We start from the raw sequence: 114,834 nt of genomic DNA, 5'->3' as shown, positions 1-114,834 counted from the left end.
GAGGCACACCTGGTCGGGCGCCAGATCGGGGATGGGTACGTAGATGACGTCCGGATGTGAGTAGAACACGGTCGTCGAACGGGCCAGGAACGAGATGCCCCGGCCGGCCGCGACATGCTCGAGCGTCTCGTCCACCCCGCGCACCACGTACCCGGCGTTGGGGTGCGGGTGCCTGGTGGGCTGCGTGCTCGGGTCGGCATGCCAGACCAGCGGTTCGCCGGCCAGGTCGGCCTCTGTGACCTCCTCCTTGCCGGCCAACCGGTGGCCTGCGGGCAGCACCGCAACCCGCGGCTCGGTGTACAGCGGGGTGACGCGCAGGCCGGCCTCGTCGATGGGCAGCCGCACATAACCGACGTCGATACGGCCGTCGAGCAGCATCGGGGCCTGGTCGTCCCCTTCGATCCGCTGCACGTCCACGACCACGTCCGGGTGCCGGGCCTCGAACGCCCGCGCCGCCGGGATGACCGGGATGCCGGCCCGGAAACCGACCATCAGCCGCCGGCTGCCGCGGGCGGCCACGGTCACCCGGCGGCGGGCCGCGTGCGCGGAAGCGAGCAGTGGACCGGCGTCGGCCAGCAGTTGTCGGCCCGCGTCGGTCAGCGCTACGCCGTGGCGATCCCTCGTGAACAGCGAGGCACCGAGATCCTGCTCCAGTGCGCGGATCTGCCGACTGAGCACCGGCTGCGCGATATGCAGCTCATCGGCGGCGCGGCCGAAGTGCAACCGGTCGGCCACGGCCACGAAGTAGCGCAGTTTGCGCAGGTCCAGATCCATGGCGCCTCCCGGTCCGGTGATGCCTTCACGGTATCACCGCGATCAAAAGAGGTCTTGGACACCCCGCTCAGGCCAATGGCAACCTGAATAGGTACCCAATGGGGCCGAATTGAATTAGGCATAAGAATTCGACATCCCGCTTCAGGAAGCAGGCTCACCAATGAGCAGAATCAGCATTATCGGCCTGGGGAACATGGCCGGCGCCATCGCCGAGCGGGCGCTCGCCGGCGGCAACGCCGTCGAGATCATCGGCCGCGACCGGGCGAAGGCCAAGGAAATGGCCGCCGCGCTCGACGGCGCCACTGTCGGGACGGCCGGCGCCGCCCCGACCGGGGACATTGTTGTCCTCGCGGTGCCTTATGCCAGCGCGGCGGCGCTGGTGAGCGAGTACGGGGACGCACTGCACGGCAAGGTCATCATCGACATCACCAACCCCGTCTCCCCGGATTTCCAGGGCTTTGTCACCCCCGACGGCAGTTCCGGCGCGCAGGAGATCGCCAAGGCCGCCCCCGTCGGCGCGCATGTCGTCAAGGCGTTCAACACCCTGTTCTCCCATGTTCTGGCGGCCGGCCCGACCGAGGGTCGCGCATTGGACGTGTTCATCGCGGGCGACGACGCGAAGGCAAAAGCACGCGTGTCAGCGTTCATCGAGAGCCTGGGACTGCGCCCGATGGACACCGGGCAACTGGCAATGGCGCGGACGCTGGAGAACGTCGCCCTGTTGCAGTTGGGCCTCGTCACCCACTCCCTCAAGCACACCAATTTCTTCCTCGGCGTGAGCATTCTCAGCTGAGCGCACACCGCACCACCACTTCTCGCGCCACATCATCATCATTCACAAGGAGCAGCAGCGTGCGCGTTTTCGTCACTGGCGGCACCGGCCATTCCGGTTCGTACATCATCCCGGAGCTCATCGCCGCCGGACATGAGGTCACCGGCCTGGCCCGGTCGGACACGGCCGCGGCGGCGGTGTCCGCGCTCGGCGCGAAGGTACGTCGCGGCGACCTCGAAGATCTCGACGGGCTCAAGGAGGCGGCTGCGGACTCCGACGGCGTCATCCACGTCGCGCACCGGCAGGATCTGCTTCCCTCCGGCGGGATCGACGCCGTGGCCGCCGCGGAGCTTCCGATCATGCTCACGTACGGCGAAGCACTGGCGGGAACCGGAAAGCCGTTGGTCGCGGCGGGGAGCATAGGCTCGCCCGGGAATCTGGGTCGGCCGGTCACCGAGGAGGACCCGGCCCTTCCCGGCGGCGACGAGTACAAGGGCACCCTGCGGGTTCGCAACGTCGTGGAAACCGCCGTAGTCGGCCTCGCCGAGCGGGGAGTTCGGTCTTCGGTCGTGCGGATCGCCAACATCGCGCACAGCACGACCGACCGTGCCGGCTTCCTCCCCACGCTGATCGCGCTCGCGAAGGAGAAGGGCTTCGTCGGCTACCCCGGAGACGGCACGAACCAGTGGAACGCCGTGCACGTCCGCGATGTCGCTTCCGTGTTCCGCTTGGCGCTGGAGAAGGGGCCGGCCGGCAGATACTGGCACGCGGTCGGAGACGGGGACGGGGCGATCCCGCTCCGCGAAATTGCCGAGGCCATCGGCAGCCGTCTGAGCCTGCCCGCCGTGAGCGTTCCCGCGGACGTACTGATGGTGCCGGGATACTTCGGATTCCTCGCGAACATAGTCACGCAGAACTACCCGGCGTCCAACCTCGTCACCCGCCGCACCCTCGGCTGGGAACCCACTCAACCCGGCCTGCTCACCGATTTGGACAACGGCCACTACTTCCCCGCCGGCTGACGGCAAGGCCTTCCCCAATTTGTCCGCCGCGCCACCAGCAGTCGACGGGGGCAGCAGGATGCTGAGACTCGGGGGTTCGGTGCCTCAGCACCTGCGTCGGCCTTGCGCCGCCTAGGGAGGTGGCGCGGGTCTAGGTCAAGAAGTCCAGCAAAGGCTCGTTGACTTCGTCCGCGTGGGTCCAGCACAGGCCGTGTCCGGCGCCCTCGATCGGGACGTAGCGGCTGTCCTTGATCAGCTCGTGGGCGCGGGGGCCGCATGCGGCGATCGGCAGGATCCGGTCGGCGGTTCCGTGGAGGATCAGGACCGGGATGTCGATCTTCGGCAGGTCGTCGCGGAAGTCGGTGTGCCATGTGGAGACGCATGCGATCGTGCCGACCGGGGAGGCCGAGACCGCGGTGTTCCAGGCGTCCTGCACCACCTCGGCGCTGATCCTGGTCCCGAGCGTCTCGTCGAGGTTGAAGAAGTCCTTGTTCCACTGGGTGAAGTAGGCGAACCGGTCGGCCGTCAGCGCGGCGGCGATCTCGTCGAAGGTCTCCTGCGGTACTCCGTCGGGCGTCTGCGGCGTCCGGAGCAGGTAAGGCGGGATTCCCGAGATGATCGCGGCCCTGCGGATGCGGGCCGAGCCGTAGGTGCCCAGGTAGCGGACGATCTCGCCGCTGCCCATCGAGTGGCCTGCCAGATCGACCTCGTCCAGCCCGAGGGCGGTCAGTAGCTGGTCGAGGTCGGCGGCGAAGGTGTCGTAGTCGTAGCCGGTGCTCGGCCTGCTGGATCGTCCGAAGCCGCGCCGGTCGTAGGTGATGACCCGGCGCCCGGCGGCGAGCAGGGCACGCTCCTGGCGTTCCCAGGCCCGGCCGCTGAGCGGGAAGCCGTGGATCAGGACGATCGGACGGCCCTGGCCGTGGTCCTCGTAATACAACTCGATGGGCGCCGTGTTCTCGCGTCCGACGGTGACATGGGGCATGTTCTGCTCCTCGGAGGCGTGCGTCGGGGCCGGCGGCCGCCGGCCCCGTTGGTGGGTGGCTCAGGCGGGTACGAGGTAGGGGAAGTCCGGCCGACGCAGTGACTGGCTGGTCGAGGGGCCGAGACCGCTGGGCACGGCCGAGTTGAGGACCAGGGAGAGCATCGTCTCGGGAGCGTTGTCGGCCAGGGTGCGGCCGTTGCGCACCGCGAGGCCGTAGCCGGCCGGGGTGCCCACGACATAGGGAAGGACATCGGGGAAGAGCTGCTGGGCCACCAGTTGACCGTGGCCCGCGGGGTCCGCCGAGGTGCCGGCGGCGCGCACCACCGCGGCGACCTGTTCGGCGATCTGCGGGCCGGCCGCATCGACGTCCGTGCTGGGATGGCGGGTGTTGGCCGGGTTGGTGAATTCCACGTCCGTGGGCCAGAAGATCGGCCACATCATCGGGTTCCCGGCGCGGTTCACCTGCCGCCACCCTCCGGCGTCGGTGGCCAGTTTGGTCGCGGCCCACACTCCGATACGGGCGCCCGGGTGCAACGCGGGGTGGGTGTGGGGGACTTCGAGGACGATCGTCTCGACGGTGCTCCCGGTGAAGCTGTTCGAGGCCGCCTTCGGATCCCAGTCGGCCAGTTGCGGGGCGGTGCCGTCGGCGACGGCCGAGTTGACCCGGGCCAGCAGCGACAGGTCGATGTAGAAGGAGTCCGAGACCCGCCCGGCGTACGTCCGTACTCCGCCGGCCTCGACGATGTTGTCGGTACGTCCTTCGGCGAGCACCGGGGCGTCGGCGAGGTCTCCCTGCGCGTCGGTGCCGGTGAGTTCGCGCAGTTGGTAGGTCTGCTCGCCGTTGGCGTCGGGCTCCGAGAAGGAGAACCGGTAGGTCAGCTCCTCGTGGTCCGCTCCGCCGAAGTGCACCTTGAATTCGTAGCGGGCCTCCGGATGGAAACCGGGCGTGGCGTACTTGCCGGTGATGTCGGAGTTGACGTCCACGACGAACACGGTGCTGTTCACGCCGGGAAACACGTACAGGTCGTCGATGAACAACTGACCGCTTTGTGCCGCGAGTGGGGTGTCGAGGTGGTGGGACATGGGATCAACCTCGGGAGTGAGTGACCGACCGGCCCACGGGTCGCCGGCGTCGTCGTTCCGATACAGGAAGGGCGAACGACATCGCCGGGCAGAGTGCCCGCCGCCGCTGGGGGAGGAGGGCTCCGATGTCCGATGAGGCCGCATCCGGGGACGGGTTGGCCGTGCGGCACTGCGGGTCCTGGGGGAGCCTCCTCTTGATGATGACTTAATCAGAATTGACTGAGATGGTCAACCGGGTGAGGGTGAGGGTGAGGGTGAGGGTGAGTGGGCGGGTGATACCTCCAGCACACGCATCGGCGAGAAGAACTGCCCGGTCGCGCCACAGCGCCCTGAGGATCGCCCATGTGCCGTGGTGCTCCCCGCGGATAGGGTGGACGGTGATCGACAGGGACGGGCTGGGTGAGGGCGGCGGACGGCGTGGGCGGTGCCGAGGAGAGCAGGAGCACGGGCACCGGGCGCCCGACGTCACGGGACGTCGCCCGGCTCGCCGGCGTGTCGCACACCGCGGTGTCCTTCGTGTTCAACGGCCGAGCCGAAGGCAACCTCTCGCCCGCCACCCAGGAACGCATCCGGCAGGCCGCGGCCCAACTGGACTACCGCCCCGACCCGGTGGCCCGCGGTCTGCGCCGTCGCCGTACGGCCGTGATCGGCCTGGTCACCGACGAGATCGCGTCCTCGCCGTTCGCCGGCCGACTGCTGCGCGGCGCCATGGAGACCGCCTGGGACAGCGACCATCTCGTCCTCACCGTCGACTCCGGCGGCGACCCGGCCAAGGAGGACGCGGCCGTCGCGGAACTGCTCGACCGGCGCGTGGACGGCATCATCTACGCGGCCATGTCACTGCGCCGGGTCCGCGTCCCCGAGGGCCTGCACCGCACCCACTCCGTGCTGGCCAACTGCCTCCCCGAGGACGACTCCCTGCCCGCCGTGGTCCCCGCCGAGCGCGCCGGTGGCCGTACCGCGGCCCGGCTGCTGCTCGCTGCGGGCCACCGCCGGCTCGCCGTGATCGGCGGTCTGGACGACATCGCCTCGGTGGAACGTACCCGCGGCTTCCGGGACGCGCTGCGCGCCGAGGGCGTCACCGTGCCCAAGGAGTGGATCGTGCGTGGCGGCGGGGAGATCTCCGCGGGCTACGCGGGGGCGCTGCGCCTGTTCGACGGGGTCGAGCCGGGCCGTCGCCCCACTGGCGTCCTGTGCTACAACGACCGGGTCGCGGCGGGCGTCCTGCACGCCGCGACCCGGCTCGGGATCGACGTGCCCACCGATCTGTCCGTGGTCGGCTACGACGACCAGGAGCACATGGCCGCGTTCCTCACCCCGCCGCTCACCTCGGTCGCGCTGCCGCACCGGGCGATGGGCGAGGCGGCGGCCCGGCTGCTCCTGGACGCCATCGAAGCCGGCCGTACGCCGCCGGCGACCGTCCGGCGGCTGGCGTGCCCTGTGATCAGTCGGGCTTCCGTGGGTCCGGTGCCCATCCGGTGACCTGGGCGCCTGGCCCGTACATGCCCTGCTCCGTGATCAGCCACGCCTCACTGGGTACGGCGCCCACCCGGGCACCTGGCCCGTGCATGGTCAGTCGTGCCCACGCGGGTGCGGCGCCCATCCGGTGCCCCGAGCGCCGGGTCCGCGTGTGGCCTGCACTCGGGTCAGCCGCGCCTCCGCGGGTCCGGCCGCCCGCCCGGAGACCTGGACGCCCGTCCCGCGCCTGTATGCCCCATGGTCAACAGTGCCTCCCTGATTCCGGCGCCCACCCCATGACCCGCGCCCCCGCCCCATCGACGACCAGCTCGGCGATGTCGTCGGGGCGCCGGTAGACGCGCTCGGTGACCATGGCCCGGTCCGCGACGAAGAGTTCGAGGAGCGAGCCGTCGACGAGCAGGCGCAGCGCGAGTTCCGGCCCCTTCGGCACGTGCACGGTGATCGGAGCGGAGCCTTCCCTGCCGGTGCGGGGCCAAGCGCTGCGGTCGAGGACGACTGTCCCGGCGGCGGGGTCCGCCCGGATCGTCAACTCCCGCCCCGCCGCGTCCCGGAGGAGGCTCACCGTGGTTGGTCCACACGCGGTGACCGTCAGGTCGTACGTGTAGGGAAGCGGGACCCGGCCCGGCGGCGCAGTGACGAACGGCTCGGCCGGACGCAGCAGTTCGAGTTCCGGGGCCGGACTCACCCGCAGTGAACCGTCGGTGTGGACGTCGACGACCCGTGGCGCGGTGAGTACGCCCGCCCATCCGGCCCGGCGCACCTCCTCTTCCGGCCGAGCCTCCCAGGACCAGCCCCACAGCAGTGCACGGTCCGGCTCCTGGAGCACGGCGGGAGCGTAGAAGTCCCGCCCTTGGTCGAGCCGGCCACCGGCGCGCGCTGCAAACCTCAACGCACCCTTGCCATCGGCCTCCAGACGGCCCGTCAGATATCCGGTGGAGCGGGGATCTCCGTCCCACAAGGACACCAGAAGTACGTACTCGCCGCCTGCTGTCCGGTACAGGTGCGGGCACTCCCAGCCCACCGACTTGTCGCCGAACACCCCCGCCGCCACCGGGTCGTTGCCGTCCAGGAGCACACCGGCGAACCGCCAGTCCGTCAGGTCGTCGCAGTCGTAGAGCAGGACCGACGGTGTGCCGTCGGCGTGTCCGGCCCCGACGAGGGCCCAGCGCCGGTCCGCGTGACGGAAGACGAACGGGTCGCGGAACATCACCACGTCCAGTCCCGGCGGCGGGCCTGCCACCACCGGCGTCGGCAGCGGCTTCCAGTCCGTCAACCGCTCATCGTCCGGGTCCGCGGCCCGCGCGAGGCAGATGGTGCCGAGTCCGGCGTGGGTGCGGTCAACTCCCGTGTATACGGCCGTCGGTGTGCCCGCGTCGTCAGTCACGCAGCCCGACCAGCAGCCGGCCTCGTCGGGGCCGCCGGGCGTCGGGGTGAGCGCGATCGGGTGGTGCTCCCAGTGTGCGAGGTCGGTGCTGGAGGCGTGACCCCAGTGGACGTTCGCGTGCACCGGTGCGTCGGGGTTGCGCTGGTAGAAGAGGTGGTAGCGGTCCCGCCAACGGAACGGCCCATTGGGGTCGTTGATCCAGCCGGCGGGCGGACGGACCCTGAAACGCGGGGCGTTGGGGTCATGGTTCAACGGTTGACTCCTGCCGAGGTGATGCCCTCACGCAGAGGGCGCTGGCCGACGACGAACACGGCGAGGGCGGGGAGCATGGAGAGGACGACACCGGCGAGGACGACGGAGATCGAACCGGTGCCGAGGTTGCCCTGGAGGGAGACCAGGCCCAGCGGAAGCGTGTAGTTCTGGCCGGAGGTCTCCAGGATCAGCGGGCGGAAGAACTCGTTCCAGTGGTAGTTGAAGGCCAGTACGCCGACGATCGCCAGGCCGGGCGCGGCCAGCGGCGCGTACACCGAGCGGAAGATCCGCCAGGGCCCCGCGCCGTCCAGCATGGCCGCCTCGCCGAGGTCCTTCGGCATACCGAGGAAGTACTGGCGCATCAGGAATGTGCCGAAGGCCGTCGGGAAGGCCGGGATGATCAGGCCGAGGAGTGTGTCGGTGAGGCCCATCGACTTCAGCACCAGGAACACCGGCACGATGGTGACCTGCAACGGCACCATCATGGTCGCCAGGACCAGGCCGAAGAGCGGCTTCTTGAAACGGAACTCCATGCGTGCGAAGGCGTATCCGGCCAGGCCCGCCGTGATCATCTGACCTACGGCGATCAGTGCCGTTACGAGAGTGGAGTTCAGGGCGAGCAGCCACACGTCGATCTGATCGAAGACCCCACGGTAGGCCGCGGTTGTCGGGTGCGTCGGGATGATCTGCGGGGGCAGGTCGAAGGACTGGGCCGGCGTGCGCAGTGAGGTGGAGACGGTCCAGATGACCGGGCCCAGCGTCAGCAGGGCACACACGGTCAGCGTGGCGATCCGGGCCCAGGGGGCGAGTGAGTGACGTGCGCGGCTCAGGGGCGGGGTTGCTTTGAGGGTCGGGGTTGTTTGGCTCACAGCGCTCATGCGGCTCACCGGCTCACTGGTAGTGGACGAAACGCCGGCTGAGCCGGAACTGGAGGGCGGTGACCGCCATGATCAGCACGAAGAGCAGTACGCCCACCGCGGATGCCTCGCCGAAGTCGAGCTGCTCGAAGGCCCGTTCGTAGATCACCATCACCACGGTGCGTGTGGCGTCGCCGGGGCCGCCGTCGGTGAGGACGTAGGGCTGTTCGAAGACCTGGAGGGCGTTGATGATGCCGACCACCGACGCGACGAGCAGCGTCGGCGACAGCAGTGGCAGCGTGATGCCGAGGTGCTTGCGCAGGCCGGTCGCGCCGTCGAGGGCGGCGGCCTCGTGGATCTCCTTGGGGATGTTGTTCAGACCGCCGACGAACAGCAGGAACGAGAAGCCGAACTGCTGCCAGACGTAGACCAGGATCACCGTGGCCATCGCCGCGTGCTCAGAGGTCAGCCAGGGCACGGGCGCGATACCGACCAGGCCGATCAGCCAGTTCACCACCCCGAAGTCCTGGTTGAACAGGTACTTCATCACCACCGAGATCGAAGCGGCGGACAGCACCAACGGGAAGAAGAACGCCGAGCGGAACAGCGACCGCAGCCACACCGGCATCCGCGCGTTCAGCGCGAGCGCCAGCGACAGCGCGATCAGCAGTTGCAGCGCGACCGCGAGGACCATGAAGACGAGCGTGTTGCGGAAGGAGACCAGGACGGTCGAATCCGTGAAGGTGGTGCGGTAGTTGGCGCCGCCGGCGAAACGGGGCGGGTCGATCACGTTCCAGTGGAACAGGCTCAGCACGACGGACCCGATGATCGGCACGACCGTGAAGACGACGATGCCGACGACCGTGGGCGCCAGGAACAGCGCGGCCAGCAGCCGGGTGCCGCGGTCGCGGACGGACGGCCGTACGGCGGTGACGGCGGGTGGTGGTGTGACGGGTCGCGAACGCACGCCCGGCACCTCGGAGTTGGGGACCTGAGTGTTCGTCATATCTCACGCTCCATGGCCTGCTCCAGGGCACCCTGCATCCGGCGCAGCGCGGGACCCACCGCACGCGGCGAGGCGAGCGCGGTGCCGGTGTACTTGAGCAGGACGTCGGTCACCTCGGCGACCTGCGGTGGCGCGGGGATCGGGCCCGTGTCGGGGAACCGGTCGAGGGTGTCGTAGAAGACCTGCCAGTGGGCCGGGCCGCTCTCGGCGTAGCGTGCGGCGTTCAGCATCGAACGGCGGGCCGGGGTGGTCTGGTTGCCCTGGAACAGCCGGGTCATGGTGTCCTTGCGGGCCGCGTACTTGATGAACTCCCAGGCGGCTTCCTGCTTCTTCGAGGTGCGCAGCAGCGCGTAGCCCGCCGCGCCGAACTGGTGGCGTTGGGTACGCCAGCGCGGGAAGTACTGCACGTCGTAGTCGGCGGCCGGCATGCCGGCCAGGTGCAGGCCGCCCGCCCAGAAGCCGCCCGCCGGTGTGACGCCGACGCGGCCGGTGGAGAACACGCCGACCAGATTGCTGCCGTTGCCGCCCTCGGGCCGGGTGCACAGGTCCTCCTGGACGAGGGAGGCGAGATAGTCGTACGCCTCCTCCGTCCGGTCGGCGGTGGCCTGCGGGGTCGTCCAGCGGAAGCCTCCGCCGCGACCCTGCCGGTCGGCCGCCGGGTAGAAGGCGTCCCACAGCCAGGAACCGCCGGGCGCCTTCGACTCCTTCAGCAGGTTCGTGCCGTTCGCGAAGAGCCAGGGGACCACGCCGCCCCACAGCCGGTTGGTCCAGAAGTACGGCGTGAAGTGGGCGTCGCCGGCGCGCTTCATCTCCCGCAGCAGCGCGGTGAAGTCGTCGCGGCTCCAGTCGGGCGCCGGGAAACCCGCGCCCGCCCGCTTCAGCACCTGCTTGTTGAGGTAGATGTCGGCGGCGTTGAACTCCAGCGGGAGCTGGTAGAGGTTCCCCTCGTACATCATCGACTCGACCAGCGAGGGGTGGACGTCGGCGAAGTACTCGCGCAGCTCCGCCGCGTCCCGCCGTACCCAGCGGTCCAGGGGCACGCCGAGCTTCTGGGCGAACAACTGCACGCCCTCGGTGGCCACATACACGAGGTCGGGGGCGGTGCCCGCGGCGATCTGGGTGAGGATCTTCGCGAAGAAGTCCGACCAGTCGACGGCCTGCACCGCGTTCACCCGCAGCGGGATGTCGGGGTGGAGGCGGTGGAAGCCCTTGGTGAGGGCGTCGACGGTAGCCGGGTCGAAGGCGGAGCCGAGGGTGGCGACGACGAGGGAACCGTCGTCACGGCCGGGGATGTCGGCTCCCGTGAGCCGGTCCCAGCTCGCGGCGGTCCCGGCCAGGGCGGCTGCTCCGGCCCCGTACGCGCCGTACCGCAGCAGTGTGCGGCGGGGGATGTGCGAGTCAGTCATCAACGGGCCTAACTCGTGTTAGTTCAGGGGTGATGCCCAGATGATGGGAACCGGGCGGCAGGCCTGTCAAGGGTCGGGAACGCCTGATCTTTAACGGGTTAGGCCTCTTGACCTTTAACGAGTTAGGTCTACAGTCCTCGTTCGCAGGAGCCGCACGAGAGGAACGATGCGTCATGCCCGGAACCTCGGGGATTTCATCAGGGATTTCCAGGAGATCACTGTTCGCGGGATCGGCGGCGGGGACGGCCGCCGCGCTGCTGCCCACCGCGGCGGCCGCAGCCGAGGGCAGTAGCAACTCCGCTGCGAGCGGGGCGAGTTACCGCGCCGCGTACCACTTCACGGTCCCCGACCAGTGGAAGAACGACCCGCAGCGGCCGGTCTGGATCGACGGCGAGTACCGCTACTACTACCTCTACAACGCCGACTACTTCACCGGTGTCGTCGGCACCGCGTGGCGCCTGGCCACCACCACGGACCTGGTCTCCTTCACCGACCGAGGGGTCGCGGTCCCCAAGGACACCACGCCCAACGGCGATCTCTGGTCGGGTTCGGCGGTGGTCGACACGGGCAACACGGCCGGGTTCGGCGCGGGCGCGGTGGTCGTCATCGTCACCATGTCCCCCGGCGGCGGCACCGACCAGCAGGAGCAGTTCCTGTACTACTCGACCGACGGCGGTCTCACCTTCACCAACTACGGGACCGATCCCGTCCTGCCCAACCCCGGTGTCGCCGACTTCCGCGACCCCAAGGTGATCCGCGACGAGGACCGGGGCCGCTGGGTGATGGCCCTCGCCGAGAACGACAAGGTCGGTTTCTACCACTCCGACGACCTCAAGTCCTGGTCGTACGTGGGTGGTTTCATCCACGACGGCATCGGCGTCCTGGAGTGCCCCGACCTGTTCCGCATCACCGCGAGCGACGGCACCGTGAAGTGGGTCCTCGGCGTGAGCGCGAATGGGAAGGGCTCGGGGCTGCCCAACACTTACGCCTACTGGACGGGTTCCTTCGACGGCAGCGCGTTCACCGCCGACGCGAGTGACCCGCAGTGGCTCGACCACGGCTGGGACTGGTACGGCGCCGTCACCTTCGAGAAGCGGGACGCGAGCGGCGCGGTGGATGCGGCCGCCCGGTACGCGATCGGGTGGGTGAACAACTGGGACTACGCCAACACGACCCCCACGATCGACTGCGACGGTTTCAACGGCACCGACTCCGTCGTCCGCGAGATCACCCTCAAGAAGGCGTCCGACAACACCTATTACCTCGCCTCCCGGCCCGTCGCCGGCCTCGACTCGTATGTCTCCCGCACCGTGAACCTGGGCGACGTGACCGTGAACGGCACGAAGGTGCTCGACTACACCGGTATCTCCTACGAGGTGACGACCGAGATCACCTGGTCCCAAATCACCGGCGCGGGACTCCAGTTGAGGCGCGCACCCGACGGTGGTCGGCACATCGACGCCGGGATCTACGGCGACTACGCCTTCCTCAACCGACGTAACACGGTGAATGCCGACACGTCCGGCAAGTGGCAGGAGAGCCACACCCCGTTCGACCCGTCCGCCCGCACGGTGAAGCTGCGCATCCTGGTGGACCGCACGTCGGTGGAGATGTTCGTCGACGACGGCCGCTATGTGCACACCAGCCAGGTGTTCCCGTACCTGCTGGACACCCGACTCGCGCTGTTCACGATCGGCGGCAGCGCGGTGTTCCGCAACACGGTGATACGCGAGTTCGCGGTGTGAGGCCGGCCGGGGGCGCGGGCACCCCGTACGCGCGCACCCGATCGGCGCGTGGGCCGCAGCTACCGGCTCACCCGGCTCGTCCCGAAGGTCGAGCCGGGCGTCTACTGAGCGGCGACACGAGCGTCCCTGGAGTCAAGGACAACGGAACCGTGACGCCCGGCCGAGGTCAGGACGTGTGGAGGCCCAGGTCCGCGGCGACCGAGTCGGCGCGTACGAAGACCGACACCGGGAACTGCTCGTCGCAGTACTTGTTGCCGGACGACACGATGCCGACCACCTTGCCACCGCTGACGAGCGGTCCGCCGGAGTCGCCCGGGCAGATGCTGTCGGTGGTTCCCGGCCTCGGCATGCCGCACAGCATGGCCGCGGGGTCCGTGTCGGGGTCCGTGTAGGGCTGGCAGTCGGCGACGGGGGAGAGGAGCAATGTGGCCTGCTTGAGCCGGGTCGCGGACTCGCCGGGGCCGGTACGTCCCCAGCCGAGCACGGTGGCCTTCCGGCCGTCGGCGACCAGCTTGGCGTCCTTGGGGCCCGCCACCGGGATCGTGCGGTAGGGCATCGGCCGGTCCAGGGTGAGGACGGCGGCGTCGTAGGCGTAACCCGGCATGGTGTAGCGCGAGTCCAGCTCGTAGGACGCCACCTTGCGCACGGTGCCGCCGCTGCTGTCCACCTTGGTGCGGCCACCGATGACCCGCAGTGCGGAGATGTCCCCGGCGTTCTCCACACAGTGGCCGGCGGTGAGCACCTTGGTGGGTGCGACGAGCGTGCCGCCGCAGAACGGGCCGCCGTCGAGTTGGATCATCATGGCGTACGGGCGGGCGTCGGTCGTGGCCGGACCGCCGCCCTTCACCGCGGAGGCGGGAGGGGCGGCGGCCCAGAGCGCGGCCGCGGTGAGTGCGGCTGTGACGACGGCCGCGGAACGCATTGCGGCGCGAGAGGTTCTGACGGCGGAACGGATCGGCATTACGGTTTCCCCCTGAAATGCGTGGTGCGCGGCCGGTCGGCCGTCGCATCCTGTGGTCGGCGGTGAAGACGCGACGGATGCCGCACACGCTGCCATTGATCCGCAAACGCGGAAACTCCCTTCAGCCACAGCTGAAAAGCCCGGTTCACACACGGGGGAGACATGCTGAGATTTCACTTCACCGGCTGGTGATCGTCCATCGCGTCACGCACGAGCCCGGACGGCAGCGGCCCGCCGAAGTCCACCACGACTTCCGGGCCCAGCCGTTGGGACTGCTCGGCGGAGAGACCCGGGCTCGAAAGCTCGATGCGACGATGGCACAGATCGTGAACCATCGAGGTGTGCCGACTCGTGCCTTCCGCACTCATCGTCAAGTCCGCCCGACGGCCTCTCACTTGCGTTGCCCGCGCCCCGAAGTCCGTCAGCGGGGCGGCGCCGTCGAGGCCCGAACCACGAGTTCGGTGGCGAGTTCGATGTGGTGGGACTCGACCTTTTCGCCGTTGACCAGTCGGAGCGCGGTGCGGAGGGCGGCACCGCCCATCTCCCGTAGCGGCTGGCGCACGGTGGTCAGCGGTGGCGAGGCCATCTGGGCGAGGCTTGTGTCGTCGAAGCCGACCACGCTCAGGTCGTCGGGGATGCGCAAGCCTCGGGCGCGAGCGGTCTCGACGACACCGAGGGCGATCTCGTCGTTGCCGGCGAAGATCGCAGTCGGTGGCTCTTCCAGGCCCAGCAGCGCCGTGGCGCCGAGCAGTCCCGTCTCGTACGTGAATTCTCCAGGCCGGACGTAGGTGTTGGGCACCTGTATTCCTTCCGCTTCCATGGCGGCGCGGTAGCCGTGCACCCGTGCCTGGTTGCACACGGCCATGGCCGGTCCGCCGAGATAGGCGATGCGGCGGTGGCCCAGTGAGAGCAGATGCCGGGTCGCGGCCAGGCCGCCGGCGAAGTTGGTCGCCCCGACGCTGTTGACCCGACTGTCCGGCAGGTGCAGGGGGTCCAGTACCACCAACGGCAGCCCGGCCCGGGCCAGTTCGTTCAGGTGCGTCGCGGTGTACACGCTGGTGACCGCGATGACGGCGCGCCGTCCGGCTGAGACCAGATTGCGGGCCCAGTGCGGGGCATGGGACGCCTTGCTGATCACCACCGAGGCCCCCAGTTCGGCGGCGGAGTCGACGATGCCTTCCAGGGTCTCGGCCACGTACGACTTGAGGCCGCCCTGGAACTGCACCTCGATGGTCGGGAGTTCGACGGCCTCGGTGTGACGGAACACCGGCGCGAGGTAGTCGTGCTGATGCAGCAGCTCCTGTACCCGCGTGCGGGTCTGCGGTGCCACGTCACCGCGGCCGTTGACCACTTTGGACACGGTCGCGACGGAAACCCCGGCCGCTTGGGCGATGTCCGCCAAGGTGGTGCGCCTGGCGTTCGGTCGCATCGGTTTCTCCCAGCTGTACGTCCACCAGTGTGGTGAGCCGCCGGTCGGACCGGCAACGCGGGTGGAACCGGTCAACCGTACGGTAGCCCGGCACCGAGATCGTCCGGGGAGGTGCTGACGGGCTCCAGCCCCGTCTGAGCCCAGCGGGCCGACGGCCGGCTCAGCGGCCGGCGTGCTGTGCGCCTTTGCCCACCACGACCTGCGCCGACAGTGAATCGGACACGGCCGTCGCCTTGCCTCCTGACGTCAACCGGTCGATTTCGAAATAGTTTCGGTCCCTGTCGCGGTCCGTTGAGCGTAGCTCCTGCTCGATGCTACGTGGCCGAATACGGGCCGACAACGGGCTCCTGCACATGTCTTGACAGGGCTTCAGGCCGAAACCTAGCTTGCACGGACAGAGCAACAAGAAGGTTTCTTTCGAAAACCTTTCACCATGACTCACGAGAAGCCTGTGGCTCTCGAGTGCGGAGAAAAGACATGGCGCTCTCCCGACGTACCCTCCTCGGCCTGGCCGTCGGCGTGCCCGCCTCCGCGGCGCTGGCGGCCTGCGGCTCGTCCGGTCCCGGCAAGAGCGGCGGGGCCACGTACTGGTACCTGAACGGTCAGCCGCAGGAAGGCGTCAGGGCCGGCGCGGTGGACGCGTTCAACAAGGCCCACCCCAAGGAGCAGATCAAGGACACCACCTTCCAGAACGACGCGTACAAGACGAAGATCAAGACCTCCATCGGTGCCGGAACGGCGCCCACCATCATCTGGGGCTGGGGCGGCGGGACGCTGCGCACCTACGCGGAGGCCGACCAGGTCGAGGACCTCACCTCGTGGTTCGAGGAGCACCCCGAGGTCAAGAAGGGGCTGTTCCCGTCCTCGTTCGGCGCGGCGACCGTGGACGGAAAGATCTACGCGATGCCGGTCGAGACCGTGCAGCCGATCATCCTCTACTACAACAAGAAGGTCTTCGACCAGGTCGGCGTGGACCCGCCCAAGTCCTGGGACGACATCATGGCGCTGGTGCCCAGGTTCAACGCGAAGGGCATAGCGCCGTTCTCTCTCGGGGGCCAGTCCCGGTGGACGAACATGATGTGGCTTGAGTTCCTGTTCGACCGCATCGGCGGTTCCGAGGTGTTCCAGGCCATCATCGAGGGCGAGAAGAACGCCTGGTCCAACCCGGACGCCATCACCGCGCTGACCAAGGTGCAGGAGCTCGTCAAGGCCCGCGGGTTCGTCAAGGGCTTCTCCTCGATCACCGCCGATTCCAACGCCGACCAGGCGCTGCTGTACACCGGCAGGGCCGCGATGATGCTGCACGGGGCCTGGTCGTACGGCATCCAGCAGGCGGACGGCGGGGACTTCGTCTCCAGCGGCTCGCTGGGCTACATGACCTTCCCGCCCGTGGAAGGCGGCAAGGGCGATCCGAGCGACACGGTCGGCAACCCGGCCCAGTACCTGTCGATCTCCTCGAAGGCCAGCGCCGAGCAGAAGAAGGTCGCCAAGGACTTCTTCGCCAAAGGCGTCCTCCAGGAAGAGGAGGTGAAGGCGTGGATCGACAACGGGTCGGTCCCGATCCGGATGGGCACGGAGAAGCTGCTGGCCGCCTCCAAGAGCGCCGACTTCCTGCAGTTCACCTACGACATCGCCAGCAAGGCCAAGGTGTTCGGGCAGTCCTGGGACCAGGCCCTCAGCCCGACGGCCGCCGAGACCCTGCTGGACAACATCGTCAAGTTGTTCCAACTGTCCATCTCGCCCAAGCAGTTCGCCGGCAACCTCAACGCGGTCATCGGCAAATGAGCTCACTCACCGGCCATCGGCCGCGTCGCGAACCGCGCAGCATCCTGCCCTGGCTGGCGGTGCCGGCACTGGTGGTCTTCGTCGGCTTCGCCGTGGTTCCGCTCGTCGGTGTCTTCGCGCTGAGCTTCACCACGTGGGACGGGATCGGCGCCATCCACCCCTCGGGACTGACCAGTTGGCGAACGGTGCTCACCGACCCCGGGCTGCCGCACGCCCTGTGGGTGACGTTTCTGGTCATGGCCGTGTCCTGGGCCGTTCAGACACCGCTGAGCATTCTGCTCGGCACGTTCATGGCAGGCCGCCAGCGCTACCGCGCGGTGCTGGGCGTCGTGTACTTCATCCCGCTCATGCTCAGCTCCGCGGCCATCGCGATCGCGTACAAGGCCCTGCTGGACCCCAACTTCGGGCTCGGCGCCGGACTGAAGATCCAGGCGCTGAGCAAGGACTGGCTCGGGCGGCCCGGGCTCGCGTTCGGAGTCGTCATCTTCGTCGTCTCCTGGCAGTTCGTCCCGTTCCACTCCCTGATCTACCAGGGTGGTGTCCAGCAGATCCCGAAGTCCCTCTACGAAGCGGCGCAGTTGGACGGTGCCGGACGGATCCGGCAGTTCTTCAGCATCACGCTGCCCCAGCTCAAATACACCATCATCACCTCGTCCACGCTGATGGTGGTCGGGTCGCTGACCTTCTTCGACCTCATCTTCATCCTCACCGAGGGCGGCCCGGCCGACGCCACCCGGGTCCTCGCGCTGGACATGTACAAGCGCGGGTTCCAGGCCAGCCTGATGGGACCGGCCAGCGCCATCGCGGTCATCCTGGTCCTGGTGGGTCTGGCCCTCGCTCTGCTGCTGCGCCGGCTCGGCGGCCGGGACGCCGGCGCGAGCCAACTCGAAGGGGCCTGACGTGACCACCACCCTGACCGAGTCGCGACAACCGCAGAAGACCACCCACCGCGAGCGGCAACGCCGCCCACGTCGGACGGCCGGCCGCCGCAACTGGGCCGGCGGGCTGGCCGGATGGCTCTGGCTCGTCATCGTCGCCATACCTCTGTACTGGACCCTCATCACCAGCTTCAAGGCCAAGAGCCGCTACTACGCGAGCAACCCGCTGGTGCCGTCGAGCGACCCGACGCTGGACAACTACCGGTTCGTCATGGAGAACGACTTCCTCCGCTACTTCCTGAACAGCGTCGTGGTCACCGCCGGCGCCGTGGTGCCGGCGGTCGTGATCTCCTTCATGGCCGCCTACGCGATCGTTCGCGGTTGGCGCATGCGGGTCCTTCGCCTGATGAACGGGCTGTTTCTGATGGGCCTGGCCATCCCGCTGCAGGCGACGGTGATCCCGGTCTACCTGATCATCATCAAAATGCACCTCTACGACAATCTGCTGGCACTGATCCTCCCGTCGATCGCCTTCGCGATCCCGCTGTCGGTGCTGGTGCTCACCAACTTCATCCGCGACGTGCCCAAAGAGCTGTTCGACTCGATGCGGGTCGACGGCGCCAGCGAATGGACGACCCTGTGGCGGCTGGCGGCACCGCTGACCCGGCCGGCCATCCTCACCGTGACCATCTTCAACTCGCTGACCATCTGGAACGGGTTCCTGCTGCCGCTGATCCTGACCCAGAGCCCGGACCGCCGGACACTGCCGCTGGCGCTGTGGACGTTCCAGGGACAGTACGGGGTCAATGTCCCCGCCGTTCTCGCCGCCGTCGTCCTCACCACCCTGCCCGTCCTGGTGCTGTACGCGTTCGGCCGCCGCCAGTTGCTGAGCGGACTGACCGCCGGATTCAGCCGTTGACCGACCGATGGCCGGGCGCCGCGGATCCGGGCCTCTCCCGGAGCCCGCACACGGTCTGACCCGCCTTGAGTCCTGCTCGTCCACCTGTTCGCCTGTCGCGTCCTGGCCAAGGGTCTGACGCACGTGGGAGGAAAGTGAACGCCAACGTGGCCGTAGAGAACATCCCCGGAATCGCCCTCTGGAACGACCCCACCGTGCCCGTCGCCACAAGGGTCGACGCCCTGATCGACGCGATGACCCTTGAGGAGAAGACCGCCCAGCTGTACGGAGTGTGGGTGGGCGCCTCCGACCAGGGCGGTGAAGTGGCGCCCCACCAGCACGACATGGAGGAGGCCGTCGATCTCGACGCACTCCTGCCCACCGGACTGGGCCAGCTGACCCGGCCCTTCGGCACGGTCCCGGTCGACCCCGCCCTGGGCGCGCTCTCCCTGGCCCGCACCCAGACCCGTATCGCCGCCACGAACCGGTTCGGGATCCCCGCTCTCGCGCACGACGAATGTCTGGCCGGCTTCGCGGCCTGGGGGGCGACGGCCTACCCCGTTCCGCTGTCCTGGGGGGCCACCTTCGATCCCGACACGGTGCGGCGCATGGCCGCCGCCATCGGCCGCGACATGCGTGCCGTCGGAGTCCACCAGGGACTCGCGCCCGTCCTCGACGTCGTACGCGACGCCCGCTGGGGCCGGGTCGAGGAGACCATCGGCGAGGACCCGTACCTCGTCGGCACCATCGCGACCGCCTACGTGCAGGGCCTCGAATCCGCCGGAATCGTCGCCACCCTCAAGCACTTCGTCGGATACTCGGCCTCCCGCGCCGGGCGCAACCTCGCCCCCTCCTCCATGGGGCCGCGCGAGCGCGCCGACGTTCTGCTGCCACCTTTCGAGATGGCGATCCGTGAAAGCGGCGCCCGGTCGGTGATGAACGCCTACACCGACACCGACGGCATGCCCTCCGCGGCCGACGAGGATCTGCTCACCGGGCTGCTGCGCGACACGTGGGGCTTCGACGGCACCGTCGTCGCCGACTACTTCGCCATCGCCTTCCTCAAGACCCTGCACGGCATCGCGGCCGACTGGTCCGGCGCCGCCGGCACGGCGCTGCGTGCGGGCGTCGACGTCGAACTGCCCAACGTGAAGACATACGGCGCGCCCCTGGCCGAGGCCGTCGCCGACGGCCGCGTCCAGGAGGCGCTGGTCGATCGTGCCCTGCGTCGGACCCTCACCCAGAAGGTGCTGCTCGGCCTGCTCGACCCGGACTGGAACCCCGTGCCGGCCGCCCTGGACGGGGCGGACCTGGCCGATCCGGCCGCTCTGCGCGGCCGCATCGACCTGGACGGCCCGGAGAACCGCGCCCTGGCCCGCACGGTCGCCGAGAAAGCGGTGGTGCTGCTCAGCAACGACGGCATCCTCCCGCTCGGGAGGCCGCGCCGCATCGCGCTGCTGGGCCCCAACGCCGACGAGCCCGTCGCCGTACTGGGCTGCTACTCCTTCCCCCAGCACATCGGCGTCCGCCACCCCGACACCCCCCTCGGCATCGAACTGCCCACACTGCGCGACACACTCGCCGCCGAGTTCCCCGACGCCGAGATCACGGTCGTCCACGGCACCGGAATCGACGACGGAGACCTCTCCGGCATCGACGAGGCCGCCCGGGCGGCTCGTGAGGCCGATGTCGCTCTGGTGGTACTCGGCGACCGCGCCGGGCTCTTCGGGCGGGGCACCAGTGGTGAGGGATGCGATGTCGAGGCCCTGGTGCTGCCCGGTGCGCAGCAGCAACTCCTCGACACCCTGCTCGACCTGGAGACACCCGTGGTCACCGTCCTGCTCGCGGGACGGCCGTACGCCCTGGGCCGCGCCGTGGAGGAGTCCGCTGCGATCGTGCAGTCCTTCTTCCCGGGCGAGGAGGGGACCCACGCGATCGCCGGGGTGCTCAGCGGCAGGACCAATCCCTCCGGACGCCTCCCGGTCAGCGTGCCGCGCGGGCCGGGCTCCCAGCCGGCCACGTACCTCGGGGCGCGGCTCGCTCAAGCCAACGAGGTCTCCAGCATCGACCCGACCCCCGCGTTCGCCTTCGGCCACGGCCTGTCCTATACACGGTTCGACTGGACGGACCTGACCGTGGACTCCCAAGAGGCCCCGACGGACGGCGAGTTCGCCCTCGCCCTCACCGTCCGCAACACAGGCGGGCGGTCCGGAACCGAGGTCGTCCAGCTCTATCTGCACGACCCGGTTGCCTCCGTCGTCCAGCCCGTGCAGCGTCTCGTCGGCTACACCCGGGTCGAACTGGAGCCGGGCGAGGCCCGCCGCATCCACGTCACGGTCCCGGCCGACCTCGCCTCCTTCACCGGACGCGACGGCCGGCGCGTCGTCGAACCGGGCGAGCTGGAACTGCGGCTGGCCGCCTCCAGCGCGGACCCGCGCCTGACGGCCACAGTCACGTTGACCGGAGCCGAGCGCCACGTGGATCACACACGGCGCCTGCACACCACGATCGGGCAGGAGCCGGTGGTCCGGGCATGAACGGGGGGGTGCGCAGCGCGCGTCGCAGGACCGGCGGCGCGCGCTGCGCACACGGCCCGCGAACGCGGGGAGGGCCGCATGAGCCCTCGTCCGCTCAGAGCACGCCGCGCCGGGCGAGGTTGCGCATCAGCGCCCGTACGCCGGACGTCCACGGAGCGGCCTCCTCGCTGGTGACGACGGTGTTGACCAGAGCGCCGAGCCGCGGGCCGGAGATCCGCACGACGTCGCCGTACTCGTGGGTGAAGCCCGCGCCAGGTGCCCCTCGGTCCTCGGTGGGAGCGAACAGCGTTCCGGTGAACAGCACGAAGCCGTCCGGGTACTGGTGATGCGGACCGCGTGTGGCAGCCACCAGGTCCAGTACGTCGCGGCTGATCTCCCGCATGGAACTGCTGCCGTGCAGTACGTAGCCGTCGGTGCCGTCGATCCGCAGGTCGATGTCGAGCTCTCGTACGGTGTCGAGGTCGAAGTCGTCGTCGAGCAGGCGCAGGAAGGGGCCGATCGCGCAGGAGGCGTTGTTGTCCTTCGCGCGCGACAGCAGCAGGGCGCTGCGCCCCTCGATGTCGCGGAGGTTGACGTCGTTGCCGAGCGTCGCGCCGCGTACCCGGCCGCGTGAGTCCACGACGAGGACGACCTCGGGCTCGGGGTTGTTCCACACCGAGGCGCCGAGCACTCCCACGTCGGAGCCGGTGCCGACCGCGGACAGTACGGGGGCCTTGGTGAACACCTCGGGGTCCGGCCCGATCCCGACCTCCAGGTACTGCGACCACAGCCCTTCGGCGACGAGCAGTTCCTTGGCCTTGTCCGCTTCGGGCGATCCGGGTCTGATGCCGTCGAGCGCACCGCCCACCACCTGTCCGACCCGGGCCCGCACCCGCGCGGCCTGCTCCGGATCGCCGCCCGTGCGCTCTTCGATGACGCGTTCCAGCAGACTCCGGGCGAAGGTGACGCCCGCGGCCTTGATCACCTGAAGGTCGATGGGGGCGAGCAGATGCGGAACGTCACGGCGGCCGGCCGGTGCCTCCAACAGCTTGGCCAGACGCCAGACTTGTCCGCCGACGGCCGCGCGGACGACCGCCGCCGCGTCGTCGCGATCCACGAGGTCGGAGACAGTGGGGACCACGGCCGTCAGGTCGACGACCTCCTCGCCGCGGACCGCGGCCACACACGGTCCGTCGCATTCCGGGTCGTGGACGCGCGCCACGAGGGCGGCCCGGTCGGCGTCCTCCGGCAGGACGGAGCCGGGTGTGAGGACAGGACGAGGGCGCGCTGCTGCCGATTCCACGATCGATGCTCTCCTGCGGATCAAAGGGACACGGTCGTCCGGGGCGGGCCGGCTTCCCGCCCCTCGGCACACTCGCTGCGGCGCGGCTCCGCCCGAAGACGCCTATTTGGTACGGGACTTGCGGTACTCCTCGACCACCAGATCGGTCAGCTCGGTCACCGACGTCTCCGACGTGCGCTTGTCGAAGGTGATCTCGCCGTGCTGAAGCAGGTTGACCCGGTCGCAGACCTCGAAGACCTGGGCGTAATTGTGGGCGATGATGATGACGGAGACCTCGCCGCGGGCCTTGAGGTCGTTGACCAGGTCGAGAATGAGTGCGCCCTCCTTGGCGCCCATCGCGGCCAGGGGCTCGTCGAGCAGGAGGACCCTGGCCTCGGAATAGACCGAGCGGGCCACGGCGATGGCCTGGCGCTGGCCGCCGGAGAGCTTGGCGACCTCGACATCGACCGACGGGATGTTCACCCCCATCTCGTCCAGGTGTTCCTGGGCGATCCTGCGCATCGCGCGGTTGTTCAGCAGCCGGGTGCGGCCGATCTTCTCCCGGTTCAGGAACATGTTGTGGTAGACCGTCAGCTCGTTCACCAGCGCCAGGTCCTGGTAGACCGCGTCGATGCCGAGCGAGCGGGCATGGTCGACCGACTTGAGCGTCACCTCCTCGCCGTTCAGGAGGATGCGGCCGGCGTCGGGCCGGTGGAAGCCGCAGAGGATCTTCAACAGGGTCGATTTTCCGGCGCCGTTGTCACCGACAAGGGCGAGTACCTCCCCCTTGTCCAGGCGCAGGTTCACATCCCGTAGCGCCGTGACCGCGCCGAAGCCCTTGACCACGTGCTCCACGGAGAGCGCCGGCGGTGTCGTCCCGGTCGTCCCGCTCATCGCCGGCCCGCCCTTCGCAGTCCGGCCAGGTACACGTTGAGCACCATGGAGAGGATGATCGCCGCACCGAGGATGATGTTGAACGGGTTGGCGTTGATGCCGATGAAGTTCAGTCCGTTGCGCAGCTCCGCGAGGACGAGCGCGCCGAGCAGCGCGCCGACGACCGTCCCCGAGCCGCCGGCCAGCGCCGTACCGCCGATGACCGCGGCGGAGACGGCGGTGAACATGGGGGAGGCGCCGTCCGCACCCGCAGAGGTCGGGTCGATCGAGTCGACGCGGAAGGCCTCCAGGATGCCGGCGAAGGCGCCGAGGGCGCTGGTGGCCATGAAGTTGCCGAATTTGATGCGGCCGGTTCTGATGCCGGCCTCGCTCGCGCCGAGCGGGTTGCCGCCGGTGGCGATCGTGTGCAGGCCCCAGCGTGACCGGGTGAGTACCACGTGGAAGAACGCGACGATGATCAGGCACCAGATCAGTTCCGACCAGTCCGACTGTCCGAACCAGCCGCGCACCCCGTGCGCCGCCTCGGGGATCTGTGCCGGGTAGGCGTGCGACGTGGTCAGCATGATGCCCAGGATGAGGAAGAGCATGCCCAGCGTGGCGACGAACGACGGCACCTTGAGCACGACCACCACGAAGCCGTTGGCGAGACCGATGACGGCGCCGGCCAGTACCGAGCCGATGATGGCGATGATCGGGTACGTGCCGTAGTAGTCGATCATGTAGTGCATCAGGAACGGTGACAGCGCGAAGACGGCGCCCACCGACAGATCGATCTCCCCGCTGACCAGGAGCATCACCATGCCCGCCGCGATGATCGCGTACGGCGCCGTCTGCTGGGAGAGGTTGACCAGGTTGCTGCGGGCCAGGAAGTCCGAGTTGTTGGACCAGAAGTACAGCAGCAGGGCCACCGCGATGATGAAGATGGTGGCCTCGCGGCGGATGACGAACGTCTCGAAGGCGAGGCGCAGCGGGCCGTGCCGTCTCACCGGCGGGGTGCCGGCGGCGGTCTTCCCGCCGGTCGCGTCCTGCACGACCGGCTCGCTCATGCGTGGCCAATGGCGCCGGAGCGCTTGATCAGCTGCTGCTTCGTGCTGGAGCCCTCGTACCGGGTCCTGGTCTGCAGATACGGGTCGACGTTGTCCTTGGTCACGAAGAGCAGCCCGGTGTCGGTGACGCTCGGGATCACCAGGCCGCCGGACAGCTTGTACATCCACAGGTACAGCACGCTCAGGAAGCCCTGCAGATAGGGCTGTTGGTCGATGGTGAAGTCGAGGTCACCCGCTTTGATCGCGGTGAGGGTGTTCGGGTTCAGATCGAAGCCGCCCGCGACCACGCCCTTCTTCTTGAGGCCGTACTTCTTCACTACCTTCCCGACGCTCTCCGTCGAGCCCGCGTCGACCGCGAACAGGCCCTTGAGGCCCTTGTGCCCGCTGGCATACGCGTCGATGGTCGACAGCTCCTGAGGAAGCTCCGCGCCGCTGGCGACCGACTTGAAGTTGATGGACTTTCCGGATGCCTTGATCGCGTCGGTGGCCCCGTCGATGCGCGGCTGGATGTTGAGCGCGCCCGGGGTGGCGATGAACCCGACCGCGTCCCCGCCGGAAGGCATCACCGAGGCGATGCGGCGGCCCAGTTCGACCCCGGACTGGTAGAGGTCCTGGCCGATGTAACAGAGCCGGCTCGTCCCCGGATCCCCTTTCGCGCCGTCCGCGTTGTACGAGACGGTGGGGATGCCGGCGTCCAGGGCTTTGTCGACGGGCGATTTGAAGGCGTTCTTGTCGACGACCGCCACCGCGATGCCGTCGGCCTTCGCGGAGACGGCCGAGGACATGGTGCTGACCATTTCCGGGACGCTGGAGTCCTTCGAGCCGGTCCACTGGAACGAGGCGCCCAGGAGCGCGCAGGCGTCGGCCGCGCCGTATTGCGTCGGGGTGAAGAACGGGTTCGTCGTGACGTGGTTGACGAACACGAACCTCCACTTCGGTGTCTCGGGGAAGTCGCCGACACCGTCGCCGGATTTGTTGTCGTCGCTCTTGTTGCCGGCTGAGCAGGCGGACAGCAAGGCAGCCGCGGCGGCCGAGGCGCTCACCATTCCGGCGCCGCTCAGTAGCCGCCGTCTCGCCAGCCCGTTCAGGCTGAGCGTGTCGACGGCCTCTTCCACCTGCGGATCGATCCTCTTCATGATCACCCCGGCGTGCTCGGCCGCGCTGTCCGATATCTCGAACGGCGTTCGGATCGGTTGGTGCGGCTGAACGTAGGGCCGGTCTGACAGGTCGTCAAGGTCCTGAGCGGGCTACGGTTTCGTCAACATTCGTACCTGCCCCTTCTCGTTCACCGGTCGCAGAAAGCGGCGTGGGCTGCCTCTCGTACGGCGGCGATGGTGGACTCGTGGCGTCTCTCGGCGAGCCAGGCCATGGCCGCACTGCACGGCGTGAGGTCGGTGACGTCTACGTAGCGGATGCCGGGGCGGGGGAACAAGTCGCGTGCGGCTGCCGGGAGGAAGCACATCGCCTCGCCGCTGGCCACGGTGTGCAGCAGGGACTCGATGTCGCTGGCGACCGGCCCGTACCGCACGGGACTGCCGTCTGGGCGGGGATCCACCGCCCAGAATTCCCACCAGATCTGCGGCACCTTCTCGGGCATGGCCACCACAGGACGATCGGCGAGCTGAGCCAGGGAGACGCTGGGCAGGTCGGCAAGTGGATCGCCGGCGTGAAGGCACGCCACGCGGGGCTCGGTGGCGAGGTGGTGCAGTTCAATGCCGGCCGGCACGGGTGGTCGTAGGAACATGACGTCGACCTCTTGCCGAACGAGAGCGGTGAGGTGGTCGACGAAATTGAGGCTGACGACCTGCAGCGTCATCCGAGGGTGTTGGTCCTGCAATGTGCGCAAGACGGTGCGGGTATGCGGCATGGCGGCCTCCGCTCCCACGGTCCCCACGACCAAGTGGCCGGACAGCTGGCGCGCTTGGGCTTCGGCCAACCTCCGCAGTCGGGCCACAGCGTCGGCGGCTGCTCGCGCCTCGGGGAGCAGGGCGCGCCCGGCGGCGGTGAGGGTGACCGTTCGGCTGGTGCGGTCGAACAGCCGCACCCCCAGGCGTTGTTCGGTGTCCCGAATCTGCTGACTCAGGGCGGATTGCGTGATGAACAGACGTGCGGCGGCGCGACCGAAATGAAGTTCTTCGCTGAGAACCACGAACAGGCGCAGCTGGTGGATGCTCGGCTCTGTCGCCCTATCAGATCCCTTGTCGGCTATGGCAGTTGCTCTCTTCGGTCATCCATGAGGAATACCTTATCGACCGGATGGGATTCCGCATGGCTGATCCCATGACAACGATGCCGCTGCCATGTAACTGTTCTGGAGGCCGCCCTGGTCGCCGGACTGACCATCCTGGCTTGGGACCGGGAGCTGCCGTACTTGTTCGGTGCGGGGAATCAGACGGGGGACCCGGCTTGACCGTGAACAGCATGCCGCCACCGGAGCGCTGCCGATGCGCAGGCCCGATGTTCACCGGAGGAGGACGCGGCGCGGGGCGCGGGCTGCCACGAGCCGAGAACCGCTCCGTCGAGCCTCGCGCACGCAGGGGCGACGGCCGGTAGGCGCCGGGGTATCGGGCGGACCCGACTGTCTTCCGTCCGGTCACCTCCGGACACCTCGCATGGCTCCAGGCCCGATGCTGCCGCGCGCGGTCCCGCGGGCCAGAGCAGGCGCTGCCGCCATTGCCTCCAGGAGCGGAGCGCCTTCGGCCGTCGCGGAGCTGATCAGACGGCCACGGAGTCCGCACCTGGGTCGCGCGTGCACCGGGCCGAATCACACAGCCCTGGAGCGCTCCGTCCGGTCGAGGGCGACGGGCGCCAGGATTTCGAACTGTAGAAGGAGACCATGAGCGGCGTACTGGTTCACCTGCCGTCGGACGGGGGAACGAAGATCACACCCGAGTCGGAGCCGTCGAGTCTTCGACTCGGTCCCGGGGACGTAGCCCGTTTCGGGCGTGGATCCGTCTCCGTTCCCGTCGATCTGCGGCTGGCGGATCCGGCCGTGTCCCGGCTCGCGGGAGAGATCCGGGTGACCGAGGACCACTGGCAGTTGAGCAACCTCAGCGCGTCCCAGACCTACGTGGTGGAGAACCCGGAGGGTGCGGGGGAGTACTTCAGGGTCCCGCCACGTCGGGCGGGAGCGCCCGTGCCGTTCGAGTTCGCGCGCGTCATCCTGCCGGCAGGGGGTCGCACCGTAAGTTTCCAGGTGTTCGCTCCCGACCACGTATACGTCGGCACGAGCCACGTGGGGGACATGGCCGGCACGGGGACGCTGGCTGGATTTTCCTTGGACGAGACCTCCACGTACTTCCTCGTCCTGGTCGCGTTGTGCGAACCGCGACTGCGTGACGAGTCCACGGTGACGGTGGCGACCACCCCACAGATCGTCGAGCGGTTGCGGAACCAGCCGGGCTGCGAGCGGCTGACCGCGCGGGCGGTCAGTTCGCACATCGACTATCTGGCGGAGCAGAAGCTCCGGATCTCCGCCCCCGGGACCGGATCGGGTCAGAGCGTCCGACGCAACGGGAAGCGGGAATCCGTGGCGGGACTCGCCCTGCGCTTCGGACTCGTGCGAGAAGAGCACCTGGAACTCCTGCCGTCCAGGAGAGCTCCCCTCCAGCGGACGGGGGTGGCGTGAGCGTGAGCAGCGAATCCGCGGAACTGGTCCCGCGCGGCTACCGGGTGGGGGAGTGGGAGGTCACCGACCTGATCGGAGCCGGCGGATGGGGGACGGTGTACGCGGCCCGACGCGCCGACGTCCCGGCCGGCGACGCGAAGGTGAACGACGGCAGCCCCGCCGTCCCGAGGGAGACGCCTCCGAAGGAGGTTGCCCTCAAGTTCCTGCACACGGCCGGGCTCGCGCCGCGTCAGGCGCGCGGACTCGTGGAAACCGCCCGGCGCGAGGCCGAACTCAGCCGGCGTACCCGGCATCCGCGGCTGATCAGGCTGTACGACTCGGTCACGCTCGGCGAGGGTGAAGGCGCGGCTTTTGACGGAGCCGTGGTCCTCGTGATGGAGCGCGCCGAGTTGAGCCTGCGGGAATTGCTGGAGGCCCTGTCCCCGTCGGGCCGTGCCGTCCCCTCTCCGTCCTCCACCCCGTTGGGCGACGAGCCCCTCTCGGCGAGTGAAGGGGCGCGGCTGCTGACCGAGATCTGCGAAGGGCTGGCGCACCTGCACGGGACGGGTTGGGTGCACGGGGACCTCAAGCCCGACAACGTCCTGATCATGGCGGACGGATCGGCACGGCTGGCGGACTTCGGCCTCGCGGCGGAACTGACCGGCACCCACGCCTACATCCCGCCCCTGGGCACTCCTGACTACTTACCGCCGGAACGCTGGCAGGCGTCCCTGGGCGAACAGGGTGTACAGATACGGCAGAGCACCGACATCTGGGCTTTGGGCGTGATGATCCACCAGGTCTTCACCGCAGGCTCTTCCCCCTTCCCGGGTGCCACGCCTGCCGCCCGCGCAGCCGCCGCCCAGCAGTACGCCGACGGACGCGCACCGCTGCGCATGGACCCGCGTGTGCCGCCCTTCTGGCGCGACCTGGCGGCCGACTGTCTCAGCCCGACCCACGCGGTCCGTGCCGCACACACCCTCGAGAGCCTGATGGCCCGCATCCGGGCCGAAGAGGAACGGTCCGTGGTGCCTCCCCGTCCTCGACGTAGGCGCACGATCCTGGCAGCCGCCGCCCTGGCAGTGGCAGCGGGTGGGGTGGGCGCCGCCGGGTGGCTCCCGCTCGACGGTGACGACCGGGGGCAGAGCGGTGGTGCCGCGTCGGGCCGTGCCAAGTCGACATCCAGCATCGTGCCGACCCACCGCCTCAAGGTGTACAACGCCGAACGGTCGTGCCACCGACTCGGCGAGCGGCACAACCTGTGCAGCCTCGGACTCGCGATCGACCCCTCACTGCCGTACGACGTCGACAACGTCGTGCAGACCAGAGTGTGGGACGGCGACATCCTGACCGCCGACTGCCAGTTCCTCCAGGGCATGCCGGTCGCCGACGAGGCGGGCACGCGCTCGGTGCGGTGGTACAGGGTGCGTCTGACGGCGGAGAAGGGCCGGACCACGGCTTGGCTGCCGGCCGTACGGACGAAGGATCGTCCCGCACTCGCGGAGTGCCCGGCCCGGCCCTCTCCGAGCTGACATCGGTCAGCACAGCTTGATGTCGCGCCCGTCGTTGTCCTTCGCCTCGTTGTTCCCCCAGCGCTGGAGGTAGTACGCGGAGACATACGCACGGCCCGAACCGCCCGGCGACACCTCGTCGAGGTCGGTCAGCAGCCACCAGTGGTTGAACGAGTTCCCCACGCGCACCTCGTCGCCCAGCTTCTTGCACAGGACGTAGCTGGTGCCCTTGAGCAGTTTGCCCTGGACAGCGCAGCGGGGAGTGGTGTCACCGACGCAGTCGGTCGCCGCGTAGCCGGGGGCGTCGGCGAAGGTGTCCACCCAGAAGCGCTCCGGAGCGGGGCCGCCGCCACAGGCGTTGGTGCTGGTGACGCGCGGGAACGGCGAGGAGGGGGACAAGTGGTACTCGGTACCCTGGATCACCGGGTGCACCATCTCGTCCGTCTCGCCGTCGTTGTCGCCGTTGGTGTCGTACAACTGCTCGTAGTGCAGGTGGGCCGAAGTGGTCCCGACCAGTCCGAGCCGGCCGAGCGGTGCGCCGGAGGACACCTGCTGGCCCAGACGGACGTCGATGCGGTCCATGTGCAGGTACACGGAGAACCACCCGCCCCCGTGGTTGATCTCCAGACCGCCGGGTTCGAACAACTCAGTCACGGTGCCGGCGGCCGAGGCAACCACCGAAGCACCCAGGGTCTGCCCACCGACTCGGTACATGTCGAGCTTCTTGTCGTCGGGTGAGTGTCCCTCGTACGTCTGCAACTGCCAGGTCTCACCGCAGGCGAAGGGCAGCCGGAAGTCGGGACGGGCACCCGCGGTCGTGTGCGCCGGCGCGGCGGACGCCGGGGCCGCGCCCCACAAGCCACACATCGCGAAGACGGCCACGACGGCGAGGACGAACGGCTTGAGCTGGGGCGACACCAAAGCGCGTCTGCTGCGGCATGTACGCATGAAATCCTTCCTTGCCCGCCTGACGTGATGTCCGGCGGTCGTGAGTTCGGTACGGATGCAACCGGGTCTTGGTGAGACCTGAGTTCGCTGTGTCAGCAGTGCCGCAGGTCGTACCTGCTGGGATCGGCGTCGAACCAACTCGGAGTGAACACCCAGTCGGCCGGCACATAGCCCTCCTGACCGTCACTGCTCCAGTCGGGCACCGTGCGGTACCAGGTTGTGTTGCCACCGCCGTGGAGCCCGCCCGTCGTCCAGCAAGTGAAGAAGCTGAACGTCGACTGCAGCAGGCCCGTGATGGGACTTTCGTGGAACGGGCCCTGCCGGGTCGGCGCCTGTCCTTGGTTCCCGCACCACAGTCGCCCGTCGTGAGCACGCACGCCGCATTCGGCCGCCGCTTTCGCCGGGGCCGATGTCGCAGCCTGCGCGGAGGGAGCAGCCAGGATTCAGGCCAGCGCGGTGGCCATCGTGACGGATGCCACGGCTGTTTTGACGTGCTTCCCGATCATGATTTTCCCCTTCGTCGGACTGGTGCCCGGAACGTATCCGTGGACGTGCGGGGGGAGACATCCGGAAGGTTCCGGAGTGACACACACGGTCCTGCCTCGCCGACGACCCCGGGCTGCGCATGGTGGTACCGCACCTCTGACACGGATCGGAGCCCGGTCTCGGAGTTGTAGTTATCGTCACAAACCATGCAATGAGAGCTTTTTCGTGACACCGGTCACGTCATGGAACCGCTGCCTCGTCTACGTTCGCAGGCCTGTGCCACGCCCCCGAACTGCCGAGGCTTCCATGTCGAACCGCCCGATTCCCCGACCGACCCCGCGGAGCGCAAGCGCACGGGGCCGACACGGCAGGCGTGCCGGCCTCCGTGCGGTGCTGCTCACCGGCTCCGTGGCCACCCTCCTCGCGACAGGCACCGTGGGTCCGGGCGTGGCAGCCGCCAGCGAGACGGCGGAGGACTCCGCGGCCGGCACCACACAGGCGATCGCGGCGAGCCAGGCGCACCTGACGACCGCCGTGCTGGACCTGGAGCACCCCGCCCGGAATCCGCAGGTGCACGGGAAAGACATCCCTTACGACACGGCGAGCATCGTCAAGGTCGACATCCTCGCTGGACTGCTCCTCCAGGCCCAGGACGCCGGGCGTGGCCTCACCCAGCAGGAGCGCACCCAGGCCGAGGCGATGATCGAGCACAGCGACAACGACGCGGCGAATGTGCTGTGGCGGCGGATCGGTCTGGCGCCCGGCCTGGAAGCGGTGAACAAGCGCCTCGGCCTGTCCTCGACCGTAGGCGGAGCCGGTGGCAGGTGGGGACTGACGCGTACCACCGTGAGCGACCAGATCCGCTTGCTGCGCGCGGTGTTCGCCGATGGCGGGACCGCGTCCAAGAGTCAGTCCGCACTGACCCAGACGTCACGGGATTACATCCGTACGCTGATGACCCGCATCGCCGCCGGACAGTCCTGGGGCGTCTCGGCGGCCGCCGACTCCGGATGGGCGCTCAAGAACGGCTGGCTGCAACGCAGCACCACCGGACTGTGGGACATCAACAGCGTCGGAGAGGTCACCTCGGGCACACACCACTACCTTGTCGCCGTCCTCTCCGACGGCAACGTCTCGATGACGGGTGGCATCGCAGCGGTCGAACGCGCGGCCCGTGTGGCCGTCTCCTCGGCGTGGGCAGCCGGCTGATGGCGGAACGCGATCGCATCTCCGGCTGACGGGGCCGGCTCCGCCGGGCCATGTCGCCTTCGGTACGAACCGTACTTCCGGCGCTTCAGCCGCTCTCCGTCAGCGGGCGATCGAGAGCGCGAAGGGCGCGAATCCGCTGGACCGGATCACGTGCGGGACGAACAGGATCGCGGCCTCCGTGGCGCGGGCGGTCCGGATCCCGCCCAGATCGGTGATCCACTCATTGCGCCAGCCCAGGTCGATGAGCAGTTCGCGGACGGTCTGCTTGGCCTGCGGATCCTCGCCGGAGAGGAAGGCGCTGGGTGCCTGGGTAAGCGTGGCGGGTGCGGTCATCACCGTGAAGAGCATGGTGTTGAGGGTCTTGACGACACGCGTTTCGGGAAGCGACTCCTGGAGTTGCTCGGCGAGGCTTGAGCCGGGATAGAGCAGGTCGGCGGGGAGTCCGTCCGGTCCGTCGACGGTGGCGTTGGAGACGTCTACGAGGATCTTGTCGCGCAGTTCCTCGCGCAGCGCGCCGAGCCGCTCGAGGGAGCTCTCGCCCGGCGTGGCGTTGATGACGATCCGCGCGGTCCGGGCGGCGTCGGCGGCGGAGCCGGGCGAGCGGTCCGCCACGGTCACTTCGTGCCCGGCCCGGGTGAGGGCTGTGGCCAGGCTGCCGCCGACGCGGCCGTTTCCGAGAACTGCGATCTTGCTCATGATGATCCGGTCCTTCGCGTGTTTACGGGTCGTGGTGTGGGGTCAGCGCGAGAGTGTGGCGACTGCCTCGGTGTGTACGCCGGGCGCGGCGGCCAGGAAGCTCTCGCTCTCCGGGGTCCACGGGCGACCCTCGGCGTCGGAGATCCGTCCGCCGGCCTCGGTGACGAGCAGCGCTCCCGGGAGCAGGTCCGCGCGGGCTCCGGCGAACTGCCAGAAGGCGTCGATCCGGCCGGCGGCCACGTTCAGCAGGTGCAGAGTGGCGGGCACCGAGGTGCGTACCACCAGTGCGTCCAGGAGCATCCCGGTGATCGAGGAGCCGACGCGCCGCACGACCTGCTCGTCCTCGTCGGGCCTGGCCTGGCTGGTGGCCACGATGCTCAGGCCGAGGTCGGCGGTGTCGGAGACGTGCAGGGGCCGGTCGTCGAGGTGTGCGCCGGCGCCGGCGAGTGCGGTGTAGGTCTCGCCGGTCAGGGGCAGGTGGACCGCGGTGAGCACGGGCTGGTTGTCGCGCACGAGGGTGGCGGTGACGGCCCACTCGGGCAGCGCGTGCAGGTGGTTGACGTTGCCTTCGGCCGGGTCCACGACCCACCATTCGCCGGCCGGCAGGGCCCCGCCCGCGAGTTCGTCCTCCACCCAGCGGGCCTGCGGGCGCAGTTGGGAGAGGCGGGGACGCAGGACGTCGAGGGCCGCGTCGTCGTTGGCGGCGAGCGCGCGCATCAGCTCTTCACGGGTCCGGTAGCGGACCACGTCGCCGAAACGCTTCCGCAGCACCGAACCCGCCGTGCGTACGGCGATCGCGGTCTGTGCGAGCAGGTCGGCGTCGGAGGTGGCGACGGCAGTGGTCTGAAGCGTTTCGGACATGGTGAAACTCCCGTATGAGCAGGGGTGATGAGGCCGGTCGGGCCGAGCCGCGCATTCCGTCTTGCGCTCTCGTCTCGAAGGTATGCACCCCCGTCATTAACTTCAACTGCATGTCAGGCACGCCTAGGATTACTCTCATGCAATTGGACTTGAACCTCCTCGCCGCGCTCGACGCGCTGCTGGAAGAGGGCAGCGTGGCCGGGGCGGCAGCGCGCCTGCACGTCACGGCCCCCGCGATGAGCCGGAGCCTGGGCCGCATCCGGCGCACGACGGGGGACCAGATCTTGGTACGCACAGGACGCACGATGACTCCGACGCCGTACGCGATCGCCGTCCGGGAGCAGGTGCACGATCTGCTCCAGCAGGTCCAGGGCGTGCTGGCACCGAGCCGCGAACTCGACCTCACGACGCTGGAGCGCACCTTCACACTCCGCTGGCACGATTCCCTCGTCGCCCTGAGCGGCCCCGCACTGCTCGCGGCCGTGCGCGACCAGGCGCCCGGCGTACGACTGCGCTTCATCGCGGAATCGAGCACCGACACACCTGAACTGCGGCGCGGTGAGGTCGACTTGGAAGCGAACGCCAACCGCCCGACCGCACCGGACATCCGCGCCGAGAACGTGGGCGAGACCCACCTCGTCATCGCCGTGAGGCAGGGGCACCCCCTTACCCGCGTCAAGGCCGTCACCGCCGAGCGCTATGCCGCGGCCGAGCACATCACCATTTCGCGACGTGGAAACCTGAGCAACGCCCTCGACGACGCCCTCGCGCGACTTGACCTCACCCGTCGCGTGGTGGCGACCGCTCCGACGGAGGCGGCCGCGCTGGAATTCGCGCGCCGCTCCGATCTCCTGATCACCGCCCCCGAAGCCACGACACGCTCCGCGGTGGCGGACCGCGGCCTGGTTCTGCTCCCCCTGCCGCTCGAACTTCCGTCGGCCCCGATGTATCTGTCGTGGCATCAGCGCTACGACACCGACCACGCGCACACCTGGCTGCGCGGACTGGCACGAACAGCGCTGACCATGAGCGGAGTGTCGTAGCCGACGAATGTGACGGGCCCAGCCCGGCCGGGCACAGCACGACGAGCCCTCGCAGCCGGCCCGACTGCTTGCGGTGTAAGGCCGGCATCCGTGGTGTTCAGCTGACCGGCTTGTCGAGGATTCCCTTGGAGTGGCTGAACGTGTCGATGGAGTACTCGCCGTGGTAGCGGCCCATGCCGCTCGCGCCGACTCCGCCGAAGGGGAGTTCGGGCAGGGCGAGGTGGGCAACCGGGAGTCCGAAGGCGAGGCCCCCGGACGACGTCTCCTGGATCAGCCGCTGCTTGGTCGTCTCGGACTGGGTGAAGGCGTACAGCGCGAGCGGCTTGTCCCGGTCGTTGATGAAGGCGATCGCGGCGTCCAGGTCGGGCACGTTGATGATCGGCAGCACCGGGCCGAAGATCTCGGCCTGCATCACGGGGGCGTCGGGGTCGACGTCGGCCAGCACGGTCGGTTCCAGGTAGCGGTTCGACCGGTCGTGGCCGCCGCCGGTGACGAGCCGGCCGTCGGTCACCAGAGCGGTCAGGCGGTCGAAATGCCGGTCGTTGATGATCCGGCCGTATTCCGGGCTTGTGGCCGGGTCGTCTCCGTACAGGTCCGTGATGGCGCTGGTCAGTTCGGCTTCCAGCGTCGCGGCGGTGTCGCCGATGGCCAGTACGTAGTCCGGTGCGACGCAGGTCTGGCCGGCGTTGAGGAACTTGCCGACGGCGATCCGCCGGGCGGTGATCTTCAGGTCGACACCGGGCTCGACCACGGCCGGGCTCTTGCCGCCGAGCTCGAGCGTGACCGGGGTGAGGTGCTGCACCGCGGCGGCCATCACGATCCGGCCGACCACGCCGTTGCCGGTGTAGAAGATGTGGTCGAAGTGCTGTTCCAGCAGGGCGGTTGTCTCGGGGACGCCTCCTTCGACGACGGCGACAGCCTGGGTGTCCAGGTAGCGGGGCAGCAGGTGTGCGATCACCGTTGAGGTGGCGGGGGCCATCTCGCTGGGCTTGACGAGGACCGCGTTCCCGGCCGCCAGCGCGCCCACCATGGGGGCGAGGGCCAGTTGCAGCGGGTAGTTCCATGGGGCGATCACCAGTACGACGCCCAGTGGCTCCCGGACGACCTGCGCCGACGCGGGAAGGAACCGTTCCAGGACCTCGGCGGGCCTGGGGGCCAGCCACTGCTCCAGGTGCTGCGTGGTGTGATCGATGTCGCCGATGAGGTAGCCGATCTCGTAGCGGTCCGCCTCGGTGGAGCTTTTGCCCAGGTCGGTGTGCAGGGCCTCGCGCAGGGCGTCTCCGTTCTCGGTCAGCAGGGCGCGCAAGGCGGCCAACTGGCCCAGTCGCCACTCAAGAGGCTTGGTCCGGCCTGACGCGAAGGTGCGGCGCAGCCGGGCGACGGCCGAGTCGGCGCTCTCAGGACGTGGACGTATGGCAGTTGCCGGTGCCGTCGATGAGGTCATGGGCTTCTCCTTCAGGGGAGGGGAGGGGAGGGAGTTGGGTCGGCGGGGCATGACGGAAAGGTCCATCGACCACCGCTGCTGACATGGAAGCCAAAAGGTGGCCAACCTCGATGGTTGAGAACCTCAAGCGTTAATTGACGGTAATCCTCGATGGTTGAGGTCGTCAAGCAATCCGTTTAGACTGGTTTCCATGACGGATCTCTCGCCGCAGTTCCGATCGGCGCACTCGACGGGCAAGGTGCCGCCGACGTCCGCGGCCGCCCCCGTGCCGACGCCGGCCGAGCTGATGGACCAGTTCGCTCAGGCCGCCTCCGACTACTACCGGACCTTCGGCGTCGTGGCTGCGGAACAGGGCCTGACCTTCATGCAGGGCAAGATGCTGAGCCTGTTGCGGCGGCCGATGTCGATGCGCGGGCTGGCCGAGCTGATGGGCTGCGACGCCTCCAACGTGACCGGGATCGTCGACCGGCTGGAGGCCCGCCAGCTCGTACGCCGCGAGACCGACAAGAGCGACCGGCGGATCAAGAACGTCGCGGTGACCGACCAGGGAACCGAAGTGATCCGCCTGATCCGGGCCGACATGATGTCCGACATGACTGCACTGGAACAGTTGGACCCCGCTCAGCGACAGGCATTCCACGACCTGCTGGCCCAGGTCTTCCCTGGAGTCGGCGGCTGATGCCGGTGGCGCAGGTGCTGCCGCCCCAGCCTGCGCCGCCCGGGGTCAGGTGCGGAGCGCGAGGTGCCGGTCGAGCTGACTGCGTAGACGCGCGGAAGCCCCTCGAAGTGCCCCGAGTTGCCGCACTTCTGCTGCAGCGAGTTCCGTCCGTCGCGCCAGTGCGAGCACCGCGGCATAGGGCCGTTCGCCCTCGGTGAGCTTCGCCGCCACGGCGTCACGGACGGCTCGCAGTACTGTGTGGTCCGCGCTCGGATGGTCCGCCAGCAGGCGCAGGAGCCTGTTGTCGTTCCAGACGCTGTCTCGGGCCGTGCTCAGTTCCAGCAGGGTGTCGGGCGCCGTGCAGGGATTGGCGGCAAGCGCCTGCCAGACGAAGGGGTACGGACAACGCGCGAGTCGATGCAGGACAGCGTGTCCGGCCCAGGCGCCATGGTGGCTTGACCGTGATGTGAGACTTGCCGCATGGACATGGGGCGTGAGTCGCGGTGGGAAAAGGACGCAATGACGGTGGAGATCGTCTTCGCCCTGGTGACTGCCGCCGTGCTGGCTGCGGCAGTCTTCGCCGTCGCTCTGACTCTCGCACTGGCCTTTGACATCTCCGGTTCAGAGAAGAAGGGCGTACTGGTGGGGGGTGCACTGCTCGGAGCGACGGCCGGAATGTGGCGTCTGGTACGGGTGTTGTGCCGGTTCGACGAACAGCGCCGAATGGGTCGCTGACTGCGGTCCTTCCCCTTGATGCCGGCAGCGGCCCGGGCGTATCGGTCGCGTCGGGCAACTCGGTGCCCACACCGTAGGGGTCCAGGACTTCGTCGGCGAACTCGTCGACCATGACCAGTCAGCCGCGACGGGTGGTGCGGTGCGCGTCGACGGCGAGTACGTCGACTCGAGTCCGCCCTGACCCGGCGGCTTCGGCCGTTCTCCGCTGTCCGCCGTTAGCCGCCCGGTGCCCCCATGCGGAGGCCGTCCATGACCAGGTCGAGGAGGCGGGTGGCTCGGGGGCGCCAGTCCTCGGCGGGGGTCATCTGCCACAGGCCGGCGATGGCGAGCATGAAGTCGTCGGGGGTGACACCGGGGCGGATGGTGCCCGCTTCCTCGTTCGTGCGCAGCAAGAGGTCGGCCGCGTCGGCGACGGGGGTGGGGGAGGGCTTGGCGAGGCCGCCCGGAGCGCTGGTGGCCAGGCGGATCGCGTCCGCCAGGCCCGCCTTGGTCATGGCGAACTCGGCCAGCCGGTCCATCCACGTGCGCAGGGCCTCCTGCGGCGGCAGCTGCTCCAGGAGCTGGGTCGCGCTCTCGGCCACCTGCCGCATCTCGTGGCGGTAGATCTCCAGGACGAGCGCCTCACGGTTGGGGAAGTTCCGGTAGAACGTGCCCTGGCCGACGCACGCCTTCTTGGCGATGGTGCTGAGGGGCACGTCCGGGCAGTGCGTCAGTTCCGCGACGGCCACATCGAGAATGCGCTCGCGGTTGCGCTGCGCGTCCGAGCGCAGGGGCGCGTTGTCGTTCTGCTGCACGCGGGACTCCTCACGGGCCCTGGACCGAAACCCGACCTTGCTAAGCGGACAGCTGTCCGTTACGTTTGCCGAAGAGCGGACAGCTGTCCGTTTCTACCATCTTAGCCCTGTCCGCACGCGTACGGCAGGCCGCGCGCGCCGTCGCCGGACGCCCACTGCGCAACGGCTTCCGGTCGTTGCCGCGGTTCCTCCGGAACGACCCCTTCGATGTCCGTCGAGTTCCTGAAAGAAGTGGCTCATGGCTTTACCGACGACCAGCGTCATCACCTTGCACATCAACGGCGAGAAGTTCACGCTGCCCGTCGACCACCGCACCACGCTCCTCGACGCGCTGCGCGAGCGCCTCGACCTGACCGGCACCAAGAAGGGCTGCGACCAGGGACAGTGCGGTGCCTGCACGGTACTGGTCGACGGCCGCCGCACCGTGGCGTGCCTGCAGTTCGCGGTGGCGGCCGAGGGGCGTGAGGTCACCACCATCGAGGGCGTGGCGGACGGCGAGCGGCTCCACCCGGTTCAGCAGGCCTTCCTCGAGCTCGACGGCTACCAGTGCGGCTACTGCACGCCGGGACAGATCTGTTCGGCGATCGGTGCGCTCCAGGAGCACGCCGCGGGGTGGCCGAGCGCCGCGACGGAGGACGTGCGGCCCGAGTCGGGACCGGTGCCACTGACCGCCGAGGAGATCCGTGAACGTATGAGCGGCAACCTGTGCCGGTGCGCCGCCTACGCCTCGATCGTCGACGCCGTCGCACAGGCTGCCGGACCGACGGCCGCACAGTCGGCCGGCACCGAAGCGGACCCGGAGGAGCAGGCGGCATGAAGGAGTTCACGTATCAGAAGGCCGCCGACGTGTCGGGCGCGGTCGCACTGCTCGGCGCCGACCCGGAAGCGCGCTTCCTCGCGGGCGGCACCAACCTGGTCGACCTGATGAAGAGCGGCGTCGAACGGCCCGCCCGGCTGGTGGACGTGCGCGAACTGCCACTGGACCGCATCGAGACCACCGCCGACGGCGGACTGCGTATCGGTGCCACCGTCACCAACAGCGACCTCGCCGCGCACCCCGAAGTGCGGCGCCGCTACCCGGTGTTGACGCAGGCCGTCCTCGCCGGCGCCTCGGGTCAGCTGCGCAACATGGCCACCGTCGGCGGCAACCTCCTGCAACGCACGCGGTGCGGCTACTTCACCGACCTCACCAAGCCGTGCAACAAGCGTGAGCCCGGCAGCGGTTGCCCCGCCATCCGCGGTGAGCACCACAACCACGCCGTCCTCGGCGCCTCTTCGCACTGCGTGGCCGTGCACCCCTCGGACATGGCGGTCGCCCTGGCGGCCCTCGACGGCGTGGTGCACTACGAGAGCGCCGACGGTCCGGGCGAAGTGCCCATCGGGTGGCTGTACTTGCCCGTGGCCGAGACCCCGCACCGCGAAACGGCTCTGCCGCCCGGCGCGTTGATCACCCACGTCACCCTGCCGCCGTCACCCGTGGCCGCCAACTCCCGCTACCGCAAGGTGCGCGAACGTGCGTCGTACGCCTTCGCCATCGGCTCGATCGCGGCAGCGCTCGACGTCCGTGACGGCATCGTGCACGACGCCCGCGTGGCCTTCGGAGCGGTCGCCAGCCGCCCCTGGAGGGCCCGCGCGGCCGAACGCGTCCTCATCGGGGCGCCGGCTGTCACCGACACCTTCGCCGCCGCCGCGGACGCCGAGCTGGCCGCAGCCAATCCGCTCGAGCACAACGAGTACAAGGTGACCTTGATGCGCAACCTGACCGTGGCCGTGCTCGGTCAACTCGCCGAGGAGGCCGGCCGATGACCTCGACCACCGTGAAGGGCGCGCCGGTACGCGCCATCGGCACCAAGCACGTCCGCGTCGAAGGCCGTGACAAGGTCACCGGCAAGGCGCGCTACGCGGGAGAGGTCCCCTTCGCCCACCTCGCGCACGGCTGGCTGGTGCTCTCCTGCGCCGCCCGCGGCCGTATCGAGGCCGTTGACACCGAGCCCGTCCTCGCGATGCCCGGCGTCCTCGCCGTCCTCCACCACGGCAACGCCCTGCGCCTGCACACCGACTTCGTCGGCATGCTGGGGACAAAGCCCGACCCCACCTGCGCCGTGTTCCAGAACGACCAGGTGCCGCACGTGGGCTGGCCGGTGGCGCTGGTCGTCGCCGAGACTCCCGAACAGGCCCGCGAGGCCGCGGAAGCACTCGTCGTCCACTACGAACACCAGCCCCATGACGTCGAGTTCACCGCCGGGGACCCGAACGCGTACCCCGTGGACGGACACATGCCCGCCGTCACGGACAAGGGCGACCTGGAGAGCGAACTCGCCGCGTCCGCGGTCGTGATCGACGCCGAGTACACCACGCCCGAGGAACACCACCACCCGATGGAGCCCCACGCGGCCACCGCCCGCTGGGACGACGGCCGCCTGGAGTTGACCGACTCCAACCAGGGCGCCACCTGGGTCGTCGGGGAGCTCGCCAACCTCTTCTCCCTCGACCCGGAGTCCGTGCACGTGACCTCGGAGCACGTGGGCGGAGGCTTCGGCAGCAAGGGCGTACGCGCCCACCAGGTCGCGGCCGTCATGGCCGCCACCGTCCTGCAGCGGCCCGTACGCGTCGTGCTGACCCGGCGTCAGATGTTCACGCTGGCCGGACACCGCAGCCCAACCATCCAGCGCGTCCGGCTCGGCGCGGACCCCGACGGACGCCTGCGCGCCCTGGACCACCGCGCCCTCAGCCGCACCTCCACCGTCTACGAGTTCGTCGAACCGAGCGCCGGCGTGGCCCGGGTGATGTACGACGCGGACGCGCACCACACCGAGAACCAGGTCGTCCGGCTCGACGTCCCCAGCCCCACGTGGATGCGCGCGCCGGGCGAGGCGCCGGGCTCCTTCGCCCTGGAGGCCGCCCTCGACGAACTCGCCGAGAAGTGCGGCGTCGACCCCATCACGCTGCGCCTGCGCAACGAACCGGACAAGGGCCCCGTCTCCGGCCTGCCCTTCGCCGGCCGCAACCTGCGTGCCTGCTTCGAAGAAGGGGCCCGCCGCTTCGGCTGGGCCGAGCGCGACCCGCGGCCCGGGGTGCGCCGCGACGGGCGCTGGCTCCTTGGCACCGGCACCGCCGGCGCCTCCTTCGGCGCAGGTGCCGCGCCGTCGACCGCGACCATCACGGCGGAGGCCGACGGCGGCTTCACCGTCAGCATCGCGGCCGCGGACATCGGCACCGGCGCCCGCACCGCACTCACGCTCGTCGCCGCCGACGCTCTCGACGTGCCGACCGCGCGCATCCGGGTGCGGCTGGGGGACAGCGCGTACGGACCCGCGATGATCGCCGGCGGATCCATGGGCACCCGCTCCTGGTCCTGGGCCGTCATGGCGGCGGCCGCCGAATTGCGCGAATGGCTGGTGCCGGGCATCGAGATCCCGCCGCAGGGCATCACCGTGCGCTCCGACACGACCGAGGCCGTCGCCGCGCTCGCCCGCAAGGAACGCCACTCCTTCGGCGCCCAGTTCGCCGAGGTCGCCGTCGACACGGCCACGGGCGAGGTACGGGTACGCCGCATGCTCGGCATCTTCGCCGCGGGCCGCATCGTCAACCCCCTCACCGCCAAAGGACAGTTCACCGGCGGCATGATCTGGGGCATCTCGATGGCGCTGCACGAGGAGGCCAGGCGCGACACCGTCTACGGCGGCCCGGTCGGCGCCGACCTCGCGGGCTACCACATCGCCACACACGCCGACGTACCGCACATCGACGCGGACTGGGTGGACGATCCCGACCCCGAGGACCCCGTCGGCATCAAGGGCATCGGCGAGATCGGCATCGTCGGCGCGGCGGCAGCCGTGGCCAACGCCGTCTGGCACGCGACGGGAGTCCGCCACCGCAGCCTGCCCATCCGCCCCGACCGCGTCCTGACGGCAGGTCGCCTTGCTTGATCTCGCAGCCGACCTGCGACGCTGGCTCGCCGAGGATCGCGATGTCGCCGTCGCCACCGTGGTGTCCGTCGGCGGCAGCGCACCGCGCGGTCCCGGCGCAGCGCTGGCCGTCGACGCCGAGGGCACGGTCATGGGCTCGGTGTCCGGAGGCTGCGTCGAGGGCGCGGTGTACGACCTGTGCCAACAGGCGATGCACAGCGGCCTCAGCGTGCTGGAACGCTTCGGCTACAGCGACGAGGACGCCTTCGCCGTAGGGCTGACCTGCGGCGGCGTCCTCGACGTCCTGGTCACCCCGCTGCCCGTCGACGCACCGCTGCGTACCCTGGTGCGCACCGCGCTCGACCTCGCCGCCGCGGGGGAGGCGGTCGCCCTCGTCCGCGTCGTCCGCGGCCCGGCCACGTACCTCGACGCGGGACTGCTCGTGCGCCCGGACGGCTCGTACGAGGGCACCCTCGGCGGCTACGCCGACCTGGACCGCACCGCCACGGCCGAGGCACGAGCCGCGCTCGACGCCGGCCGCACCGGCACGGTCGAGGTGTCCGAGGACGGCTCGCACTGCCCCGGCGGACTGACCCTGCTGGTCGAATCGAGCGTGCCGGCCCCCCGGATGATCGTCTTCGGCGCGATCGACTTCGCCGCCGCACTGGTGCGCGCGGGCAAGTTCCTCGGCTACCACGTCACCGTGTGCGACGCCCGTCCGGTCTTCACCACCCGGGCGCGCTTCCCCGAGGCCGACGACATCGTCGTGGACTGGCCGCACCGCTACCTGCTCCGCACGACGACCGACGCCCGCACCGTCCTGTGCGTGCTCACCCACGACGTCAAGTTCGACATCCCCCTGCTCGAGGTCGCCCTACGGTTGCCCGTCGCCTTCGTGGGCGCCATGGGGTCCATGCGCACCCACCTCGACCGCGACCGGCGGCTGCGCGAAGCAGGCCTGACGGAACAGGAGTTGAAGCGCCTGCGCTCGCCCATCGGCCTCGACCTCGGAGGCCGCACCCCCGAGGAGACGGCCCTGTCGATCGCCGCCGAGATCGTCGCGACCCGCCGCGGCGGGACCGGCCGGCCCCTGACCGAAGCGGGTACGCCCATCCACCACAGCGGCGTCCACTGAGACACACGGCCCGCGCGGCCGTCATGACGTGACCTAGACTCGCGGCCCGGACGCGGGAGGAGTGGGCAGTGAGCGCAACACCCATACGGTTCGGCATCGTGGGAAGCGGCTGGCGGGCCGAGTTCTTCGTACGGCTGGCGCGGGCGCTGCCCGAACGACTCGCGGTCGCCGGCGTGGTGACCCGCTCCGCCGACCGCGCTGCCCGAGTGGCCGCGGAATGGGGTGTGCCGGCCTTCCGTACGGTCGACGAACTGTGCGCCACCGCACCGGAGTTCGTGATCCCGTCGGTGCCGTGGGAGGTCACGCCGCAGGTCGTGGAGGAACTCGTCGAGCGCGGGACACCGGTGCTCGCCGAGACCCCGCCCGCACCCGACGTACAGGGACTCGGCCGGCTGTGGGACGCGGTGGGCGCCGCGCAGCGCCCAGGGGGCGGCGCCCTCGTCCAGGTCGCGGAGCAGTATCCGCTCATGCCGGGCCACGCCGCCCGGCTCGCCCTCGTACGGCGAGGAGTGATCGGCGAGGTCACCTCCGTACAGGTGTCGTCGACGCACATGTACCACGCCATGTCGCTGGTCCGGCACACGCTGGGCGTCGGTTTCGCCCCCGCTACCGTCACCGCGCGGGCCTTCACCGCCCCGCTGGCCGATCCGCTGACGCCGGCCGGATGGACCGGCGACCTGACTCCGAAGGACGCCGTCACCACCCTCGCCCTGCTGGACTTCGGCGCGGCCCGTACGGCGCTCTACGACTTCACCGACAACCAGTGGTGGAACCCGCTGCGGGGGCGCCGGATCGTGGTGCGGGGGTCGCTCGGCGAGATCGCCGACGACACGGTGGTGCGGATGGCCGACCCGCGCACTCCGGTGGAATCCGCGCTGACCCGCCGCCGTACCGGCACCGACCTCAACCTGGAGGGGGCCGAGGTCCACCACATCTCCTTCGACGGCGAAGTGCTGTGGCGCAACGAGTACGTGGGCGCGAGCCTGTCCGAGGACGACCTCGCCGTCGTGGACCTGCTGTGCCGGACGGGCGCCTGGGTACGGGACGCCGGCCCGGAACCGTACCCGCTGGCCGACGGCTGCCAGGATCACCTGCTGGCGCTGGCCTGCGAGGAGTCGGCCCGCACCGGGACGCCCGTGACGACCACGGTGCAGCCGTGGGCGGCCAGTTGACCCCGGAGGGCAGGCCGCCGAGGAGCCAACTCGCAAGCCACCGCTTCTCGCCCTCCGCGAGACGCCTCGACCAGGCCGCGCGTCCGTAGACGTAGGGCGGCACGGGATCGCCTCGAAGGCGTGCGGAACTCTGGCCGCCGAACGCCGAGAACGCGCCCGCATCCGCAGCGAGAGGGCATCCGCCGGGGCGGACGCCCTCTCGCCACCGCAGCCTGAACGCCCCGGCGGGCCTATGCGGTCAGAGTCCTAGACCGCGGTGCGTCCGGCGTCGGCCGCGAGGGTGGCGCCGGTCAGGTAACTCGCCCGATCCGAGGCCAGGAAGAGGATCACCTCGGCGATCTCCCGCGGGGTCGCGAGCCGGCCGAGCACTGTGGTCTTCGCGACCTGCGCGGCACCCTCCTCACCCATGGCGGCCAGGACCATGTCGGTCCGCGTAGGACCGGGCGCGACGGTGTTCACGCGCACGCCGGCCGGACTGAACTCGGCCGCCCAGGTGCGCGTCAGCGACTCCAGCGCGGCCTTGGTGGCGCTGTAGACGGACAGCCCGGGCATGCCGATCCGGGCGGCCATGGTGCTGACGTTGACGATGCTGCCGGAGCCCTTGGCGATCATGGCGGGGACCAGGGCCGCGGTGAGGAGGTACGGGGCGCGGACGTTGGCCGCCAGGGCCAGGTCGAGCGTGTCGGGGTCCTGGTCCACGGTCGGCGCCCCGGGGAAGATCGCGGCGTTGTTGACCAGGATGTCGACGGGACCGGCCTCTTCGGCGAGGCGGCGCAGCGCGGCCGGTTCGGTGAGGTCGGCGGCGACGAAGCGCGCCCTGCCACCGGCGTCCGTGATCGACCGTACGGTCTCGGCTCCGCGTTCGGCGTTGCGGCCGGAGACGACCACCTCGGCACCGGCGGCGGCCATCAGCCGGGCCGTCTCGGCGCCGATGCCACCGGTCGAGCCGGTGACGAGGGCGACCTTGTCGGAGAGTTCCATGACGGGTCCTTCCAGGAATCCTGCCGCGTATGACGGCTGGAATGGGTTAGGCAACCCACAATGGTTCGCGAAAAATGGGTTGTCCAATCCAGAATCTGCTAGCGTTGTGTGCATGAGTACCGAGGCGCGGCGGCCCGCCGAGAAGAAGTTGACCCGCAAGGGGCAGGAGACGCGGCGCCGGATCGTGGCCGCCGCCGCACAGCTCATGTACGAGCAGGGTGTGACCGAGGCGACGCTGGAGGATGTGCGGGCGGCCGCCGGCGTGAGCGGCTCGCAGATCTACCACTACTTCGCCGACAAGCAGGAGCTCCTGCTGGCCGTGATCGAGTTCCAGACCGAGGCGGTGCTGGACATGCAGAAGCCGCTGTTCGCCGGGCTCGACACCATGGCGGGCCTACGGCAATGGCGGGATGCGCTGGTGGAATACCAGCTCCGCCTTCAGTGCCGAGGCGGTTGCCCGATCGGCTCCCTCGGCAGCGAGGTGGCCGAGACCAACCCCGAGGCGCGGCTCGCCGCGGCCAGCGGCTTCCTGCGCTGGGAGTCGGCGATCCGTAGCGGTCTTCAGAGGATGTACGACCGCGGTGAACTCGACGCCGACCCCGACGACCTCGCCCTCGCAACGCTCGCCGCGCTCCAGGGCGGCCTGCTGCTCACCCAACTGCAGCGCCAGGTCAGGCCGTTGGAGGTGGCGCTGGACGCGATGCTCGACCACATCGAAGATCGTACGAGGACCGCGGAAGAACGGCGTACACGTACGCCCGGCCCGTCCAGCGTCGTCACCTAGGGACGGGTGCCGCCGGCGTACCGGCCTCATCGCCACGCTCGCCGCGATCGACGGTCAGCGGCAGGTCTCGATGGAAGACGGCCATGGGCCGACCGGGGCCGTTGTACTCGTCGACGATCTTCGTGTCGAAGCCGAGGCTGCGATGGAACGCGATCGAGCCGGTGTTCCCGACCGACGTGATCGCCTTCAACCGCCGCGCACCTTGACGTTCCGCCGCTTCGGCGAACGCCGTGTAGAGGTCACGCCCGAGACCGGTGCCGCGGGTGTCGTCGCGTGTGGCGATCAGATGCACGTAGCCGGTGCCGTCCGGGGTGACGAACCCGAAGACGTACCCACGGATTCCGTCCTCGGCTCTGGCGACCAGACAGGTGGAACCGAACTCCTGGACCAGTGCCAGCAGGTGCAGCGACCGAAGGTCGCGTTCGCCCCAGTAACGGGGGTGGTCTGTCAGGACCTGGTGGAAGTCGCCCACTTGGGCAGGTGCGATGTGTGTCCCCATGGCGAGGATCATGGCAGGCGCCGTCGCGCTCGACGGGGCTCATCGACCCGCAGGAGCAGGCCCATGCCGCTCAGCCCTGCGTGGCCGGGCTGAGCGGCAAGGGCCACAACATCATCCTTCGGGCGTTCTCAGCGCAGGATGAGGTTGATCAGTCGGGCGCTCCGTTCGTCCTTCGCGTCGGTCGTCAGCGCGATGTAGCGCGCGGTCAGGTCCGTGCTGAGACGTCGGTCGCGGCCGTGGCCGGTGAGGTGTCCGGCCGTCCGGTAGGTGAGGCCGTCGGTGCTGTACTCCGCCCGGAGGCCCGGCACTTGGCCTCCGGTCCATTCGGTGCGGATGTCACGGACGCGGTGCTGATCGCCGAGGTCCACGACGATTCGGCCGTGCGGACCGGGCGTCCACGCGGTTGCCGCACTGCCGTCGACGGCGGCCTCGGGATCCGCCATGCCGGGCGGTAGGGGGTTGGTCGGGAACACGACGCGGCCGAGCGCGAGATTGTCCAAGGGGTAGGCGGTTGCCCTCGGCAGGGAGACGGTCGTGGTGCGGTGCGAGCGGATCACCACCGTCTTCTTCTGCCCCTGTCCGGCGACCTGGACCCGGCAGGACGGACCGGTGAAGCGCACGGTCGCGCCGTCGACGACCTCCACCCGCAGGCCCGTCGGAAGCCGGCTTCCGGTGAGCGCCCGCAGCGTCATGCGAGGCGGGAGCAGGCGTGCCTCCGCCGCGTCGAGACGTGCCTCGTAGGAACTGCCCTCTTTGGTGAATACCTGCCGGCCTTCGAACACGACCGCTGTGGAGCCGGGTTGGGGGATGTCGACGGTCGTGGAGACCGGTGATCCGGACAGGTTGAACAGGCTGAGGTGGCTGTCGGTGAGAGCGGCACGGACCGCGTCGGCCGTGGCGCGGGGGACGGCGCCGTCCGCCAGGGCGCGCAGTTCGCTGACGGACGTGTCTGCGAAGCCTTCCACAAGGAGCGGCGCGGCCGGGCCGTCGGCCAGCACGACGGCGTCGCCTGACACGGTGATCGGATGCTCGGAGCCGGTGACCCGCAGGCCGGCCCGGCCGTCGATCTCCAGCCAGTTCCCCCGACTGGAGATGTCGGGCACCGGCCAGGAGGCGAGGTTGTTCCAGGTCGCTCCGTCGGCCGACCCCTGCACGATGTAGGCGCGGCCCGCGGCCGCTTCCCAGCGCAGGGTGACGCGGTCGACGGGCTGAGGGGCGCCGAGATCGACGGCGAGCCAGCTGTCCGCGCGGGGCCGGTCGGCCCGCGACACCGCCCATCGGGTCGTGTCGTTGCCGTCCACCGCCAACGCGGGCTCCCGGCCCGTGTCGTTGGAGGACGCCGTTGCCGTACGGCCCTGGGCGAGGTCGGCTCCGCCCGCCCCGGAACGGACCTGGAGGGTGAAGAGGGAGTACCCGTACGTCGGGTCCGGACTGACCCCGAGCATGCGCACGTGGCGGACCTCGGCGGGCGTGAACGTCACCTCGTCGACGCGAGGAGTCGGAGTCGCCGGGCGGGAGTCCTGGGCGGTGACGGTGGTGCTGCCCTCGGCGTACCGGTAGGTCCGAGACCCCGTCAGGCCAGGCACGCCCGGCATCGTCAAGTTGTGGACCTCCAGCCGCCCTTCACCCGCGGCGATGCCTGTCGTCGCGTAGACGACCGCTCCCGTCGGCAGAGTCGTCAGGCCCGCGTAGCCCGACGCCAGGCGCAGCAGCGTGGCACTGCCGTCGAATCCGTCGCGGCGGCCGTCGTACACATGGACCTGCCGTCCTGTCACCGCGGTCGACGTGCCGGGGAGGAACATCGGGGTCGCTCCACTGACACGGAACAGCCAGTCGTCGTGGGCGGGTTGCCAGGCGAACTTCACGAACCCCGGTTTGGTGACGGCTCCCGCCCAGGCGGCCGCGGACTGGTGGGACAGCAGCCCGGGTCCGGCGCCGAAGTCGGTCACCCCCGCCGAGCGGGCGAACAACTCGGCCTGGGAAAGGGGGTGGACGACCCGCCCGTGGGCTCGCGCCCAGCGGTGCAGGAGGTAGCTGATGGCCAGTTCGGCGCGCGCCTCGGGTTCGTACTTCGGCTCACCGGAGAACTTCGCGAGCCGGTACTGCGGCGGGTACTGCTGATACGCCTCCAGCCGCTCCGCGAGGGCTGTCTCGGCCCGGGCCGCCGCGCGGTCCCCGCCGACCTGGGCGAGGAACGCGAGGGGTATGACATCGCGTCCGTACAGATGCTCCCGGTCGTTGACCATGGGCATCAGCGGCTCACCCGCGTCGCTCATGACGCTCAGGAGAGTGCGCCACAGCGCGTCGGCGTTGGGCTGGTTGGTGAGGACCTCGGGCAGTGGCCGGCCCGCGGTGATGAAGTGGGCGGCATTGCGGCCCGACGTGCGCCACAGCTCTTCCTGGTAGTGCGGTCCGAACGAGCCGTGGTTCTCGACGATGAAGGTGTCGTAGGTGTTGTGCGCGGTGTTCTCGGAGACCCGGACGCCGTCCACGAGGGCCGGGTTCGCGGCATCGGCCTGCGGCAGGCCCGCTTCGTTGCGTGACCAACGACCGTACGCCTTCGCCCAGTCCGCGTGCCGCGGGTCGTCGGCGGCCCAGGCGAGACCCGGGGCGAGGGACTGGGCGTAGACACCCATCTCCTCCAGCTTGGTGTCCGCTTCGTAGCCGCCGAGCAGTCCGTTCGGGGTCCACCCGCCTGAACCGGGGTCGTTGGCGGTGCCCAACCCGGAGGTGTAGGCGGCCTGTTCGCGAGTGATGGTCTCGATGTCGGCGCGCGTCGCGCTGTCGAGGTCCTCCCACAGCAGACGGGCGGCCAGCAGGAAGTACAGCTGGAAGGTGGTGTCGAAGAACAGCGTCCGGCCCCACTCGGTGCCGCCGGTGAGCCGATTGCTCGCGGCGAAGTGCTTGATCGTGGCGAGAGTCCTCGACTTGAGGGTCGCTTCGTCCACGCCGGCCCGGTCGCCGTCGTAGGTGCCGTGCGTGAGCAGTACGGCGTTGCCGAGGACCACGGCGAAGCCGAAGTCCTTGGCGGTGTAGTAGCCACGGGCCGCGTCCCACTGGGTCTCCGACCAGTGGGTGTGGTTCAGCAGGACGCGGTAGTAGGTCTCCGCCACCGGGTCCGGGGTCGGGGTCGAGGCCGGGGTCGAAGGCGCGTTTTCCTGGGCTTGGGCGGTACTGCCTCCTGTGGTGATCGGGAGGGTCGCCAGGCCGACGGAGGCGCTGAGGAGCTGGACGAATCGGCGGCGGTCGAGCTGTGATCTCGGGACCATTCGTGGTGCCTTTCGGGCTTAGACAACGTTGTCAGCCGGAGTGGCGGCAATTCTTCAGTCCCGTTTCTCGGGGAGTCAAGAGGCCTGGCGCACACGGCGGTTGATTCACAGGAACCCCGTCCGAGGACCGCTCGAGGTGATCCGCCGTCGGCGGGGCTGTGACCTGGTGCTCGGCCGGGTGACACGGCCCCTGGCGACCTCTGTGAAGAAATCCAGCCACGCGAAGGTCTTGACTCGAATGGTGCGCATGTCGGAGGCTGCATGACACACAGCGCAAACCGGTTTGCAACAAGGAGTACAGCGTGCCAACGCCAGAAGAGTCAGCAAGTGACCCTGATACGCAAACCGGGTTGCGTCCTGGAGCGGCTCGCTCGCCGGCGACGATCTCGGACGTGGCTCGGGTGGCGGGGGTGAGCAAGACGACCGTCTCGCACGTCATCTCGGGCCGCCGGCCGGTCTCCGACGCCACGCGGGTCAAGGTCAACCGGGTCATAGAAGAGCTCGGCTTCCAGCAGAACTTCTTCGCCACCGGCCTGACCGGTCAGCGGACGAAGACGATCGCCCTGGTCGTCCAGGACCTGACCAACCCGTTCTATCCCGCCCTCGCCCGCGGCCTTCAACAGGCCGTCGCCGAGCAGGGGTACGTCGTCCTGATGGCCGACGTCGGCACCGGAGTTCCACCGGTCGAGGCATTCCTCAACGAAGCGGTGCAGCGCAGGGTCGACGGCGTCGTCGTGGCCGCGGTCGACGTCTCGGAGAAGCAGCTCGAACCCCTTCGGACGGCCGGCATCGGTGTCGTCACGGTGGGCGACCCTCACCATCGGACCTCCACCGACGTGATCTCCTCCGACGACGAGCAGATCGCCGAGGACGCCGTGCAGTACCTGTACAACCAGGGCCACCGCCGGTTCGGCATCGTGTCCGGGCCGACGCACACCGCGCCCGGAGCACCCCGCCTCAACGGCTACCGCCATGCCCTGCGGACCCGGAGCCTGCGCCCCCTGAAAGCCGCGGAGCAGATGGGGGACTGGACCCGCGAGTCGGGGACCAAGGCGATGGCCGCCCTGATGGACCAGCCCAACCGTCCGACGGCGGTGTTCTGCGCGAACGACCTCATGGCGATCGGCGCCCTCGACGCCGCCCGTGCCCTGGGCCTCGCCGTGCCCGGTGACGTCGCCGTGGTCGGCGTGGACGACATCGACGCGGCGAGTCTGGTCAGCCCCGCTCTCACCACCGTCCGTGTGCCGGCCCAGGACATCGGGCTGGTCGCCGGTGAACAACTGCTGGCCAGGATCGGCAATCCCGCCAGCCCGGCCCGCCGGGTGCTGGTCCAGCACAGCCTCGTGGTCCGCGAATCGGCCTGACGGCCCCATCCCATCGCGAACGTTCCAAGGAGCACCACCGTGCACGACGTACTCGATCCCCGAGACCTCGTCCCCGACGAGGCGGAACAGCTGGTCCACTCCGGCTTCCCCGCTCGGGAACTGCTGGCCGAAGCCCGCACAGCGGCGCGGCGGTCCGACATGGACGCCCTCGCCGCCATCCGCGGCAGACTCGCGGCCCTCCAGCGCGCGGGGGAGTGGCCCTACCAGGAGCCCTCCGCCGTCCACGACGTGTGGAACGCGATCCCGGCCGGTACGGATCTCGCCACCGACGTGCCGGAGACCGTCTCCGCCCGCATAGCGGGGGCCTGGCTGGGGCGTTGCGTCGGGAACACCATGGGCAAGCCCGTCGAGGGACTGACCCCCGCAGAGGTCCAGAAGTACCTCGAAGCGGTCGGTCAGCTGCCCCAGACCGGCTACCTGCCCCTGTTGGATCCGCTGCCCGCGGGCGTCAGCCACCTGCACGAGTCGGCGCCCTTCGCCTCCGCCGGTCTCTTCGACGCCGTCCCCCGCGACGACGACATCGACTGGACGATCCTCGGTCTGCACATGCTGGAGACCTACGGCGAGGACCTGTCCACCGCCGACATCGCCCGCGAGTGGCTGGACCGGATCCCCTTCACCCAGACCTTCACCGCCGAACGTGCCGCCTACCGCAATCTCGTCAGCGGCCTGAAACCGCCGGCCACGGCCACCGCGGACAACCCCTACCGCGAGTGGATCGGCGCACTGATCCGCACCGACATCTACGGCTACGTCCATCCCGGCCGCCCCCGCGCGGCAGCGCGCATGGCCCTGACCGACGCCGTGCTCTCCCACACCGCCAACGGCATCTACGGCGCGATGTGGGCAGCGGCCCTGGTCTCCGAGGCGTTGGTCGCGAACAGCGCCGTCCAGGCGGTGGAGGCAGCGCTGAGGGTTCTGCCGCAGACCTCCCGGCTCCACGAATCGCAGTACCGGCTGCTCGACCTCGCCCACAGCGGTGCCGGTGTCGACGACGCCCTGCAGTGGATCGACACGCATCTGGGTCACTACAACTGGGTCCACACGATCAACAACGCGGCGATCATCACCACGGCCCTGCTGTGGGGCGGTGGTGACTTCGTCCGCAGCATCGGCCTGGCCGTCCGCGCAGGCAACGACACCGACTCCACCGCCGCGACCGTCGGCAGCGTCGTCGGCGCACTGGGCGGTCCCTCGGCCGTGCCCGAACACCTCGTCGCGCCCACCCACGGAGTCGTCCGCAGCGCGGTGCGCGGTTTCGACCGGATCACCGTCACCGAGCTGGCCCAGCGGACGGACGCGGTGCGCCGACACCTGCGATCAAGTCTTCCCTCAGCCCGTTCCACACCCGAACCGGAGGTGGCCTCGTGACTGCCGCCCGTCGCATCGTCATCGACACCGACCCCGGGCTCGGCGAGCCGGGATCCGACATCGACGACGGACTCGCCATCGCCCTCGCCCTGCGCTCGCCCGAACTGCAGGTCGAGGCTCTCACCGTCGTCAACGGCAACGTCGACGTCGACGCGGGCGTGGATGTCGCACGCCGCCTCACGGAGCGGATGGGGTTCCCCGAACTGCCCGTACTGCGTGGTGCCGACCGCCCTCTGCTGCGGGACATGGCGCCCGTGCGCGCGCTCTTCGACGACGTCATCCCCGACCGCCCCACGGCCCAGGGGAATCAGTCGGAGCGCCGCGGACCGACCGAGAGCCGGCACGCTGCACAGTTCCTCGTCGACATCGCGGCTGCCCACCCCGGCGAGATCTGCGTGGTCGCCATCGGGCCGATGACCAACCTCGCCCTCGCCCTGCGCCTGGACCCCGCCTTCGCCCAGAACGTCGCCGAGATCATCATGATGGCGGGCTCGGCGACCGGCTACGCCCAGAACATCACCGTGGTCGGTGACTTCAACGCCTACGTCGATCCCGAGGCCCTCGCCATGGTCCTCGACAGCGGCGCACGCCTGCGGATGGTCGGCATCGACCAGACCTCGCAGGTACGGCTCACCCGTGCCGACGCCGCCGTACTCCAGAGCGGGGACGCGTTCGGGAAGTGGGCCGGCGAGTGCGCCTTCGCCTGGATCGACTTCCTCGGCAAGGCGTTCCCCCAGCGTGCGGAACACCGTGACGCGTGTTTCCTCCACGACCCCCTCGTCGTGGCCGCCGTCATCGACCCGTCGCTGCTGACCTGGGCCGACGCGCATGTCGCGACCGATCCGGGCAGTGAGCTCGCCCGTGGCCTCGTCGTCGCGGACCGGGGTCTGGCACTGGCCCCCTCGCCCCCGCCGAACGCCACCGTGGCCATCGCCACCGACACCGACGGTTTCGGCCGTCTCTTCCTGGACCGTGTGACCGGAGCCCCGGCCGCCGAATGACGCGTACCACCCATGACCGTCAGAGAGGACCGTCATGAAGAACATCAGAACCACCAGAAGGCACCGCCTTCGGCCCCTCGCCGCCGCAGCCGCGGCCACCGCGGTCATCCTGCTCGCCGCGGGCTGCGGATCCGGCTCCGACTCCGGTTCCGCCACGCCCTCCGGACTCGTCCCCGAGGGACAGCTCAAGGACCCCACCTCACCGGTGACCATCACCTACGCCGGTGCCGCGTACTCCGCCGACGACATGAAGCCGGTCCTGGACGCCTTCCACAAGGCGCACCCCACCATCACGGTGAAGTACCAGTCGGTCCCCTTCGACCAGTTCAACAGCGTGCTCAGCACGCGGCTGAGCCGCAAGGACTCCACTCTCGACCTGTTCGACGTCGACATGCCACGCACCGACGCCTACCAGGCCCGCGGCTGGCTCACGGACCTGAGCTCCGCCTTCCCCGACATGTCCGGGAAGGTCGACAAGGCTTCGCTGGAGGCATCCACCAGTGGCGGCAAGCTCGTCGCCATGCCCTACCAGACGTCCAGCCAACTCCTCTACTACAACAAGAAGTTGCTGAAGAAGGCCGGCATCCCGGACCCGTCCTCCGCGCCCGACGCCCGTATGACCTGGGAACAGGTCACCGCCGACGGACAGAAGGCCCAGAAGGCCGGCGCGAAGTGGGGGCTGCTGTTCGACCAGGTCAACCGCTACTACCAACTGCAGCCCCTGGCGGAGAGCCTGGGCGGTGGATCCGGCGCGACCGGCAAGGGCAACCTGACGCCCGACCTGGAGAACGCGGGCTGGACCAAGGCCATGGACTGGTACGGCTCCCTGTACAAGGACAAGATCTCGCCGCGCGGAGTTCCGGTCGCCGAGACCCCCAACACCTTTGCCTCCGGACAGGTCGCGTTCTTCGCGGGCGGCCCGTGGTGGGCTCCCCAGTTCACCGGTGAGAAGAACCTCGACTTCGGCGTCGCCGCCTACCCGTACTTCGAGGGCGGCAAGCCCGTGACACCGACGGGCGGCTGGTCCCTCGGTCTCAACCCCGCCGGCAAGCACGCGCAGGCCGCGGAGATCTTCATGAAGTTCATGGCGCTCGACAAGGGCGGCTACGCCCAGTACATGTCCAGCCTGGCGGTGCCCCCCTCCAACACCCAGGGCGCCGAGAACTTCTACAACCAGCCCGTCTTCAAGGACCCGCGGATGGCCGGAGCCGTCGAGCTCACCAAGTACGAACTCGCCAACACCGCCGTCCTGCGCGCCCGGACCGTCGGATACGTCGAGTTCGAGGACGCGCTCGGCCGCGCCTTCGAGGACATCGCCAACGGCACGCCCGCGTCCAAAGCACTGTCCTCGGCCACGAGCGACATCAAGCAGGCGTGGGCCAAGTACCAGTAGCCGGCCGACAGTCCGGCGTGGACCTCTCCTCGCCCGTCGACCCGTAACGCCGACCGGTCCGGGAGGACGCCCCGGACCGGTGGAGGGACACCAACGCCATGAGCACCACCCCAGCCAGGCCGGCCACGGCGGCCGAGTCAGCCCGGCACGACGCGGACGACACTCCGGGCCGGGCCGCGACGCCGCGCCGACCGAGCCTCAGCACATCCCGCCCGGCCAGGAAGCATCGTCAAGGGCCGCGGAATCTCACGGCAGCCGCGCTGTTCCTGCTGCCCGCGCTCGCTCTCATCGTCGTCCTGCGCCTGGTCCCGGTCATCCAGGCGGTCACCGACGCCACCCACTCCAGCCTGCCGGGAAGCACGCTGGCACCGAAATGGGTGGGCTTCGACAACTTCACCGCTCTGTGGCACTCCGACACGTTCTGGACCTCGGTCCAGCAGACGCTTTTGTTCAACCTGATCGTCAACCCGCTCCAGATCGCGATCGCCCTGGCCCTGGCCGTCCTGCTGACACAGAACCTTCCGGCCTCCGGCCTGTGGCGCACGCTGATCTTCCTGCCTGCGGCCGTGCCCATGACCGGCTCCGCGGTCGTCTGGGGGATCGCGCTGAGGCCGGACGGGCCTGCCAACGCCCTGCTCGGCAGTGTCGGCATCGACGCACAACCCTTCCTGACCAGTCCGCACCAGGTCGTCGCCAGCCTGGTCCTGATCGCCAGCTGGATCGGCGTCGGCTACTGGATGATCTTTCTGATCGCGGGGCTCAACGACATCCCCGAGGTCTACTACGAGGCCGCGAAAGTGGACGGCGCAGGCGCTCTGCGGCGCTTCTGGTCCATCACGCTGCCCCAGCTCAGGCGGCCGCTGCTGTTCGTGCTCGTCGCGGACACGGTCTCCAACTTCGTGCTCTTCGCGCCCATGCAGATCCTGACCAACGGAGGGCCCGAGCAGAAGTCCAACTTCCTGATGTACGACATCTTCCACAACAGCTTCGAACTGGCCGACCCGCACACCGCCGCGGCCGAACTCCTCGTACTCCTGGGCCTCATGATCGTCATCGTCGCGGTCCAGTTCCGGCTGCTGGGCGAGGCGGAGGACTGATCACCATGAGCCGCACCACCACATCCCCCTCGCCCGTCCGCCGCGTCCTCCTGACGGCCCTCGCCGTCGTCATCGCGCTCGCCTTCCTGCTGCCCGTGCTGTGGCTGCTCGCCAGCACCTTCCGCACGTCCGCGCAGACCTTCGGCGACAGCAGCTCACTGAACTGGCACACGCTGTGGCCGCGTGACTTCACCACCCGCAACCTTCAGGCAGCATGGGACAACGGGTTCGCCCGCAACCTCGCCAACTCCGTGATCGTCGCCGCCGTGACGGTCGTCGTCGGCATCGTCATCTCCGCGATGGCCGCGTTCGCACTCGCCGTCATCGACTTCCCCGGCCGCAAGCTCGTCTTCGGCCTCGTCGTGCTCAGTTTCCTCGTCCCCTTCGAGGCCATCGCCATCCCGCTCGCCCGCACCTTCAGCGACTGGAACCTCACCAACAGCATCACCGCCCTGGTCCTGCCGGGCCTGGGCAACGGACTCGCGGTGTTCATCCTCCGGCAGTTCTTCCTCGGCATCCCCGGCGAACTCGTCGAAGCCGCCCGGGTGGACGGCGCCGGATGGCCGCGCATCTTCGCGCGCATCTACCTCCCACTGGCGCGGCCGGCCCTGATCGGCACCGGCCTCATCCTCTTCCTCTTCCAGTGGCAGGCCTACCTCTGGCCGATCCTCGTGACCACCGACGACCAGGACGACGTGGCACCGGTCGCCATCGCCAAGACCTTCAACGCGTTCAGCAGCGACTACGGCCGGGTCTTCGCCGAGACCGCGGTCCTCGCCGTCATCCCGGCCGTGATCCTGCTCGCCCTCCAGCGCTACTTCGTCGCCTCGGTGGCCTCCACCGGAAGCAAGAACTGACGCAAACCCGACAGGACAGGAGCCCCGCCTTGCACCGTCATGCCCACGCTCCCAGACACGCCGGACTCAGCCGCACCACCAGACAACTCTCCGCAGCCGTCGCCCTGTTGCTGGCCGCGACGGCCGTGAACCTGGTCGCAGGCACCGAGCCCGCAGCGGCCAAGCCCCTGGCCGGACGCACCTTCTACGTCGACGCCCAGAACGGCAACGACCAGTCCGCCGGCACCAGCACCACGACCGCGTGGAAGAGCCTGAGCAAGCTCAGCTCCGTGACCTTCCAGGCGAGCGACACCATCTCGCTGCGCCGCGGCCAGACCTTCACCGGCCAGGCCGTCATCAACGGCACGGCCACCACGTCCGCACCCATCACCGTCACCGCCTACGGCACGGGCAGCGCTCCCACGCTGTCCAACCCCACCGGCTGGAACATGCTCCAGGTCCAAGCCCCGCACGTGACCGTGGAAAACCTCCGGTTCGCCGACGGCGTGGTGTTCGACAACGCCGACGGTACGGGCATCACCGGCCCCAAGTACCGGCTCAGCGGCGCCGTCGCGGTGACCGACACCGGAACCGGCGCCATCGTCCGCAACAACGAGTTCACCCAGGTCGGCGTGGGCGTGAAGACCTACGCCACGGACTCCCTCATCCAGAACAACAACTTCCACGACCTCAAGATCGCCTTCCGGGGCATGGACTCCGGCAGCGAGACCTCCTACGGAGCCATCGGCGTCTCCGTCAACAACAGCGACGTACGGGTGAGCGGCAACAAGTTCACCAACTGCCGCTCCACCGACAGCCCTTACGGAGCGGACGGCGGCGCCGTCGAGATCGAGGGCTTCGACCACGACAAGAACGACATCACCATCGACCACAACGTCTCGACCGGCTCCCAGGGCTTCCTGGAGGTCACCGAGACCAACACGGCCGACGTCGACCTGCTCTACAACGTCAGCGACGACTACCAGCAGTTCCTCGCGTTCGACACCACCACGCACCCCGACAACTACCTCGTCGCCCACAACACCATCCTGCGGGACCGCGGCGACGACCAGAAGCTCTTCGCCATCTACTACTACCGGGAGGACGGGCCCGCACCCCAGGACTCCTGGCTCACGATCAGCAGCAACATCATCGAGATGAGCACCGGGATCGTCCTGTTCGACTACCTGTGGCCCCACGACCACAACCTGATCAACGCCTCGCTGGGCGACGCCCCGGGCGCCGGCGACATCCTGGCCGCCCCGAAACTGACCGACGTGGCCGGCGGCGACTACACACCTCAGGCGACAAGTCCCGCGGTCGACAACGGCGGTCCGGCCGCCGGCACCACGGACCTGCTGGGCAACCCGTCCAACCGGGCCCTGGGACCGGACATCGGAGCCATCGAACGCCAGAACCAGCCGACCGCCGGCACCAGCGTCGTCCAGAACGGCGGATTCGAGACGGCCACCTCCATCACCGGTACCTCCACGCCCTGGTACTCCGAGGGATCACTGGCCTACGGCGTCGACAACGGCACCGGCACCGCCCGCACGGGATCCCGGAACGCCTGGATCGCCTCGTCCGCATCGGGCACCTGGGGCGCGGTGAAGCAGACGGTGACGGTCACCCCCAACAAGAACTACCGCCTCACCTTCTGGGTACGGAACTCCGGCAATATCGACCAGGGCTGGCTCGGAGTGAAGACCACCGGAGGAACGGTCATCAGCGAGGTCGAGCACGGAACGGCTCCTGCCTACAGCCGCGTCGTCCTCACCCTGAACAGCGGCAGCAACAGCACACTCGTCCTGCACAGCGGCTACTACTCACCAACCGGCTCCGCCTGGCAGCGCATTGACGACGTCGCGCTGCAGCCGCTGTCCTGACGCCGAGTGGACCGATCGCTGTAGAAATCCCAAGGGAACATCGGCATCCACGGCAGGTCCTCGACGAAGATCATCTCCAGGTCGTCGAGGATCTGCTGCCGTTGTGCGTCGGTGGTCGCCCCCATCGGAGTCGGCGTTTCTCATCAATGTCCGCCGAGAGCGATGAGTCTCGTGCGGATCCATGGTCAATAGACCTGGATGCACCGACAGCGGTGGGCCCGTGCTGGGGATGTTCCCGCGCGGGAGGAAGCAGATGGAGGCTGTGATGAGCGTCGACGACTCCGACCAGGGGCACGCGATCCGGACGGGCGGGCAGGGTACGCGGGTGAGCGGTCCCAGGGTGTTGGTCGCGGGGGCAAGCGTCGCGGGGCCCGCGCTGGCCCACTGGCTGCGCCGGCGGGGCGCTGAGGTGACCGTGGTGGAGCGGGCTCCCGAGCTGCGTCCCGGCGGGCAGGCGGTGGACGCGCGCGGGATCGCCAAGGAGGTCATCGGGCGCATGGGGCTGGACGCGGCGGTGCGCGCGGCATGCACCGACACCGCCGGCGCGTACACCGTGGACGCGGACGGGAAGGTGCTGGAGACCTTCCGTGCCGACGACGACGGTGGTGACGGGTTCATCGCGGACATCGAGATCCTGCGTGGGGACCTGTCCCAGGTGCTCTACGACGACACCCGCGACGGCGTCGAGTACGTCTTCGGCGACCGGATCGCCGAGCTCGCCCAGGACGCGGACGGCGTCGACGTGGTCTTCGCGGGCGGCGACCGGCGGCGCTTCGACCTGGTGGTCGGGGCGGACGGGCTGCACTCGGAGCTGCGAGCGATGGTCTTCGGACCGCACGAGCGGTACCTCCGCCACCTCGGGCAGGTGCTGGCCTTCTTCAGTGTGCCCAACGAGTTCGGGCTGGACCGCTGGCTGCTGGAGTACCAGGATCAGGCCTCCGGGCGCTCCGCCCTCCTGCGGCCCATCCAGGACGCCACCCGGGCGATGGCCATGTTCTACTTCGCCTCGGCCGGCTTCGACGTCGACCACCGCGATGTCGTAGCGCAGAAGGCCCTGCTGCGGGAGCGGATGGCGGACCTGGGCTGGTTGACCCCGGACATCCTCGCGCACCTGGACGACACTCCGGACTTCTACCTCGACCAGGTCGCCCAGGTGGTGATGGACCGCTGGTCGAGTGGACGGGTGGGGCTGCTCGGGGACGCGGCGTTCAGCTCGTCGCCGATGTCCGGGCAGGGCACCGGGCTGGCACTGGTCGGCGCCTACCTGCTGGCCGGAGAGCTGGCCGCGGCCGGATGGGACCCGGAGGTCGGGTTTGCCCGCTACGAGTCGCGGATGCGCTCGTTCGTCGAGGCCAACCAGGAGATCGGCCGATTGAACGCCCGCAGCCGCGACGTCCCCGGGCCGGACGCCGAGCCGCTCCCCGACTTCGCCGGCGAATGGTTCACCGAGCTGGTCGGACGCGCGATCAACGGCGCCGAACTGCCCGACTACGCGGGGGTGCCGGACTCCGCAGCCCCGACCGGATCGCAGACCACCTCGTCGGCCAAGCCGTAGGTCCGGCGAGGTCGGGTCACTCGCCGCCCGCGGTGTCCAGGACGATGCGGAAGCGGGGTGCGCCGGAACGCAGCCGGGTCACTGCTTCGCCGGCCTGTCGTAGTGCCATGCGTTCGATCCGCGGGCGGACGTTGTTGGTGACGGCGAACTGCATCGCCTCCTCCGTTTCGTGCGCGCTGCCGGTCAGGTGCCCGGTGACGGTCTGACCGTTCATCACGAGCCTGGCTGCCGGAACGGTCACGGATCCCGCGTCGACGCCGACGAGAGTCAGCTGCCCGTGCACGTTCAGGCCGCCGTCGGTGAGCAACTCGTCCGCGGCAGCGGTGGAGGAGGCGGTGTAGACGATGAGATCGGCGCCGCCGAGTTCTTTCAGCGCGGCCCCGGGCGCCCGGGCCGTGCTGTCGATGTAGTGGTGGGCGCCGAGGCCGCGGGCGAGTGGTTCCCGGTCGCCACCTCGGGCGATGGCGATCGTCTCGTAGCCGAGCCTGACCGCGAACTGGATCGCGAGGTGCCCCAGGCCACCGACTCCGAACACGGCGACCCGCCCGCCCGCGCGGATGCCGGCCTTGCGCACGGTGTTGAAGGTCGTCACCCCGGCGCAGCCGAACGGGGCGGCGTCGAAGAGATCGAACGCGTCGGGAATCCGCGCGAGGGCGTCGGCGGGCACGGTGATGCTCTGGGCCCAGCCGCCCGGGTAGGAGAGGCCGGGTACCTTGCGTTCGCGGCAGTGGACGACGTCGCCGGCCCGGCAGAAGACGCAGTGGCCGCAGCTGCCCCCGAACCATCCGACGGCCACGCGGTCCCCGACCGACCAGCCCTCGACCCGGTCGCCCAGCTCGGCGATGACACCCGCGACCTCGTGCCCGGGGGTGACCGGGAAGGACGTACCCGCGCCGGTGGCCGCGGCGGTTCCGATGTCGGCGTTGCACACGCCACTCGCGGTGACGGACACACGGACCCACCGGCCTGTTGGCGATGTCGTCTCGACCTCGGAGGGGTGCAGAGGGCCCCCGGGCTCGGTTACGACCATGGTCACGGCGGTCTCTGACATGACGCCTTCCCTCTGTGAACGCGGGGTGCAAATGGCTGAGCAAAACTCCGCATAATTGGTGGTTATGCTTAAGCAGTAGGAGTCCGACCGTAGGCAGAGGAAAGTCGGACCGGTAGGCGACACCAGTGAATGCAGGGATAGGCCTTGGCTATGACCGACCGCCTGAATCTCGAAGGGCTCCGCTATGCGCAGGCCGTCTCGGAGACCAAGTCGTTCAGCGCCGCCGCCCGCGCGTACGGCGTCACACAGCCGGCCCTGTCCAACGGCATCGCCAAACTGGAGGAGCGCCTCGGCGACAAGCTGTTCGAGCGGTCGCCACGCGGGGTGACCCAGACCGCCTTCGGCGCCCGGATACTGCCGTTGATCGAGCGCTCCCTGATCGCTCTCGACGCCGTCTCGGCGGAGGCCAGGCGTCTGACCGAGCCCGGCGAGCAGAAGATCCGCATGGGCGTCTCGCCCCTGATCGGCGCGCATCTGGTGGCCCGGGCGTTCGGCAAGGTCCGAGACCTTCCCACGCCCCGCGACCTTGTGCTGCGCGAGGCGAACATGCAGGACCTGCGGGAAAGCCTGCGGGCCGGCCGACTAGACATCATCCTGATCCCGGCCGTGGCCGCGATGCCACGCTACGAGCACCGGGTCATCGACGTCGAGCCGCTCGTCGTCGTCAGCCCCGACACCTCGCAGGCGACTCCGCTCGAACTTGAGGAAGCTAGCAAGGAGTGCTTCATTCTCGTACCGGACACCTGCGGCCTGACCACGTTCACCACACAGCTCTTCCAGGCCCACGAGATGCCGTTGCGGACCTATCCCGGCGAGGCCGCCGGCTACCAAGTCCTGGAGGACTGGACGAAGTTGGGCCTGGGCTCGGCCATGGTCCCCCGGTCCAAGCTCACTTCGCCCGATGTGCCCCACCGCCCGCTGATGGACCAAGGGCGCGAGGTGCAGATCTCCTTCGAAGCGGTGTGGAGCGCCGACTCCCCGCTCGGGGTCGACCTGCTCCGCCTGGCCGACAGCCTCGCAGCCGCCCGCAGCCTGCCATAGCTGCTGCTTATAGCTCAATTCAGCGGAATCCTCTACCGGCCATCCCGTGGAATGCCTAAATTGGCGGGCGTTGCGGTAATCACCACTCCGCTCATTCCCTTTCCCGACACCCACGGTGGAGTCATGCACCAACTCCAAGCGCTGCTACGCGAGTACGACCATGCCCGCGCCTACACCGACGAGTTGTGGAAGGACCTCACTCCGGACGAAGTGACCTGGCGCCCGCACGAGGACTCCAGTGCCATCGGCTGGCATCTCGGCCACCAGGCCCATGTCGCCCACTTCATGATCCGCAACCTGACCGCGGCGGAGCCCAGCCCCGACCCGGAACTGGATGCCCTCATGGACTCCGCGAACCCGGAGAAGTTCCGCGGCGCGCTGCCGACCGTCGAGAGGCTCACCGTGTTCCGCGACACGGTCGCCGAGCGCGTCCACGCTCGCATCGGTGACATTGCCGCCGGCCGCGTCGGCGCCCCCACTCAACTGACCGTGGTGGGAACCCATCTGCTGACCACGCTCATCAACCACGAGTATCAGCACGACCAGTGGATCAGCGAGGTCCGAGCCGAGAACCTCGGCCACGCGCTCCCGCCCGACCCGGCCTCGGACCGGCTCAGCCGCATCGACGGATACCTCGTCCTGCACTGCGACGCCTGACCACGGCGTGCAACTTCCGTCCTCCGCCTCCCTTTCACGTCCGGAAAACCGAATCCACCTGATCAGGAGCACCACATGTCCAGCACCGCCACCCTCGACTTCACCGGCCGGAAGGTGGTCGTCATCGGCGGCACCAGCGGCATGGGCCACGCCATCGCCCGTCACATCCTCGACGCCGGCGGCACCGCCGTCGTCACCGGCCGCACCCGGTCCAGCGCCGAGAAGGCCGAGGCCGTCCTGTCCACCCACGGAAAGGCCGTCGGGCTGGCAGCCGACCTGGCCGACCCGGCAGCCGTCGAGCGTCTGCGCGTCACCCTCACCGAGGAGCACGCCGACGCCACCCTCCTCGTCAACGCCGCCGGGGTCTTCGCCCCGAAGGCCTTCCTGGAGCACACGTCCGAGGACTACGACCGCTACCAGGCCATCAACCGCGCGTTCTTCTTCCTCACCCAGACCGTCGTCGCCAACATGATCGCCCGCGGCGCGCAGGGATCGATCGTCAACATCGGTTCCATGTGGGCCCACCAGGCAGTCGCCGCGACCCCGTCGTCGGCGTACTCGATGGCCAAGGCCGGCCTGCACGCGCTAACCCAGCACCTGGCGATGGAACTCGCCTCCCACGGCATCCGCGTCAACGCCGTCGCCCCCGCCGTCGTACGCACCCCGATCTACGAAGAGTTCATCCCCAAGTCCGACCTGGACTCCGCGCTCGACGGCTTCAACACCTTCCACCCGCTCGGCCGCACCGGCACACCCGACGACGTGGCCACCACCGTCGCCTTCCTGCTGTCGAACCGGACCGACTGGGTCACCGGAGCCGTCTGGGACGTCGACGGCGGCGTCATGGCAGGCCGCAACTGACCTGCCCTCACGCCGCCGAGGCAGCGGAAGTCGGCAGGTGGGAGGCGATGCGTTTGATGGGCAGGTCAGCGAGTGTGCCGGCGATATTTAGGCCACTGCGGCAAGGTCGTGCTCGTCACCGACAGCTCGACATCCGAGGTGGTGCGGCGGGAGATCCCGCCGCACCTGTGCGCGGAACGCCACTTGGTCGGACGTGTCTCAGCTGTGCGTCACGTCCACGCCGTACAGGGCGACTTCGCCGTAGTTGGAGGCGTCGCACGGTGAGGAGTTGTTGCAGTTCGCCTGGGTGTAGTCGCCGGACTTGAAGTAGCCGCTGCTGAACTCGGCGGCGACCGTGGCCTGCTTGCTGCCGTTGTAGTAGACGTCCACCACCCCGTCGTGGACCACGAACTTGCCCTGGAAGCGCGTCCCCAGCTCGTACGTCGAAGTCACCAGCTTGTAGTGCGTGTTGTTGTACGAGGTGATGTACAGGCTGGTGCCCTCCAGACGGAACGACGTGACATCGCTGGTCGAGTCATGGATCTGACTGGCCATCACATGTGGTTTCACCGCGGGGAGATGCGTGATGGCCTCGTCGAACACCATGGTGTGGGTACCCGACGTGGACGGCCAACTGGCGTTCGCCGACCCGTCGGCGGTCATCTCGCGCAGTTCGGAGCGCGGGTAGCCGGTGTTCGTCGTGGTGGCACCGTTGACGGCGGCCCGCATCAGGATCGCGCCGCAGTCGTCGTCGGTGGTGAACCAGGGGGCGTTGCTGTAGCTCCCCAGTGCGGGCTGCTTCACCTCCTGCGGCGAACCGGTGCTGTTGGGCAGCGGCAGTTGGAGCTTCCAGGCCGTGCTCAGTCCGATGGCGGCGGCCGGCGCGGGGCAGTAGGCGGCCTTCCCGGCGGCCGGCGCGGTCTCCTCGGGCGCGGCCGACGCGCTGTGCACCGACGCCAGCAGTCCCGCGGCGAGCGCGGGCACGGCGACGAGGGCGAGGGCGCGTCGGGAGGACCGGCGCGGTCGGGCGTGCTGATTCATGTGCGGCTCCTTCTCTTACGTGTACGGCTCAGCGGACGAGCTCCCGTACCCTCCCTTCGTCGATGCCGATACCGAGGCCGGGGCCGGACGGCACCTCGGCCACCCCGTCACGCACCCGGATCACGGGGCCGGTGGTGTAGGGGCTGCTCAGGAACTGCCGGCCGTTGAGGTCGGCGGGGGCGACGAGGTCGTAGGCCGCGAACAGGTGGAGCGAGGCGGCGAGACCGATGTCCGACTCGGTCAGTCCCGACCCCATCAGAGCGACTCCGCAGTCCTCGGCCAGCTGGCACTGGCGCAGGGACAGGGTGAGTCCGCCGCAGCGCTGCACCTTGGCCACGGCGATCCCGACGGCACCCCTGCGGACGAAGGAAGCGAGGTCCGTCGGGTGACGCAGGCTCTCGTCCACGGCGATCGGCACCGGACTGAGATCGCGCAGGCGGCGCAGCCCCTCGATGTCGTTGGCGGGCAGCGGCTGTTCGAGCGCGACGACGTCGTACGGCTCCAGGAGCCGGGCCAGGCGCAGTGCGGAGTCCTGGGTGCCGGCCTGGTTGGCGTCGACGATCAGCCGCCCGTCGGGGGCCGCCTCCCGTACGGCCCTCACCCGTGCGGCCTCCAGGGCCTCGTCCTGTCCGGGCACGAGACCCGTCTTGATCTTGAAGTGGCGGTACCCGAGCTCCCGGCCCTCCGCGACGGACTCGGCGAGCGCACCGGGGGTGGCGCCGCCGGCGATCCAGCAGAGGTCGACGGTGTCGTGGCGGCGCCTGCCCCACAGCTCGCCCAGGCTCACACCGCGGGAGCGGGCGAGGGCGTCGTGCCAGGCGACGTCCAGGGCGGCGCGGGCCAGCGGCATTCCGGTGGACCAGCCCCGGCGCAGGGTGCCGTCGAGGACTCGTACCAGCCCGTCGAGGTCCCACAGGGGGAGTCCCGTCGCGGCGGGCGCGAGATAGTGCGTGAGCGTCGACTCGATGGACTCGGTGGTCTCGTACGTCCAGGAGGGGATCGGGGTTGCCTCGCCCCATCCGATGCTTCCGTCCGACGCCGTGACCTTGACCAGCACCCGGACGGCCGGGAGCCCCCGGGCGGTGACCGAGCCGCCCGCGACGGCGAAGTCCCGCAGGGTGGGCAGGGCGACGGTGAAGGTCTCGATGCGTTCGACGGTGGCGCCGGTCGGCGGGGCGTCGGTGGGCGTGTCTGTCAGAACCATTGCGTCTTGTCCACGACGTTGATGAGCGGCTGTCCGGCGACGAACCGCCGTGCGTTCTCCACGAGCACCTCGAACCGGCGCTCGGCGGCATGCGGGCCGGCCCCGCCCACGTGGGGGGTGATCAGGGCCCTGGGGTGGCGCCACAACGGGTGGTCCGAGGGCAGCGGTTCGCGTTCCATGACGTCCAGCGCGACTCCCCGCAGCCGGCCGGTCTCCAGTGCCGCGACCAGGTCGTCGAGGCGGACGGTGGGGCCTCGGCCCACGTTGACGAGACAGGCCCCGTCCTTCATCAGGGCCAGCCTGCGCGCGTCCATGAGCCCCTCGGTGTACGGGGTGTGGGGCACGGTGAGGACCACGATGTCCGCCCGGGGGAGCGCCCGGTCGAGGTGCTCGGCCGGCAGCACCCGCTCGAAACCGGGCGGGGCGGCGGTCACGCGCGGGTCGACGCCCTCCACCCGCGTGCCGAACGCGGCGAGGAGCCGCCCGGTCTCGGCGCCCACGGCACCCGTGCCGACGACCAGCGCCCGGGCCTCGCCGAGCGGTACCACCGCCCCGTCGGACCAGTCGGGCTCCCACTGGGCGTGCGCCTGATCCCGTACGTAGCGCGGGAGTTGGCGGGCGAGCGCCAGCACCAGGGCCATGGTGTGCGCGGCGACGTGGTCGGTGTAGGTGTCCCGCATGTTGGTGACCTGGACCGGATGCCGGACGAGGTCCGGGTGGTAGAAGCCGGGCGGCGGGCCTGCCTGGGGCGCCTGAAGCCACCGCAACTGCCCCGCGGACGCGAGGAGTTCGGGGGTGAGCGTGCCGTAGGCGGCCTCGGCCTCGGTGAGGGCCGCCGCGATGTCGGTGGGGCCTTCGGGGCACAGCACCTCGATGCCGGGAACGGCGTCGGTCAGCCGGCCGGGCCAGGTGCGGGTCTCCTCCGGCAGCGGCGGGACCATCACGAGGGTGAGCGGCGCGGGGGTCATGCGGCGTGCTCCAGAGCCGTGGCGCGGACCTCGTGGTGCAGGGGCACTCCGGCGACGTACCGGGCGAGGTCCTCGGCCATGGCCCGGCCGAGCAGCCGCCGTTCGGGGCCGAGACTCCCGGCGAGGTGCGGGGTGACCACCACGTTGTCCAGCGTGAACAGGGGGGAGCCGGGCACGGCTGGTTCGGGGTCGGTGACGTCGAGCACCGCGAACAGGTCGGAGCGCTCCTCGAGTACGGTCACCAGCGCGGTCTCGTCGACGAGGCCGCCGCGCGCGGTGTTGACGAGCGTGGCGTCGGGACGCATGGAGCGCAGCAGCCGCTCGTCGACCATGCCGCGGGTGGAGTCGAACAGCGGGGCGTGCAGGCTGACGACGTCGCTCTCGGCGAAGACCCGCTCCAGCGTTGCGGGTTCGATGCCCCAGGAGCGGGTGTCGGCGTCGGAGACGTACGGGTCGTGGCCGAGGACGCGTACCCCGTGCCGGAGCAGGTGGCGGGCGGTGGCCCGTCCGGTGGCGCCGAGGGAGACCAGGCCGACGGTGCCGGCACTGCCGGCTTCGGCCCGGCGGACGGCGGCGGCGCCGGTGCGGCGGGCGGTGAGGACGTAGCGCCAGCCGTGCTTGAGGGCGAACAGGATCTGGGCGAGGGCGAAGTCGGCGACCTTGTCGGCGATGACCGGGCCGGCGGCGGCGACGCGCACCCCACGCTGCCAGGACGCCTCGGTGACGAGCGGGCGGACCGATCCTGCGGCGTACAGGGCGAGACGGAGCCGGGGTGCGCGGTCCAGGAGGTCGGCGGTGAGTCTGGGGGCGCCCCAGCTGGTGAGGAGGACATCGACGTCCTCAAGTGCGTCGGCGGGCAGGTCGGCGGCGGAACAGGGCGGACGCCCGACGGTCACGTACCGTTCGATCTCCGTGCGTTCGGCAGGGCCGTAGACGTCGTCGAAGCGCTCCGGGTCCATGACGTACAGGCCGTTGAGCTGCTGGCGGGTCACGCTGCTCCCTCTGTTGTGCGGGTGTTTTCCGCGCCGCGCAGGGCGCGCAGGCGGGCCGGTGAGGCGAGGCCCGCGTGGTAGTAGCGCACGGACCGTGCTCCGGCGTCCTTGAGTCGCGCCACGCGTGCGGCGAGGCGGGCGGGTTGTTCGTCCAGGACCGACACGTTGGCGATGACCGGGCGCGGGCTGTCGCGGACGGCTTCCTTGACGCGGGCGACGGAACGGTCCACGTCGTCCCAGCACTTGACGACGACGGCGGTGGCCCGGCCGTCGAACCGGGTCAGGTCGATCCCGGTGTCGGGGCCGGTGGCCTGCGGGTCGCCGTCGGCCATGAGGAGGAGTTCCCGGTCGGGCGCCGCCTCGGCGATCCGCCGGGTCAGTTCCTCGACCACGGACCGGCGGTGCCGCAGCAGCGCCTTGGCGGCCCCGTCGCCGAGCGCCTCGGCGAGGGTGTCCGGGGCGCGGACGCCGTTCCTCAGCTCCGCGTCGACCGTCCGCCGCACAGCGCTCGCGAGCGCGCCCGGATCGGCGCCGGCGGCCTCGATGCCCTTGCCGCAGGCGGGGCACAGGCACACCGACAGCAGGTCGCGGCAGCCGCGGCCGAGGTCGGCGCCGTCGGTCTTCTCGTGGTGGCTGCCGTGCTCGAAACCCAGCCAGCCGCAGGCTTCCAGCATCAGTGCCGGGGCCGTCGCCGCGTCGTGCCGTTCGGCGAAGGCGCGGACCAGGTCGACGGCGTAGTCGGCGACCTCCGGCTGCGCGGGGCACAGGGCGTATCCGTAGCGTTCGCCGTAGGCGTTGCGCACCGTCAGTTCGGGGGCGCGGGTCCCGGCCGCCGAGCTGTGGGTGAGGACGAGCCAGGCCTCGACGCGCAGCCCCTGGGCGCGCAGGGCGTCGGCGGCCGTGCCGAACCGGTCCGGGGCGTCCACGGCCCAGCCGGGCGCGACGGGCCGCAGCCGGCTGCCGCTCCACCGGCTCTCGTCGAGGGCGAAGTACGCCGCGGCGTGAGTGGCGTGCACGGTGCGGTGCACCGGGTGGAACGGGGTCATGGCGCGGACGGAGTGGTAAGCCGCCTGGAGGACCACCGCGCCCACTCCGAGCGCCGCGATGCGCTCGGCGGCCGCGGGGTCGCCCACCAGGTCCCAGGTGTAGGCGAAGGCGCCGTTGAGATCGGGGCAGCCGGGTGGCTCGGACGTCACGGGATCACTCCTTGGTGGCGCCGGCCAGGCCGCGCACGAAGTAGCTCTGGAAGAAGACGAAGACGAGCAGCATGGGAATGACGGACAACGTCATCCCGGCGGCGAATCCGGTCCAGTCCACGGAGTGCTCGCCCTTGAAGGACAGCATTCCGACCGCGAGGTTCTGGAGGTCCGGCTGGCCGAGGGTGAACACCAGCGGGATGTTGAACTCGTTCCAGTTGCTGATGAACTGGAAGATGACGACGACCGCGATGACGGGTTTGGCCAGTGGCAGGATCAGCATGAAGGTCCGCAGGAATCCGGCCCCGTCGAGTTTCGCCGCGTCGAAGAGGTCCTTCGGGACTCCGGAGAAGAACCCGATGAAGAGCAGTACGTACAGGGCGCCCGCCGCGCCGGACATGGCCAGGATGACCCCGGCCCGGGTGTTGAGCAGGCCGAGGCTGTCCACGAGGACGAACTGCGGAATGATGATGGAGGCCACCGGCACGAACAGGGTGGCCACGATCAGCCGGTGCAGTGCCTTGCGCCCGGGGAATTCGTAGCGGGCCAGGATGTAGCCGCACAGGGCCGACTTGAAGAGTTCGACGAGGGTCGACACGACGGCGTAGAGCACCGTGTTGAAGAAGTACTTGGAGAATCCCGCGTCCACCCACGCCCGGCGGAAGTTGTCGAAGTTCCACTGGTCCGGCATGAGACTCGCGCCGCCGGTGAACAGGCCGGTCTGGGTCTTGAACGCTCCGGTGACGACCCACAGGAACGGATAGATCCACAGCAGGCCGATCACGATCAGCAGCGGCAGGGCGACGAGGTTTCCCCGTGCGGGCCGCGACAGCCGTCGGGAGTGTTGTGCCCGGGGCGCTTTCGCCGGGGACTTGTCGGTACGGGAGAGTTCTGTCCGCGACATCAGACTCCGTACTCCTTCCGCAGTTTCTGCGCCCGGCGCACGAACAGCCCCTGGCCGGTGACGAGGAGGAACGCCAGGACGGAGAAGAGCAGCGCGGCGGCCGACGCGTATCCGTAGGCGAAGGGCATCGACCCGAAGGCCTGCCGGTAGATGAAGTACGAGACCACGTACGTGTCGGTGCCGGGGCCGCCGCCGGTGAGGGTGACGACGAGGCCGAACACGTGCATGGCGTTGACCAGAGCCAGCATCACGATGACGACGGCCACCGGGCGGATCAGCGGCAGGGTGATGCGGGTGAGCTTCTGCCACTCGGAGGCGCCGTCCAGGTCCGCGGCCTCGTAGAGCTCGTCCGGGACGTTCTGCAACGCCGCCATCCAATAGATCATGTACTGCCCGAACACTTGCCAGACGGAGATCAGGATCAGCACGAGCATCGAGGACCACCGGCTGGCGAAGACGTCGGTGGTGCCGTCGGTCAGGCCCAGTCCGTGCAGCGCGGAGTTGAGCGCGCCGTTGGACGGGTTGAGCAGATAGGTGAAGATCAGGCCGGCCATCGCGACGGGGATGATCAGCGGGGCGAAGAAGACGGTCCGCAGCGCCTTCTTCGCCCGTAGCCACTTCCGGGTCATCACCAGCGCCGCGAGGAGCGAGAGCGGCAGCTTGATCAGGGTCGTACCGACCGCGAACAGCAGGGTGTTGACGACGGCCTTCCAGAAGAGCGGGTCACCGAGGAGCCGTGTGTAGTTGTCGCCTCCGACGAAGGTGTTCAGCGGTCCGTTGCCGGACCAGTCGAAGAAGGAGTAGTAGACGGTCGCGAGCAGCGGCCAGAGGGTGAAGCCCAGGTAGAGGACGAGGAAGGGCACGAGGAAGAGCGCCACCCACCACCGGTCGCGCCCTTTGGCGCGTTCCCGGTTGTCCTCGGGCGGACTCGCGGACCGGGCGCGGCGCGCCGCCTCGACGGGGCGGGCGGTGGAGACGGGGGCCGGCGCGTCGGGAGGGCGCGGGCCGGGGGGCGCTAGAGCCATGGAACGTCCTTTGTGTGCTTGCCTGTTCCGGTTCCTGGGCGGGTGGGCTACGCGGCCGGCTTGTAGTCGGCGGTGTACGACCAGTCCGGGAAGGTGAAGCAGTCGAGAGAGACCTTCAGACCCTGGTCCGCTTCCTTCTTCAGCTCGTCCTTGAGCGTCCGCTGGCGCTCGGCGACGATCCGATCGGCCTCGGGCTTGAGCGAGTGGCCCGAGTTCAGGGCGCCGGACATCGCCTCGTACTCCCAGGTGGGCCGTTCACCGATGGCCTTGACGTAGGCCTTCGACTTCACGAGGTCCGGGCACTTGGCGACCGGAAGCGGCAGCTTGACGCGGTAGGCGGGGTCGTCGGCGATCTTCATGATCTGCTTGATGGCCGGGTCCTCGATGTAGCGGGCGTTGTCCGCGAAGGCCAGCGTGCCGAACCCGCCCTTGAGGTATTCCTTGGTGAAGTAGCCGCCGGGCTTGGTCATCCAGTCGAGGAAGGTCCACGCGGCCTTGGACTGCTTGGACTTCGCGCTCACCCAGTACTTGTTGCCGTCGGGCTGGCTCCACAGGGCGCCCTTGGAACCGGTGTCGGGCACGGGGTGGGGAGCCACGGTGTACCCCGACGCGTCCAGGTCCAGGGTCTTGAGCACCGACGGGAGCCAGGTGCCGTCCATGGTGATGCCGGCCTGGCCGGCGGCGAACTGCTGCCGGGTGAAGTTCTTGTCGTTGTTCCCGGGTGCCAGGTAGCCGTCCTTCTTGAGCTCCTGGATGAACGAGAACACCTCTTGCGCCTGCGGTGTGTTGAGCGAGAACGAGCCCCGCTTGTAGTCGAAGAACCAGTCGTTGACGGTGTATTCACCGGCGGCGAGCGCGTAGAAGGTGCGCTGGAGGTCGACGTCCTTGCTGGGTGCGGCGATGCAGAACGCCTTGGTCTTCTTCTTGATGGCCGCGCAGGCGCTCTTCAGGTCGGACCAGGTCTTCGGCGGCTGCGCGGTGTCCAGTCCCGCGTCCTTGAAGACCTTGTTGTTGAGGTACATGTACCCGGGGCCCCAGTAGGTGCTCTCCGAGAACGGGAACGCGTAGGTCTTGCCGTCGAGTTGGTTCACGCCCTCCGTGAAGGAGCCCTCGTGCCACCGCTTGGTGAAGGAGGCGGGCAGCGCGGCTCCGCCGTTGAGGGGCTGGATCCACTTCTGGTCGAGCAGCTGTGACATGGCGAGCGGGCCGTTGTCGCTCCAGTAGAAGACGTCGGGGCCCTGTCCGCTCTGGAAGGCCAGCGGCAGCGTCCGCTTGTACTCCTCCTGCGCGATCGACTGCCACTGGACGGTGATGTCCGGGTGCTGCTTGTGGAACTCCGCCGCGACCTGCTTGTGGAAGTCCGTCTGCTCCGCGGAGTAGTCCCAGATCTTGAGGGTGGTGCCGGAGCTGCCGGAGCCCCCACCGCACGCCGCGAGGAGTGGCCCGACCAGCAGGGACGCGAGCGCCATCCTGCCGATCCGGGACTTTCTGAGTGCGATTCCTGTGCGCATGGTCGGCTCCTGCTCTCTAGGGATGGCGGCTCTGCCCGCCCTGGTGGCCGTGCTGGTCCGGACCGAAGCGCGGTTGACGTTAGGGCCCGAAAGTGAGCTGAGCAAGCGTTTTCACAAGATGGAAGATTGGATCTTGAAGCCTCTGTGAACCGCATTGGCAGTTTGAGCTGGTGCTTTATGCGGATCCATCGACCTGACAATCTAGGAGATGTAGTTTGAGGGAGCGCTTTCACAGCACTCAGGTGACCCGCCGCCCGGGCGTGGTCCCTTCACCGATCGGAAACGGAGCACGTCGTGCGTGTCCTCGTCCTCACCAAACCGTTCGGCCCTCTGGCGCCGGAAGTACTGTCCGAGCAGCTGGTTCGCGCCGGGGCGGACGGTGCCGACCTCCTGGTCAGGGAAGGTCAGACCGTCACGCCGGACACTCCGGAGCGGATCGGCGAGACGGCACGGGCCCTGCGCGGGAATGGCTGTGAAATCGGTTTCCTGAGTACGGACCTGACCTCCGCGGGCCCTGTGGCCGACCGTCTGCTCGGACACTGCGCCGAGGAGGGCGTGACCCGGGTGCGCGTCGGCTTCTACCGCTACGACGCGGAGTCCGACTACCCGGCCGGCCTGGACCGGGCCCGTCGTGACCTCGCCGGGCTGGCCGATCTGGCGGCTCGCCACGGCGTGCGGCCCGTGCTCGCGCTGCACCACGGCACCCTCCACCCGTCGGCCGCGCACGCGATGCGGCTGCTCGACGGCCGGGACGACGTACTGATCCACCCCGACCCCGGAAACCAGGCCAAGGAGGGCAGCGAGGACTGGCGGCTCACGCTCGACACGATCGGCGGCCTCGACCGGGTCGGCTGTGTCGGTGTGAAGAACGCCCTCTGGGAGCAGGTCGGTTCACCCGAGGACTGGACATGCCGGTGGCAGCCCCTCGCCGACGGCGGCGTGGTGCCCTGGCCCGCGCTCCTGGCCGGGCTCACCGGGGACGGCTACACCGGCCCGCTGTCTTTGCACGTCCACTACGCCACCGACGACCCGTTCGCCGCGGTCCGTCGCGACGTCGGGCATCTGCGCGGGCTGCTGGCGGAAGCGGGGGCGACGACCTTGGCACGCTGAGCGACGCACGAACTACGCTGGCGAGGGACCATGGGCGACTGGGAGCTGGGATTGGCTACTTCGAAGGTGCCGGACATGACGGAGGACGCCGGAGCGTCCGCGGAGCCGACCGCTCCGGACGACGGACCAGGTGTCCCAGGCGCGAAACCGCTCCCCGCCACACGCAAGGGGGACCGCAGGCGACGGGTCACGATCACCGACGTCGGCGCGGCGGCCGGAGTGTCCACCTCGACCGTCTCCCGCGTCCTCAACGGCACGGCCCACGTCGACCCCGAACTCGCGCGCCGGGTGCAGAGCGCGGTCGCCGAGCTCGGCTACCGCCCCAACGCGGCCGCCCAGGGACTGGCCCGCGGCGAGGCGGGCGCCATCGGTGTACTCGTCCCCGACCTGGCCAACCCGTACTTCCCCGATGTGCTCAAGTCCGTCTCGGCGGTGGCCCGTTCTCACGGGCGGCGGGTGATGGTGATGGAGTCGGACGAGGACCCGACGAGTGAGCACGAGCTGGCCGAGGATCTGATGCGCTGCTGTGACGGCGTCCTGCTCTGCTCGCCCCGCATGGACCGCGCCGCGATCGTCGACCTCGCCCTGCGCGGCCGTCCGCTGGTGCTCGTCAACCGGATCGTGCCCGGCCTCGGCGTCCCCGCGGTCTCCGCCGACTTCTACGGTGGGATGACCCTGGTCTGCGGCCATCTCGCACAACTCGGCCACCGGCGCGTGGCCTATCTGAGCGGCCCCGAGGCGTCCTGGGCCAACGCGGAACGGATCCGCGCCTTCGACGCCGCCGCCGCGTTCGGCGTGGAGGTCACGGTCATTCCCTGCGGCCATACGGCACGGCAGGGCTACGAGTCGGCGGACGCGCTGCGGGCCGCCGACGTGACCGCCGCCGTCGCCTACAACGACCTGGTGGCGACCGGTGCCGTGGCCGCGCTGGAGGAGGCGGGGCTGCGGATCCCCGAGGACATGTCGGTGATCGGCTGCGACGACATCTCCCTCGACGACCTGCCCGGCTCCCGCCGGCTCACCACCGCCTCCATGGCCCGGGACGAACTCGGCACTCTTGCCGCCCGGCGCCTGGAGTCCCTGATGACCGACGGCGACGACAGCGAGCCGCACTACATCCCGATGGAGCTTCGCGTACGGCACACCAGCGCGCCGCCCGCCGCGCTGCGGAACCGCACCGGCTGACCCGGCGCGAACGTCCCGGTCCGGCGGCCGGACGGACGGCCCGCACGGATTCCCCGGCCGCGCGCGGAAGTTCACCGCGTACGTCTGCACGAGGCCGACGTGCTGAACCGGACCACCGTGAAGCCCTACGACTTCTGAACCGGCCGGTATCACAGGGCACCTTGCCATGGACGGTGCGCCGGTTCCTCGCGACGATGCGTGGGGAGTCGACGGGGAGGTGCGGCGTGGATGCTCCCTTTGTGGGGAGAGGCGAGTCCCTCGCGCTGCTGGAGAGAGCTCTGGAGCGGGCACGGTCGGGCGTTCCGCAACGGGTGTTGGTGGAGGGCGGGGCGGGCTTCGGCAAGACGGCCCTCGTGCGACGGTTCATGGCCCTCGGGGGCGTGCAACGTGTGCTGTACGCGGAAGGGGCCGAGGCCGAGTCCGGCCTGGAGTTCGCGGTGCTGGACCAGTTGCTGGCAGGCACATCAGGTGTGCCGTCGCACGGCGGATCGGCGGACCCGTCGGCGGCGGGCGCCGGACTGATCGACGTCATGGACGAGGCCCAGGACCCCGGCGGGGGAGTGGTGGCCATCGTGGTCGACGACGCGCAGTGGGCCGACCATCCCTCGTTGCTGGCACTGACCTTCGCGGTGCGCAGACTGCGCGCCGACCGAGTGGTCGCGGTCGTGGTGGTACGGGACATCCATGACGTGTCACTGCCGGTGGGGCTGCGTCGACAGTGGACGGCGGCGGACACGGTACGGATCAGACTCGAAGGCCTGACCGTGGCCGAACTGCGCCTGCTGCAGCACCGATCGGGAGCAGCAACGCTGTCGGCCCGTGCGGCGGCGCGGCTGCACGCGCACACCGCCGGCAACCCACTGCACGTACAGGCGCTGTTGGAGCAGGCGGACCCCGGCCTGCTCGACGAACTGGAGCACGCCGACCGCACGTTGCCCGCCCCGAAGTCCTTCACCGAACTGGTCCTCGCCAGGCTCACCGGCTGCACGCCCGCGACCGGGGACCTGGTGTGCGCGGCGAGCGTGCTCGGCGTCCGCGGCCCGCTCGACGCGGCCGCGCTGCTCGCGGGCCAGGACGACCCGCTGCCCGCTCTCGAAGAAGCCGTCTCGGTGGGCCTGTTGACCGAACGTGCGGGGGACACCTCGGTCTCCTTCCCGCACCCGCTCGTGCATGCCGCGGTCTACCATCAGCTCGGCCCCGTCCGGCGCGCCGCCCTGCACCTGCGCGCCGCCGACCTCACCGGCGAGGAGTCCCTGGCCCTGCGACACCGTGCCTGCGCGGCGACCGGCACCGACTCTGCGCTGGCAGCCGACCTCGCCGCGCTCGGCCGTCGGCTCGCCGCCGAGAGAGCCTGGTCGACGGCCGCCGTACAACTCTCCACCGCTGCCGGGCTGAGTCCCGACCGGGCAGTGTACGAACAGCTCACTCTGGAGGCGGTCGAATGCCGGCTGCTCGCCGGCGAGGTGCCCGACACCGCCCAAGCGGCCCAGCACGTCCAGGAGTTCGCCCACAGTGCGTGGCGCAGCTACCTCCTGGGCCGCCTCACTCTGTCCGACGTGGACCGTTCCGAGGCGCTGCTCCACGATGCCTGGCGACGCTGCGACCCCGGCACCGAGCGGGAGCTCGGCGCACGGATCGCCGGCCAGCTCGCCGGGCTGTACGGCAGCATGCTGCGAGGCGCGGACGAGGCCGAGTGGGCACGGCTGGCGCTGCGGCTCGCCCCCGAATCCACCGCCATCGACATGGTCCGCTACCTGGCGATCAGCGGCAGGGCCATGAGCGGGCGGGCCGCGGCGGAACTCGCGGTGCTGCGGCCACTGCCCGATCCCGCCCTCGCCTCGCCCGCGGAACTGGAGGAGCTGCTGGGGCGGGGCACGCTGCGCGGGCACACCGGTGATCTGTCGGGCGCGATAGGGGACCTGAGCGGAGTGCTGGGGGCCTGTCACACGCGTTCGGCGTTGTTCCGCGTGGTCGCCGCGACCGTACTGGCCTGGTACGAGTTCCGGGCGGGCCGCTGGGACGACTCGACGGACCACTGCGACTTCGCGCTGTCCCTGGCCGTCGACACCGATCAGCCGCACGTCGCCTTCACCTGCCACACGATCCTCGCGCTGGCCCGGTCCGCCCGCGGCCAATGGACCGAAGCCGCCCATCACGTACAGGTCACCAGGGAGTACGCGACCTCGGGCCACCCCTATCCCACGGTGCAGGCGGCTGTCGCCGCGGCCCATCTGGCCCGTGCTCGCGGCGAGCCCGAGGCCGTCGTCGCCGCCCTCGGACCCCTGCTCACCTTCGGTAGGCGGGGCAGGTTCGAGGAACCGGGCATGATGCCCTGGCCGGATGTCCTCGCCGACGCGTGGACCACGCTGGGCGAACACGAACGCGCCGAGGAAACCCTGGGCCCCTACGAGGAGTTGGCCGCCGAACGCGCTCATCACGGCGCTCAGGCGCTCGCCGCCCGCAGCCGCGCGACTCTGCGGGCCGCCCGAGGCGACGCCGCCGGCGCCGAGAACACCTTCCAGGCCGCGCACCGTCATGCCGAACATGCCCAGGAGCCCTTCGAGCGCGCGCAACTGCATCTTGCCCACGGCCAGTTCCTGCGCCGCACCAACAAACGCACCAGGGCGGGCGAACAGCTCCGAGCCGCCGAAGAGATCCTCCTGCGACTGGACGCCAGGCCCGAACTGGACCGCTGCGCAAGGGAATTGGCGGCCTGCGGTCTGGAGACCGGCGAGCCCACGACCCGCCAGGAGAGTGTCCTCACCGCGCAGGAACTGGCGGTGGCCCGCAGAGCGGCGTCCGGGCTCACCAACCGCCAGGTCGCGCGCGAACTCGTCATCAGCGTCAAGACCGTCGAGTTCCACCTCGGCCGCGTCTACCAGAAGTTCGGGATCGACTCGCGCCACCACCTCGCCCCCCGGCTCGCGGCCGAACAGGACTAGGGAGCACCCCGGGTCACTCCCCGGTGCCCGTGCGCCGGCTGCCGCCTAGCGTCGGTGGAGCCGTCGGGGAACACCCGCGGAGGCAGCCCGAACTCGGGGGAGAGCAAAGAAATGCCAGACAACACAACCGACAACACGGAAGCCGTCGTCACCGGCATTCCCAACGCCAAGGTCCAGGCCGTGACCGAGCGCGTGGTACGGGAGTTCCAACTCGCCGCGGACAAGGTCGCGGCACACCACGGCGGATCCGTGAAGTTCCCGATGCCCACTGACGGTTCCGCCGCGGAGCACCTCCTGGCCAGGAGGTTCGCCCAACTCCCCGCAGGCCACCAGAAGGAGGCCGCGGGACGAGTCGTGGCCGACCTCGGGAACGCGGCGGCTCGCTCGCAGCGGCTCGGTGACCTCACCAAGGTCGATCTGCGGTCCCCGACCCCGGTCGAGGCCCAGGTCCGCGCGCTGCCCTTCCCGGACGGGCTGAAGTTCACCGCCGGCGAACTGCGCAAGAGCCCGGCGATCAGTGCCCCGCAGCGTGTGCAGGAAGCGACCGCGGAGCAGTTGACGAAGCTGGAACTGCGGATCCAGCAGGTGACGTGTCTCGACGACACGAGTGAGCTGGGCGCGGACGAGATCGATGCGGCCGGCGTCAGCGTCGACGAGAGCGGCGACACCAAGAAGGTCCCCGCGTTCCGGGTACGCAGCTTCCACACCGGTGACGTGCAGAAGTACACACCGCCTCGGCAGTTCACGTTCTTCAGCCTGACCGAGGGCACGGTGCAGTTCCCGAAGTCCTACTTCGTCACCCTGGCACTGGCGGAGGAGGACTGGGGTGGCTTCGACGATTTCCTCAACGAGCTGCTCGCCAAGGTCAAGACCGAGGTGGTCGCCGCGATAGCGGCCGCCATCGGGGGAGCGATCGGTTCCCCCGGCGGCCCCATCGGGATCGTCATCGGGATCGCCGTGGGCTGGGCGGTCACCGAGATCTTCGAGTACCTCAAGAGCACGTGGGGCGACGAACTGTTCCTGCCGGTCACCGTCAGCGCTGTCATCCCGTCGCTGACCAGCCGCTGGACCGGAAAGCCGGACAGCCCGGAGCACACCGTGAAGTACACCGGCCACGGCGGCAGTTACCAGCTGGTCTACGACTGGCGGATGTACAAGTGACGGCAGCCGGGACACGGCAGAACCGCCCCGTCCACGGGCTGGCCCCTGCTCTACCCGGATGAGGTGACCGCCAAGGGACGCGCGTCCCACCGCGGCCGCTCCTGACAGCCGGACCGGCTCGACCCGCGTCCGCCATCGACGCGGTACCAGGATGGGCCGTCCGCCTTGGACGGCCCATCCGCCGTGTGACGCCGGCGTCGGCATCGATCCCCGTCATCTCACCCGCACATGAAGGCGAGTCACCGCTGTGTGCTCAGGCGCGAATGATCTTGGGGAAGGCCTTGGTCGTGTCGACGTAGTACTTGCGGACCAGCCGGCCGAAGCCGCCCTCCGCGCTGCCGAGCATCATCGTCTTGACGACCTCCAGGCTCTTCGCAGCGGTGAAGTCCTGCGGCTTGGTCTCGGTGACGCCGGCGACCAACGCCTCCCACGCCGTCCGAGACTCCGTCGTGGCGCTGACGTCCGGGTCGAAGCCCAGGTAGTAGCCGCTTCCATCGGTTTCCTGCCCGACGGCCAGGAAGACGATCACATGGAATCCGGCGTTGCGCTCGTTGTTGAACTTGCTCTGCGCCCCGCCCACGTGTCCCGTCGAACCGTTGACGTACACGGCACGGTCGGCCTTGACGGCCTTGTCGACGGCGGTCCACTTGGCCGGGACGCCGATCGCCACCGAGAGGTCGCTGGGCTCGTACAGCCCGTCCTTCCCGGCGCTCAGGAGACCGCCGACCCTCTTGGCGCGCACCTGGCAATCGCTGTCCAGCATCTTCGCGAACGTGGAATCGGCCGGCATCTGCAGCCAGCACTGGAGGCGTTCGAGGGCGGTGCCCGTCGTCGCATCCACCGCCTTCGAGATCCGGTCCCTGATGTCCTTGACGGTCGGTGCGGTCGTGTCGTCGGCTTGAACGTACGCCTGCTTGATCACGAAATATCCCCCCAAGTCCGGCTTCCGTTGGGGCCACTATGGGGCACGGAGCGTGCCTTCGGAAGAGCGGGGAACGCAGATCCCGGCGCCGGGTCAGATGCCGTCTGACCTGGTGAGTCTGCGGTGACATGTGAGGATCGGCGACACGAGAGAACAGGTCGGGGCTCCTGTGGGAAGGCCACCGTTCCCGTCCCCCTGTGTCACTCGCCGCGCCAGGACTCCAACCGCTGCGCGACGGCGCGCAGATCGGCTTGCTGTCCACGGACCGCCTGGGCGAGTTCGTACAGATCGTCGTCCTTGGCCTGGAGGGGCTGACCGGAGACGTGCATGTACTGGCTGGCGCAGGCCCAGCCGATGACCAGGTTGTAGTCGGTGAAGGGGCGCAGCAGCAACGCGGTGTGCAGGAAAGTGGCGGCTCGGGAGGCGACCTCTTCGTAGTAGAGGACCCCGCGCTCCCGCTCGAACGTGTGCCGGTCGGCCATGAACCCAAGTGCGCCCCAGTCGGCGATGGGCACGTTGAGCGGGGAGATCGCCGACTGGATCTGCAGGACCCAGCCGACATCGACACGGATGATCGGGCTCACCGCTGTCCCTCGGGGAAGCGGGCCACGACACCGGGAAGCACCCGGGCGGCTTCCTCGACCGCCCCCTCCACGAAGGCGAGCCGATCCGCCTCCTGCACGGTCACGTCGTGGACGTGCTGCTTCAGACTCCGACCCGTGAGCGCTGCCCGTTCACGGAGCCGGGCCATCTCGTCTTCGGTGAATTCCACGTTGAGTGCGGGCATGAACGCAAGGTACCGCACCCGGTACCGAGTGCGGTACCAGATGTCGCGGGGTCCGGCACGGAGAGCGACTGGGCGGCGCCGACCGACTCCCATTGTCGGGCGCATGCGTGTTCCTCACTGTCTGCCGGCGACCAGGCGCAGGATGGGTTCCCTGCGGAGCCTTACGAAGATGACGGCCAGGGCGACGGCCTGTACGAGAGCGCAGACCAGGATGACGTTGCCGAGGTGCGGTGGCGGGGTGAGCGCAACGAGGATGCCCGCCACGGGGAAGGGCAGCAGAAGGAGCAGCATCGTCAACGAGAGAGTGGCACCGAGCGCGGTGACAGGGATGATCAGCGAACGCACCGTGCGCAACACGACCGTGAGGCCACCGTCGCCCGCCATGAAGATCGCTATGAGGACGGTGTAGGAGGCGAAGGACGGAGCCTCGGCAAGGGCGAGACACGCGGCGGAGGCGAGCGTCGCCGACACCATGCCCACTCCCCACAGGTCGATGCGGCTCACCGCCAAACGGCAGCATGTGATCGCCAGCAGGGTCGCCACGGCGGCGGCCGACCACATGGCGCCGACATCGGCGGAAGAACGCCCGAAGGTCTCCACCACGATCACAGGGCTGGCCGACTGGAGCAGCCCGAGGGCGAGGTTGGAACAGGCCAGCCCGGCCACCAGCCAGCCCAGGACGGGAAGCGTCAGCAGAGTATTGAGGCCCAGGCGCAGCGCACTGTTGCTTCCCGCGGCGTCGGTACGTGCGGCGCGCAGCGGGGTCGGGGGAGTCTGCAGACCGAGTACGGCGGCCACCAAGGACAGCGCACTCAGGCACCCGAGCATCCATCCCGGCCCCGCCAGAAGCAGGAAACCGGCGATCAGCGGACCGACGACCGCGGCCGTCTGGTCGATGCCGACGAGGACCGCCTGGATGCCATGAGGCCGCGCTGTGTCCCGCCGGGTGACGATCGCACCGACGGCTTCATTGGCGACGAAACCGAACTGGGAGAGTGTGCCGGTGACGGCCGCCAGACTCAGCACGACCGCGGTCTCCTCCGTGCCCCGCGGAAGCATGAGCACCGCGACCGCCGCGCCTGCCACCACCATGGCGCGGGCGAGAGAGGCGATGAAGCAGACGATCGCCGCGCCCCGACGGTCCACGGCACGGCCGGCCGGGACGAACGCCACGATCCGCGGAGTCCACTCCAACGCGAACGCCAGGCCCGTCAAGGACGGCGAACCGGTAATGGTGAGGACCAACAGTGGCATGGCGTACGTCGCCATGGAAAACGCCAGCGCGTCACCCGCGCGTGGAGCATAGATGCGCCGAAAGAGACTGCCGGGCGGAACGGCGGCATGCCGACCGGCAGGCAGATTCTCGCGCACGGTGATGGCCACGAAAGAGGGAGGCTTTCGACGAGATGGGTCGGAGACGAGGAGAGATCCGGGTCACTTGCGGGGAAAGCGTGGGGGGAAAGGGACCAGGTTGTGGCAGGTTCTCGTGGGATTGGCCAAGACGGTCGGCGGAGGACCGAGTTGCAGCTGCGCTCATCACGCGACACGCGAGGTGACCTGGCCTCCACTTCGGGGAAGGAAGAGCAACTGGCGTGCAATCACCGGCATTTGACGTCGGGACTATACCGCTTTCAAGGCGACGTGGCATATACGGCGAGGGAGTCTTCCGCCGGAAACGAAATGCCCATCTCCGACCTAAAAGGGCCTGGCTGCAAGATATGCGGTTGTATCAGGCCGATACCGGTGGCCACTCTCCCAATACGGACGCGACGCCTGCTGAGTGCGGAGCGCGTTCAAGTTCCTTATAGGTGCGGCACGTCAGCCCAAAGGCGAACTTCCGGGGCAGTGACAGGCTGCAGTGCGAGCGCACCGGCAAGAGGAACCGAGTCGAGCGCGCTGCCGGTTGACGCATCGCGTCCGCGAGTCGCACCAAGGCCTCGACGTGCAGCTCCTGTCTGTGGAAGCTCCCCTTTCCTCACCTGACGCGGAGATGTACGTTTGTACGTACTTTCTTCGATTCGCTATGTCCTCCGCTGCCGCACGTTTGGATCGACCTGTAGTGATGGACCTGGCCACACGCCGCCGCCGCACGGCGTTGTTCCTCTTCTTCCTCGTGCCGGGTCTGTCGATCTCCTCCTGGGTGACGCGAACACCCGACATCAGAGACCAACTGGGCGCCTCGACCGCGCAGATGGGCATCGTCCTGTTCGGCCTCTCGGTCGGCTCCATGCTCGGTGTCCTCGGCTCCGGCACGCTGGTGGCGAAGTTCGGGACTCGACCAGTCATGGCTGTAGGGACTGCGCTCGTCATTCTCAGCATGGTGGTGATCGGCTGCGGAGCGTGGTGGTCGTCCGCGCCCGTCGTCATGGCGGGACTCTTCCTCTTCGGCGCCGGCATGGGCGGCGGCGAGGTCGCGGTCAACGTCGACGGTGCCGACGTGGAGCAGATCACCGGTCGAACGGTCCTGCCCACACTCCACGGATTCTTCAGCCTCGGAACCGTGGTCGGCGCTTCGCTCGGCATCGTGTGCACCGCTGTCGGGTTCCCCGTGCAGTGGCACCTGGGCGCCATCGCGCTCGTCACCGCGGCGATGTTCGCCTACGCCCTGCGGGCCATCCCCCACGCTGTCGGCAAGACCCCCACCACCAAGCAGACCGGCACCGCCGAAAGGCCGCAACGCCCGGCGGTCTGGAAGGACCGACGCCTGCTGCTGATCGGCGGCATCATCCTGACGATGGCGCTGGCCGAAGGCGCCGCCAACGACTGGCTGCCCCTGCTCATGGTCGACGGACACGACATGGACCCCGCCCTCGGATCCGCCGTCTACACGGGTTTCGCCGCCGCCATGACCATCGGCCGCTTCGGCGGAGGCTTCTTCATCAACCGGTACGGCCGCACTCCTGTCGTCCGTGCCAGCGCGATCTCCGCCGCCCTCGGCCTCTCCGGCGTCATCTTCGTCGACAACGGACTTGTCGCCGGAGCGGCCGTCCTTCTCTGGGGACTGGGCGCGTCCCTCGGATTCCCCCTGGCGCTCTCCGCCGCCGGTGACTCCGGGCCCGACTCGGCCGCGCGTGTCAGCCTCGTCGCGATGATGGGCTACGTCGCCTTCCTGGTGGGACCTCCCGGCCTGGGCTTCCTCGGCGACCGCTACGGCCTGCGCGCAGCGATGACCGTCGTCCTCGCCTTCGTAGCCGTCGCGATCTTCCTTGCCCCCGCCGTCAACACCCGCCGCACGCCACCGACGAGCCCCACGCCTGACCCCCAGCCGGCGCCGGCAGAGGAACACCACGACCGCGCCGGTCACTGACCCGGCGTTCAGGTGTTTCCTGCCGGTCGCCCGGAGAGGGTGTCGCGACGCCGAGTTGGCTCACCTTGTCGAACTGAAGCGGCTCAGCGCGGTGTTCAGCGGGTGCGTGCGGCGCACGTGACGTCCGTGGCCGGAAGACGGCCGGTGGCGAGGTAGGCGTTGACCGTGTCATCGACGCACGGGGCACCGTAGACGCCGTACACCGCGTGCTGGTCGGCGCCTTTGAGGGTGACCAGGCGGGCGGACGGCCACCCCCGGCGCACCGCTGTGGCGCCGTCGTAGGTGGTGCGCGGGTCTCCGGTGGCGTTGACGAGCAGGGCGGGGAGGTCCTTCCTGATGGCGGTCGGGCGCTCACGGGGCGAGTCCCAGAAGGCGCACGGGTTGAGGTTGTTGGTGACAGGGCCGATCAGCGGGTCCAGCAGACGCGCGCGCTGGATGTCACGCCAGTAGACCTCCGAATCCCGCGGTGCGGCCTTGTCACCGCACAGGATCGCCATCTGGACGCTGCCGTAGTGGGAGTCGGCCCCGGTCAGCACGAACGCGAGAGCGTCGGCGAGCCACGGGGACGGGGTGACCTGGTGCCCGCCTGCTGCGCGGCTCAGATCCCGTATCCCTTGGGCGAAGTCCCCGTATGCGGCGTCGTTGTCCTGCGAGAGGCCGTTGATGACGATGATGGGCACCACGTGCTCGTCCACCCGGTAGGTGCCCAGCCGCAACGGCGTGCGGGCCGCGGCGGCCTGGACGCGGTCCACGGCCGCCAGCACAGTCTTGCGGGTGCGGCCCAGGCCGTAGGTCGCGTCACGGGCGGCGGCCCAGGAGGCCCATCCCTCCAGCGCGTGGCGGTTGGCCTTCTCGGTGCCCCGCAACAGCCTCGGACCGTACCGGTCCGGCGTGATGACGCCGTCCAGCACCACCCGGTCGGTGCGGCCGGGGAACATCGTGGCGTACACCTGGCCCAGGTAACTGCCGTACGAGTACCCCAGGTAGGAGATCCGCCGCTCGCCGAGCGCCGCGCGGATGACGTCCATGTCGCGCGCGGTGTTGCGGGTGGTGACGTACGGCAGCACGTCGCCCGCGTTTTGTCGGCAGCGCTGGGCGAGGTCCTCCGAGAAAGCCGTCACGCGGTCGAACCCGGCCCGGTCGACGCCGGCGCCGCGCAACGCGGAGCCGGTCGGCCAGTGGCAGTCCAGCGGGGTGCTGCGGCCGACGAAGCGGGGGTCCACACCCACCACGTCGTACCGTCCGCCGACGTCCTTCATCGCCCCGCGTATCCACGGCGGGTCACCGAGCGTCTGCCCGCCGGGGCCGCCGCCGTTCAGCAGCAGCGGGCCGACGCGGTGGGCCGTGTCGGTGGCACGGATCCGGGAGATCGCGACGGTGATCGTACGGCCACCGGGGTCGCTGTAGTTCAACGGCACGGTCACATCGGCGCATTGGGCGCCCGCCTGCTCGAGCTCTTTTCCGGTCGTGTCCTGCGGGCCGAGCACGCAGCTCTTCCAGTCGAGGCGCTGGTGGTGGTAGCGGGCGAGGGAGTCGGAGTCGGCTGCCTGCGCGGGGAGGGCCGTGACGGGCAGCAGGGGGAGGGCGAGCGCGGCAGCGGCCAGTCCCCAAGCGGTCCTTCTCGTCGTCCTCGAAGCGCACTGCGGCGAGCGGGCTGGGCGGATCACTGATGTTCCCCTTCTGTCGGCTGTCGTCCTGCGGAAGGCCGCCCTTCACAGAGGGCGGCCTGGACCACTTCCTGGAAGTCCTGTTCGGCCTGGAGCGTGTCCGGCACCTGATTGAGCGCGACGGCGACGCTCCGTCCGCCGGGCCCGACCGCGGTGAGCGCCCGATGGCCTCCCGGCACGGTCCCCGCGTGTCCCCACCACAGTCCGCCGCAGCGCAGCGGAGAGGCGATGACGCCGAGCCCGTAACGAGCGCCGGGCCACAGCCGGTCGGGGTCGGCGGCCACCGTCCGCCGCATGTCGGCCAGTTGGTCCGCGGGCAGCAGATGACCGTGGAGAAGCGCGGTGACGAAGCGGGCCAGGTCGGCGGGCGTGGAGACCAGCGCGCCGCCGACCCCGCCGAAGGTCGTGTTCCAGGCGGTGCCGTCGACGAGACGGCCGTCCTCGTCGGTGAAGTAGCTGCGCGAGTGCGGCCCGTGGATGGATGTGGCGTCCCCGGGCCAGTACGTGTCGTGCAACCCGAGGGGCCGGATCACGCGACGGGTGATCTCCGCCTCCGGAGAATGCCCTGTGACCTCCCGGATGATCAGGCCCGCGAGGAGGTAATTGGTGGTGGCGTAGTGCCACTTGCCGTGCGGGCGCGGTAGATCGAGGGCGCGGGCCACAAGTTCGCGCGGCTCGAAGTGGCGGTACCGGAGACGTTCGGGATGCTCCCACTCGGGCGCGTCGAGGTAGTCGGGCAACCCGCTTGTGTGCCGCAGAAGTTGCCGCACGGTGATGCGACGACCGTCGTAGCCGTTGTGCCGGATCAGACCGGGCAGGTAGCGGTCGACGGGAGTGTCGAGTTCGACCACGTTCTCGGCCGCGAGCTGGAGCACGACCGTCGCGGTGAACGTCTTGGTGATGCTGCCGGCGCGCAGCCGGTCGGTGACGTTCATGGGGCGGCCCGTGCGCAGGTCGGCCGTCCCCGCGGTCTCGGTCCAACTCCCGCAGGAGGCACGCGCGTTGCTTTCGGTGACCAGGACCGCGGCACCGGTGATCCGGTCGCGTTCGGTGAGTGTGCGCAGGGCCTTTCGCAGTTCGTCGTGCGGTCCGCAGATGGCGTGCTGTCGGGCCTCGGGCGGCTGTGCGGCAGCCGGAGCGACGGGCACGACGACGGCCGCCAACAGGACTGCCACGCCGGTGCGTCTGCCCAGCGCCGAGGTTAAGAGGGAGGGTGCCATGCGCCACAACGCTAGGCATCAGCCGTGACGGGGTCACTCGGGCAGGCAGGCGATCCGCAGGTGGGGGCAGCCACAGTAGGGAGCAGGGGGTATGCCCCAGGGAAGGGAGAGGAAGCGGCGCTGACTCAACTGCCGTTGCCCCCCACCGCACGGCATCGTCCTCAACGACAAGACGAACCCTGTCGATCGCGGCAACGCGGTCGTCGACCTCTTCCGGGTTCGCAACGGCAAGATCGTCGAACACCGGGACGTCACCCAGGCCGTCCCCGAGACCTCCGACAACGACAACACCATGTTCTGAGGGGTGCCTGCCGGGCGCACTTCGAAGCCGGTGACGGCTTGCTCGGTGCTGCTTTGGTTCCTTACGTGGTCGGCGGGTTGAAGCGGGAGAACTCGGGAGCACCCCAACGCAGCGGAGAGCCATTGGTGATCCGGACGAGTCGCTCGACGGTGAAGTCCACGACGCGCTCTGCTCCCGGCAGAGCGGCCGCGTGGCCGGGATTCCAGTCGACAGCTGCCGTCCCCGTCAGATGCAGAACGGTCCCTGTGGCCCAGTCCGGGATCAACAACCCCGCGCGGGAATTGACTTCGAGGTTCCCGAGCGTGTTGAACATCGAATTGCCGACGTAGTCGGGCCAGCGCAGGTGACGGGCATCCATCGCTCTGAGGAACCCCGGGTTGCCTCCGCGATGGGAGGCATCGGCGTTGCCGTCCAGGTCCGCCGTGGCGATGAAGAAGGTGTCCGTTCTGTTGACGAGCGCGATGTCCTCGTCGGTGAGCGCAGTGCCTTCGACCGGACCGTCGGGGGTGACTGAGTGCCACTCCGGCACCCTCTTCTGGATGTGCTTCGGGCAGTTGGCGTAGACCTGATCGAGTTCGATCTCCAGACCGCCCTGGACGGGGTGCGCCGTGCCGTTCATACGGATCCGCCGCCGCATGCCCGGGTCCAGGGCGATCATGCCGACGTGAGTCGGTTCGGAGAGCGTGCGGAACAGAGGATCGCCGGTCGAGAGCGAAGCCGCGACGGTCAAGGAGGAAGGGCCGCTGACGGTGATGAAACCCGGATCTCCCGTCAGGAGAGTGGACCAGAGCTCCCCACGCTCGTCGGCCGCGCCTACGACCAGCATCGGCTGCCTCGCCAGGAAGGCTTCGGCCACGTCGGGGATCTCTGTCATGAAGGCGGCGGAGACCGCTCTGGCCCTGTCGGTCAGGCCTGCCTTCTCCTGCACCGCCAACTCGCCGCGGTGATACGGCTTCATGTCTGCTCCTCACGATGTGGTGGTGTCAGCGACTTGCACTCGTTGCCGAACCGTGTGGGCGGGATCCCGCAAGAGTGCTCACGGCGAAGCGCCTGCCGAGAGCCGGGACTCGCTCCGACGGTATGGAGGTCTTCAGTAGACGAAGGTCTGCCATCCCTGGAGGTAGTTGATGAAACGCTCGCTCAATCCGCCCGCGCGTAGGTACTGCGCCGTCACCGGGAGCTTCGGGCTTTCGTACTGAGGGTTTTTCTGTACTTGCCTGGGAAAGTCCCGCTGAAGAATTCCTGCCCGGCCGATCACGACGAAGTCGCATCCCTCTTCCAGGAGTTGCCCGGCGCGCTGGGCGCTCATGATCTTGCCCGCCGCCCCCACACGGACACCCTTGCGAGGCAGGTCGGTGAAAACGCTGAGCAGGGTCTGCCCCGCAAATGTTCCTTCTTGAACGGTCTGGGCAGAGTCCCACAGGGCCAGGTCGAGGTAGTCGATCAGTTCTCGATCCAGTATCTCGGCCGTGATGTCACGAAGTTCCTCCAGGAGCAACCCGTAGCGTTCGACCGACAAGCGCCAACCGATCTGGAATTCAGGACCGCATGCGCGGCGGATACCCTCGATGACCTCAAGGGTGAGGCGGGCCCGGTTCTCCGTGCTGCCGCCGTACTTGTCGGTGCGGTCGTTCAGCAAGGGGGACATGAACTCCGACAGGATCCAACCGAAGGCGCCGTGTACGGAAACGCCATCGAACCCTGCCCGTTCTGCCCTCTGTGCGGCCTCGATGAAGCTGTCGCGAACCAGCTCCACCTCTTCAGTTGTCAGTGCCTTGACTCCCGGGACCGTGGAGCCGGAGGCAGGGGCTGGAATTCCTCCCAGTTCCCGTCGAGCGCGGTGGCCGGCGTGGTGCAATTGGACCGTGGACAAGCCCCCGCCGTCGCGGATCAGATCCGCCATCTTGGTCAGACCGGCAAGATGGGAATCGCTGTGAATGCCCAACTGGCGGTCGAACGCTATGCCGCCGGCTTCGACCGTGGCAGCGCAGGTCTGGATCAACGCGTAGTCGCTCTGCGCCAGTTGCCCGATCCAATCCAGATCAAATGTCGACGCGGATCCGTCGCGCGCGCTTTGCTGGTTGGTGAGCGGTGCCAGAACGAAGCGATTCCGCATTTCCGCGCCATGCGAAAGGGTAAGCGGTTTGAACAGTTCCGAAACTGCCATGAAGATCTCCTGATGGTGCTTCGGCCAGGGCCGAGTCCTTGGGATAAGTGCCGTGCGCCGATTCCTCAGGAGGGAGGCGTCCCGGACGAGCGGGCGGATCATCTCCGCCCGCTCGGATGCGTCAGAAGGTGAGGATCTGGTAGCCGGACTGCACCAGCTCGCGGATGCTCGCGACTCCGGGGGTGCCGGGGGCCTGGTTCTGACCGATCTGCTTGATCCCTTCGTCCTCGATGCCCTTGCTCGCGCCGAAGACGGTGGTGCAGCCGGAGGAGGCCACGGTGGCGACCTGCTTCTTCACCGCCGTGTAGAGCTCGTGCGCAGGGTGGGCCGGGTCCGCCAGTACGGCGGGCCAGCGGGTGCCCGTGCCCTGGAAGAGCACCAGGGCCTCACCGCCCTGCGCGAACTCCCAGGCCGTGGCGAGGGCGTCGAACACGCGGCCCAGCGCCTCGTCGGTGCCGGTCGACGGGTCGGACAGCACTACGACTGCGGTCTTGCTGCTCATGAAAGGTGCTCCTCAAGGTCGTACAGGATGAACACCTTCATATTTACCGTACGTTCGGTAATTTTGCAAGACAGTGCTCGCCGCACCGTTCGCTCAAGCAATGAATGCCCGCTCAGCGCCTACTGGGCATCAGGCAATGGCGGTACGCAGGACGGACGATCCGATGATCCAGATGAAGCGCTCTAGGGCTGGTGCGCGGGCATCAGCAGGCTCGGCAGGAGGCCCACGGCTTCGGTGAAGGGCTCCGTGTCGCCGAGCACCCGAGCAAGCACCAGAGCTCCCTCGATGCGTAGGAACGCGTCCTTGGCGGCTCGCGCGGCGTCTTCGGGCTGCCGGCCGGCGCGCCGAGCGGCATCGGTCATCGCGTCGATCCACGTCACGGCGAGGGCGCGGGCGTGATCGCGGACCTTCTGGGGGGTTCCCGCCAGCGTCATCGTGTCGAGGACGCACGACAGCGCTCCGGCGCCGTAGAAGTCCTTCAGGCGGCGCGCGGTCTCCGTTATCCCTCGCGCGATGTCGGAATCCGACTGCATCGGGTCCAGGATCCACAGGAAGCGCTCACCGACCTTGGTGAGGACTGTGTCCGCGATCTCTTCCTTGCCGGCGGGGAAGCGGTGGTAGAGGCTCGCCCGCTGCAGTCCCGAGGCTGCCGACAGGTCACCGATCACGGTGCCGTCGAAGCCCTTCTCCCGGAACACGGGCACAAGGAGGTCGAGCAGCTGGGCCTCATCGATGGAGGGGGGACGCGCCATTCTTCAATGTTACCGAACTTTCGGTAACATTGGGAGCGTCGGTCGACAGCTGCGCCGCAGGGCTGGCGCAGCTGTCGACGTCGACACTGGTGAGAAGGCGAATCGCGGACCAGGAGCTGCGGTGAGGATCAAACAACTGTCAGAGCGGACGGGCGTCTCTTCGCGGCTGCTTCGCTACTACGAGGAGCAGGGACTCCTCCAGCCGCGACGTGAGGAGAACGGCTATCGCGACTACGAGGAGTTCCAGGTGGCGAGGGTCGAGCAGATTCGCAGCCTGTTGGATGCCGGACTCACGACCGAGATCATCAGAGCTGTGCTGCCCTGCCTGGCCGAGGCGGCGAACTCCCAGTATCCGGCTCCGGACTTCGTGAGCCGAGTACGACAGGAGCGCGGTCGCATGGCGGAGCGTGTCGCCTGCCTCTCGAAGAACCTTCAGGCCATGGACGACTACTTGGACCGGCTCCCCAAGCACTAGCTCTGTCGTTTGACCACAGGCGGGCACACCTACTTCTTGAGTCTGCGGCTGCCGGCGTGCCAGTCCTCGGTCCTGCCCGCCTCCTGTGCCGCGACGCCGAACGAGGGCAGTTGGGGACGTTCCCGCAGGCTGCGCTTGAGTTCGGCGAAGCCGGGGAACCGGGCGAGGCCGATGACGTGATCCCACAGAGTTCCCGCCTGGTCCTCGTCGGGCAGCCGGCTGATCACGGGGCCGAAGAAGGCGACGCCCTCTGGCGGTTCGAAGTGCACGATCGGCGTGCCGACGTCCCTGCCCGTCAGCGCAAGCGCCTCGTCGGACTCGGCCTGGATCTCGACATCACGAGCCGTGTCGTCCAGTGCGTCGACGAGAGAAGTCGGCAGGCCGGCTTCGGCGAGGGCGTCGGCCACGAGGTCGGGCGCGCCCTGCCAGCCGGGGGCGCGGCCTTCGTCGGGCCAGGTCTCCATGACGCGGGCGCCGAAAGCCTCGTAGAGCGGGCCGATCGCTTCACGGCCGTGCTCCTCCCGGGCCGCTGATGCCACTCGCAGCAGTCTCAGGCCCGCGGTGTGCTGGGCGAGATACTCCGCCGGGAAATGGGAGTCGTAGTCGATGTGCGAGTTGATCAGCCGCAGTGAGATGAACCGCCAGTCGACGTGGTAGTCCCGCTGCGCCTGGACGATCCGGATCCACTTGCTGGTCATCCACGCGAATGGACAGACCGGATCGAAATAGAAGTTGACGTCGGTATTCGTGGCCATCGCACTCACCGTCCTCAATCGGTTGATCTTGTTCGCGCTGAATGCTCATCACATTCAAGTTGCTCGTCGTGCGGACGCCGTCGAAGCGCTCAGCGCGGGAATGCGTGGTTGCGTGCGAGGGAGACGACGATCACCGTGGAGACGACGAGGGCCGCCACCACGATCATGAGCGAGGCGGATCCGAGGCCGGCGAGGAGGATGCCACCGAGCAGACCGCCGAGGCCGATTCCGCCATTCCACATCGTGACCATCAACGGCTGGGCGGCATCGGCGTGTTCGCGTGACGCCGCCATCAATGCCCCCTGGAACAGGGTGGCGGCACCGCCGAACGCGAGTCCCCATGCCGCCACCGCGACATAGTCGAGGATCGCGTTCCCCGACCAGAGAGTCAGCGCGACCGCCGCCGAGGCGAAGAACACCGTACTGAGGATGACAAGGCGCCGGTGATGCCGGTCCACGAACACACCGGTGAGCCAGATGCTCAGGATCGAGGCGATGCCGAAGTCCAGGAGAATCCACTGCACTTGGTCCGCGAGCCCGACTCCTGCGAGCACGGGCGCGATGTACGTGTAGAGGATGGTGTGAGCGAGCACGTACACGCCCGTGACGACCAGGATGGTGCGCAGACCTCGTATGCGGAAGAGGTGACCGAGGGGCAACCGCTCGCCGGCCGCCTGGCCGGGGGCGTTCGGCAGCTTCCACATGGTCCAGATGATGAGGAGCGCGGTCAGCGCCGACATGAGGCCGAAGGTCACCTGCCAGCCCACCGCCCGACCGAGAAACGCTCCGGCGGGAACACCCAAGGAGAGGGCGACGGGTGTGCCCGCGAAAGCGAAAGCCATCGCCCTGCCTTTCAGCGCGTCCGGTGTGATGCGCTGCGCATAGCCGCCGAGAAGGCTCCACGTCACGCCGGACGCTGCGCCCGCGATGAATCTCGCCGCCATCGTGACCATGTAGTCGACGGAGATCGCGGTGACCAGGTTGGCGACGAGGAAGCCGATGAGCGCGACCACGAGAAGGTGCCGTCGCGGCCAGTTCGTCGTCGCGATGGCCACGGGAATCGCTGTGAGCATCGTGGCGGCGGCGTAGATGGTCACGGTCTGCCCGGCCACCGATTCGGAAACGCCCAGTGCATGGCTCATCTGGGGGAGTACCCCCGCGGGCAGGGCCTCGGTGAGTGTGGTGATGAAGCCTGCGGTGAAGAGCGACATGAGTGCTGCGATGGGGAGGCGTTCCTTGGGGAGGCGATCCTTTCGTGGCGCTCGGAGGATCGTGTCCTGGACTCTGCTCACTTCTTCTTCCCTCTCTGACGCGCCGAGGCGAAAGCTCGACGACCTGGGACGTCTCAGAGCTCCGCGATTGCGGGCCGGGAAGAGATGCTGCAACCTTCACATTGGTGTGAAGGCAAACGGGGCTGTCAGTCGTCCGAGGTCTTGTCGAGGTCGAGGTCGTGGCCCAGGTCCGTGGCCGCTGTGCGCAGCAGACGGAGTGCGCGGAGCTTCCATCGCTCGGACGCGCAGCGGGAGGTGGGTCCCGCGAGAGTCAGGGAGCAGGCGACCTCCCCGTGCGTGACGACGGGGACCGAGACGGCCACCGCGCCGGGCTGGAACTCGCTCTCGGACACGGCGAATCCCGTCCTGCGTGCCTGGGCCAGCAGCGAGGGCAGTTCCTCTCTGCCCGGTGTGTTCGCCGAGTAGGAGGTCAGGCGTGTCATGACGAGTTCCACGATCGGCTTCGGCGCGTGGGCGAGGAGGAGACGTTGGCCGGCGCCCGCGTGCAGGGGAAGGAGCTGGTTGACGCAGAAGGTGTGTCGCTCCGGATGCGGACTGACCACTTGTCTCAGGCAGAGGCCCTGTGAGCCGGCTCTGACGGCGATCACCGATGTCTCCGAGGTGAGTCGGGTCAGCTCCTGCAGATACGACGTGCCGACCTCCACCAGCCGGGTGTGGGGGAGATGCTGTCCGGCGAGATCCATGAGGCGCCAGCCGGACAGATACGCTCCCTGTGCTTCCTCGATCAGCGCGTATCGGCGAAGGGTGCGCACGTAGCGGTAGACGGTGCTCTGCGGGATCGCCAGTTCCTCCGCGATCTCCGCGATCGTGGCCTGACCGCTGCGTGTGATCGCGATCAGCACGTCCAGCCCGCGGCTGAACGAGGTCTGGTGTTGTTCCGTTCTCTCCTCCACACGGCAATAGTAGGAGCCCGGGTGCCCGGCCTGGCCTGCTGCGATGGACGGCGACGCCTGCTTTACGCCGGGACGACCCGCAAGGGAAGCGATACCCATCCGCGAAGTGTGTTGTGGAGGAACGGCACCGGTGGTCCGGACGGCTCGATGGACGCGGTCCGCTTGACCAACTCGCCGAAGAGGACCTCCGATTCCAGCCGTGCGATGGGCTGACCGACGCACTGGTGAATACCCATGCCGAATGCCAGATGCCCACCCGCCTGCCGCTCCACGTCGTACTGGTCGGCGTCGGAACCCCATCGGCGTTCGTCGCGGTTCGACGCGCCCGGGAAAACGACCAGCTTGCTGTCCTCCGCCAGCCGCACGCCGTGGAAATCCACTGCCCGGGACGTGGTGCGGAAGAAGGACTGGAACGGTGACTCGAACCTGAGCGCCTCGTCGATGGCGAACCGGACCAGTCGAGGGTTCTCCCGCAGCCGCGCCCACTGCTGCGGGCTCGACGCCAGACAGCCTGCGGTGTTGCCGATCGAGAGCGCAGTGGTGTCGAGCCCGGCGGAAAGCAGCGCGCGTACGAGCACCGCGGCCTCCTCCGGTTCGATCGCTCCCGCGTCGGCGTGTGCCCAGATCTTGGCACCGAGGCCGTCAGCGGTGAGGTTCTCCCGCGCGCAGGCGTTCGTCACCCAGTCGACGGTGTGCGCACCGGCCGCCATGTACTGCTCGTAGCGGGCGTCCTCGGGGCCGAATTGCGAGAAGTTCATCGCGCCGTGTGCGAGCAGGTTCTCCTTGCGCCCGGCCCGGGGGATCCCGACGGCGTCTCCGAATACTCTCAGCGGGAATTGTTCGGCGAAGTCCGTGATCGCGTCGAATTCGCGTTCATCGAGGATGCGGTCCACGAGCTCGGTCGCGAAGGTCTGGAATCCAGCCCGTAGCATCCGCATGTTCCGCGGGCTGATGACATCGGCCATGGCGGTACGCAGGGGTGTATGCATCGGGGGGTCGGAGTCCAGGATCCCCGGCTTCCGCCAAGGCGGCTGGTGGTGATAGTTCCGCGGTCCGACCCCGGCCCCGGACAGAAACGTGGCATGGTCGACGAGGATTTCACGGACCAGGTCGAATCGAGTAAAGGCGGGTACTCCGTATTTCTCCAGCCAGACACCGTGGCCCGCGTCACGCATCCGTTTGAACAAGGGATACGGGTCGGCCAGATTCTCGGCAGAGTACGGATCGTCTTCCATCACCGGAAGGTTGTGCTCGATCTCCCCGGACATGTGATGCCTCTCGAACAGCCGCTGGGATGAGACGCACGGTAGGACCGAACCGGTCGGCGCAACAATGCGCATTCTCATGGCGTGAGAATCGGTGTTGTAGTGCCGGGAACCTTTCAAGACGATGACTGCATGACGGACTCCACGGTGCACATCGGGACCACACCTCTCACCCTCGACGACCTCGTCGCGGTGGCTCGGCGTCACAGCCGGGTCGCCCTCTCACCGGAAGCGGAGCAGCGGTTGGCCGCCGGCCGGGAATGGCTGGAGTCCGTCGTCGACGGGACACAGGACGGTCTCCAGGACCCGATCTACTCCGTCAACACCGGCTTCGGCTCGCTCGCGGGCCGGCAGGCCTTCGCCGATCCCAGTGACGCGGCGGAACTCTCGCGCCGACTCGTCCTGTCGAACACCGTGGGCGTCGGCCGCCATGTCGACGAGGAGGTCGTCCGCGCGGCGATGCTCATCAGGGCGGTCAGTCTGCTCGTAGGCCACTCCGCGGTACGCCCCGTGGTGGTGAACACCCTCGTCGAGATGCTCAATGCGGGTGTCCACCCGGCCGTTCCCGAGTACGGCTCGCTCGGCGCCTCCGGAGACCTGATCCCGCTGGCCCACGTGGCCATCGTGATGTCCAAACCGAGTGACGGCCCCGACTCTCCCCTCGATTCGGGCGAGGCCTGGCTCGGCGGCAAGATCGTCACAGGGGTCGAGGCGATGAAGAGTGCCGGCATCGATCGCATCGCCCTGGGGGCCAAAGAGGGGCTGGCCCTGCTCAATGGGACGTCGTTCTCGTGCGCGCAGGTGGCCCTTGCTCTCCACGACGCGGAGAACCTGCTGGCGACGAACCAGATCACGGCGGCCATGACGATCGAAGCCCTGCGCGGATTCGGTGACGCGTTCATCGCCGAGTTGCACGCGGCGCGCGGCCAGCGCGGGCAGATCGAAGTGGCGGCCAGGTTGCGCGAGTTGCTCGCCGATGCCGACCTGGTGGACGGTGACCGCGACCGGAACCCCACCAGACAGCCGCCGCAGGACGCGTACTCCCTCCGCTGTGTGCCCCAGGTTCTGGGGCCGGTCAAGGACACCCTTGCCTTTGTGCACGGCATCGTCGAGAACGAGATGAACGCCGCGACCGACAACCCTCTCGTCTTCCCCGGCTTGCCCCGTCCACTCAAAGCCGTGTCCGGAGGCAACTTCCACGCCGAGTACCTGGCGTTCGCGGCCGACTTCCTGTCCATCGTCGTGACCGAGATCGGGAGCATCACGGAACGGCGCCTCTTCCGCCTGGACGACGGCACCCTGAACCGCGGCCTCCCCGACATGCTCGTGCCGAGCGAACAGGTCGGTATGGACTGCGGCTACATGCTGCCCCAGTACCTCTGCGCCGCCCTCGTGTCGGACTGCAAGACACTTGCCCATCCGGACTCGGTCGACTCCATCCCGACGTGTGCCAACCAGGAGGACCACGTGTCGATGGCCAACAACGCGGGCCGACATGCTCGGCAGGTCGTGACCAACATCGAGGTCGTGGTCGCCGTCGAACTCCTCATGGCCACCCAGGCCCTCGACCTGCGCATGGCGCAGGGGGAGGTGGACGACCAAGGCCTGTCGACGGCTTCCAGGGCCGTCCGTGCACTCGTCCGCTCGGACCGCGCGGCGGACGGCCGAACGCTCTCCTACCTCAAGCAGGACGTCGTGCTCTATCCCTGGGTCCGCCGGGCGACCGAGCTGGTGCACGACGGCGCGGTCGTCGCCGCGGTGACAGCTGAGGAGCGGTCATGAGCGTCTCCTCCACAGCGGTCAAGACGCTGACCATGCAGGTCGCCTCCCTTGAGCGGCCGGCCGATCGCATCGTCTCCATCGAACTCGAGCCGGCCTGCGGATCCGTACTTCCGTCGTGGGAGCCCGGTTCTCACATCGATGTCCATCTCGCCCAGGGTCTGGTTCGTCAGTACTCGCTGTCCCTGGCACCCCGCAACGGACTCTGGCGTCTTGGAGTGCTCGAGGAGGCCGACGGCCGGGGAGGCAGCAGCTACATCCATCGCATGCTGAGAGTGGGCGACCAGATCACCGTCTCCCGTCCTCGCAACACCTTCCCCTTCGAACTCCGCGGGCGACCCGTGATCTTCGTCGCCGGCGGAATCGGCATCACCCCCATTCTGTCGATGGCCGCGGAGGCTGCTTCCGCGTCGGCGGTCTGGTCACTGCTCTACCTGACACGCAGTCCCCGAGCGACGGCCTTCGCCGACGAACTCGCGGCGTACGAGCATCGCGTGATGCACCACTACGACAGCACCGCCGGCATCATCGACCTCCCCACGGCCCTGGACGACCTGGGTGGTCGCGAGGCGGACATCTACGCATGCGGCCCACCCGCTCTGTTGTCCTCAGTGGAAACGTATGCCGCGTCGCGACAGAGTTGCCGCCTGGTCGTCGAGCGGTTCAGCGGGGGCGGTACGACCCAACCGCAGCCGGACGACCGCGAGTTCGTCGTGGAACTCGCCGACGGCACGGAGATCGTGGTTCCCGCCGACGAATCCATTCTTGAGGCGCTGGCACGCGAAGGCGTTCCGCTGCTCAGCTCCTGTCAGGAAGGTGTGTGCGGCACCTGCGAAACAGCCGTGCTCGCAGGCCGACCGGACCATCGGGATCACGTACTCACCGAGGACGAGCGGGCGAGCGGAGAAATGATCATGCCGTGTGTCTCGCGGTGCCTCGGATCACGGATCCGCCTCGATCTCTAGTTTGATGCGGCGCGAACTCCAGGGCGGCAACCTCAACACCCGTCCGGGACACACTCCCGGTCCGACTGTCTCCTGTCAGCGCATTTCGCGGAACACAACGGCCGGACTCATCCGGCGCGCCACTGCGCCGGTTGCGACCTTCGGTGATCACTGGGCCGTGTGCCGCGCAGCCGCTTGAATGCCACGCTCAGTGCGAAGGCATTGGCGTAGCCCACCTCCCGGGCGATCGTGTCCACCGTGCGGTCGGTGTTCCTCAGCAGTTCGGCAGCCAAGGTGATCCGCCAGCCCGCTAGGTAGGCCATCGGCGGTTCGCCGACCAGTGCGGTGAACCGCCGGGCGAACGCTGCCCGGGACACCCCTGCCTTGGCCGCCAGGTCCGCCACCGTCCACGGCCGGGCAGGTGCGTCGTGCAGCAGTCGCAACGCGGTGCCCACGACCTGGTCGTCCAGTGCGCGGCACCAGGCGGGGGCATCGGCGTCCGGTCTGTCGAACCAGCCGCGCAGCGCGGAGACCAGCATCAGGTCCAGCAGCCTGTCCAGCACCATCTGCTGTCCGGGCCGATCTCTGGTGACCTCTTCGGCCACCATCGCCGCCGAAGGCCAGGAGCTGCCCTCGGCCGACACCACCAGCACGGCGGGCAGGGCCTGTAGCAGTGGTTCGCTGAGCTCTCCCCGGCGCTCGAAAGCACCGCTGACCAGAACGGCGGCCCCCTCAGCCGGTGTTCCGCAGGTCCGGGTCGGCCCGGAGGGGTGCTCCACGCCTTCGGCACCGGGGCAGTAGTCGGCGCTGGTCACCACCAGCGAGGGTGTCGTCGCGGGGCTGTCGGCCACCGCGTAGGGCACGTCGCCACGGACTACGGCGATGTCGCCGACGCCGATGGGCACTGGCTCGTGCCGGTCGGGAACGATCCAGGCCTGACCGCGCACCATCGTGGCCAGCGTCAAGGGGGCGCCGCTGGCCATCCGCAGGGCCCAGGGCGCTCGCATGATCGTCTGGCGGAAGACGGCACCCCGAGCCCGTACCTCCGCCAGCATCTCCGACACGGCATCCATGTCCTCAGGGTAGACGCCCAGACATCAAATGGAGCTTTTTGGCCATGGATCGTCTCTCCATCGGCCGGTTGACTGCAGTCATGTCTGAACACCCGATTCTTGTCACCGGCGCAACCGGCAAGTCCGGCCGCCGCGTCGTCAGCCAACTGCGGGCCAAGGGGATACCGGTTCGTGCCGCGGCCCGGAACGGCGAACACACCTTCGACTGGACCGACACCGGCACCTGGGATACCGCACTGGAGGGCGTGCGCTCCGTCTACATCGTGCAGTTGGACGGCACGAAACTCGTCCGCCCGTTCATCGAGCGGGCAGCGCGGCACGGGGTACGGCGGATCGTGCTGGCCTCGGGGCGCGGGATCGACGATCCGGACTACGCGAAGGACAGCAGCGGTGTCCTTGAGGGCATCTCCGACAGCGAGGCCGCCGTACGGGAGAGCGGTCTGGAGTGGACGATCAGCAGGCCGGGCTGGTTCGCGCAGAACTTCAGTGAGGGTTTCTTCGCCGATGCCGTCCTCTCCGGTGAGGTGCGCCTGCCCGCCGGCGACGGGGCTGCCGGCTTCGTCGATGCCGACGACATCGCCGCAGTGGTGGTTGCTGCGCTGACCGAAGACCGGCACGCGGGCCGGATCTACGAGTTGTCCGGCCCCCGGGCGGTGACGTTGACCGAGGCGGTCGCCACGATCTCGGAGGCCACCGGACGCGAAGTCCGCTACGTGCCGCTCTCCGTCGACACCTACGTCGCGGAACTGACACGGCAGGGGGTGCCGCCCGCGGACGCGGAAGCCTTCGCAGCCATCATCGAGCCACTCCGGGAGGGCAGGGACGCGTACCTCTCGGACGGCGTGCAGCGTGCCCTTGACCGCCCGCCGCGAACCTTCGCCGAATTCGTGCGGACCACCGCTGACGCGGGCGGCTGGCCGACCTGACCACGAAGGACGTCACTCCGTCCGCTGCTGGTCCTTGTGACGCGAGGGCGGTACAACCAACCGTGCCCCCGGAGGGTCTTGTCGGGTGCCGGGTGTCTCCACCCGCCGTTCACCCGCCACTTGTGAGGGGTTCGCCTTGCCTACCCGAAGATTCCACTTGCCCGTCATCGCCGCGATGTTCCTTGCCGCCGTCACGGGGACGGCGAACGCCGCGCCCCATGCCTACGGCACCTCGCCGAAGTCCCTGTCTCCAGGCGAATCCGCGTCCGCCCGTGCCGACTTCGACGGCGACGGGTACGCCGACGTCGCCATCGGCGCCCCCGGAGGCACGATTGACGGCAAGGCGGGCGCCGGGTACATCGCCGTCGACTACGGCATGGCAGAGGGCCCCAACGGCGTCAAGCGCCAGCTGGTCAGCCAGAACCGCTACGGCGTTCCGGGCACGGCGGAGACCGGTGACCGCTTCGGCGCCCACCTCACGGCGGCGGACCTCGACGCGGACGGTTTCACCGACCTGGTCGTCTCCTCTCCCGGCGAGGACGTCGGCGACGCACAGGACGTCGGCCGGTACACCATCCTGTGGGGCAGCGTCGGCGGACTGGCCACCGCCACCGTCACCTCCCAGGGGACGACACCGACCCGTGCCGGGGACTTCGACGGCGACGGACACCTTGACCTGGTCACCGGAGACCGTGTGCTGTACGGCCCGTTCGACCGCACCGGCGGCCCCGCTCGCACCAGTGCCCTCGCGGGCGCGGACGCTCGGCTGTACGCGATGGCGTCCGGCGACCTCGACCGCGACGGCATCACCGACCTGGTCGTCAGCAGCAGTACCTCCACCACGGCCGTACCCCGACTGCGCTTGTTCAGGGGCACGCACGACGGTCTTGTGCTCGGTACGGCGATCGCCGCGCCGGACACCGCCGCCGTCGACAGCGTCGGCCTCGGCGACGTCGACGGCGACGGGCGCCAGGACGTCGTCTTCGGGCGCAGCACCTCGGGCCCCGGCGGGCTGGTGGGGGTGGTGCGCGGCACTGCGGACGGCCTCGCGTCCCGGGCCACGCTCCTGAGCCAGGACTCTCCCGATGTGCCGGGTACCGGCGAGAGCGGTGACCGCTTCGGCAGCGACGTGGCGGTCGGCGACATCGACCACGACGGGTACGCCGACGTCGTCACGGGCGTGCCCGGCGAGGACGTCGGCACCACCCAGGACGCCGGCATGTTCGTCGTCCTCAAGGGCGGCGCGGCCGGCCTCACCGGCGCGGGGGCGCAGGGCTTCACGCAGAACACCGCCGGGGTGCCGGGAACGGCCGAGACGGACGACCGCTTCGGCGGCAGCACGGCCGTCCTCGACGGGTACGTGGTGGTCGGCGCGCCCGGGGAGAACACCGGCTCCGGCTCGGTGTGGGTCTTTCCCGCTACGGCGACGGGGGTCACCGCCGACGGATCGCTGAGCTTCGGACCGGGCACGCTGGCGGCCCCCACGACGGGTGCGCAACTGGGCGCCGCCCTCCATCGCTGACGCCGGAGCTCCCGCGCACCGGGCCCGTGCCCATAGGCGAGACGGGTACGGGACCGGTGCGTACCGCCGTCCCGCTCTGTGTCGCGATCCCACCGCGGAGCTAAGCTGAACTGCTCTTCGCCTGGCTGGTCGTCGTGGTCTCACCTTGAAACAGGGGGCGCCGTGCAAGGTAGGGGTGTTGTCGCGGACCAGGTTGCCCGGAGTCGTGCGACGGAGTGGGGTTGGTTCCTGGCATGGCTTGTGGTCGGAGGGTGTCTGGCCTTCGGGCTGGCCGCCTTGCTGACGGTGGGCATCGCGTTCATCGCCGTGGCCGCCGTAGCCGCGGTGTTCCTGCTCCGGACGGGCCCCAGAGAGGCCATCGTCGGAGGTCTCGCGGGCGTGGCCCTGCCGGCCTTCTATCTCGCCTACCTGAACAGGGAAGGCCCCGGGAATGTGTGTCACACGACGGTTGACGGGAGCACGTGCACCGACGAGTACGCGCCGGTGCCGTTCCTTGTCGTCGGAACGACTCTGTTCGTCGCCGGCTTCCTGATCTTCCTGATGCTCGAACGCCGACGCAGGGGCAACGGCTGACGGACCTGTCTCCTGGTTCTCGCTGCGCGACCGCGGCCTCCCGTGCGGAGGACAGGGTCAGTCCGAGGTGTCGAACACCTCGTCCCGTGTCGCGGCGAGCGCACATTCCAGCGCGCCCCGCTGCACCGGATCGTCGGTCACCTCGCCGAGGACCAACTCGGGACGGGGAGCTGCCAGTTCGTGGAGTTCCGAGGTGACGCGTTCCAGCAACGGCTCACCTCCCGGGGAGATCGCGTCACCGGCGAGCACGACCAGTTCCGGATCGAGTACGGCCACCATCGAGGCCAGACCTGTCGCGAGACGGGTCGCATAGGTGTCGAGGAGGGTCCGGTACGGCCCGGCGCCGGCCTGTGCGGCTCGCCTCAACAGGGTTGACGCCACCTCCAGGTACGGGCCCTCGGGCACATCCGTGATGCCCAGATCGCGAGCGAGGCCGGGCAGCACCTGCGCACCGGCGAGGTCCTGGAAGCCACCACCGTTCACCTGGGTGACCCTGCGGACCAGGGGCGCCCCCGGCACGGGCAGGAACCCGATCTCCCCGGCCCCGCCGGTGAAGCCGCGATGAAGTCGGCCGCCCATCACGAGGGCGGCGCCGAGCCCTTCACCGTTCCACAGGAGTACGAAGTTCTCGTGCCGGCGAGCCGCTCCGGCGCGTTGTTCCGCCAACGCGACGAGGTTCACGTCGTTGTCGTACTCGACCGGCGTGGGCAGCGCGACAGCCAGCTCTTCGAGCAGGGTGGGGGAGTGCCAACCCGGCAAGTGCGAGGCGTAGCGCAGTCTTCCGGACGACGGATCGAAGGCGCCGGGCGTGCCGATCACGACTCGTTTCACATCCGCGCGCAACAGGCCGGCTTCCTTGACCGCCCCGTCCAGAGCCTCCGTCACCCGTCCGGTGACGTCCCAGGGCCGCTGCGTGCCCGTGGGCACCTCGCACGTCCCGACGACGGTTCCCGTCACGTCGGCCACCGCGGCGCGAATGCGCTGGGAGGTGACATCGAGTCCGGCGGCATGGGCCGCCCGGGGGTTGAGGGCGTAGAGCTGGGCGTTCGGGCCGGGGCGACCGATGCCGGGGCGGCTCATTCCTCTGGTCAGGACGAGTCCGGCTGCCTCCAGACGGGCGAGGAGCTGGGAGGCCGTGGGTTTGGACAGGCCGGTAAGTGCGCCGATGCGCGAGCGGGACAGCGCGCCGTGCTCGAGCAGCAGATCGAGCGCGGCCCTGTCGTTCATGCTCCGTAGCACGCGCGGTGTCCCCGGGACACCGCTGCGTACGTTCTGCGCCATCACTTCGACTCGTCCTCCACTCGGTTCACGCCACACGACTGTTAAGAAGGTTTCCTATTCCGGAGGAGGGTAAAACCATGCGGGCGGACAGCAGGTGGAAGTCGGCCAACGGTGGGTCCTGTGTGCGAGCACGGTTGATCTCCGGGTCGGTGTGATGGCGAGACACTGTTGTGACGTCGCTTTTCATGGATGTGATCACTCCTGTACGTCAAATGCTGCTCAATGGGGCATGTGGGGCGTCATTTCTTTAGATCATGTTCACATACATGTCTGTGTAACAGAAACTTGTCCACGCCTTGACGATCTAATAGGAAAGTTTATTAACTATCGCCTCACCGAGCCATCGAGTCGTCGGCTCCTCCTCCACGGAAGGTCTCGATGCAACCCAACTCCCCACACCTGCCACGGAAGATCGTGCTGTTGGCGCTCTCCACCGCGCTGGCTGCCGTCGTGATTCCGGCCTCCGGGGTTGTCATGTCTTCGCCCAGCGACATGACCGCCGCCGCCGCTCAACTGCCCGCCCTGGACCTCTCCCAGGCCAACCGCCGTGCTCCGGTGGCGGGCCTGTACGACTGGTCCAAGGCCGGCTACCGAGGTGGTCAGCCCCTGCCGGGCGCCTCGGACATCAACTCCAGCGCCTCCTGCAACATCACGGCCGCCAAGCTGGCCAGTCAGTACAACGTGAAGCCGAATGACAACGTCGACGACTCCGCCGGGCTCCAGGCGGCCATCGACGCCATCCGTACGAGCTGTTCGGCCGCAGCTTCCTACACCAAGCTCAGCCTGATCACCCTGCCGAGCGGCACCCTGAACGTCTCCCGGCAACTCGGCGTGGACGCCGACTACTTGGTCCTCCGAGGCGCGGGCAGCGGAGCCGACGGCACCCGCTTCGTGTTCAAGCCCGATGCCAACACCAAGTACGACGCCCTCACCGAGGACGGATCGGACTGGGACGAGGACGGGATGACCTCCGGTTCGGCCAAGGGCGGTTGGATCTGGCCGGGTCGGGGTCTGTTCCGGGTCCAGTCACGCGGCGTCGACCCCGCCTACGCCTCGGAGTACCGGGCCGCGCCGGCGAACCGCAAGGACCTCTTCGAGGGCACGGTCAACGTGCACTGGAAGGTCGGCGTCCAGCTCAGGGCCAAGCCCGGAGACACCGGCTTCGCCGCCCGGACGGGCGACAAGGTCGTCTACCTCGCCTCCAACGGCTCTCTCACCAACCTCAAGGCCGGCGCGCTCGTCAACGTCCGGGCCGCCAACTCGCAGAAGTTCTACGACCAGCAGAAGGCGCTGCCCACGCAGTACCCCCTGCTCAACATGCACATGCGTCAGCAGATCTTCCGCATCGCGTCGGTGGACTCCAGTAACCGCACGGTGACCCTCGACAAGCCGCTGGAGTACGACGTTCCCGTCAACTCGACGTCCGACGGGTCCGCTGCCATCGACGGAGCCACCTACGCCTCGAAGGTGTCCCCGCTCGTCGACCCGGTGGTGGGCGTCGGCTTCGAGAACTTCTCCCTCACGCAGGACATCCCGGGCCTCGACAAGAACGACGCCGTGCACAACTACGGCAACATGGCCCCTGCTGAGGAGATGCACGGCATCGTCTTCAAGTGGGCGGCCGATTCATGGGTCCGCGGCATCCGCACCGAGATGACCGGGTCGCACCCGATCGTGACGGAAGAGGCCAAGAACCTTCAGATCGTCGACAACTACCTCGACGGATCCTGGAACAAGGGCAAGGGCGGCAACGGATACTTCCGCGGCTCACGTGTGTGGGACTCGCTGTACGCCGGAAACGTCTCGCGCAATCTCCGGCACTTCACCTTCCAGTGGTCCGCCTCGGGCAACGTCGTGATCGGCAACGACTTCGACTCGGACCTCAACCTGCACGGCGGCTGGGAGCGTCACAACCTGTTCGAGCGCAACATATCGAACGTCCCCTACAACCACAGTTCCGGGAGCTGCTCCGCCAACTGCGGCGAGGAGGGCGGCGGCGACGCCGACGACTCCACGTGGTACCCCATCTGGTGGGGTGCGGGCAAGAAGGCCGTCAAGTGGTCGGGCGCCTCCGGACCGCAGAACGTCTTCTTCAACAACGAGCTGCGCAAGCAGACCGGTTCGGCGAGCGGTGAGTACAAGAGCTTCTACAGCGAGCCGAAGAGGATCTACCAGTTCGGCTGGAACGGTACGTCGTACCAGCACCTGGACATCGGCGGCACCCCCATCGCCGACTGGGCCAAGAACGAGACGCGCGACTACACCAATGGTCACGGCATCGACGCGACCAAGACCGACTCCGGCCCGTCCCTGTTCCTGAAGAGCGCCCCGGCCCTGCCCTCCAACCCGACCCCTGATCCGTCCGAGCCGACCCCCGACCCCAGCACTCCTCCGGCCGACGGCGTGAACGTGCCGTTCGGGAGCCACTCCTTCCCGTACGCCGCCGGCACCATCAAGGTGTCCGGGAACCAGGTCGCCAACGACGCGAAGGTGGTCGACTACTACAAGAAGTGGAAGGCCGCGTTCGTCACCTCGAAGTGCGGTAACGGCTGGTCGGCCATCGCCTCGACCGACGCCGACCACCCGTACGTCGCCGAGGGGCAGGGCTACGGGATGACGATCCTCGCCACCATGGCGGGGGCGGACCCCGATGCCAAGAAGTCCTTCGACGGCGTCCTCAAGTACGTCCTGGCCCACCCCTCGGTCAACAACGCGGACCTGCACGCCGCCGAACAGGACACGGCGTGCAAGAGCGTCAACGGCAGCGACTCGGCGACCGACGGCGATCTTGAGATCGCCTACGCGCTGCTGCTCGCCGACAAGCAGTGGGGCAGCACGGGAACGTACAACTACAAGCAGCTCGCCGTGCGTCGGATCAACGCCATCAAGGCGAGCGAGGTCGTCTCCGGCACCAAGCTGATGAACCTGGGGGACTGGTCCTCCGGTACGTACAACAACATCAGCCGGACCTCGGACTGGCTGCCCGGTCACTTCAAGGCCTTCCGCAAGGCGACCGGGGACGCGGCCTGGGACCAGATCCTGGCCAAGCACCAGAGTCTGGTCGCCGATCTGCAGTCCAAGTACGCCGCCGGCACGGGCCTGTTGCCCGACTTCGTGGTCGACACGAACACCTCTTCGCCCCGGCCCGCGCCGGGGCAGGTGCTGGAGTCGTCGCTGGACGGCGCGTACTCCTGGAACGCCTGCCGCGACCCGTGGCGGCTGGGCGTGGACGCACTCACGACCGGCGACACGAAGTCCCTGGCGGCGGTGCGGAAGATGAACTCCTGGATCAAGCAGACCACCGGCGGTGACCCGAACAAGATCCAGGCCGGCTACAAGCTCAACGGCTCCACGGCCGAGTCGGGTTCCGAGGTCGCGTTCATCGCGCCCTTCGCGGTGGCTGCCGCGACCGACTCGGGCAGCCAGGCATGGCTCGACGCCCTGTGGAGCAAGATCAACTCGGTTCCGCTCGAACCGTCGAGCTACTACGGTTCCAGCATTCAGTTGCAGGTGATGATCGCGATCACCGGAAACCACTGGTTGCCGTAGCGACACTGTCTCACCCCAGAGCGGTGGTTCTTCCGTCTCGACGAGACGGAAGAACCACCGCTTCGACGACGCGGGGCGCCAGGCCGGCGTGGCCGTCCGACGCCGCGGGCGACCACACCATCGAGGAGGCCTCGGTCAGTCCGAGGCGAGCGCCGGATAGAGCGCGGAGACCGGTGCCGCGAGGGCGCTGTGCACCTTCTTGGTCATGTCGTCGACCAGGAGTTCGTGCTCGCCGGCCTCCAGCGCGTCATGGACGGCGCCGGCGACATCGGCGGGGTTGCTCATGCCGGCACGGTCCTCGCCGGGCTGCATCGGAGTATCGATCGGGCCGGGGTAGACCCCGAGGACGCCGACGCCGTCAGGAAGGAACTCGAGGCACAGGGCATTGGTCGCCATCCACAGACCGGCCTTGGAGACACTGTGGGCCTTGCCGATCGCGAACCAGCTGAGCGCCGAGTTGATGTTGTCCAGCGCGCCCTTGCTCGCGCGCAAGGCCGGAGCGAGCGCGCGGGTGAGGCGCAGCGGGCCGACCAGGTTGGTCTCCATGGTGGCGGTGATGCCGTCGATCGGGCCGGTGAGGAGGTCGGAACGGTGGTGTCAGGCGCACGGCTCGCGGCCTGCTCGATCGAGGCGGGGTCCGGTAGATCCAGCTGCAGTGGTACGACACGCTCGTCGCCTCGCTCAAGGGCGGCGTTGACGAGAGCGGTCCCGAGTCCGCCGTGCGCGCCGGTGACGAGGACGGTGGCGCCATTGCTGGGGGTCATGAGAGGCGTGTTTCCTGTCAACCCCTGTGGCACGCCGCGCTTTGCCGCCGCACCCCGGTTGTCGTGTGCGGTTTGGCGAAAGCGAATTTCCGGCATGGTTCCGGCGGTGTGCGTTGTCGGCTGCCGTCCGGAGTTCCCCCACCGCGTCGAGGTCTGCGGTCGCCGGGCGTTGAGGTCCTGCGAGGATCTGGTCGCCGTACCGACTGGGCTCAACTCGGTGTTCGTGTGCCGGCGCAGGGACGTGGCGGTCGCGAAGGCGACGTCGGCGAAACTGTCTCGTCGACCGACAGCGTGCTCGATTCGAGCGGCTGTCGTGCCCGGTCATGTTCTGAGCGTCCACTGGCGGGCCGACGCCGTCGACGACGTCGGATCCTCGGGCATGGAGCGCTCGACATGCTTGGCGACGCGGCGGCGACGGGTGCCGGCAGCTCGGGCCCTTGAGCTGCCGACGCCCGAGGACCGGACCAAGCATCTTCCCGACACCTTGGTCTGTGTCCGCGTCGTGCATCGGGATGCGAGAGTGGGTCTGTACTTTTCGCTTACGTTTGACGTGGTCGGCCGGTTTTCCCCGAGGCTCGTGTTTCATCAGTGGGTCTTCGGCACCTTCGCCCGCGCTCGGCAGAGGTAGGGCCTGTCCGGCGGAGCAGGTCGGCGTCGCGGGGTCTGGGCCAAGAAGCACCGCACCCACCGCCCGACCCGCTGCGGTCCGCGGCTATCCGCCACTGCCGGTACAGACCCCTGTCTCCCAGGCCCAGGCCGCGATCTCGACGCGGTTGCGGGCCCCAAGCTTGCGCTGGATGTTGCCCAGGTGGGTCTTGACCGTGGAGTGGGTGATGTACAGCTCCGCCGCCACCTCTTCGTTGGTGCGCCCCCGGGCGGCGAGCCGGACCACGTCGAGCTCGCGCTGAGTGAGGGGCTCGGTGAGCCGGATCGCCGCGCGGTGGGACGTATGGCCGGGGCCGGAGTCCCCTTGCGGAAGCGGCGCCATGTGCTTCAGGAGGCGGACCGTGACCGAGGGCGAGATGAGCGAGTTGCCGGCCGCCGCCGCGCGGACGGCTTCGGCGAGGAGGGTAGGGGCGCCGTCCTTGAGAAGGAAGCCGCAGGCGCCGTTGCGCAGGGCCTGGTAGACGTATTCGTCGAGGTCGAAAGTGGTGGCGATCAGGACGTTGAGCGGATCGGGGATACCGGGGCCCGCCAGCAGGCGGGTGGCCTCCAGCCCGTCGAGGACCGGCATACGGATGTCGAGCAGGCAGACGTCCGGGCGGAGTCGGCGAGCGGCTTCCACGGCGGCGGCACCGTTGGCGGCCTCGGCGATGACGTCCATGTCCGGCTGGGCACCGAGGATCATGCGGAAGGCCGAGCGGATCATGTCCTGGTCGTCGGCGATGAGGACACGGATGTTCATGGGGCCATGGTCGCAGGGAATGCCGAGGATCCCGGCCGTGTGGTCATGGACGATTCATCGGGAGGGGGATGGCTGCGGCGACGTTCCACCCCGGGGAGCCGGTGAGGGGGCCCGCCGTGAACCGGCCGCCCAGGGCCTCGACTCGTTCGGCGAGGCCGATCAGACCGTAACCCTGCTGTCGGCTGCGCGTAGGTCGACTCGGCCCGGCGGACCGGGTGCGGTGCGGTCGTGCCTGGAGGCTCTTTCCGTTGTCGGTCACCGAGACGTCCATCCACCCGGGGTCGGCGCTTCGGAGCCGAATGTCCACGGTGACCTGTGCGTCGGCGTCGGCGTACTTGCGTACGTTGGTGAGCGATTCCTGGACCACACGGTGCACCGTGGTGCTGGTTTCGGGTGGGAGAGGCTGTTCGGTGAGGCGAGGGTCGAGGCTGAGTCGTACGGGCCGGCCCGCGGCCGAGAAGGTCTCGACCAGGTCGCGCACCCGGGTCAGGTCGCCTCCGGGGCGGGTGCCAGCGGCATCCTCAGGGGTGCGCAGCACGGACACCATGCTGCGCATGGAGTCCATCGCCTGTGAGCCGGCCTCCTCGATCCCTGCCAGCACCTGGTCCAGGTCGTCGGGGGACGGTGCTCGGCCGGCCGAGGTGACATAGCGGGCCGCCTTGGCCTGCGCGACGATCGCGGTGACATGGTGGGCCACGAAGTCGTGAAGCTCCCGGGCCTGTTCCAGACGCTCGGCCTGACGGGCTGTCTGCTCGGCGGTCCGCCGCTCGCGGACCCGCACCGTGTCGACCAGACGCAGATACAGACCGAGAACGACCATCAGCACGATGAAAACGAGCAGGACCGGCACACCAAGGGTTTTCACGTGGTCGTACTCGGATTCCGGGATCCGCAGGAGCAGAAGTCCGGCGGCCGCGCTCGTCGCGGGTACCAAGGCCGCGATCCCCGGCAGCGACCGGAGACGCACCGTACGAGCGATCAGCAGCAGGAGCGCGCAGAGTTCCATGAGCCCCGGAGTGTTCTCCGGCCGGTGGTTCTGCGGCAGTTGGACATCGGCCACCGACAGCGCGAGCGACGCGACCACGGCGCAGCCGACGGCGAGGGGGAAGCGGGCGGGCGGCACGACCAGAGCCGTCACACACGCAGCGCCCGTGACGACGGCGGCGATGGTGGTGGGGAGGAAGCGGGTGTTGAGCCCCTCGACGACAAGAAGGGCGAGCACGGGGACGCCCGCCGGCAAGAGCAGAACCTGATGGGTGCGTGAGCGGTTCCGGAAAGCGTGCGTCATAGCCCCTCACCGTACGGCGGTGTCCGACGGACCGCCTCGGCTCTTCGGCCGATACGGACAGGGCGCGCCGTTCGGCAATTCGGCTGATCCGCGGCGGTGTGGCTCCACCGGAGGATCGGAGGGAGGGACGACGGCAGGTCCATCGTTCCTTCCTCCACTCCGTTTTGACGCACCGGTGCTCCGGCAGGGCTTGGACGTCCCCTTGCGCCGCGCCCCTGTCCCTCCTCCTCCCAGGACTGATCCCCCATGTTCCGTAGCGCTCTGCGCAATGTGCTGGCACACAAGTCGAGGCTGTTGATGACCGTCCTCGCGGTGACCCTCGGCGTGGGCTTCACCGCCGGCACCCTGGTCTTCAGCTCGACCGTCTCGGCCGCGTACCGCAACGGCTCCGACCGGGGTTTCCGTCAAGTGGACGTCGCTGTGCGGTCGGACGGTGTCCAGGCCAGGCCGGACACCGCCGCCAGGCTCACTCAGCGACTGGTGGACCGTATGGCCAAGGTTCCGGGGGTGCGATAGGTGACCGCGGTGGTGTCCGGGTTCACCGCCGTGGCCGGCAGGAACGGCGGGCTGGTGGGGGAGGGATGGTCCACGCAGGGTGCCAACTACGCCGTGGCGGACGGGAGTCGGGACACCCGTTACCCGATCAGGGAGGGCCGCGCACCGAACGGACCGCACGAAGTAGCACTGGACGCCCGGACCGCCGAGCGGGCGGGATACCGCGTCGGTGACGCCGTACGCCTGTCGGTCGACGGGCCGGTCCGTACCCCGCGGCTGGTCGGGATCTTCACCACCGACAGTGGCGAGGTCGCGGTCGGCGGCACCCTCGCCCTGTTCGACACGCCCACCGCTCAGCGACTGTTCGCCAGGCCGGGGGAGTTCAGCGAGGTCGACGTCGAAGCCGCACCGGGTACCTCCCAGGCCGAACTCGCCGCAGCCGTCGGCAAGATGCTCCCGAAAGGGTTGTGGTCGACCACCGGTCAACAGCTCGCCGACTCGGCGGCCCTGAGGGCGGAGAGCAGCGTGGACTCACTGCGATCCACCCTGCTGGTCTTCGCCGGCGTTTCCCTCTTCGTCGGGATTTTCCTCATCGCCAACACCTTCACCATGCTCGTCGCCCAGCGCGCCAGGGAGCTGGCGCTGCTTCGCGCGGTGGGTGCCACCCGCCGTCAGGTGACCCGCTCCGTCCTCGTCGAGGCCTTTGTCGTCGGTCTCGTCGCCTCGCTGGCGGGGCTCGCTGTCGGCATCGGTATCGGTGCCGCGCTGCGCCCGTTGACATCGTCCGTCGGGGCGGGGGGAAGCACCCTTCCCGACGGCCCGATGGTCATCACCCCGGCCACGGTCGTCACTTCGTTCGTCCTCGGTATCGGCGTCACCATGTTGGCCGCATGGCTGCCTGGCCGACGTGCCGCGAGGATTCCACCGGTGGCCGCGATGGGCAGCACGTACGCGGTGGCCAGTCCCCGCTCGCTGGTCCTGCGCAACACACTGGGGGCCCTCGTCACCGCACTCGGCGCTGTGATCGTGCTGAGCGCGACCGGCATGACGATGAACGACGGGCAGATGGTGATGCTGCTGGGCAGTGCGGTCCTGATGACCGGGGTGCTCGTCCTCACCCCGCTGCTGTCCCGCCCCTTCCTCGCAGGTGCCGCCCCACTCCTGCGTGCCTTCGGCGTCTGCGGCAAGCTCGCCCGCGAGAACGCGCTCCGCAATCCGCGCCGTACCGCCGTCACGGCCTCCGCCCTCACTGTCGGCCTCACCATGGTCACCGCGCTGACGGTGGTCGGGGTCAGCAGTCAGGCGGACGTCGACCGGCGGACGACCGCCTCCCTGTCGGCGGACTACGTGGTGCGGATGGCGTCCTACGACCCGCTCTCCAGGACGGTGGAGAAGCGCCTGGCGAGGGTCGCCGCAGTGAGCGCCGTGAGCCCGTTGCGTGAGGCACTGGTCGGTTTCGACGGCGAGGAGACGTTCGTGACCGGCGTCGACGCGGCCACCGTCCGGCGGCTGGTCCGACCCGACTTCACGGAGGATTCGCTGGCCGGATTCGGCGGCCGCGGCATCATCGTCTCCACGGATGTGGCGAGCGAGCGTGGCTGGCGGACCGGAACGCGCGTGCCCGTCACCTATCCGGACGGCAAGCGGAGTCGGCTGACCGTCTCCGGTGTCTACCAGGGCAGTGCCCTGCTGCAGGGCGTCGTCACCGACACTCGTACTCTCGACCCGCACCTGGAGACCGTGGCCGCCCGGCAGGTCCTGGTGAAGACCGAGGGCGGCCCCGGCGACACCGTCAAGAGCGCGATCGGCAGGGCGCTCGGCGACAGCCCGGCCGTCCTGGTCCAGAGCAGACAGGACGTCTCCGAGTCCATCGCCCGCACCACCACCATGATGCTCAACATCCTCTACGGGCTGCTCTCCATGGCCGTGATCGTGGCCGTCCTCGGAGTCATCAACACTCTGGCCATGTCCGTGGCCGAACGGGCGACGGAGATCGGCATGCTGCGTGCCGTCGGGTTGGACCGGCACGGCGTCAGGCGCATGGTGCGTCTGGAGTCCCTCACCATCTCCCTGTTCGGAGGCCTCCTCGGCATCGGGCTGGGCGTCTTCTTCGGCTGGGCCGGGAGCCGGTTGCTCGCCACCGACATGCCGGGCTTCGCCCTCGTCCTGCCCTGGGGACGTCTGGGGCTCTTTCTGGCGCTCACCGTCCTCGTGGGAACGCTCGCCGCACTGTGGCCCGCCCACCGCGCCGCCCGCCTGGACGTACTGGACGCGATCAAGGCGGAGTGACGCCAGGGGGTTTGCGCGGGCGCCGAGTGAGGCCGGGGGCAGCATGATCGTCACCGTGATGCCCCACCAGGAGTTTCCTGACAGGCACGGCGCACGTTGACACCCGGTGGCCGACCTCAGGTCGGCTTGCGCCATACGGAGATGTGCTTCGCGGAGTCCTGGGTGAAGGGCGCCCCGTCCCAGTCCGCAACGCGACGTTCCAGTTCGAGACCGGCGATCCGTGCCATCAGGTCGAGCTCTGCCGGCCAGGCGTACCGGTGCCGGGAGTCGCCGCGGCGGTAGTGGCCGTCGCCGCCGTCGCGGGTGAAGTGGTGCGAGACGAGAATCTGCTCGACCAGGTCGAAGGTGTCGAAGCCGAGATGATGCTCGGAGACGTCGAACGGCACCGCGACCTGGCCGGGCGGCAGGAACCGCAGCGGCGGCACGCCCAGCTCGATGACGAATCGGCCGCCGGGCTCAAGATGACGCGCCGCGTTGCGGAAGCACTCGACCTGTTCGTCCTGCGTGAGGAGGTTCGTGATGGTGTTGTAGACGAGATAGACCAGGGTGAACGCGCCGGGGACGACGGTGGTGGCCATGTCTCCAATGGCCACCGGGAGCGCGTTCTCGTCGATCTTGCGCCGCAGTACCGCTGCCATGTGCTCGGACAGTTCGATGCCTACCACCGGCACGCCGCGCTCCCGGAGCGGGAGGCCCACTCGTCCGGTCCCGATGGCGAACTCCAGGGCCCGGCCGTCTCCGGCGAGTTCGGCGAGGAAAGCGAGAGTCGGTCCGAGAACGGAGGCCGAGGACATCTCGGTCTCCTCGGCGTCGTAGCGGTCGGCGGTCGCGCGGGTCCACAGCTCACTGCTCGTCACGGGCGGTCACTTTGCCGGGTGGCGCAGGGCGTTGTCGACGCATTTACCGCCCACCGGCCGATGGTCCGTGAACCTCTATCCGCCGCTCGCCGCGGATACGCATGTCAGCGAGAACGGCACCGAGTTGGACGTCGCTTCGAAGGGCGACTTGATCTCGACGGCCATCGCGCTCTGCAGCGTGCCGGACTTCGCCCAGGTCGACAGTTGCACGGACTCCCGCTGGGTGCGGGGGCCGCCTTCCGTGAACGACAACGTCCGCCAC

The 114,834-nt window shown here is 69.1% G+C and carries 96 protein-coding genes and 3 pseudogenes (2 of these 99 only partly in view); 45 read left to right on the top strand and 54 right to left on the bottom strand.

Features of this window, described 5'->3' with window-relative positions; all coding sequences use genetic code 11:
* A protein-coding gene (locus ACWD5F_RS05675) for a LysR family transcriptional regulator (RefSeq protein ID WP_451251398.1) crosses the window boundary here: on the bottom strand, positions 1-774 show its 5' portion. Its footprint begins 138 nt before the window's first position; only the first 774 of its 912 coding nucleotides appear in the window; the start codon lies at positions 772-774; its stop codon lies beyond the left edge, outside the window.
* A gap of 160 nt (positions 775-934) precedes the next feature.
* Between ACWD5F_RS05675 and ACWD5F_RS05670 the strand changes: the two genes are divergently transcribed.
* Together ACWD5F_RS05670 and ACWD5F_RS05665 are read left to right on the top strand one after the other, a co-directional pair.
* Positions 935-1,567, top strand: a complete 633-nt coding sequence (locus ACWD5F_RS05670; RefSeq protein ID WP_451251397.1) for an NADPH-dependent F420 reductase — start codon at positions 935-937, stop codon at positions 1,565-1,567.
* Between the two features lie 59 nt (positions 1,568-1,626).
* Complete coding sequence (locus tag ACWD5F_RS05665) at positions 1,627-2,568, top strand: SDR family oxidoreductase (RefSeq protein ID WP_451251395.1); 942 nt, start codon at positions 1,627-1,629, stop codon at positions 2,566-2,568.
* Positions 2,569-2,698: 130 nt separating this feature from the next.
* Here ACWD5F_RS05665 and ACWD5F_RS05660 read toward each other — a convergent pair whose 3' ends face one another.
* Positions 2,699-3,529: an alpha/beta fold hydrolase gene (locus tag ACWD5F_RS05660; RefSeq protein WP_451251393.1), complete on the bottom strand. Its 831-nt coding sequence runs from the start codon at positions 3,527-3,529 to the stop codon at positions 2,699-2,701.
* A gap of 60 nt (positions 3,530-3,589) precedes the next feature.
* Positions 3,590-4,612 (bottom strand): DUF4331 family protein, encoded by a 1,023-nt coding sequence (locus tag ACWD5F_RS05655; protein ID WP_451251391.1) that lies wholly within the window; start codon positions 4,610-4,612, stop codon positions 3,590-3,592.
* Positions 4,613-5,029: 417 nt separating this feature from the next.
* Between ACWD5F_RS05655 and ACWD5F_RS05650 the strand changes: the two genes are divergently transcribed.
* Positions 5,030-6,094 (top strand): LacI family DNA-binding transcriptional regulator, encoded by a 1,065-nt coding sequence (locus ACWD5F_RS05650; RefSeq protein ID WP_451252270.1) that lies wholly within the window; start codon positions 5,030-5,032, stop codon positions 6,092-6,094.
* 238 nt (positions 6,095-6,332) lie between these two features.
* Here ACWD5F_RS05650 and ACWD5F_RS05645 read toward each other — a convergent pair whose 3' ends face one another.
* Genes ACWD5F_RS05645 through ACWD5F_RS05630 form a run of 4 tightly spaced genes read right to left on the bottom strand, consistent with a single transcriptional unit; the run spans position 6,333 to position 10,996 of the window.
* Positions 6,333-7,727: a glycoside hydrolase family 32 protein gene (locus tag ACWD5F_RS05645; protein ID WP_451251389.1), complete on the bottom strand. Its 1,395-nt coding sequence runs from the start codon at positions 7,725-7,727 to the stop codon at positions 6,333-6,335.
* Entirely contained in the window at positions 7,724-8,605 is an 882-nt protein-coding gene (locus ACWD5F_RS05640; RefSeq protein WP_451251387.1) for a carbohydrate ABC transporter permease, read from the bottom strand. Before ACWD5F_RS05640 ends, ACWD5F_RS05645 begins: the two co-directional genes overlap by 4 nt.
* Before the next feature lie 13 nt (positions 8,606-8,618).
* Complete coding sequence (locus ACWD5F_RS05635; RefSeq protein WP_451251385.1) at positions 8,619-9,590, bottom strand: carbohydrate ABC transporter permease; 972 nt, start codon at positions 9,588-9,590, stop codon at positions 8,619-8,621.
* Positions 9,587-10,996, bottom strand: coding sequence for an extracellular solute-binding protein (locus tag ACWD5F_RS05630; RefSeq protein ID WP_451251383.1), 1,410 nt, complete (start codon positions 10,994-10,996; stop codon positions 9,587-9,589). The genes ACWD5F_RS05635 and ACWD5F_RS05630 overlap by 4 nt, the downstream gene beginning before the upstream one ends.
* A 173-nt stretch (positions 10,997-11,169) precedes the next feature.
* Here ACWD5F_RS05630 and ACWD5F_RS05625 point away from each other — a divergent pair, with 173 nt between their 5' ends.
* Entirely contained in the window at positions 11,170-12,741 is a 1,572-nt protein-coding gene (locus ACWD5F_RS05625; RefSeq protein ID WP_451251382.1) for a glycoside hydrolase family 32 protein, read from the top strand.
* A 166-nt stretch (positions 12,742-12,907) separates the two neighbouring features.
* Here the strand turns inward: ACWD5F_RS05625 and ACWD5F_RS05620 are convergent, their stop codons facing one another.
* From ACWD5F_RS05620 to ACWD5F_RS05610, 3 genes are all read right to left on the bottom strand, one after another.
* The gene (locus tag ACWD5F_RS05620; RefSeq protein WP_451251380.1) at positions 12,908-13,663 is read right to left on the bottom strand and encodes a S1 family peptidase; all 756 of its coding nucleotides are present in this window, start codon (positions 13,661-13,663) and stop codon (positions 12,908-12,910) included.
* 212 nt (positions 13,664-13,875) lie between these two features.
* Entirely contained in the window at positions 13,876-14,070 is a 195-nt protein-coding gene (locus ACWD5F_RS05615; protein WP_451251378.1) for a hypothetical protein, read from the bottom strand.
* Positions 14,071-14,123: 53 nt separating this feature from the next.
* Positions 14,124-15,131, bottom strand: a complete 1,008-nt coding sequence (locus tag ACWD5F_RS05610; protein WP_451251376.1) for a LacI family DNA-binding transcriptional regulator — start codon at positions 15,129-15,131, stop codon at positions 14,124-14,126.
* Between the two features lie 477 nt (positions 15,132-15,608).
* On the opposite strand from ACWD5F_RS05610, the gene ACWD5F_RS05605 reads away from it, so the two are divergent.
* From ACWD5F_RS05605 to ACWD5F_RS05590, 4 genes are all read left to right on the top strand, one after another.
* Positions 15,609-16,916, top strand: a complete 1,308-nt coding sequence (locus tag ACWD5F_RS05605; protein WP_451251375.1) for an extracellular solute-binding protein — start codon at positions 15,609-15,611, stop codon at positions 16,914-16,916.
* Positions 16,913-17,815 carry a carbohydrate ABC transporter permease gene (locus ACWD5F_RS05600; RefSeq protein ID WP_451251373.1) on the top strand — a complete coding sequence of 301 codons (903 nt, stop codon included), beginning with the start codon at positions 16,913-16,915 and terminating at the stop codon, positions 17,813-17,815. Before ACWD5F_RS05605 ends, ACWD5F_RS05600 begins: the two co-directional genes overlap by 4 nt.
* 1 nt (position 17,816) lies before the next feature.
* Positions 17,817-18,713, top strand: coding sequence for a carbohydrate ABC transporter permease (locus tag ACWD5F_RS05595; protein ID WP_451251371.1), 897 nt, complete (start codon positions 17,817-17,819; stop codon positions 18,711-18,713).
* Between the two features lie 134 nt (positions 18,714-18,847).
* Positions 18,848-21,229: a beta-xylosidase/alpha-l-arabinosidase gene (locus ACWD5F_RS05590; RefSeq protein WP_451251369.1), complete on the top strand. Its 2,382-nt coding sequence runs from the start codon at positions 18,848-18,850 to the stop codon at positions 21,227-21,229.
* Positions 21,230-21,323: 94 nt separating this feature from the next.
* Here the strand turns inward: ACWD5F_RS05590 and ACWD5F_RS05585 are convergent, their stop codons facing one another.
* The 5 genes from ACWD5F_RS05585 to ACWD5F_RS05565 form a co-directional block, all read right to left on the bottom strand.
* Positions 21,324-22,511: a fumarylacetoacetate hydrolase family protein gene (locus ACWD5F_RS05585; RefSeq protein WP_451251367.1), complete on the bottom strand. Its 1,188-nt coding sequence runs from the start codon at positions 22,509-22,511 to the stop codon at positions 21,324-21,326.
* A 102-nt stretch (positions 22,512-22,613) separates the two neighbouring features.
* Positions 22,614-23,384, bottom strand: a complete 771-nt coding sequence (locus tag ACWD5F_RS05580; RefSeq protein WP_401714643.1) for an ATP-binding cassette domain-containing protein — start codon at positions 23,382-23,384, stop codon at positions 22,614-22,616.
* The gene (locus ACWD5F_RS05575) at positions 23,381-24,430 is read right to left on the bottom strand and encodes an ABC transporter permease (RefSeq protein ID WP_451251365.1); all 1,050 of its coding nucleotides are present in this window, start codon (positions 24,428-24,430) and stop codon (positions 23,381-23,383) included. The genes ACWD5F_RS05580 and ACWD5F_RS05575 overlap by 4 nt, the downstream gene beginning before the upstream one ends.
* On the bottom strand, positions 24,427-25,566 hold the full coding sequence (locus ACWD5F_RS05570) for a substrate-binding domain-containing protein (RefSeq protein WP_451251364.1): 1,140 nt from the start codon (positions 25,564-25,566) through the stop codon (positions 24,427-24,429). The genes ACWD5F_RS05575 and ACWD5F_RS05570 overlap by 4 nt, the downstream gene beginning before the upstream one ends.
* Positions 25,567-25,715: 149 nt before the next feature.
* Positions 25,716-26,579: a LysR family transcriptional regulator gene (locus ACWD5F_RS05565; RefSeq protein ID WP_451251362.1), complete on the bottom strand. Its 864-nt coding sequence runs from the start codon at positions 26,577-26,579 to the stop codon at positions 25,716-25,718.
* A 687-nt stretch (positions 26,580-27,266) separates the two neighbouring features.
* On the opposite strand from ACWD5F_RS05565, the gene ACWD5F_RS05560 reads away from it, so the two are divergent.
* Complete coding sequence (locus tag ACWD5F_RS05560; protein WP_451251360.1) at positions 27,267-28,058, top strand: serine/threonine protein kinase; 792 nt, start codon at positions 27,267-27,269, stop codon at positions 28,056-28,058.
* Between the two features lie 2 nt (positions 28,059-28,060).
* Complete coding sequence (locus ACWD5F_RS05555) at positions 28,061-29,569, top strand: serine/threonine-protein kinase (RefSeq protein ID WP_451251358.1); 1,509 nt, start codon at positions 28,061-28,063, stop codon at positions 29,567-29,569.
* A gap of 6 nt (positions 29,570-29,575) precedes the next feature.
* Here ACWD5F_RS05555 and ACWD5F_RS05550 read toward each other — a convergent pair whose 3' ends face one another.
* Both ACWD5F_RS05550 and ACWD5F_RS05545 read right to left on the bottom strand, forming a co-directional pair.
* Complete coding sequence (locus ACWD5F_RS05550; protein ID WP_451251356.1) at positions 29,576-30,496, bottom strand: M23 family metallopeptidase; 921 nt, start codon at positions 30,494-30,496, stop codon at positions 29,576-29,578.
* Positions 30,497-30,588: 92 nt separating this feature from the next.
* Positions 30,589-30,873 carry a hypothetical protein gene (locus ACWD5F_RS05545; RefSeq protein WP_451251355.1) on the bottom strand — a complete coding sequence of 95 codons (285 nt, stop codon included), beginning with the start codon at positions 30,871-30,873 and terminating at the stop codon, positions 30,589-30,591.
* A 415-nt stretch (positions 30,874-31,288) separates the two neighbouring features.
* Between ACWD5F_RS05545 and ACWD5F_RS05540 the strand changes: the two genes are divergently transcribed.
* The gene (locus tag ACWD5F_RS05540) at positions 31,289-32,191 is read left to right on the top strand and encodes a serine hydrolase (RefSeq protein ID WP_451251353.1); all 903 of its coding nucleotides are present in this window, start codon (positions 31,289-31,291) and stop codon (positions 32,189-32,191) included.
* A gap of 99 nt (positions 32,192-32,290) precedes the next feature.
* Here the strand turns inward: ACWD5F_RS05540 and ACWD5F_RS05535 are convergent, their stop codons facing one another.
* Both ACWD5F_RS05535 and ACWD5F_RS05530 read right to left on the bottom strand, forming a co-directional pair.
* Positions 32,291-32,887, bottom strand: coding sequence for an NADPH-dependent F420 reductase (locus tag ACWD5F_RS05535; RefSeq protein WP_451251351.1), 597 nt, complete (start codon positions 32,885-32,887; stop codon positions 32,291-32,293).
* A gap of 42 nt (positions 32,888-32,929) precedes the next feature.
* Positions 32,930-33,748, bottom strand: coding sequence for an inositol monophosphatase family protein (locus ACWD5F_RS05530; protein WP_451251349.1), 819 nt, complete (start codon positions 33,746-33,748; stop codon positions 32,930-32,932).
* Positions 33,749-33,885: 137 nt separating this feature from the next.
* Here ACWD5F_RS05530 and ACWD5F_RS05525 point away from each other — a divergent pair, with 137 nt between their 5' ends.
* Entirely contained in the window at positions 33,886-34,791 is a 906-nt protein-coding gene (locus ACWD5F_RS05525; RefSeq protein WP_451251348.1) for a LysR family transcriptional regulator, read from the top strand.
* 97 nt (positions 34,792-34,888) lie between these two features.
* Here the strand turns inward: ACWD5F_RS05525 and ACWD5F_RS05520 are convergent, their stop codons facing one another.
* The gene (locus ACWD5F_RS05520; RefSeq protein WP_451251346.1) at positions 34,889-36,235 is read right to left on the bottom strand and encodes an aldehyde dehydrogenase family protein; all 1,347 of its coding nucleotides are present in this window, start codon (positions 36,233-36,235) and stop codon (positions 34,889-34,891) included.
* Between the two features lie 190 nt (positions 36,236-36,425).
* On the opposite strand from ACWD5F_RS05520, the gene ACWD5F_RS05515 reads away from it, so the two are divergent.
* Positions 36,426-36,914 carry a MarR family winged helix-turn-helix transcriptional regulator gene (locus ACWD5F_RS05515; RefSeq protein ID WP_451251345.1) on the top strand — a complete coding sequence of 163 codons (489 nt, stop codon included), beginning with the start codon at positions 36,426-36,428 and terminating at the stop codon, positions 36,912-36,914.
* A 459-nt stretch (positions 36,915-37,373) separates the two neighbouring features.
* Positions 37,374-37,628, top strand: a complete 255-nt coding sequence (locus ACWD5F_RS05510) for a DUF6332 family protein (protein WP_451251343.1) — start codon at positions 37,374-37,376, stop codon at positions 37,626-37,628.
* 215 nt (positions 37,629-37,843) lie between these two features.
* On the opposite strand, the gene ACWD5F_RS05505 is transcribed toward ACWD5F_RS05510, so the two are convergent.
* A complete protein-coding gene (locus ACWD5F_RS05505) occupies positions 37,844-38,422 on the bottom strand; it encodes a TetR/AcrR family transcriptional regulator (RefSeq protein WP_451251341.1) in 579 nt (192 codons plus the stop codon).
* Positions 38,423-38,660: 238 nt separating this feature from the next.
* On the opposite strand from ACWD5F_RS05505, the gene ACWD5F_RS05500 reads away from it, so the two are divergent.
* The 5 genes from ACWD5F_RS05500 to ACWD5F_RS05480 all read left to right on the top strand — a co-directional run bounded on the left by ACWD5F_RS05500 (position 38,661) and on the right by ACWD5F_RS05480 (position 44,637).
* Entirely contained in the window at positions 38,661-39,239 is a 579-nt protein-coding gene (locus ACWD5F_RS05500; protein ID WP_451251339.1) for a (2Fe-2S)-binding protein, read from the top strand.
* A complete protein-coding gene (locus ACWD5F_RS05495; RefSeq protein WP_451251337.1) occupies positions 39,236-40,228 on the top strand; it encodes an FAD binding domain-containing protein in 993 nt (330 codons plus the stop codon). The genes ACWD5F_RS05500 and ACWD5F_RS05495 overlap by 4 nt, the downstream gene beginning before the upstream one ends.
* On the top strand, positions 40,225-42,351 hold the full coding sequence (locus ACWD5F_RS05490; RefSeq protein WP_451251335.1) for a xanthine dehydrogenase family protein molybdopterin-binding subunit: 2,127 nt from the start codon (positions 40,225-40,227) through the stop codon (positions 42,349-42,351). Before ACWD5F_RS05495 ends, ACWD5F_RS05490 begins: the two co-directional genes overlap by 4 nt.
* A complete protein-coding gene (locus tag ACWD5F_RS05485) occupies positions 42,344-43,465 on the top strand; it encodes an XdhC family protein (RefSeq protein WP_451251334.1) in 1,122 nt (373 codons plus the stop codon). The genes ACWD5F_RS05490 and ACWD5F_RS05485 overlap by 8 nt, the downstream gene beginning before the upstream one ends.
* 68 nt (positions 43,466-43,533) lie before the next feature.
* Positions 43,534-44,637, top strand: coding sequence for a Gfo/Idh/MocA family protein (locus ACWD5F_RS05480; protein ID WP_451251332.1), 1,104 nt, complete (start codon positions 43,534-43,536; stop codon positions 44,635-44,637).
* Positions 44,638-44,883: 246 nt separating this feature from the next.
* Here the strand turns inward: ACWD5F_RS05480 and ACWD5F_RS05475 are convergent, their stop codons facing one another.
* Positions 44,884-45,618, bottom strand: coding sequence for an SDR family NAD(P)-dependent oxidoreductase (locus ACWD5F_RS05475; RefSeq protein WP_451251330.1), 735 nt, complete (start codon positions 45,616-45,618; stop codon positions 44,884-44,886).
* Between the two features lie 112 nt (positions 45,619-45,730).
* Between ACWD5F_RS05475 and ACWD5F_RS05470 the strand changes: the two genes are divergently transcribed.
* Positions 45,731-46,402 carry a TetR/AcrR family transcriptional regulator gene (locus ACWD5F_RS05470; protein WP_451251328.1) on the top strand — a complete coding sequence of 224 codons (672 nt, stop codon included), beginning with the start codon at positions 45,731-45,733 and terminating at the stop codon, positions 46,400-46,402.
* On the opposite strand, the gene ACWD5F_RS05465 is transcribed toward ACWD5F_RS05470, so the two are convergent.
* Positions 46,395-46,913 carry an N-acetyltransferase family protein gene (locus tag ACWD5F_RS05465; protein ID WP_451251326.1) on the bottom strand — a complete coding sequence of 173 codons (519 nt, stop codon included), beginning with the start codon at positions 46,911-46,913 and terminating at the stop codon, positions 46,395-46,397. The two genes, ACWD5F_RS05470 and ACWD5F_RS05465, sit on opposite strands and share 8 nt — an antisense overlap.
* A gap of 116 nt (positions 46,914-47,029) precedes the next feature.
* Entirely contained in the window at positions 47,030-50,170 is a 3,141-nt protein-coding gene (locus ACWD5F_RS05460) for a discoidin domain-containing protein (RefSeq protein WP_451251324.1), read from the bottom strand.
* Positions 50,171-50,472: 302 nt separating this feature from the next.
* On the opposite strand from ACWD5F_RS05460, the gene ACWD5F_RS05455 reads away from it, so the two are divergent.
* From ACWD5F_RS05455 to ACWD5F_RS05420, 8 genes are all read left to right on the top strand, one after another.
* Positions 50,473-51,534, top strand: coding sequence for a LacI family DNA-binding transcriptional regulator (locus ACWD5F_RS05455; protein ID WP_451251322.1), 1,062 nt, complete (start codon positions 50,473-50,475; stop codon positions 51,532-51,534).
* Positions 51,535-51,573: 39 nt separating this feature from the next.
* Entirely contained in the window at positions 51,574-52,926 is a 1,353-nt protein-coding gene (locus tag ACWD5F_RS05450) for an ADP-ribosylglycohydrolase family protein (RefSeq protein ID WP_451251320.1), read from the top strand.
* The gene (locus tag ACWD5F_RS05445; protein ID WP_451251318.1) at positions 52,923-53,927 is read left to right on the top strand and encodes a nucleoside hydrolase; all 1,005 of its coding nucleotides are present in this window, start codon (positions 52,923-52,925) and stop codon (positions 53,925-53,927) included. The genes ACWD5F_RS05450 and ACWD5F_RS05445 overlap by 4 nt, the downstream gene beginning before the upstream one ends.
* Positions 53,928-53,961: 34 nt before the next feature.
* On the top strand, positions 53,962-55,320 hold the full coding sequence (locus tag ACWD5F_RS05440; RefSeq protein WP_451251316.1) for an ABC transporter substrate-binding protein: 1,359 nt from the start codon (positions 53,962-53,964) through the stop codon (positions 55,318-55,320).
* Between the two features lie 98 nt (positions 55,321-55,418).
* Entirely contained in the window at positions 55,419-56,417 is a 999-nt protein-coding gene (locus tag ACWD5F_RS05435; RefSeq protein ID WP_451251314.1) for a carbohydrate ABC transporter permease, read from the top strand.
* A 5-nt stretch (positions 56,418-56,422) separates the two neighbouring features.
* Positions 56,423-57,274 carry a carbohydrate ABC transporter permease gene (locus ACWD5F_RS05430; protein ID WP_451251312.1) on the top strand — a complete coding sequence of 284 codons (852 nt, stop codon included), beginning with the start codon at positions 56,423-56,425 and terminating at the stop codon, positions 57,272-57,274.
* 29 nt (positions 57,275-57,303) lie between these two features.
* The gene (locus ACWD5F_RS05425; protein ID WP_451251310.1) at positions 57,304-59,139 is read left to right on the top strand and encodes a choice-of-anchor Q domain-containing protein; all 1,836 of its coding nucleotides are present in this window, start codon (positions 57,304-57,306) and stop codon (positions 59,137-59,139) included.
* Positions 59,140-59,404: 265 nt separating this feature from the next.
* Complete coding sequence (locus tag ACWD5F_RS05420) at positions 59,405-60,694, top strand: FAD-dependent monooxygenase (RefSeq protein WP_451251308.1); 1,290 nt, start codon at positions 59,405-59,407, stop codon at positions 60,692-60,694.
* Positions 60,695-60,710: 16 nt separating this feature from the next.
* Here ACWD5F_RS05420 and ACWD5F_RS05415 read toward each other — a convergent pair whose 3' ends face one another.
* The gene (locus tag ACWD5F_RS05415) at positions 60,711-61,646 is read right to left on the bottom strand and encodes an alcohol dehydrogenase catalytic domain-containing protein (RefSeq protein ID WP_451251306.1); all 936 of its coding nucleotides are present in this window, start codon (positions 61,644-61,646) and stop codon (positions 60,711-60,713) included.
* 249 nt (positions 61,647-61,895) lie between these two features.
* Between ACWD5F_RS05415 and ACWD5F_RS05410 the strand changes: the two genes are divergently transcribed.
* The 3 genes from ACWD5F_RS05410 to ACWD5F_RS05400 all read left to right on the top strand — a co-directional run bounded on the left by ACWD5F_RS05410 (position 61,896) and on the right by ACWD5F_RS05400 (position 64,304).
* Complete coding sequence (locus ACWD5F_RS05410) at positions 61,896-62,786, top strand: LysR family transcriptional regulator (RefSeq protein WP_451251304.1); 891 nt, start codon at positions 61,896-61,898, stop codon at positions 62,784-62,786.
* A gap of 123 nt (positions 62,787-62,909) precedes the next feature.
* On the top strand, positions 62,910-63,443 hold the full coding sequence (locus ACWD5F_RS05405; protein WP_451251302.1) for a DinB family protein: 534 nt from the start codon (positions 62,910-62,912) through the stop codon (positions 63,441-63,443).
* Positions 63,444-63,518: 75 nt separating this feature from the next.
* Positions 63,519-64,304, top strand: coding sequence for an SDR family NAD(P)-dependent oxidoreductase (locus tag ACWD5F_RS05400; protein ID WP_451251300.1), 786 nt, complete (start codon positions 63,519-63,521; stop codon positions 64,302-64,304).
* A gap of 198 nt (positions 64,305-64,502) precedes the next feature.
* Here the strand turns inward: ACWD5F_RS05400 and ACWD5F_RS05395 are convergent, their stop codons facing one another.
* Genes ACWD5F_RS05395 through ACWD5F_RS05360 form a run of 8 tightly spaced genes read right to left on the bottom strand, consistent with a single transcriptional unit; the run spans position 64,503 to position 73,124 of the window.
* Complete coding sequence (locus ACWD5F_RS05395) at positions 64,503-65,324, bottom strand: polysaccharide lyase family 7 protein (RefSeq protein WP_451251298.1); 822 nt, start codon at positions 65,322-65,324, stop codon at positions 64,503-64,505.
* Between the two features lie 28 nt (positions 65,325-65,352).
* Positions 65,353-66,528, bottom strand: a complete 1,176-nt coding sequence (locus ACWD5F_RS05390) for a mandelate racemase/muconate lactonizing enzyme family protein (RefSeq protein ID WP_451251296.1) — start codon at positions 66,526-66,528, stop codon at positions 65,353-65,355.
* Positions 66,519-67,496, bottom strand: coding sequence for a D-2-hydroxyacid dehydrogenase (locus ACWD5F_RS05385; RefSeq protein WP_451251294.1), 978 nt, complete (start codon positions 67,494-67,496; stop codon positions 66,519-66,521). The genes ACWD5F_RS05390 and ACWD5F_RS05385 overlap by 10 nt, the downstream gene beginning before the upstream one ends.
* Positions 67,493-68,488, bottom strand: coding sequence for a hydroxyacid dehydrogenase (locus ACWD5F_RS05380; RefSeq protein ID WP_451251292.1), 996 nt, complete (start codon positions 68,486-68,488; stop codon positions 67,493-67,495). Before ACWD5F_RS05380 ends, ACWD5F_RS05385 begins: the two co-directional genes overlap by 4 nt.
* Positions 68,485-69,684: a hypothetical protein gene (locus ACWD5F_RS05375; RefSeq protein WP_451251290.1), complete on the bottom strand. Its 1,200-nt coding sequence runs from the start codon at positions 69,682-69,684 to the stop codon at positions 68,485-68,487. The genes ACWD5F_RS05380 and ACWD5F_RS05375 overlap by 4 nt, the downstream gene beginning before the upstream one ends.
* A 4-nt stretch (positions 69,685-69,688) precedes the next feature.
* Positions 69,689-70,588 carry a carbohydrate ABC transporter permease gene (locus tag ACWD5F_RS05370; RefSeq protein ID WP_451251288.1) on the bottom strand — a complete coding sequence of 300 codons (900 nt, stop codon included), beginning with the start codon at positions 70,586-70,588 and terminating at the stop codon, positions 69,689-69,691.
* Positions 70,588-71,613 carry a carbohydrate ABC transporter permease gene (locus ACWD5F_RS05365; protein WP_451251286.1) on the bottom strand — a complete coding sequence of 342 codons (1,026 nt, stop codon included), beginning with the start codon at positions 71,611-71,613 and terminating at the stop codon, positions 70,588-70,590. Before ACWD5F_RS05365 ends, ACWD5F_RS05370 begins: the two co-directional genes overlap by 1 nt.
* A gap of 47 nt (positions 71,614-71,660) precedes the next feature.
* Positions 71,661-73,124 carry an ABC transporter substrate-binding protein gene (locus ACWD5F_RS05360; protein ID WP_451251284.1) on the bottom strand — a complete coding sequence of 488 codons (1,464 nt, stop codon included), beginning with the start codon at positions 73,122-73,124 and terminating at the stop codon, positions 71,661-71,663.
* 294 nt (positions 73,125-73,418) lie between these two features.
* On the opposite strand from ACWD5F_RS05360, the gene ACWD5F_RS05355 reads away from it, so the two are divergent.
* From ACWD5F_RS05355 to ACWD5F_RS05340, 4 genes are all read left to right on the top strand, one after another.
* The gene (locus ACWD5F_RS05355; RefSeq protein WP_451251282.1) at positions 73,419-74,234 is read left to right on the top strand and encodes a sugar phosphate isomerase/epimerase family protein; all 816 of its coding nucleotides are present in this window, start codon (positions 73,419-73,421) and stop codon (positions 74,232-74,234) included.
* A 75-nt stretch (positions 74,235-74,309) separates the two neighbouring features.
* Positions 74,310-75,419 (top strand): LacI family DNA-binding transcriptional regulator, encoded by a 1,110-nt coding sequence (locus ACWD5F_RS05350; RefSeq protein WP_451251280.1) that lies wholly within the window; start codon positions 74,310-74,312, stop codon positions 75,417-75,419.
* A 224-nt stretch (positions 75,420-75,643) separates the two neighbouring features.
* Entirely contained in the window at positions 75,644-78,361 is a 2,718-nt protein-coding gene (locus ACWD5F_RS05345; protein ID WP_451251278.1) for a LuxR C-terminal-related transcriptional regulator, read from the top strand.
* Between the two features lie 111 nt (positions 78,362-78,472).
* Entirely contained in the window at positions 78,473-79,522 is a 1,050-nt protein-coding gene (locus ACWD5F_RS05340) for a hypothetical protein (RefSeq protein ID WP_451251276.1), read from the top strand.
* A 253-nt stretch (positions 79,523-79,775) separates the two neighbouring features.
* Here the strand turns inward: ACWD5F_RS05340 and ACWD5F_RS05335 are convergent, their stop codons facing one another.
* From ACWD5F_RS05335 to ACWD5F_RS05320, 4 genes are all read right to left on the bottom strand, one after another.
* The gene (locus ACWD5F_RS05335; RefSeq protein WP_451251274.1) at positions 79,776-80,444 is read right to left on the bottom strand and encodes a hypothetical protein; all 669 of its coding nucleotides are present in this window, start codon (positions 80,442-80,444) and stop codon (positions 79,776-79,778) included.
* 200 nt (positions 80,445-80,644) lie between these two features.
* Positions 80,645-81,028: a hypothetical protein gene (locus tag ACWD5F_RS05330; protein ID WP_401714618.1), complete on the bottom strand. Its 384-nt coding sequence runs from the start codon at positions 81,026-81,028 to the stop codon at positions 80,645-80,647.
* The gene (locus ACWD5F_RS05325) at positions 81,025-81,231 is read right to left on the bottom strand and encodes a hypothetical protein (protein ID WP_043665140.1); all 207 of its coding nucleotides are present in this window, start codon (positions 81,229-81,231) and stop codon (positions 81,025-81,027) included. The genes ACWD5F_RS05330 and ACWD5F_RS05325 overlap by 4 nt, the downstream gene beginning before the upstream one ends.
* Before the next feature lie 114 nt (positions 81,232-81,345).
* Positions 81,346-82,614: an MFS transporter gene (locus ACWD5F_RS05320; RefSeq protein WP_451251272.1), complete on the bottom strand. Its 1,269-nt coding sequence runs from the start codon at positions 82,612-82,614 to the stop codon at positions 81,346-81,348.
* A gap of 679 nt (positions 82,615-83,293) precedes the next feature.
* Between ACWD5F_RS05320 and ACWD5F_RS05315 the strand changes: the two genes are divergently transcribed.
* On the top strand, positions 83,294-84,538 hold the full coding sequence (locus ACWD5F_RS05315; RefSeq protein WP_451251270.1) for an MFS transporter: 1,245 nt from the start codon (positions 83,294-83,296) through the stop codon (positions 84,536-84,538).
* A gap of 95 nt (positions 84,539-84,633) precedes the next feature.
* On the opposite strand, the gene ACWD5F_RS05310 is transcribed toward ACWD5F_RS05315, so the two are convergent.
* Both ACWD5F_RS05310 and ACWD5F_RS05305 read right to left on the bottom strand, forming a co-directional pair.
* On the bottom strand, positions 84,634-86,205 hold the full coding sequence (locus ACWD5F_RS05310; RefSeq protein ID WP_451251268.1) for an alpha/beta hydrolase: 1,572 nt from the start codon (positions 86,203-86,205) through the stop codon (positions 84,634-84,636).
* The gene (locus tag ACWD5F_RS05305; protein WP_451251266.1) at positions 86,202-87,425 is read right to left on the bottom strand and encodes a serine hydrolase domain-containing protein; all 1,224 of its coding nucleotides are present in this window, start codon (positions 87,423-87,425) and stop codon (positions 86,202-86,204) included. Before ACWD5F_RS05305 ends, ACWD5F_RS05310 begins: the two co-directional genes overlap by 4 nt.
* A gap of 178 nt (positions 87,426-87,603) precedes the next feature.
* On the opposite strand from ACWD5F_RS05305, the pseudogene ACWD5F_RS05300 reads away from it, so the two are divergent.
* Positions 87,604-87,726 (top strand): annotated as a pseudogene (locus tag ACWD5F_RS05300) (nuclear transport factor 2 family protein); the annotation flags it as partial.
* Positions 87,727-87,787: 61 nt separating this feature from the next.
* Here the strand turns inward: ACWD5F_RS05300 and ACWD5F_RS05295 are convergent.
* The 4 genes from ACWD5F_RS05295 to ACWD5F_RS05280 form a co-directional block, all read right to left on the bottom strand.
* Entirely contained in the window at positions 87,788-88,654 is an 867-nt protein-coding gene (locus ACWD5F_RS05295; protein ID WP_451252268.1) for a pyridoxamine 5'-phosphate oxidase family protein, read from the bottom strand.
* A 162-nt stretch (positions 88,655-88,816) separates the two neighbouring features.
* The gene (locus ACWD5F_RS05290; protein WP_451251264.1) at positions 88,817-89,893 is read right to left on the bottom strand and encodes an NADH:flavin oxidoreductase; all 1,077 of its coding nucleotides are present in this window, start codon (positions 89,891-89,893) and stop codon (positions 88,817-88,819) included.
* A gap of 121 nt (positions 89,894-90,014) precedes the next feature.
* Positions 90,015-90,395 (bottom strand): hypothetical protein, encoded by a 381-nt coding sequence (locus ACWD5F_RS05285; RefSeq protein WP_401714606.1) that lies wholly within the window; start codon positions 90,393-90,395, stop codon positions 90,015-90,017.
* Positions 90,396-90,577: 182 nt separating this feature from the next.
* Positions 90,578-91,147 (bottom strand): TetR/AcrR family transcriptional regulator, encoded by a 570-nt coding sequence (locus ACWD5F_RS05280; protein ID WP_451251261.1) that lies wholly within the window; start codon positions 91,145-91,147, stop codon positions 90,578-90,580.
* 121 nt (positions 91,148-91,268) lie between these two features.
* On the opposite strand from ACWD5F_RS05280, the gene ACWD5F_RS05275 reads away from it, so the two are divergent.
* On the top strand, positions 91,269-91,622 hold the full coding sequence (locus ACWD5F_RS05275) for a MerR family transcriptional regulator (RefSeq protein ID WP_401714602.1): 354 nt from the start codon (positions 91,269-91,271) through the stop codon (positions 91,620-91,622).
* Positions 91,623-91,651: 29 nt separating this feature from the next.
* Here ACWD5F_RS05275 and ACWD5F_RS05270 read toward each other — a convergent pair whose 3' ends face one another.
* From ACWD5F_RS05270 to ACWD5F_RS05255, 4 genes are all read right to left on the bottom strand, one after another.
* Positions 91,652-92,377 (bottom strand): mycothiol-dependent nitroreductase Rv2466c family protein, encoded by a 726-nt coding sequence (locus tag ACWD5F_RS05270; RefSeq protein ID WP_451251260.1) that lies wholly within the window; start codon positions 92,375-92,377, stop codon positions 91,652-91,654.
* Between the two features lie 89 nt (positions 92,378-92,466).
* A complete protein-coding gene (locus ACWD5F_RS05265; protein WP_451251258.1) occupies positions 92,467-93,762 on the bottom strand; it encodes an MFS transporter in 1,296 nt (431 codons plus the stop codon).
* 32 nt (positions 93,763-93,794) lie between these two features.
* Positions 93,795-94,562, bottom strand: a complete 768-nt coding sequence (locus tag ACWD5F_RS05260) for an IclR family transcriptional regulator (protein ID WP_451251256.1) — start codon at positions 94,560-94,562, stop codon at positions 93,795-93,797.
* 62 nt (positions 94,563-94,624) lie between these two features.
* Positions 94,625-95,830 (bottom strand): cytochrome P450, encoded by a 1,206-nt coding sequence (locus ACWD5F_RS05255; RefSeq protein WP_451251254.1) that lies wholly within the window; start codon positions 95,828-95,830, stop codon positions 94,625-94,627.
* Positions 95,831-95,959: 129 nt separating this feature from the next.
* Here ACWD5F_RS05255 and ACWD5F_RS05250 point away from each other — a divergent pair, with 129 nt between their 5' ends.
* Entirely contained in the window at positions 95,960-97,609 is a 1,650-nt protein-coding gene (locus ACWD5F_RS05250; RefSeq protein WP_451251252.1) for an HAL/PAL/TAL family ammonia-lyase, read from the top strand.
* Entirely contained in the window at positions 97,606-98,571 is a 966-nt protein-coding gene (locus tag ACWD5F_RS05245; RefSeq protein WP_451251250.1) for a PDR/VanB family oxidoreductase, read from the top strand. The genes ACWD5F_RS05250 and ACWD5F_RS05245 overlap by 4 nt, the downstream gene beginning before the upstream one ends.
* 107 nt (positions 98,572-98,678) lie before the next feature.
* Here ACWD5F_RS05245 and ACWD5F_RS05240 read toward each other — a convergent pair whose 3' ends face one another.
* Positions 98,679-99,623, bottom strand: a complete 945-nt coding sequence (locus ACWD5F_RS05240; RefSeq protein WP_451251248.1) for an AraC family transcriptional regulator — start codon at positions 99,621-99,623, stop codon at positions 98,679-98,681.
* A gap of 80 nt (positions 99,624-99,703) precedes the next feature.
* On the opposite strand from ACWD5F_RS05240, the gene ACWD5F_RS05235 reads away from it, so the two are divergent.
* The 3 genes from ACWD5F_RS05235 to ACWD5F_RS05225 all read left to right on the top strand — a co-directional run bounded on the left by ACWD5F_RS05235 (position 99,704) and on the right by ACWD5F_RS05225 (position 102,644).
* Positions 99,704-100,549 carry an NAD(P)H-binding protein gene (locus ACWD5F_RS05235; RefSeq protein WP_451251246.1) on the top strand — a complete coding sequence of 282 codons (846 nt, stop codon included), beginning with the start codon at positions 99,704-99,706 and terminating at the stop codon, positions 100,547-100,549.
* A gap of 136 nt (positions 100,550-100,685) precedes the next feature.
* The gene (locus ACWD5F_RS05230) at positions 100,686-102,071 is read left to right on the top strand and encodes an FG-GAP-like repeat-containing protein (protein WP_451251244.1); all 1,386 of its coding nucleotides are present in this window, start codon (positions 100,686-100,688) and stop codon (positions 102,069-102,071) included.
* Positions 102,072-102,356: 285 nt separating this feature from the next.
* Positions 102,357-102,644: a hypothetical protein gene (locus ACWD5F_RS05225; RefSeq protein WP_451251242.1), complete on the top strand. Its 288-nt coding sequence runs from the start codon at positions 102,357-102,359 to the stop codon at positions 102,642-102,644.
* Between the two features lie 57 nt (positions 102,645-102,701).
* On the opposite strand, the gene ACWD5F_RS05220 is transcribed toward ACWD5F_RS05225, so the two are convergent.
* The gene (locus tag ACWD5F_RS05220) at positions 102,702-103,925 is read right to left on the bottom strand and encodes an ROK family transcriptional regulator (protein ID WP_451251240.1); all 1,224 of its coding nucleotides are present in this window, start codon (positions 103,923-103,925) and stop codon (positions 102,702-102,704) included.
* A 378-nt stretch (positions 103,926-104,303) separates the two neighbouring features.
* Between ACWD5F_RS05220 and ACWD5F_RS05215 the strand changes: the two genes are divergently transcribed.
* On the top strand, positions 104,304-107,474 hold the full coding sequence (locus tag ACWD5F_RS05215; protein ID WP_451251239.1) for a glycosyl hydrolase family 8: 3,171 nt from the start codon (positions 104,304-104,306) through the stop codon (positions 107,472-107,474).
* Positions 107,475-107,609: 135 nt separating this feature from the next.
* Here the strand turns inward: ACWD5F_RS05215 and ACWD5F_RS05210 are convergent.
* The 3 genes and pseudogenes from ACWD5F_RS05210 to ACWD5F_RS05200 all read right to left on the bottom strand — a co-directional run.
* Positions 107,610-108,044: pseudogene (locus tag ACWD5F_RS05210) on the bottom strand (SDR family NAD(P)-dependent oxidoreductase); the annotation flags it as partial.
* Positions 108,045-108,950: 906 nt separating this feature from the next.
* Entirely contained in the window at positions 108,951-109,643 is a 693-nt protein-coding gene (locus ACWD5F_RS05205) for a response regulator transcription factor (RefSeq protein ID WP_451251237.1), read from the bottom strand.
* A gap of 43 nt (positions 109,644-109,686) precedes the next feature.
* Complete coding sequence (locus ACWD5F_RS05200) at positions 109,687-110,931, bottom strand: sensor histidine kinase (protein WP_451251235.1); 1,245 nt, start codon at positions 110,929-110,931, stop codon at positions 109,687-109,689.
* A gap of 246 nt (positions 110,932-111,177) precedes the next feature.
* On the opposite strand from ACWD5F_RS05200, the pseudogene ACWD5F_RS05195 reads away from it, so the two are divergent.
* Positions 111,178-113,715 (top strand): annotated as a pseudogene (locus ACWD5F_RS05195) (ABC transporter permease).
* Positions 113,716-113,831: 116 nt separating this feature from the next.
* On the opposite strand, the gene ACWD5F_RS05190 reads toward ACWD5F_RS05195, so the two are convergent.
* Together ACWD5F_RS05190 and ACWD5F_RS05185 are read right to left on the bottom strand one after the other, a co-directional pair.
* The gene (locus ACWD5F_RS05190) at positions 113,832-114,572 is read right to left on the bottom strand and encodes a class I SAM-dependent DNA methyltransferase (protein WP_451251233.1); all 741 of its coding nucleotides are present in this window, start codon (positions 114,570-114,572) and stop codon (positions 113,832-113,834) included.
* 75 nt (positions 114,573-114,647) lie between these two features.
* Positions 114,648-114,834, bottom strand: partial view of a protein kinase domain-containing protein gene (locus tag ACWD5F_RS05185; protein ID WP_451251231.1) — the end only. It continues 1,571 nt past the right edge of the window; 187 of the gene's 1,758 nt are visible here — the last part of the coding sequence; its start codon lies beyond the right edge, outside the window; the stop codon is at positions 114,648-114,650.

Source organism: Streptomyces sp. NPDC002499 (genome assembly GCF_053595415.1).
The sequence above is the reverse complement of the archived record's forward strand: the minus strand, read 5'-3'. Positions and strand labels throughout refer to the sequence as shown.

Excerpts from the sequence above, each read along its gene's own strand:
- ACWD5F_RS05400 (WP_451251300.1), top strand. The coding sequence starts at position 63,519 with ATGTCCAGCACCGCCACCCTCGACTTCACCGGCCGGAAGGTGGTCGTC.
- ACWD5F_RS05600 (WP_451251373.1), top strand. The coding sequence starts at position 16,913 with ATGAGCTCACTCACCGGCCATCGGCCGCGTCGCGAACCGCGCAGCATC.
- ACWD5F_RS05250 (WP_451251252.1), top strand. The coding sequence starts at position 95,960 with ATGACGGACTCCACGGTGCACATCGGGACCACACCTCTCACCCTCGAC.
- ACWD5F_RS05410 (WP_451251304.1), top strand. The coding sequence starts at position 61,896 with ATGACCGACCGCCTGAATCTCGAAGGGCTCCGCTATGCGCAGGCCGTC.
- ACWD5F_RS05580 (WP_401714643.1), bottom strand. The coding sequence starts at position 23,384 with ATGAGCGGGACGACCGGGACGACACCGCCGGCGCTCTCCGTGGAGCAC.
- ACWD5F_RS05245 (WP_451251250.1), top strand. The coding sequence starts at position 97,606 with ATGAGCGTCTCCTCCACAGCGGTCAAGACGCTGACCATGCAGGTCGCC.
- ACWD5F_RS05625 (WP_451251382.1), top strand. The coding sequence starts at position 11,170 with ATGCCCGGAACCTCGGGGATTTCATCAGGGATTTCCAGGAGATCACTG.
- ACWD5F_RS05215 (WP_451251239.1), top strand. The coding sequence starts at position 104,304 with ATGCAACCCAACTCCCCACACCTGCCACGGAAGATCGTGCTGTTGGCG.
- ACWD5F_RS05515 (WP_451251345.1), top strand. The coding sequence starts at position 36,426 with ATGACGGATCTCTCGCCGCAGTTCCGATCGGCGCACTCGACGGGCAAG.
- ACWD5F_RS05535 (WP_451251351.1), bottom strand. The coding sequence starts at position 32,887 with ATGAGCAAGATCGCAGTTCTCGGAAACGGCCGCGTCGGCGGCAGCCTG.
- ACWD5F_RS05635 (WP_451251385.1), bottom strand. The coding sequence starts at position 9,590 with ATGACGAACACTCAGGTCCCCAACTCCGAGGTGCCGGGCGTGCGTTCG.
- ACWD5F_RS05315 (WP_451251270.1), top strand. The coding sequence starts at position 83,294 with ATGGACCTGGCCACACGCCGCCGCCGCACGGCGTTGTTCCTCTTCTTC.
- ACWD5F_RS05405 (WP_451251302.1), top strand. The coding sequence starts at position 62,910 with ATGCACCAACTCCAAGCGCTGCTACGCGAGTACGACCATGCCCGCGCC.
- ACWD5F_RS05525 (WP_451251348.1), top strand. The coding sequence starts at position 33,886 with ATGCAATTGGACTTGAACCTCCTCGCCGCGCTCGACGCGCTGCTGGAA.
- ACWD5F_RS05430 (WP_451251312.1), top strand. The coding sequence starts at position 56,423 with ATGAGCCGCACCACCACATCCCCCTCGCCCGTCCGCCGCGTCCTCCTG.
- ACWD5F_RS05280 (WP_451251261.1), bottom strand. The coding sequence starts at position 91,147 with ATGGCGCGTCCCCCCTCCATCGATGAGGCCCAGCTGCTCGACCTCCTT.
- ACWD5F_RS05490 (WP_451251335.1), top strand. The coding sequence starts at position 40,225 with ATGACCTCGACCACCGTGAAGGGCGCGCCGGTACGCGCCATCGGCACC.
- ACWD5F_RS05560 (WP_451251360.1), top strand. The coding sequence starts at position 27,267 with ATGAGCGGCGTACTGGTTCACCTGCCGTCGGACGGGGGAACGAAGATC.
- ACWD5F_RS05285 (WP_401714606.1), bottom strand. The coding sequence starts at position 90,395 with ATGAGCAGCAAGACCGCAGTCGTAGTGCTGTCCGACCCGTCGACCGGC.
- ACWD5F_RS05605 (WP_451251375.1), top strand. The coding sequence starts at position 15,609 with ATGGCGCTCTCCCGACGTACCCTCCTCGGCCTGGCCGTCGGCGTGCCC.
- ACWD5F_RS05220 (WP_451251240.1), bottom strand. The coding sequence starts at position 103,925 with ATGGCGCAGAACGTACGCAGCGGTGTCCCGGGGACACCGCGCGTGCTA.
- ACWD5F_RS05440 (WP_451251316.1), top strand. The coding sequence starts at position 53,962 with ATGAAGAACATCAGAACCACCAGAAGGCACCGCCTTCGGCCCCTCGCC.
- ACWD5F_RS05510 (WP_451251343.1), top strand. The coding sequence starts at position 37,374 with ATGGACATGGGGCGTGAGTCGCGGTGGGAAAAGGACGCAATGACGGTG.
- ACWD5F_RS05290 (WP_451251264.1), bottom strand. The coding sequence starts at position 89,893 with ATGGCAGTTTCGGAACTGTTCAAACCGCTTACCCTTTCGCATGGCGCG.
- ACWD5F_RS05475 (WP_451251330.1), bottom strand. The coding sequence starts at position 45,618 with ATGGAACTCTCCGACAAGGTCGCCCTCGTCACCGGCTCGACCGGTGGC.
- ACWD5F_RS05420 (WP_451251308.1), top strand. The coding sequence starts at position 59,405 with ATGAGCGTCGACGACTCCGACCAGGGGCACGCGATCCGGACGGGCGGG.
- ACWD5F_RS05235 (WP_451251246.1), top strand. The coding sequence starts at position 99,704 with ATGTCTGAACACCCGATTCTTGTCACCGGCGCAACCGGCAAGTCCGGC.
- ACWD5F_RS05470 (WP_451251328.1), top strand. The coding sequence starts at position 45,731 with ATGAGTACCGAGGCGCGGCGGCCCGCCGAGAAGAAGTTGACCCGCAAG.
- ACWD5F_RS05630 (WP_451251383.1), bottom strand. The coding sequence starts at position 10,996 with ATGACTGACTCGCACATCCCCCGCCGCACACTGCTGCGGTACGGCGCG.
- ACWD5F_RS05570 (WP_451251364.1), bottom strand. The coding sequence starts at position 25,566 with ATGAAGAGGATCGATCCGCAGGTGGAAGAGGCCGTCGACACGCTCAGC.
- ACWD5F_RS05520 (WP_451251346.1), bottom strand. The coding sequence starts at position 36,235 with ATGACCTCATCGACGGCACCGGCAACTGCCATACGTCCACGTCCTGAG.
- ACWD5F_RS05305 (WP_451251266.1), bottom strand. The coding sequence starts at position 87,425 with ATGGCACCCTCCCTCTTAACCTCGGCGCTGGGCAGACGCACCGGCGTG.
- ACWD5F_RS05385 (WP_451251294.1), bottom strand. The coding sequence starts at position 67,496 with ATGACCCCCGCGCCGCTCACCCTCGTGATGGTCCCGCCGCTGCCGGAG.
- ACWD5F_RS05550 (WP_451251356.1), bottom strand. The coding sequence starts at position 30,496 with ATGCGTACATGCCGCAGCAGACGCGCTTTGGTGTCGCCCCAGCTCAAG.
- ACWD5F_RS05270 (WP_451251260.1), bottom strand. The coding sequence starts at position 92,377 with ATGGCCACGAATACCGACGTCAACTTCTATTTCGATCCGGTCTGTCCA.
- ACWD5F_RS05240 (WP_451251248.1), bottom strand. The coding sequence starts at position 99,623 with ATGGATGCCGTGTCGGAGATGCTGGCGGAGGTACGGGCTCGGGGTGCC.
- ACWD5F_RS05530 (WP_451251349.1), bottom strand. The coding sequence starts at position 33,748 with ATGTCCGAAACGCTTCAGACCACTGCCGTCGCCACCTCCGACGCCGAC.
- ACWD5F_RS05540 (WP_451251353.1), top strand. The coding sequence starts at position 31,289 with ATGTCGAACCGCCCGATTCCCCGACCGACCCCGCGGAGCGCAAGCGCA.
- ACWD5F_RS05395 (WP_451251298.1), bottom strand. The coding sequence starts at position 65,324 with ATGAATCAGCACGCCCGACCGCGCCGGTCCTCCCGACGCGCCCTCGCC.
- ACWD5F_RS05350 (WP_451251280.1), top strand. The coding sequence starts at position 74,310 with ATGACGGAGGACGCCGGAGCGTCCGCGGAGCCGACCGCTCCGGACGAC.
- ACWD5F_RS05500 (WP_451251339.1), top strand. The coding sequence starts at position 38,661 with ATGGCTTTACCGACGACCAGCGTCATCACCTTGCACATCAACGGCGAG.
- ACWD5F_RS05495 (WP_451251337.1), top strand. The coding sequence starts at position 39,236 with ATGAAGGAGTTCACGTATCAGAAGGCCGCCGACGTGTCGGGCGCGGTC.
- ACWD5F_RS05660 (WP_451251393.1), bottom strand. The coding sequence starts at position 3,529 with ATGCCCCATGTCACCGTCGGACGCGAGAACACGGCGCCCATCGAGTTG.
- ACWD5F_RS05360 (WP_451251284.1), bottom strand. The coding sequence starts at position 73,124 with ATGCGCACAGGAATCGCACTCAGAAAGTCCCGGATCGGCAGGATGGCG.
- ACWD5F_RS05255 (WP_451251254.1), bottom strand. The coding sequence starts at position 95,830 with ATGTCCGGGGAGATCGAGCACAACCTTCCGGTGATGGAAGACGATCCG.
- ACWD5F_RS05460 (WP_451251324.1), bottom strand. The coding sequence starts at position 50,170 with ATGGTCCCGAGATCACAGCTCGACCGCCGCCGATTCGTCCAGCTCCTC.
- ACWD5F_RS05620 (WP_451251380.1), bottom strand. The coding sequence starts at position 13,663 with ATGCGTTCCGCGGCCGTCGTCACAGCCGCACTCACCGCGGCCGCGCTC.
- ACWD5F_RS05615 (WP_451251378.1), bottom strand. The coding sequence starts at position 14,070 with ATGAGTGCGGAAGGCACGAGTCGGCACACCTCGATGGTTCACGATCTG.
- ACWD5F_RS05655 (WP_451251391.1), bottom strand. The coding sequence starts at position 4,612 with ATGTCCCACCACCTCGACACCCCACTCGCGGCACAAAGCGGTCAGTTG.
- ACWD5F_RS05200 (WP_451251235.1), bottom strand. The coding sequence starts at position 110,931 with ATGACGCACGCTTTCCGGAACCGCTCACGCACCCATCAGGTTCTGCTC.
- ACWD5F_RS05575 (WP_451251365.1), bottom strand. The coding sequence starts at position 24,430 with ATGAGCGAGCCGGTCGTGCAGGACGCGACCGGCGGGAAGACCGCCGCC.
- ACWD5F_RS05670 (WP_451251397.1), top strand. The coding sequence starts at position 935 with ATGAGCAGAATCAGCATTATCGGCCTGGGGAACATGGCCGGCGCCATC.
- ACWD5F_RS05390 (WP_451251296.1), bottom strand. The coding sequence starts at position 66,528 with ATGGTTCTGACAGACACGCCCACCGACGCCCCGCCGACCGGCGCCACC.
- ACWD5F_RS05610 (WP_451251376.1), bottom strand. The coding sequence starts at position 15,131 with ATGCGACCGAACGCCAGGCGCACCACCTTGGCGGACATCGCCCAAGCG.
- ACWD5F_RS05325 (WP_043665140.1), bottom strand. The coding sequence starts at position 81,231 with ATGCCCGCACTCAACGTGGAATTCACCGAAGACGAGATGGCCCGGCTC.
- ACWD5F_RS05365 (WP_451251286.1), bottom strand. The coding sequence starts at position 71,613 with ATGGCTCTAGCGCCCCCCGGCCCGCGCCCTCCCGACGCGCCGGCCCCC.
- ACWD5F_RS05640 (WP_451251387.1), bottom strand. The coding sequence starts at position 8,605 with ATGAGCGCTGTGAGCCAAACAACCCCGACCCTCAAAGCAACCCCGCCC.
- ACWD5F_RS05340 (WP_451251276.1), top strand. The coding sequence starts at position 78,473 with ATGCCAGACAACACAACCGACAACACGGAAGCCGTCGTCACCGGCATT.
- ACWD5F_RS05370 (WP_451251288.1), bottom strand. The coding sequence starts at position 70,588 with ATGTCGCGGACAGAACTCTCCCGTACCGACAAGTCCCCGGCGAAAGCG.
- ACWD5F_RS05205 (WP_451251237.1), bottom strand. The coding sequence starts at position 109,643 with ATGAACATCCGTGTCCTCATCGCCGACGACCAGGACATGATCCGCTCG.
- ACWD5F_RS05465 (WP_451251326.1), bottom strand. The coding sequence starts at position 46,913 with ATGATCCTCGCCATGGGGACACACATCGCACCTGCCCAAGTGGGCGAC.
- ACWD5F_RS05435 (WP_451251314.1), top strand. The coding sequence starts at position 55,419 with ATGAGCACCACCCCAGCCAGGCCGGCCACGGCGGCCGAGTCAGCCCGG.